The 115,343-nt window shown below is 54.3% G+C and carries 109 protein-coding genes, 4 tRNA genes and 3 rRNA genes (2 of these 116 cut by a window edge); 47 read left to right on the top strand and 69 right to left on the bottom strand.

Annotation, left to right across the window (positions count from 1 at the left end; all coding sequences use genetic code 11):
• Window positions 1-121, top strand: partial view of a hypothetical protein gene (locus tag IEV29_RS08185; RefSeq protein ID WP_188380705.1) — the 3' portion only. Its footprint begins 71 nt before the window's first position; 121 of the gene's 192 nt are visible here — the last part of the coding sequence; the start codon falls outside the window, past its left edge; its stop codon occupies window positions 119-121.
• A 189-nt stretch (window positions 122-310) separates the two neighbouring features.
• Here IEV29_RS08185 and IEV29_RS08180 read toward each other — a convergent pair.
• Window positions 311-386, bottom strand: a tRNA-Phe gene (locus IEV29_RS08180).
• 114 nt (window positions 387-500) lie between these two features.
• Here IEV29_RS08180 and IEV29_RS08175 point away from each other — a divergent pair.
• The 3 genes from IEV29_RS08175 (at window position 501) to IEV29_RS08165 (ending at window position 4,361) form a co-directional block, all read left to right on the top strand.
• On the top strand, window positions 501-1,694 hold the full coding sequence (locus IEV29_RS08175; RefSeq protein WP_188380704.1) for a UbiH/UbiF family hydroxylase: 1,194 nt from the start codon (window positions 501-503) through the stop codon (window positions 1,692-1,694).
• 32 nt (window positions 1,695-1,726) lie between these two features.
• Window positions 1,727-2,446 carry a DsbC family protein gene (locus tag IEV29_RS08170; protein WP_373464202.1) on the top strand — a complete coding sequence of 240 codons (720 nt, stop codon included), beginning with the start codon at window positions 1,727-1,729 and terminating at the stop codon, window positions 2,444-2,446.
• 124 nt (window positions 2,447-2,570) lie between these two features.
• Window positions 2,571-4,361 (top strand): M61 family metallopeptidase, encoded by a 1,791-nt coding sequence (locus tag IEV29_RS08165; protein ID WP_188380703.1) that lies wholly within the window; start codon window positions 2,571-2,573, stop codon window positions 4,359-4,361.
• Between the two features lie 81 nt (window positions 4,362-4,442).
• On the opposite strand, the gene trpC is transcribed toward IEV29_RS08165, so the two are convergent.
• The 6 genes from trpC to rpe form a co-directional block, all read right to left on the bottom strand.
• The gene (trpC, locus tag IEV29_RS08160) at window positions 4,443-5,243 is read right to left on the bottom strand and encodes an indole-3-glycerol phosphate synthase TrpC (protein WP_188380702.1); all 801 of its coding nucleotides are present in this window, start codon (window positions 5,241-5,243) and stop codon (window positions 4,443-4,445) included.
• A 36-nt stretch (window positions 5,244-5,279) separates the two neighbouring features.
• Entirely contained in the window at window positions 5,280-6,314 is a 1,035-nt protein-coding gene (trpD, locus tag IEV29_RS08155) for an anthranilate phosphoribosyltransferase (RefSeq protein WP_188380701.1), read from the bottom strand.
• A gap of 15 nt (window positions 6,315-6,329) precedes the next feature.
• The gene (locus IEV29_RS08150) at window positions 6,330-6,893 is read right to left on the bottom strand and encodes an aminodeoxychorismate/anthranilate synthase component II (RefSeq protein WP_188380700.1); all 564 of its coding nucleotides are present in this window, start codon (window positions 6,891-6,893) and stop codon (window positions 6,330-6,332) included.
• Window positions 6,894-8,390, bottom strand: a complete 1,497-nt coding sequence (gene trpE / locus IEV29_RS08145; RefSeq protein WP_188380699.1) for an anthranilate synthase component I — start codon at window positions 8,388-8,390, stop codon at window positions 6,894-6,896.
• A 228-nt stretch (window positions 8,391-8,618) separates the two neighbouring features.
• A complete protein-coding gene (locus tag IEV29_RS08140; protein WP_188380698.1) occupies window positions 8,619-9,308 on the bottom strand; it encodes a phosphoglycolate phosphatase in 690 nt (229 codons plus the stop codon).
• Between the two features lie 5 nt (window positions 9,309-9,313).
• Entirely contained in the window at window positions 9,314-9,982 is a 669-nt protein-coding gene (gene rpe / locus IEV29_RS08135) for a ribulose-phosphate 3-epimerase (protein ID WP_188380697.1), read from the bottom strand.
• Window positions 9,983-10,160: 178 nt separating this feature from the next.
• Here rpe and apaG point away from each other — a divergent pair, with 178 nt between their 5' ends.
• The gene (apaG, locus tag IEV29_RS08130) at window positions 10,161-10,535 is read left to right on the top strand and encodes a Co2+/Mg2+ efflux facilitator ApaG/CorD (RefSeq protein ID WP_188380696.1); all 375 of its coding nucleotides are present in this window, start codon (window positions 10,161-10,163) and stop codon (window positions 10,533-10,535) included.
• Here the strand turns inward: apaG and IEV29_RS08125 are convergent.
• A complete protein-coding gene (locus IEV29_RS08125) occupies window positions 10,532-10,681 on the bottom strand; it encodes a hypothetical protein (RefSeq protein WP_188380695.1) in 150 nt (49 codons plus the stop codon). The genes apaG and IEV29_RS08125 overlap by 4 nt on opposite strands.
• A gap of 13 nt (window positions 10,682-10,694) precedes the next feature.
• Between IEV29_RS08125 and mltA the strand changes: the two genes are divergently transcribed.
• From mltA to IEV29_RS08070, 11 genes are all read left to right on the top strand, one after another.
• Window positions 10,695-11,915: a murein transglycosylase A gene (mltA, locus tag IEV29_RS08120; RefSeq protein WP_188380694.1), complete on the top strand. Its 1,221-nt coding sequence runs from the start codon at window positions 10,695-10,697 to the stop codon at window positions 11,913-11,915.
• A gap of 46 nt (window positions 11,916-11,961) precedes the next feature.
• Window positions 11,962-12,738, top strand: coding sequence for an enoyl-CoA hydratase (locus IEV29_RS08115; protein WP_188380693.1), 777 nt, complete (start codon window positions 11,962-11,964; stop codon window positions 12,736-12,738).
• 661 nt (window positions 12,739-13,399) lie between these two features.
• Window positions 13,400-14,936, top strand: a 16S ribosomal RNA gene (locus tag IEV29_RS08110).
• Window positions 14,937-15,064: 128 nt separating this feature from the next.
• Window positions 15,065-15,141 (top strand) — tRNA-Ile (locus tag IEV29_RS08105).
• Window positions 15,142-15,163: 22 nt separating this feature from the next.
• Window positions 15,164-15,239, top strand: a tRNA-Ala gene (locus IEV29_RS08100).
• A gap of 288 nt (window positions 15,240-15,527) precedes the next feature.
• Window positions 15,528-18,405 (top strand): 23S ribosomal RNA (locus IEV29_RS08095).
• A gap of 131 nt (window positions 18,406-18,536) precedes the next feature.
• A 5S ribosomal RNA gene (gene rrf, locus IEV29_RS08090) occupies window positions 18,537-18,649 on the top strand.
• The 16S, 23S and 5S rRNA genes sit together here with 2 tRNA genes alongside, the layout of an rRNA operon.
• Window positions 18,650-19,057: 408 nt before the next feature.
• Complete coding sequence (locus IEV29_RS08085) at window positions 19,058-19,519, top strand: hypothetical protein (RefSeq protein ID WP_188380692.1); 462 nt, start codon at window positions 19,058-19,060, stop codon at window positions 19,517-19,519.
• A gap of 171 nt (window positions 19,520-19,690) precedes the next feature.
• The gene (locus tag IEV29_RS08080; protein WP_188380691.1) at window positions 19,691-21,310 is read left to right on the top strand and encodes an OpgD/OpgG family glucan biosynthesis protein; all 1,620 of its coding nucleotides are present in this window, start codon (window positions 19,691-19,693) and stop codon (window positions 21,308-21,310) included.
• A gap of 144 nt (window positions 21,311-21,454) precedes the next feature.
• A complete protein-coding gene (locus tag IEV29_RS08075) occupies window positions 21,455-22,630 on the top strand; it encodes an acetyl-CoA C-acetyltransferase (protein WP_188380690.1) in 1,176 nt (391 codons plus the stop codon).
• A 2-nt stretch (window positions 22,631-22,632) separates the two neighbouring features.
• Window positions 22,633-23,220 (top strand): hypothetical protein, encoded by a 588-nt coding sequence (locus tag IEV29_RS08070; RefSeq protein WP_188380689.1) that lies wholly within the window; start codon window positions 22,633-22,635, stop codon window positions 23,218-23,220.
• On the opposite strand, the gene IEV29_RS08065 is transcribed toward IEV29_RS08070, so the two are convergent.
• A complete protein-coding gene (locus tag IEV29_RS08065; protein ID WP_188380688.1) occupies window positions 23,208-23,876 on the bottom strand; it encodes a DsbA family protein in 669 nt (222 codons plus the stop codon). The genes IEV29_RS08070 and IEV29_RS08065 overlap by 13 nt on opposite strands.
• A 67-nt stretch (window positions 23,877-23,943) precedes the next feature.
• Window positions 23,944-24,555 (bottom strand): 3'-5' exonuclease, encoded by a 612-nt coding sequence (locus IEV29_RS08060; RefSeq protein WP_188380687.1) that lies wholly within the window; start codon window positions 24,553-24,555, stop codon window positions 23,944-23,946.
• Window positions 24,556-24,683: 128 nt separating this feature from the next.
• Between IEV29_RS08060 and IEV29_RS08055 the strand changes: the two genes are divergently transcribed.
• Window positions 24,684-26,810, top strand: a complete 2,127-nt coding sequence (locus tag IEV29_RS08055; RefSeq protein WP_229726281.1) for a methyl-accepting chemotaxis protein — start codon at window positions 24,684-24,686, stop codon at window positions 26,808-26,810.
• A gap of 30 nt (window positions 26,811-26,840) precedes the next feature.
• Here IEV29_RS08055 and IEV29_RS08050 read toward each other — a convergent pair whose 3' ends face one another.
• The 8 genes from IEV29_RS08050 to IEV29_RS08015 form a co-directional block, all read right to left on the bottom strand.
• Entirely contained in the window at window positions 26,841-27,059 is a 219-nt protein-coding gene (locus IEV29_RS08050) for an RNA-binding S4 domain-containing protein (RefSeq protein ID WP_188380686.1), read from the bottom strand.
• Window positions 27,060-27,089: 30 nt separating this feature from the next.
• A complete protein-coding gene (locus IEV29_RS08045; protein WP_188380685.1) occupies window positions 27,090-27,371 on the bottom strand; it encodes a hypothetical protein in 282 nt (93 codons plus the stop codon).
• A 39-nt stretch (window positions 27,372-27,410) separates the two neighbouring features.
• Entirely contained in the window at window positions 27,411-27,797 is a 387-nt protein-coding gene (locus IEV29_RS08040) for an MAPEG family protein (protein WP_188380684.1), read from the bottom strand.
• 88 nt (window positions 27,798-27,885) lie between these two features.
• Window positions 27,886-29,319 carry an exodeoxyribonuclease I gene (gene sbcB, locus IEV29_RS08035; RefSeq protein ID WP_188380683.1) on the bottom strand — a complete coding sequence of 478 codons (1,434 nt, stop codon included), beginning with the start codon at window positions 29,317-29,319 and terminating at the stop codon, window positions 27,886-27,888.
• A gap of 44 nt (window positions 29,320-29,363) precedes the next feature.
• On the bottom strand, window positions 29,364-30,338 hold the full coding sequence (locus IEV29_RS08030; RefSeq protein ID WP_188380682.1) for a GGDEF domain-containing protein: 975 nt from the start codon (window positions 30,336-30,338) through the stop codon (window positions 29,364-29,366).
• Between the two features lie 15 nt (window positions 30,339-30,353).
• Window positions 30,354-31,220 carry an HDOD domain-containing protein gene (locus tag IEV29_RS08025; protein ID WP_188380681.1) on the bottom strand — a complete coding sequence of 289 codons (867 nt, stop codon included), beginning with the start codon at window positions 31,218-31,220 and terminating at the stop codon, window positions 30,354-30,356.
• Window positions 31,217-31,537 carry a hypothetical protein gene (locus IEV29_RS08020; protein ID WP_188380680.1) on the bottom strand — a complete coding sequence of 107 codons (321 nt, stop codon included), beginning with the start codon at window positions 31,535-31,537 and terminating at the stop codon, window positions 31,217-31,219. The genes IEV29_RS08025 and IEV29_RS08020 overlap by 4 nt, the downstream gene beginning before the upstream one ends.
• 118 nt (window positions 31,538-31,655) lie before the next feature.
• The gene (locus IEV29_RS08015) at window positions 31,656-32,792 is read right to left on the bottom strand and encodes a GGDEF domain-containing protein (protein WP_229726280.1); all 1,137 of its coding nucleotides are present in this window, start codon (window positions 32,790-32,792) and stop codon (window positions 31,656-31,658) included.
• A gap of 191 nt (window positions 32,793-32,983) precedes the next feature.
• On the opposite strand from IEV29_RS08015, the gene IEV29_RS08010 reads away from it, so the two are divergent.
• The gene (locus tag IEV29_RS08010; RefSeq protein WP_188380679.1) at window positions 32,984-33,496 is read left to right on the top strand and encodes a DUF3617 domain-containing protein; all 513 of its coding nucleotides are present in this window, start codon (window positions 32,984-32,986) and stop codon (window positions 33,494-33,496) included.
• A gap of 23 nt (window positions 33,497-33,519) precedes the next feature.
• Here the strand turns inward: IEV29_RS08010 and IEV29_RS08005 are convergent, their stop codons facing one another.
• Both IEV29_RS08005 and IEV29_RS08000 read right to left on the bottom strand, forming a co-directional pair.
• Window positions 33,520-33,909, bottom strand: coding sequence for a DUF2237 family protein (locus IEV29_RS08005; RefSeq protein ID WP_188380678.1), 390 nt, complete (start codon window positions 33,907-33,909; stop codon window positions 33,520-33,522).
• A 90-nt stretch (window positions 33,910-33,999) separates the two neighbouring features.
• Window positions 34,000-34,401 (bottom strand): DUF2721 domain-containing protein, encoded by a 402-nt coding sequence (locus IEV29_RS08000; RefSeq protein ID WP_188380677.1) that lies wholly within the window; start codon window positions 34,399-34,401, stop codon window positions 34,000-34,002.
• A gap of 333 nt (window positions 34,402-34,734) precedes the next feature.
• Between IEV29_RS08000 and IEV29_RS07995 the strand changes: the two genes are divergently transcribed.
• Window positions 34,735-34,811 (top strand) — tRNA-Pro (locus IEV29_RS07995).
• A gap of 10 nt (window positions 34,812-34,821) precedes the next feature.
• On the opposite strand, the gene IEV29_RS07990 is transcribed toward IEV29_RS07995, so the two are convergent.
• The 9 genes from IEV29_RS07990 to ggt form a co-directional block, all read right to left on the bottom strand.
• The gene (locus tag IEV29_RS07990; protein ID WP_188380676.1) at window positions 34,822-35,208 is read right to left on the bottom strand and encodes a cupin domain-containing protein; all 387 of its coding nucleotides are present in this window, start codon (window positions 35,206-35,208) and stop codon (window positions 34,822-34,824) included.
• Window positions 35,209-35,238: 30 nt separating this feature from the next.
• Window positions 35,239-35,619 (bottom strand): VOC family protein, encoded by a 381-nt coding sequence (locus IEV29_RS07985; protein WP_188380675.1) that lies wholly within the window; start codon window positions 35,617-35,619, stop codon window positions 35,239-35,241.
• A 45-nt stretch (window positions 35,620-35,664) separates the two neighbouring features.
• Window positions 35,665-36,120, bottom strand: a complete 456-nt coding sequence (locus IEV29_RS07980; RefSeq protein WP_188380674.1) for a DUF2214 family protein — start codon at window positions 36,118-36,120, stop codon at window positions 35,665-35,667.
• A gap of 4 nt (window positions 36,121-36,124) precedes the next feature.
• Window positions 36,125-37,039 (bottom strand): DUF4868 domain-containing protein, encoded by a 915-nt coding sequence (locus IEV29_RS07975; protein WP_188380673.1) that lies wholly within the window; start codon window positions 37,037-37,039, stop codon window positions 36,125-36,127.
• A 21-nt stretch (window positions 37,040-37,060) separates the two neighbouring features.
• On the bottom strand, window positions 37,061-37,639 hold the full coding sequence (locus IEV29_RS07970) for a KwaA family protein (RefSeq protein ID WP_188380672.1): 579 nt from the start codon (window positions 37,637-37,639) through the stop codon (window positions 37,061-37,063).
• Window positions 37,640-37,719: 80 nt separating this feature from the next.
• A complete protein-coding gene (locus IEV29_RS07965) occupies window positions 37,720-39,492 on the bottom strand; it encodes a glutamine--tRNA ligase/YqeY domain fusion protein (protein ID WP_188380671.1) in 1,773 nt (590 codons plus the stop codon).
• Between the two features lie 172 nt (window positions 39,493-39,664).
• Window positions 39,665-40,186 (bottom strand): DUF1499 domain-containing protein, encoded by a 522-nt coding sequence (locus IEV29_RS07960; RefSeq protein WP_188380670.1) that lies wholly within the window; start codon window positions 40,184-40,186, stop codon window positions 39,665-39,667.
• Window positions 40,187-40,466: 280 nt separating this feature from the next.
• Entirely contained in the window at window positions 40,467-41,225 is a 759-nt protein-coding gene (locus IEV29_RS07955) for a YoaK family protein (RefSeq protein ID WP_188380669.1), read from the bottom strand.
• 255 nt (window positions 41,226-41,480) lie between these two features.
• Entirely contained in the window at window positions 41,481-43,079 is a 1,599-nt protein-coding gene (gene ggt, locus IEV29_RS07950) for a gamma-glutamyltransferase (protein WP_188380668.1), read from the bottom strand.
• Window positions 43,080-43,235: 156 nt separating this feature from the next.
• On the opposite strand from ggt, the gene ugpQ reads away from it, so the two are divergent.
• The 7 genes from ugpQ (at window position 43,236) to IEV29_RS07915 (ending at window position 53,029) form a co-directional block, all read left to right on the top strand.
• Entirely contained in the window at window positions 43,236-44,006 is a 771-nt protein-coding gene (gene ugpQ / locus IEV29_RS07945; protein WP_188380667.1) for a glycerophosphodiester phosphodiesterase, read from the top strand.
• A 157-nt stretch (window positions 44,007-44,163) separates the two neighbouring features.
• Window positions 44,164-46,773: an alanine--tRNA ligase gene (gene alaS, locus IEV29_RS07940; RefSeq protein ID WP_188380666.1), complete on the top strand. Its 2,610-nt coding sequence runs from the start codon at window positions 44,164-44,166 to the stop codon at window positions 46,771-46,773.
• A 261-nt stretch (window positions 46,774-47,034) separates the two neighbouring features.
• Window positions 47,035-48,876: a type IV pilus assembly protein FimV gene (locus tag IEV29_RS07935; RefSeq protein WP_188380665.1), complete on the top strand. Its 1,842-nt coding sequence runs from the start codon at window positions 47,035-47,037 to the stop codon at window positions 48,874-48,876.
• Between the two features lie 67 nt (window positions 48,877-48,943).
• Window positions 48,944-49,171: a sulfurtransferase TusA family protein gene (locus IEV29_RS07930; RefSeq protein WP_229726334.1), complete on the top strand. Its 228-nt coding sequence runs from the start codon at window positions 48,944-48,946 to the stop codon at window positions 49,169-49,171.
• 191 nt (window positions 49,172-49,362) lie between these two features.
• Window positions 49,363-50,127, top strand: coding sequence for an electron transfer flavoprotein subunit beta/FixA family protein (locus tag IEV29_RS07925; RefSeq protein ID WP_188380663.1), 765 nt, complete (start codon window positions 49,363-49,365; stop codon window positions 50,125-50,127).
• A 69-nt stretch (window positions 50,128-50,196) separates the two neighbouring features.
• The gene (locus IEV29_RS07920) at window positions 50,197-51,126 is read left to right on the top strand and encodes an electron transfer flavoprotein subunit alpha/FixB family protein (RefSeq protein WP_188380662.1); all 930 of its coding nucleotides are present in this window, start codon (window positions 50,197-50,199) and stop codon (window positions 51,124-51,126) included.
• 112 nt (window positions 51,127-51,238) lie between these two features.
• Window positions 51,239-53,029, top strand: a complete 1,791-nt coding sequence (locus tag IEV29_RS07915; protein ID WP_188380661.1) for an acyl-CoA dehydrogenase — start codon at window positions 51,239-51,241, stop codon at window positions 53,027-53,029.
• Between the two features lie 14 nt (window positions 53,030-53,043).
• Here IEV29_RS07915 and IEV29_RS07910 read toward each other — a convergent pair whose 3' ends face one another.
• Window positions 53,044-53,445 carry a hypothetical protein gene (locus IEV29_RS07910; RefSeq protein WP_188380660.1) on the bottom strand — a complete coding sequence of 134 codons (402 nt, stop codon included), beginning with the start codon at window positions 53,443-53,445 and terminating at the stop codon, window positions 53,044-53,046.
• Entirely contained in the window at window positions 53,445-54,917 is a 1,473-nt protein-coding gene (locus IEV29_RS07905) for an ammonium transporter (RefSeq protein ID WP_268234295.1), read from the bottom strand. The genes IEV29_RS07910 and IEV29_RS07905 overlap by 1 nt, the downstream gene beginning before the upstream one ends.
• Before the next feature lie 336 nt (window positions 54,918-55,253).
• On the opposite strand from IEV29_RS07905, the gene rpsP reads away from it, so the two are divergent.
• From rpsP to rplS, 4 genes are all read left to right on the top strand, one after another.
• Window positions 55,254-55,508, top strand: a complete 255-nt coding sequence (gene rpsP, locus IEV29_RS07900) for a 30S ribosomal protein S16 (RefSeq protein WP_188380659.1) — start codon at window positions 55,254-55,256, stop codon at window positions 55,506-55,508.
• 2 nt (window positions 55,509-55,510) lie between these two features.
• Window positions 55,511-56,062, top strand: coding sequence for a ribosome maturation factor RimM (gene rimM / locus IEV29_RS07895; protein WP_188380658.1), 552 nt, complete (start codon window positions 55,511-55,513; stop codon window positions 56,060-56,062).
• A 23-nt stretch (window positions 56,063-56,085) separates the two neighbouring features.
• Window positions 56,086-56,832, top strand: coding sequence for a tRNA (guanosine(37)-N1)-methyltransferase TrmD (gene trmD, locus IEV29_RS07890; protein ID WP_188380657.1), 747 nt, complete (start codon window positions 56,086-56,088; stop codon window positions 56,830-56,832).
• Between the two features lie 104 nt (window positions 56,833-56,936).
• Window positions 56,937-57,317 (top strand): 50S ribosomal protein L19, encoded by a 381-nt coding sequence (rplS, locus tag IEV29_RS07885; protein WP_188380656.1) that lies wholly within the window; start codon window positions 56,937-56,939, stop codon window positions 57,315-57,317.
• Between the two features lie 138 nt (window positions 57,318-57,455).
• Here the strand turns inward: rplS and IEV29_RS07880 are convergent, their stop codons facing one another.
• The 16 genes from IEV29_RS07880 to IEV29_RS07805 form a co-directional block, all read right to left on the bottom strand.
• Entirely contained in the window at window positions 57,456-58,853 is a 1,398-nt protein-coding gene (locus tag IEV29_RS07880) for a sigma 54-interacting transcriptional regulator (RefSeq protein WP_188380655.1), read from the bottom strand.
• The gene (locus tag IEV29_RS07875) at window positions 58,846-59,220 is read right to left on the bottom strand and encodes a DUF4282 domain-containing protein (protein ID WP_188380654.1); all 375 of its coding nucleotides are present in this window, start codon (window positions 59,218-59,220) and stop codon (window positions 58,846-58,848) included. The genes IEV29_RS07880 and IEV29_RS07875 overlap by 8 nt, the downstream gene beginning before the upstream one ends.
• A 21-nt stretch (window positions 59,221-59,241) precedes the next feature.
• Complete coding sequence (locus tag IEV29_RS07870; RefSeq protein WP_188380653.1) at window positions 59,242-61,233, bottom strand: TadG family pilus assembly protein; 1,992 nt, start codon at window positions 61,231-61,233, stop codon at window positions 59,242-59,244.
• 32 nt (window positions 61,234-61,265) lie between these two features.
• Window positions 61,266-61,610: a DUF3613 domain-containing protein gene (locus tag IEV29_RS07865; RefSeq protein WP_188380652.1), complete on the bottom strand. Its 345-nt coding sequence runs from the start codon at window positions 61,608-61,610 to the stop codon at window positions 61,266-61,268.
• Between the two features lie 41 nt (window positions 61,611-61,651).
• Window positions 61,652-62,488 (bottom strand): tetratricopeptide repeat protein, encoded by an 837-nt coding sequence (locus tag IEV29_RS07860; RefSeq protein WP_188380651.1) that lies wholly within the window; start codon window positions 62,486-62,488, stop codon window positions 61,652-61,654.
• 2 nt (window positions 62,489-62,490) lie between these two features.
• The gene (locus tag IEV29_RS07855; RefSeq protein ID WP_188380650.1) at window positions 62,491-63,438 is read right to left on the bottom strand and encodes a type II secretion system F family protein; all 948 of its coding nucleotides are present in this window, start codon (window positions 63,436-63,438) and stop codon (window positions 62,491-62,493) included.
• Window positions 63,439-63,445: 7 nt separating this feature from the next.
• Window positions 63,446-64,372, bottom strand: coding sequence for a type II secretion system F family protein (locus IEV29_RS07850; protein ID WP_188380649.1), 927 nt, complete (start codon window positions 64,370-64,372; stop codon window positions 63,446-63,448).
• 2 nt (window positions 64,373-64,374) lie between these two features.
• Window positions 64,375-65,688 carry a TadA family conjugal transfer-associated ATPase gene (locus IEV29_RS07845; RefSeq protein WP_188380648.1) on the bottom strand — a complete coding sequence of 438 codons (1,314 nt, stop codon included), beginning with the start codon at window positions 65,686-65,688 and terminating at the stop codon, window positions 64,375-64,377.
• A gap of 12 nt (window positions 65,689-65,700) precedes the next feature.
• Window positions 65,701-66,972, bottom strand: a complete 1,272-nt coding sequence (locus IEV29_RS07840) for a CpaE/TadZ family protein (RefSeq protein WP_188380647.1) — start codon at window positions 66,970-66,972, stop codon at window positions 65,701-65,703.
• A gap of 24 nt (window positions 66,973-66,996) precedes the next feature.
• Complete coding sequence (locus tag IEV29_RS07835) at window positions 66,997-68,307, bottom strand: type II and III secretion system protein family protein (RefSeq protein ID WP_188380646.1); 1,311 nt, start codon at window positions 68,305-68,307, stop codon at window positions 66,997-66,999.
• A 53-nt stretch (window positions 68,308-68,360) separates the two neighbouring features.
• Window positions 68,361-69,293, bottom strand: a complete 933-nt coding sequence (cpaB, locus tag IEV29_RS07830) for a Flp pilus assembly protein CpaB (protein ID WP_188380645.1) — start codon at window positions 69,291-69,293, stop codon at window positions 68,361-68,363.
• A 25-nt stretch (window positions 69,294-69,318) separates the two neighbouring features.
• Entirely contained in the window at window positions 69,319-69,852 is a 534-nt protein-coding gene (locus IEV29_RS16275) for a TadE family protein (RefSeq protein ID WP_188380644.1), read from the bottom strand.
• Window positions 69,853-69,876: 24 nt separating this feature from the next.
• The gene (locus IEV29_RS07820) at window positions 69,877-70,380 is read right to left on the bottom strand and encodes an A24 family peptidase (RefSeq protein WP_188380643.1); all 504 of its coding nucleotides are present in this window, start codon (window positions 70,378-70,380) and stop codon (window positions 69,877-69,879) included.
• Window positions 70,381-70,389: 9 nt separating this feature from the next.
• On the bottom strand, window positions 70,390-70,602 hold the full coding sequence (locus IEV29_RS07815; RefSeq protein ID WP_188380642.1) for a Flp family type IVb pilin: 213 nt from the start codon (window positions 70,600-70,602) through the stop codon (window positions 70,390-70,392).
• 109 nt (window positions 70,603-70,711) lie between these two features.
• Window positions 70,712-72,394, bottom strand: a complete 1,683-nt coding sequence (locus IEV29_RS07810) for a ShlB/FhaC/HecB family hemolysin secretion/activation protein (RefSeq protein ID WP_188380641.1) — start codon at window positions 72,392-72,394, stop codon at window positions 70,712-70,714.
• A 236-nt stretch (window positions 72,395-72,630) separates the two neighbouring features.
• On the bottom strand, window positions 72,631-73,986 hold the full coding sequence (locus IEV29_RS07805) for a collagen-like triple helix repeat-containing protein (RefSeq protein ID WP_188380640.1): 1,356 nt from the start codon (window positions 73,984-73,986) through the stop codon (window positions 72,631-72,633).
• Window positions 73,987-74,389: 403 nt separating this feature from the next.
• Here IEV29_RS07805 and IEV29_RS07800 point away from each other — a divergent pair, with 403 nt between their 5' ends.
• From IEV29_RS07800 to dacB, 5 genes are all read left to right on the top strand, one after another.
• Complete coding sequence (locus IEV29_RS07800; RefSeq protein ID WP_188380639.1) at window positions 74,390-75,055, top strand: CoA pyrophosphatase; 666 nt, start codon at window positions 74,390-74,392, stop codon at window positions 75,053-75,055.
• 85 nt (window positions 75,056-75,140) lie between these two features.
• A complete protein-coding gene (locus IEV29_RS07795; protein ID WP_188380638.1) occupies window positions 75,141-76,100 on the top strand; it encodes a CobD/CbiB family protein in 960 nt (319 codons plus the stop codon).
• Window positions 76,101-76,315: 215 nt separating this feature from the next.
• Window positions 76,316-77,041, top strand: a complete 726-nt coding sequence (locus IEV29_RS16325; protein WP_308632714.1) for a CHASE domain-containing protein — start codon at window positions 76,316-76,318, stop codon at window positions 77,039-77,041.
• A 107-nt stretch (window positions 77,042-77,148) separates the two neighbouring features.
• On the top strand, window positions 77,149-79,182 hold the full coding sequence (locus IEV29_RS07790) for a putative bifunctional diguanylate cyclase/phosphodiesterase (protein WP_308632713.1): 2,034 nt from the start codon (window positions 77,149-77,151) through the stop codon (window positions 79,180-79,182).
• Window positions 79,183-79,262: 80 nt separating this feature from the next.
• Window positions 79,263-80,693 (top strand): D-alanyl-D-alanine carboxypeptidase/D-alanyl-D-alanine endopeptidase, encoded by a 1,431-nt coding sequence (gene dacB, locus IEV29_RS07785; RefSeq protein ID WP_188380637.1) that lies wholly within the window; start codon window positions 79,263-79,265, stop codon window positions 80,691-80,693.
• A 32-nt stretch (window positions 80,694-80,725) separates the two neighbouring features.
• Here the strand turns inward: dacB and IEV29_RS07780 are convergent, their stop codons facing one another.
• Genes IEV29_RS07780 through IEV29_RS07770 form a run of 3 tightly spaced genes read right to left on the bottom strand, consistent with a single transcriptional unit; the run spans window position 80,726 to window position 82,662 of the window.
• Window positions 80,726-81,232, bottom strand: a complete 507-nt coding sequence (locus IEV29_RS07780; protein WP_188380636.1) for a TPM domain-containing protein — start codon at window positions 81,230-81,232, stop codon at window positions 80,726-80,728.
• Window positions 81,233-81,235: 3 nt separating this feature from the next.
• Window positions 81,236-82,060, bottom strand: a complete 825-nt coding sequence (locus IEV29_RS07775) for a TPM domain-containing protein (protein WP_188380635.1) — start codon at window positions 82,058-82,060, stop codon at window positions 81,236-81,238.
• Window positions 82,061-82,068: 8 nt separating this feature from the next.
• A complete protein-coding gene (locus IEV29_RS07770; protein WP_188380634.1) occupies window positions 82,069-82,662 on the bottom strand; it encodes a LemA family protein in 594 nt (197 codons plus the stop codon).
• A 148-nt stretch (window positions 82,663-82,810) separates the two neighbouring features.
• Between IEV29_RS07770 and pyrF the strand changes: the two genes are divergently transcribed.
• Window positions 82,811-83,638, top strand: coding sequence for an orotidine-5'-phosphate decarboxylase (pyrF, locus tag IEV29_RS07765; RefSeq protein WP_188380633.1), 828 nt, complete (start codon window positions 82,811-82,813; stop codon window positions 83,636-83,638).
• Window positions 83,639-83,714: 76 nt separating this feature from the next.
• Here the strand turns inward: pyrF and IEV29_RS07760 are convergent, their stop codons facing one another.
• From IEV29_RS07760 to IEV29_RS07745, 4 genes are all read right to left on the bottom strand, one after another.
• Window positions 83,715-84,200, bottom strand: a complete 486-nt coding sequence (locus IEV29_RS07760) for a CinA family protein (protein WP_188380632.1) — start codon at window positions 84,198-84,200, stop codon at window positions 83,715-83,717.
• 12 nt (window positions 84,201-84,212) lie between these two features.
• Window positions 84,213-84,740 carry a phosphatidylglycerophosphatase A family protein gene (locus IEV29_RS07755; RefSeq protein ID WP_229726277.1) on the bottom strand — a complete coding sequence of 176 codons (528 nt, stop codon included), beginning with the start codon at window positions 84,738-84,740 and terminating at the stop codon, window positions 84,213-84,215.
• A complete protein-coding gene (gene thiL / locus IEV29_RS07750; RefSeq protein ID WP_188381119.1) occupies window positions 84,737-85,702 on the bottom strand; it encodes a thiamine-phosphate kinase in 966 nt (321 codons plus the stop codon). Before thiL ends, IEV29_RS07755 begins: the two co-directional genes overlap by 4 nt.
• Window positions 85,703-85,787: 85 nt before the next feature.
• A complete protein-coding gene (locus tag IEV29_RS07745; protein WP_188380631.1) occupies window positions 85,788-86,966 on the bottom strand; it encodes an NAD(P)/FAD-dependent oxidoreductase in 1,179 nt (392 codons plus the stop codon).
• Window positions 86,967-87,237: 271 nt separating this feature from the next.
• Between IEV29_RS07745 and IEV29_RS07740 the strand changes: the two genes are divergently transcribed.
• Window positions 87,238-89,550 (top strand): NADP-dependent malic enzyme, encoded by a 2,313-nt coding sequence (locus IEV29_RS07740; RefSeq protein ID WP_188380630.1) that lies wholly within the window; start codon window positions 87,238-87,240, stop codon window positions 89,548-89,550.
• A gap of 47 nt (window positions 89,551-89,597) precedes the next feature.
• Here IEV29_RS07740 and IEV29_RS07735 read toward each other — a convergent pair whose 3' ends face one another.
• Both IEV29_RS07735 and IEV29_RS07730 read right to left on the bottom strand, forming a co-directional pair.
• Complete coding sequence (locus IEV29_RS07735) at window positions 89,598-90,533, bottom strand: 5'-nucleotidase (RefSeq protein ID WP_188380629.1); 936 nt, start codon at window positions 90,531-90,533, stop codon at window positions 89,598-89,600.
• A gap of 308 nt (window positions 90,534-90,841) precedes the next feature.
• The gene (locus IEV29_RS07730; protein WP_188380628.1) at window positions 90,842-91,102 is read right to left on the bottom strand and encodes a hypothetical protein; all 261 of its coding nucleotides are present in this window, start codon (window positions 91,100-91,102) and stop codon (window positions 90,842-90,844) included.
• A 166-nt stretch (window positions 91,103-91,268) separates the two neighbouring features.
• Between IEV29_RS07730 and IEV29_RS07725 the strand changes: the two genes are divergently transcribed.
• The 9 genes from IEV29_RS07725 (at window position 91,269) to IEV29_RS07685 (ending at window position 100,055) form a co-directional block, all read left to right on the top strand.
• A complete protein-coding gene (locus IEV29_RS07725) occupies window positions 91,269-91,727 on the top strand; it encodes an Rrf2 family transcriptional regulator (RefSeq protein ID WP_188380627.1) in 459 nt (152 codons plus the stop codon).
• A 90-nt stretch (window positions 91,728-91,817) separates the two neighbouring features.
• Window positions 91,818-93,014: an NO-inducible flavohemoprotein gene (hmpA, locus tag IEV29_RS07720; protein ID WP_188380626.1), complete on the top strand. Its 1,197-nt coding sequence runs from the start codon at window positions 91,818-91,820 to the stop codon at window positions 93,012-93,014.
• Between the two features lie 227 nt (window positions 93,015-93,241).
• The gene (locus tag IEV29_RS07715; protein WP_188380625.1) at window positions 93,242-94,657 is read left to right on the top strand and encodes a CHASE3 domain-containing protein; all 1,416 of its coding nucleotides are present in this window, start codon (window positions 93,242-93,244) and stop codon (window positions 94,655-94,657) included.
• Window positions 94,654-95,292, top strand: coding sequence for a response regulator (locus IEV29_RS07710; RefSeq protein ID WP_188380624.1), 639 nt, complete (start codon window positions 94,654-94,656; stop codon window positions 95,290-95,292). Before IEV29_RS07715 ends, IEV29_RS07710 begins: the two co-directional genes overlap by 4 nt.
• Before the next feature lie 47 nt (window positions 95,293-95,339).
• On the top strand, window positions 95,340-95,810 hold the full coding sequence (locus IEV29_RS07705; RefSeq protein WP_188380623.1) for a response regulator: 471 nt from the start codon (window positions 95,340-95,342) through the stop codon (window positions 95,808-95,810).
• Window positions 95,811-95,833: 23 nt separating this feature from the next.
• Entirely contained in the window at window positions 95,834-96,334 is a 501-nt protein-coding gene (locus tag IEV29_RS07700; protein ID WP_188380622.1) for a Csu type fimbrial protein, read from the top strand.
• Window positions 96,335-96,348: 14 nt separating this feature from the next.
• Window positions 96,349-97,098 carry a fimbrial biogenesis chaperone gene (locus tag IEV29_RS07695; protein ID WP_188380621.1) on the top strand — a complete coding sequence of 250 codons (750 nt, stop codon included), beginning with the start codon at window positions 96,349-96,351 and terminating at the stop codon, window positions 97,096-97,098.
• The gene (locus IEV29_RS07690; RefSeq protein ID WP_188380620.1) at window positions 97,099-99,570 is read left to right on the top strand and encodes a fimbria/pilus outer membrane usher protein; all 2,472 of its coding nucleotides are present in this window, start codon (window positions 97,099-97,101) and stop codon (window positions 99,568-99,570) included.
• A 2-nt stretch (window positions 99,571-99,572) separates the two neighbouring features.
• Entirely contained in the window at window positions 99,573-100,055 is a 483-nt protein-coding gene (locus IEV29_RS07685) for a Csu type fimbrial protein (protein ID WP_188380619.1), read from the top strand.
• 6 nt (window positions 100,056-100,061) lie between these two features.
• Here the strand turns inward: IEV29_RS07685 and IEV29_RS07680 are convergent, their stop codons facing one another.
• The 9 genes from IEV29_RS07680 to IEV29_RS16340 all read right to left on the bottom strand — a co-directional run bounded on the left by IEV29_RS07680 (window position 100,062) and on the right by IEV29_RS16340 (window position 109,610).
• Complete coding sequence (locus IEV29_RS07680) at window positions 100,062-100,346, bottom strand: hypothetical protein (RefSeq protein WP_188380618.1); 285 nt, start codon at window positions 100,344-100,346, stop codon at window positions 100,062-100,064.
• Between the two features lie 131 nt (window positions 100,347-100,477).
• On the bottom strand, window positions 100,478-101,656 hold the full coding sequence (locus IEV29_RS07675) for a hybrid sensor histidine kinase/response regulator (protein ID WP_188380617.1): 1,179 nt from the start codon (window positions 101,654-101,656) through the stop codon (window positions 100,478-100,480).
• Window positions 101,656-102,249, bottom strand: coding sequence for a chemotaxis protein CheB (locus tag IEV29_RS07670; RefSeq protein ID WP_188380616.1), 594 nt, complete (start codon window positions 102,247-102,249; stop codon window positions 101,656-101,658). Before IEV29_RS07670 ends, IEV29_RS07675 begins: the two co-directional genes overlap by 1 nt.
• Before the next feature lie 2 nt (window positions 102,250-102,251).
• Window positions 102,252-103,070: a CheR family methyltransferase gene (locus IEV29_RS07665; RefSeq protein ID WP_188380615.1), complete on the bottom strand. Its 819-nt coding sequence runs from the start codon at window positions 103,068-103,070 to the stop codon at window positions 102,252-102,254.
• Window positions 103,070-106,540, bottom strand: a complete 3,471-nt coding sequence (locus IEV29_RS07660) for a response regulator (RefSeq protein ID WP_188380614.1) — start codon at window positions 106,538-106,540, stop codon at window positions 103,070-103,072. The genes IEV29_RS07665 and IEV29_RS07660 overlap by 1 nt, the downstream gene beginning before the upstream one ends.
• Window positions 106,541-106,716: 176 nt before the next feature.
• Entirely contained in the window at window positions 106,717-108,414 is a 1,698-nt protein-coding gene (locus tag IEV29_RS16270) for a methyl-accepting chemotaxis protein (protein WP_188380613.1), read from the bottom strand.
• Between the two features lie 28 nt (window positions 108,415-108,442).
• Window positions 108,443-108,925, bottom strand: coding sequence for a chemotaxis protein CheW (locus IEV29_RS07650; protein ID WP_188380612.1), 483 nt, complete (start codon window positions 108,923-108,925; stop codon window positions 108,443-108,445).
• A 266-nt stretch (window positions 108,926-109,191) separates the two neighbouring features.
• A complete protein-coding gene (locus IEV29_RS07645) occupies window positions 109,192-109,386 on the bottom strand; it encodes a hypothetical protein (RefSeq protein WP_188381151.1) in 195 nt (64 codons plus the stop codon).
• Window positions 109,314-109,610: a sigma factor gene (locus IEV29_RS16340; RefSeq protein ID WP_188380611.1), complete on the bottom strand. Its 297-nt coding sequence runs from the start codon at window positions 109,608-109,610 to the stop codon at window positions 109,314-109,316. Before IEV29_RS16340 ends, IEV29_RS07645 begins: the two co-directional genes overlap by 73 nt.
• Before the next feature lie 180 nt (window positions 109,611-109,790).
• Between IEV29_RS16340 and IEV29_RS07635 the strand changes: the two genes are divergently transcribed.
• Window positions 109,791-110,321 carry a DUF3016 domain-containing protein gene (locus IEV29_RS07635; protein WP_188380610.1) on the top strand — a complete coding sequence of 177 codons (531 nt, stop codon included), beginning with the start codon at window positions 109,791-109,793 and terminating at the stop codon, window positions 110,319-110,321.
• 44 nt (window positions 110,322-110,365) lie between these two features.
• On the opposite strand, the gene IEV29_RS07630 is transcribed toward IEV29_RS07635, so the two are convergent.
• The 4 genes from IEV29_RS07630 to IEV29_RS07615 all read right to left on the bottom strand — a co-directional run.
• A complete protein-coding gene (locus IEV29_RS07630; RefSeq protein WP_229726276.1) occupies window positions 110,366-112,870 on the bottom strand; it encodes a TonB-dependent siderophore receptor in 2,505 nt (834 codons plus the stop codon).
• 127 nt (window positions 112,871-112,997) lie between these two features.
• The gene (locus IEV29_RS07625; RefSeq protein WP_188380609.1) at window positions 112,998-113,945 is read right to left on the bottom strand and encodes a FecR domain-containing protein; all 948 of its coding nucleotides are present in this window, start codon (window positions 113,943-113,945) and stop codon (window positions 112,998-113,000) included.
• A gap of 4 nt (window positions 113,946-113,949) precedes the next feature.
• Window positions 113,950-114,462 carry a sigma-70 family RNA polymerase sigma factor gene (locus tag IEV29_RS07620; protein WP_188380608.1) on the bottom strand — a complete coding sequence of 171 codons (513 nt, stop codon included), beginning with the start codon at window positions 114,460-114,462 and terminating at the stop codon, window positions 113,950-113,952.
• 4 nt (window positions 114,463-114,466) lie between these two features.
• A protein-coding gene (locus IEV29_RS07615) for a PepSY-associated TM helix domain-containing protein (protein WP_188380607.1) crosses the window boundary here: on the bottom strand, window positions 114,467-115,343 show its 3' portion. Its footprint extends 257 nt past the window's final position; only the last 877 of its 1,134 coding nucleotides appear in the window; its start codon lies beyond the right edge, outside the window; its stop codon occupies window positions 114,467-114,469.

Raw genomic sequence — 115,343 nt, 5'->3', positions numbered from 1 at the left:
GGAAGATTTGAAGTATGTTGCGAAATTCAGTCTGGGTGTATTGGTCGGAACACTGTTGTTCATTGCTGCTGTGAACGTTGTGTTCGATCTGGGCATGCCGCTCCTGCCGACCATTGGCTAACAACGAAAAGTATTGCACTCGAGTTGATAAATTAGCCTTGGTACGTCGACAATCCGCCTTTGGGCGGATTTTTTATTTCAGCGGTGCGAATGCAAAACAGTGTGTTAGGCGGTGGTGAGCGATTGCAAGACTGAAAGTGACGGCTACTAAAATAAAAAAGCCCCGGCAATTGACGGGGCTTTAAAGTCTTGGTGGCCCGGGGCGGAATCGAACCACCGACACAAGGATTTTCAATCCTCTGCTCTACCGACTGAGCTACCAGGCCAAGGCGGGCAAGTATAGCAAACTTGGAGAGATATGCAAGCGTTGTCTGCAAATTACTTGCTTGTGCATCGGTATAATATGAATTCAGGTTTATTTTCTCTTTCGGAATTCTTGCATGCATTCGCACACAGATATATGCATCGTCGGCGATGGGGCGATTGGCAAAGTGGCGGCGCTTGGCTTTGCACAGGCTGGCTTGAAGGTTGCCTTGTTGCGCCCCTCGCGAGGAACGTCGGCTCAGACACCAAGTGACGCCTGGGATGTTCGTGTGTATGCAGTAAATCACACGGCGCATGCCTTGTTATCCGGGGTAAAGGTGTGGGATGCCTTGGATATGGCGCGCGTTGCGCCGGTTGATGCAATGGCGGTGCAAGGTGACGGCGTTCACGCCGGCAATCTTGGGTTTGATGCTTATGGTGCGCGTGTCGGTGCTTTGGCCTGGATTGTCGAGGATCGCAATCTCAATCAGGCGCTGGATGCGGCACTGAAATTTGCCTCAAACGTGAAGATGGTGGAAGGACGCGCAACGGCGATTGAAGTCAATGCCGAGACCGCAAAAGTGACATTGGCGAATGGCGACGTACTGTCTGCCGACTTGCTGGTCGGTGCCGATGGTGGGCAGTCGTGGGTGCGTGCGCAATGTGATATCGGCTTTGATTATCGCTCTTATGGCCAACGGGCGATTGTGACTAATTTTGCGTGTGAAAAGCCGCACCGCGGTATTGCGTATCAATGGTTTTCTGCACAGGAGGGCATCATTGCCTTGCTGCCATTGCCGGATAACCGCGTTTCCCTGGTCTGGTCTGCACCGGATGCGTTGGCGGAAGAATTATTGAAAGAGTCGATGCCGCAATTGGCGCAGCGACTGGCCGCTTACGCGCAGCCTGCGCTTGGCGCATTGACGCCCCTGCAACCGGAAGTCGCCAAATCCTTCCCTTTGTCATTGATTCGTCCGCACGCGATCACGGCGCCGCGCGTTGCCTTGATCGGGGACGCGGCCCACGTCGTGCACCCGTTAGCGGGGCATGGCATGAATCTCGGTTTTGCTGATGTGGACGCGTTGGTGCGTATCGTGGCTGAGCGCGGTGCACATCGCGATTGCGGCGATGCGCGGGTGCTGGCGCGATATGCCCGGTCACGTAAGGAAGACATTCTGCTCATGCAACTGGCGACCGACGGTCTGGCGCGACTTTTTGGCACGGATATCGAACCAGTGCGCATGATGCGTAATCTTGGATTGAACCTCGTGAACCGCCTGCCTGTCCTAAAGCGAAGATTGATTGGCCATGCCTTGGGCAAATCGCTTTAAACTCCCCTGCAACGAACGAAAACGGAAACAAGATGAAAGCAAGCAAGTGGATTGCCGCCCTGTTGGCAGGCATGATCTCGATGGTCGCTTATGCTGAAACGGCGCAGGAAGCCGCGGTGCGCAAGGTGATTGAGCCACGCCTCGGGCCGGAAGCCAAGGTAGAGTCGGTGACCAGAACGCCTTATTCCGGCTTGTTTGAAATTCAAGTCAACGGCGACATCATTTATACCGATGCCAAGGGCGAATATCTGTTTGTCGGGCGCGTGGTCGATGCACGCACCTATCAGGACTACACCAAGGCCCGCCTCGATGACATCAACAAGGTCACCTTCGGCAATCTGCCGCTTGAGCTGGCCATGAAGGAAGTAAAAGGCAATGGCAAACGCGTGATCGCCGTGTTCGAGGACCCGAATTGCGGTTATTGCAAACGTTTCCGTCGCACGTTGGAGAGCGTCAACAACATTACCGTGTACACCTTCATGTACAACATTCTGTCCCCCGATTCGGTCGAAAAGTCGCGCAATATCTGGTGTGCACCCAACCGTGTCAAGGCATGGGATGACTGGATGCTTAACGGAAAAGTGCCACCAACCGCATCGCCGAATTGCGTGACGCCGCACGAAAAAGTGCTGGAGCTTGGTCGCAATATGAAAGTGACAGGTACGCCAACGATTATCTTTGCAGATGGTTCGCGCATTCCAGGGGCGATTGACGCCAAGGCACTGGAAGCCAAGCTGTCTTCCATCAAGTAATCGTCTTTGCCAGAATTGAAAAGCGCCGTGCCAGTTGCCGGCGCTTTTTTGTTGGTGCGGCATTCCTGCATAGAGCAAGTGATGCCGTTACACTAATACTTATTTCCAATCGCTCAATGCGCTGATGAACCACGCTATTCACTACACCATCTTTCCTAAAAATCCTGCGGCCCATTTGTATGGCGTCACACTGACAGTTGCCGAGCCGGATCTGGGTGGGCAGGTATTTTCTTTGCCCGCCTGGATTCCAGGCAGCTACATGATTCGCGAATTTGCAAAGAACATTGTGCAGATCACTGCAACATGCGGTCGGAAAAAAGTCTCGCTGGAAAAAATCGACAAGCACACGTGGCTGGCAGCACCTTGCGATGGCCCACTGACGCTGGAATATGAAGTGTATGCGTGGGATTTGTCAGTGCGCACGGCGCATCTCGATCAATTGCATGGCTTCTTCAACGGCACCAGTGTGTTTCTGCGTGTACAGGGGCAGGAAGAAATTGAGCATGTAGTCGATATTCAGCCGCCGCAAGGTGATGAGTTTGCGAAATGGCGTGTTGCCACGGCCATGACGCGCTTGAAAGCCAAGCGATACGGATTTGGTACCTATCAGGCAGCTAACTATGATGAGCTGATCGATCATCCGGTTGAAATGGGCACGTTCCTGTTGGCGACTTTCAAGGCTTGGGGCGTGCAACATGATGTGGTATTCACCGGCAAGGTACCAAATCTGGATATCGACCGAATTACCGCCGATCTGCAAAAGATCTGTGAAGCGCAAATCGCGTTGTTCGAGCCGCGCACGCGCCGTGCACCGATGGACCGCTACGTCTTCATGACGATGGTCGTCAGTGATGGTTATGGTGGCCTGGAACATCGTGCGTCGACCGCACTGATTTGTTCGCGTGGCGATTTGCCGGTGAAAGGCAAGCACGATATGTCGGAAGGGTATCGGACCTTTCTCGGCCTGTGCAGTCACGAATACTTTCATACCTGGAACGTCAAACGCATCAAGCCAGTCGCTTTTGCGCCCTATGAACTGAGCGCGGAAAGCTACACACCGTTGTTATGGCTGTTCGAAGGATTTACCAGCTATTACGACGACTTGATTCTGGTACGCAGCGGTGTGATTGATGAAGCAACCTATCTCAAGCTGATTGCCAAAACGGTCAACGGGGTGCTGCGCGGCTCGGGGCGTACCAAGCAAAGTGTGGCTGAATCCAGTTTCGATGCCTGGGTCAAGTATTACCGTCAGGATGAGAATGCGACCAATGCAGTCGTCAGCTATTACACCAAAGGCTCGCTGGTAGGGTTGGCGCTGGATTTGATGATTCGGGCAGAGACGAAAGGTGGTAAATCGCTCGACGACGTGATGCGCGCCTTATGGCAAAAATACGGTCGGGATTTTTATGACGGTGGCGGGCGTGGTGTAACGGAAGAGGAAGTCGATGCGCTGTTTGACAGCGTGACAGGTCTCAAACTCAAGCGCGTACTTGATCGCTGGGTGCGTGGCACGGAAGATTTGCCATTGGCGAAACTGCTTGCACCGTTTGGCGTCACGCTGACAGACGAGCGTAGTCGCACGCGTGCTGCATTAGGCATGCGCACGGTGCGCGACGGTAACGATTGCAAGGTCGGGACGATTTTCGAGGCGAGCGCAGCCCAGAAAGCCGGCTTGTCTGTGGGCGACATCATCATCGCCATCGATGGTTTGCGTGTGAACGGATCAAACATTGATGCTTTGCTATCGCGTTACCGTCTGGGTGATCGTTTCGCCATCCACGCCTTCCGACGTGATGAATTGATGACGTTTGATGCACGCATGGCCGTATCCGATTTTCCGAATGTCGTGATCGCGCTGGACGCAAAGCCTACAAGTAATTCATCGCTGCGGTCGAGATGGTTAAAGCGTAAATAAGAAAAGAAAGCGGGCCAATAAGACGCCCATCGCATTGTGGAAATAAAAAAGCCGCATCGGTTGATGCGGCTTTTTTAGTGCTTATTGAAAAAGACGACTCAATTCCAGCCCCGGATCGGGCGCACGCATGAAGGCTTCGCCGACCAGGAAAGCATGGACATCGGCATCGCGCATTCTCTTCACATCATCTGCACCAAGGATGCCGGATTCGGTTACCACGAGTTTGTCAGGTGAAATGCGTGGCAATAAATCAAGCGTGGTTTGTAGCGAAGTTTCAAACGTGCGCAGATTGCGATTGTTGATGCCAAGCAGCGCTGTCTTCAGACGTAGTGCGGCATTCAATTCATCGGCATCGTGCACTTCCACCAGTACGTTCATGCCAAGATCATGCGCGCAGGCTTCCAGTTCCGCCATCAAACCGTGATCGAGCGCCGCCACGATCAACAGGATGCAGTCGGCACCCCACGAGCGCGCTTCATACACCTGATAGGGATCGACGATAAAGTCCTTGCGTAGCACGGGTAACGCACATGCGGCGCGCGCCTGCTTCAGATAGTCCGGTGCACCCTGGAAGAATTGCACATCGGTCAGCACGGACAAACAGGCTGCACCGTGTTGCGCATAGCTTTGCGCAATCGCTGCAGGTTGAAAGTCTGGGCGCAGCACGCCTTTCGATGGCGAAGCTTTCTTCACTTCGGCAATCACGGCTGCGTGGCCGGCGGCAATCTTGGTGCGCATGCTGGCCTCAAAGCCACGCAGTGATGCGCGCGCGTCCTTGTCGGATTCGACTTCGTCACGCAGGCTGGCAAGGCTGCGATACTTTTTTGCGGCAGCGACTTCTTCTGCTTTGACGTCGAGAATCTTGTTGAGAATATCGGACATGATGTTTTTCTGAATTCCTGTAATTGCAACGGCGACTTACGCCTTGCCAAGTTCTTGTGTCACCCGCACGAACTGTTCGAGTTTGGCGCGTGCTGCGCCCGATGCCATGACGGTGCGTGCCTTTTGCATGCCATCTGCGATCGAGGTCGCAACGCCAGCTGCATACAAGGCGGTGCCGGCATTGAGGACGACGATATCGCGTGCAGCGCCATCGATGTTGTCCAGTGCTTCAAAAATCTTCGCTTTTGATTCAATGGCGTCGGCCACTTTCAGATTGCGGCTCGCAGTCATCTGCAGACCGAAATCTTCCGGATGAATCTCGTACTCGCGAATCTCGCCGTTGATCAGCTCGCCAACCATGGTGGCTGCACCGAGTGAGACTTCATCCATATTGTCGCGGCCCCAGACAACGACCGCATGTTGCGCGCCAAGACGTTGCAACACACGCACCTGAATGCCGACCAGATCAGGATGAAAAACGCCCATCAGAATATTGGGCGCACCTGCCGGATTGGTCAGTGGTCCGAGGATGTTGAAGATCGTACGTACACCCAGCTCACGGCGAACCGGCGCAGCGTGCTTCATTGCAGCGTGATGATTCGGCGCAAACATGAAGCCGATGCCGGTTTGACGAATCGATTCTGCAACCAATGCAGGTCGCAGATTGATATTCGCGCCAAGCGATTCCAGCACGTCAGCACTGCCCGAAGACGACGACACGCTGCGACCGCCATGCTTGGCAACGCGCGCACCGGCGGCAGCCGCAACAAACATCGATGCGGTGGAAATGTTGAAGGTATGCGCGCCGTCACCGCCGGTGCCGACGATATCGAGCAGCCCGTTTGTATCTTCCAGCGGGACCTTGGTTGAGAACTCGCGCATGACTTGTGCCGCTGCTGCGATCTCGCCAATGCTCTCCTTCTTGACCCGCAAGCCCATCGTCAACGCTGCAATCATGACAGGCGACATGTCGCCGCTCATGATCTTGCGGAACAGGTGCAACATCTCGTCGTGAAAGATTTCGCGATGTTCGATGCAACGTAACAGAGCTTCTTGTTCGGTAATGGCCATGGCGACGCTTTCTAATTAACGAACAAGAAAGTTCTTCAGCAGCGCATGACCATGCTCGGACAGAATCGATTCCGGATGGAACTGCACGCCTTCGATATCAAATTCCTTGTGGCGCACGCCCATGATTTCGCCATCGGCGGTCCATGCCGTCACTTCCAGACAATCCGGCAAGGACGCACGTTCGATCGCCAGTGAGTGATAACGAATCACGGTGTAGGGCGATGGCAGATCCTTGAAGACGCCCACGCCCGTGTGTTCGATCGGCGATGTCTTGCCGTGCATGACTTGTTGCGCACGCACGACCTTGCCACCGAATGCTGCACCAATCGCCTGATGACCGAGGCACACGCCGAGAATCGGTAGCTTGCCCGCAAAATGTTTAAGTACTGGAATCGAAACGCCGGCTTCATGCGGTGTGCATGGGCCGGGCGAAATGCAGATGCGTTCCGGCTTCAGCGCTTCGATTTCTTCCAGGGTGATTTCATCGTTACGGACGGTGTGGACGTCTTCGCCCAACTCGCCAAAATACTGCACGAGGTTGTAGGTAAAGGAGTCGTAGTTATCGAGCATCAGCAACATTTAGATCTCCCCGTCCAAACCGTCTTGTACCTGTTCTGCAGCGCGCAGCACAGCGCGCGCCTTATTCTCTGTTTCCTGCCATTCCATCTCTGGTACCGAGTCGGCCACGATGCCGGCAGCGGCTTGCACGTAAAGCATGCCATCCTCGATCACACCGGTGCGGATCGCAATCGCCAGATCCATTTCGCCGCCAAATGACAGATAGCCACAGGCGCCGCCGTAAATGCCGCGTTTGGTTGGCTCAAGTTCATCGATGATTTCCATGGCACGTACCTTCGGCGCGCCGGACAGCGTGCCGGCAGGGAAGGTGGCTTTCAGCACATCCAGATTCGACAGACCGTCTTTCAGCGTGCCTTCGACGTTGGACACGATGTGCTGCACGTGCGAATACTTTTCGATCACCAGCTTGTCGGTCACCTTGACACTCCCGGTCTCAGCAATACGACCGATGTCGTTGCGTGCAAGGTCGATCAGCATGACGTGCTCGGCGATCTCTTTCGGATCGGTCAATAGTTCGGTTGCCAGCGCGGCGTCCTTCTCCGGCGTGTCGCCGCGTGGACGCGTGCCGGCCAAGGGGCGGATCGTGACTTTCTTCTTGCCACTGGCCAGCGTTTCGTTGCGAACCAAAATTTCCGGCGAAGCGCCGACAATGTGCATGTTGCCGAAATTGTAGAAATACATATACGGCGACGGATTCAGCGAACGCAGCGCGCGGTACAGCGTCAGCGGCGCGTCGGTGTAGGGTTTCTTGATGCGCTGACCGATCTGGACTTGCATCAGATCGCCGGCCATCACGTATTCCTTGGCGCGCGCCACAGCAGCCAGATAATCCTGCTTGTCGAACTCGCGAATCGTTTCGGTACGTGTTGATGCGCTCGTGACTGGCGCTTCGACGGCCTGGCGAAGCGAGGAACGCAGATCTTTCAGGCGTTGGCGGCCATGTGCAAATGCGTCCGGCTGCGCAGGATCGACATATACGATCAAATACAGTTTGCCGGACAGGTTATCGATGACCGCCAATTCTTCGGTCAGCAGCAACTGAATTTCAGGCAGACCCAGATCGTCCTTGGGCGCACTGTTCGCCAGTCGCTTTTCTACATGGCGCACTGCATCGTAACCAAAGTAACCGGCCAGGCCGCCGCAGAAACGCGGCATGCCAGGCAGGATCGCGACCTTGTAACGTGCCTGATAGTCCGCGATGAAATCGAGCGGATTGCCGTCAAATGTCTCGACAACTTTGTCATCGCGCACAATTTCGACGCGATTGCCGACGCTGCGCATGAGGGTATTCGCGGGCAAGCCGATAAAAGAGTAGCGGCCAAAGCGTTCGCCGCCGACTACCGATTCCAGCAGGAAGGAGTTCTTGCCGCCGTTACGGGTTTGCGCGAGTTTGAGATAGAGCGAGAGCGGGGTTTCCAGATCGGCAAAGGCTTCAGCGATCAGCGGAATGCGGTTGTAGCCTTGCGCGGCCAGCGAGTTGAATTCGGTTTCAGTCATGATTTTCTCCGACCGCTATTGTAGACGAGCGGTTTGGTCCGTTCAGTTTTGTGTGCGGATGCTGCAAAAAACGTTGCTGATCGTTCAATAATTGCGCTTTTGTTCAATAAGCGCAGCCGATCAGCGGCAAGTGGTGATTAGCACCAGAATTGCCAGCGTCGCCATAGCCAGGCCTCATGCGTGCCGGGTGTTGCGAAACGTTTTTTGTCGGGAGAAGACATGGATGTTTCAGTTTGATAGAAGATGTGCTGCATCGAGCAGCGAGGAAACTATACCATCGCTGTCAACATCCTGTATAGCGTGGCCGTGGTTATAACCATACGGCACGGTCAGCACGCGGCAACCGGCGGCACGTGCCGCCTGCGAGTCATTGATTGAATCGCCAATCGCTACGACTTCAAAGGGCTCCAGCGCAAAATCTGCGCAGACTTGCAGCATCTGCATCGGATCAGGCTTCTTGCGCGAGAAAGAGTCACCGCCGTAGACGACCTCAAAATAATCGCGCAGACCGGTTTTATAGAGTAACGGGATGGTGAAGTCCATCGGCTTATTGGTCACACAGGCCAGACGCAACCCTTGTTCCCGCATGGCTTGCAAACCTTCATGGACACCCGGATAAGGGCTGGCATATTCTCCGTTTGCGTCCTGATAATGCAGATTAAAGAGCTGCATGGCCGCGCCAAAGCGTGCAGCGACCAGGTCTTCCGGCTGGTCGATAAGCAGAGACGAACGCACCAGATTTTCCGCACCTTTGCCAACAAAGCTGATAACGGTATCCAATTCAAGTGCAGGAAGTGCCAGATCACGCCGCATGCGATTAATCGCAATGTGCAAATCCTGCGCGGTGTGCAGCATGGTGCCATCGAGGTCGACGATGACACCACGAATATTGCTGAATCCCGCGGGGGGCGTGTACATGGACACTATGAAACCTTTGCCAGTTCGCTGCGCATGGAGTCGATCACAGCCTTGTAGTCCGGCTTGCCGAAAATGGCCGAGCCGGCGACAAAGGTATCGGCGCCAGCTTGTGCTGCAGCAGCGATATTGTCGATTTTGATGCCGCCATCGACTTCCAGCATGATGTCGCGACCGGATTCGTCGATCAGTTTGCGAACGGCGGCGATCTTTTTCAATGTATGCGGAATGAACGACTGGCCGCCGAAACCGGGATTGACGGACATCAGCAGGATGATGTCCAGCTTGTCCATCACATGCTCCAGATAATGCAGCGGCGTGCCCGGATTGAACACCAGCCCAGCCTTGCAGCCGTTGTCGCGAATCAGTTGCAGGCTGCGGTCGATGTGTTCGGACGCTTCCGGATGGAAGGTGATGATGTTGGCGCCAGCCTTGGCAAAGTCCGGGATGATGCGATCGACGGGTTTGACCATCAGATGCACATCAATCGGTACTTGTACATGTGGGCGAATTGCTTCGCAAACCAGCGGGCCCACCGTCAGATTTGGAACGTAATGATTATCCATGACGTCGAAGTGAATGATATCGGCGCCGGCGGCAACGACATTGCGGACTTCTTCGCCCAGACGAGCAAAATCGGCGGACAGGATGCTGGGAGCAATGCGATAGGTAGGCATGATGGTGATTCTGAATGGGAAGCCGTTATTTTACCTTGCCGTGCTGACGGCTTGCTTGCGGCTGCTTGCATGGTGTGTCGATTTCGTGTGCAATGAGCGTCGTTGTCAAATCTGTATCGCTCTGTGGATTTTTACGGCTTCCGTTCGGCATTGAATGGGTAGTCAATCAAGGAATGACATGTCGTCTTACGAATTTACCGTTACCGTGCAAACGCAGTATTTAGAAGAGCAATCAGACCCTGCGCGCTCTCATTATGTGTTTGCCTATGCGATCACGATCAAGAATACGGGAGGTATCGCAGCGCAACTGATTTCGCGACACTGGGTGATCACGGATGCCAACAACCATACAGAAGAGGTCCGGGGGCTGGGCGTTGTCGGCAATCAGCCCTTGCTGCAACCGGGTGAGCAATTCGAATACACCAGCGGGACGTCAATGGCCACGCCGCAAGGGTCGATGCGCGGCGAGTACTTCTGCGTCGCAGAGGACGGGCACCGTTTTGAGGTGCCGATACCTGAATTTATCTTATCGCTACCGCGTACGCTGCATTAATAGTGCGTGTCGGTTTTATCCTTTTCCGGCGGTCGTTGTTCCCGTTTTGGTGGATGTGTTGGTTTTCGACCGGCAAACATGGTCCACCAGACAATAAAGATCAACAGAAACAGCGCAATTCCCGCTTCAACAAATAACAGCCACATTGAGTCGCTCCTTATGTCCTTTATCCGTCGTAGTTTACTTGCTTCGTGTTTGTTGACACTGGCTGCATGTTCAACCGTTTCGCGTGGTCCTGCGCCTGCTGTCGAGCCGGGGAGTCGTCCAGAGCAGCCGACGACAGCGCCAACCGTAGAAAAACCATCCGATGCGCCGGTGCCGATTGATCGCCCGCGTACCGTGATCAGTTCAGCGCTACAGCCATCGACGTTTGCCCGCTTGCCGGGCTGGTCGGCAGATGCACAAAGCGAGGCATGGGGTGCATTTATGTCCTCGTGTACCGTTCTGACACGTCGGCCAGACTGGCGTAAATCCTGTGACGCGGCAAAACGGGTGAACGGCAAGGATGATGTGGCGGTTCGTGCGTTCTTCGAAACGAACTTTACGCCTTACCAAGTCAATAATGCCGACGGGTCGCAAACCGGCATGGTGACAGGATATTACGAACCCTTGCTGCGTGGTGCGCGCAAGCAAGGCGGTGTTTATCAAACGCCATTGCATCGCGCACCGGATGACTTGCTCACGATTGATTTCACCAGCATCTATCCAGACCTGAAAGGACAGAATCTGCGTGGCAAACTGGTTGGCAAAAAAGTGGTTGCCTATCCGTCGCGCGCGGAGTTGATGCGTACCAAGGCTCTGGCCGGGCGGGAAATTGTCTGGGTAGATGATGCGATCGAGGCATTCTTTCTGCAGGTCCAAGGATCCGGGCGTATCGAGTTGCCGCATGGCGAAGTCATTCGTGTGGCTTACGCAGACCAGAATGGTCAGCCGTATAAATCGATCGGTAAATATCTGATCGATAAGGGCGAGTTGACGATGGATCAGGCTTCCATGCAAGGCATCAAGGCTTGGGTGGCGGCCAATCCGGCGCGGCAGGAAGAATTGTTGAATGCCAATCCGCGCTACATCTTCTTTAGTGAAGAGAGAATCACCGATCCTTCGGTGGGGCCGAAAGGTGCGATGGGTTTGCCGCTGACGCCGCAGCGTTCAATTGCGGTTGATCCTGCATTTATTCCGCTTGGTGCGCCGGTGTTTCTGTCGACAACACAGCCAAATAGCAAAACGCCATTACAGCGCTTGATGGTGGCGCAGGATACGGGTAGTGCAATCAAGAATCCGGTGCGTGCCGACTTCTTTTGGGGGTTTGGGGCGCAGGCCGGTGAAATGGCCGGACGTATGAAGCAACGTGGCAGCATGTGGGTTCTGCTGCCTAAGTAACCAAAGCGACGCGGCGGGAGTGAGATTCTCGTCGCAGGAGAGAATTGTGGAATACGAAAATATTCTGGTCGAGCAGCGCGGCAAGGTAGTCATTGTGACCTTGCATCGCCCTGCGGTGTTGAACGCCTTGAATGATCAGCTGATGGATGAGCTGGGGCACGCCTTGCTGAAGTTTGATACGGATGAGGGCGTGTCCTGCATCATGTTGACGGGGAGCGAGAAGGCGTTTGCCGCTGGCGCGGATATTGGTGTGATGGCCGGTTATTCCTATATGGATGTATATAAAAGCGATTTCATCACGCGGAATTGGGAGCATATCCGCAATGTGAGAAAGCCGGTAATCGCTGCCGTTGCAGGTTATGCCTTGGGAGGCGGGTGTGAGTTGGCGATGATGTGTGATTTCATCATCGCTGCTGAAACGGCAAAGTTTGGTCAGCCTGAAATCAAGTTGGGGATCATTCCTGGTGCTGGCGGAACACAGCGTTTGCCGCGGGCAATTTCCAAAGCCAAGGCGATGGATATGTGTTTGACGGCGCGCATGATGGATGCGCAAGAGGCAGAGCGTGCTGGTTTGGTGTCGCGCGTGGTGCCAGCGGAAAAACTGATGGAAGAGGCAATGGCAGCGGCGGATTCGATCGCTGCGATGTCGCTGCCGGCAGTATTGATGGCAAAGGAAGCGGTCAATCGCGCCTATGAAACGACGCTTAGCGAAGGGCTATTGTTTGAGCGCAGATTGTTTCATGGCACCTTTGCGACAGAGGATCAGAAAGAGGGCATGCAAGCTTTTCTGGAAAAGCGCCCTTCGGTTTTCAAGAATCGGTAACCGAGCAAATCGCAAGACGAATTCGCACTAAGAGCAAACGATCAGGCCCGCGCAAGCGGGCTTTATCGTTTGTGGTGCGTCGGTCTTGCTGTGGTGCTTGCGTGTTCCGTTTGCTCGAATTTCTCTGTAGATAGGTCGCTTGTGGCGTTGTTGTTTTGATGCGTCTTAAAATATTTTGTATATTTTGTTGAGAGGGTGTTGCCAAGTTCAGAAAAGGTTTGCTATAGTTCGCCTCCCGTTGCAAGACGGGCTGCAAAACGAAGTGATTTCTGAGAGGGAAGAGGCTGGTTTTGTGGGGAGAAGTGGTTGAGGTTTTGGTGGTAAGGTCAGCGTCGTTTTGAATCGAATTTAAAACGAAATCTTTTAAAAAAGATGTTGACGACGACAGAAACTTCCTACATAATCTCGTTTCTCTGCTGCTGACGAACAAAACGATTCGCAGCGACGCAAACGGCGAAAGCTGAAGCGAAGCAGACAAGGTTCTTTAAAAATTAACAGCCGATAAGTGTGGGCGTTTAATGGAAGTGCGGCAGCGCAAGCTGTTAGAACTTTAAATATTAAATGCTCACAAAAAATATAGGTAAGAAATTATCTGTCAGTATTTTGAGTGAGTGACCGGTTCAGAAATGGACCATGTCGGAAACGACATAAAACAGAGATTGAACTGAAGAGTTTGATCCTGGCTCAGATTGAACGCTGGCGGCATGCCTTACACATGCAAGTCGAACGGCAGCACGGGAGCTTGCTCCTGGTGGCGAGTGGCGAACGGGTGAGTAATATATCGGAACGTGCCCAGTAGTGGGGGATAGCCCGGCGAAAGCCGGATTAATACCGCATACGATCTACGGATGAAAGCGGGGGATCGCAAGACCTCGCGCTATTGGAGCGGCCGATATCTGATTAGCTAGTTGGTGAGGTAAAGGCTCACCAAGGCTACGATCAGTAGCTGGTCTGAGAGGACGACCAGCCACACTGGAACTGAGACACGGTCCAGACTCCTACGGGAGGCAGCAGTGGGGAATTTTGGACAATGGGGGAAACCCTGATCCAGCAATGCCGCGTGAGTGAAGAAGGCCTTCGGGTTGTAAAGCTCTTTTGTCAGGGAAGAAACGGTAGAGGCTAATATCCTTTGCTAATGACGGTACCTGAAGAATAAGCACCGGCTAACTACGTGCCAGCAGCCGCGGTAATACGTAGGGTGCGAGCGTTAATCGGAATTACTGGGCGTAAAGCGTGCGCAGGCGGTTGTGCAAGACAGATGTGAAATCCCCGGGCTTAACCTGGGAATTGCATTTGTGACTGCACGGCTAGAGTGTGTCAGAGGGGGGTAGAATTCCACGTGTAGCAGTGAAATGCGTAGAGATGTGGAGGAATACCGATGGCGAAGGCAGCCCCCTGGGATAACACTGACGCTCATGCACGAAAGCGTGGGGAGCAAACAGGATTAGATACCCTGGTAGTCCACGCCCTAAACGATGTCTACTAGTTGTCGGGTCTTAATTGACTTGGTAACGCAGCTAACGCGTGAAGTAGACCGCCTGGGGAGTACGGTCGCAAGATTAAAACTCAAAGGAATTGACGGGGACCCGCACAAGCGGTGGATGATGTGGATTAATTCGATGCAACGCGAAAAACCTTACCTACCCTTGACATGGCAGGAATCCTGAAGAGATTTGGGAGTGCTCGAAAGAGAACCTGCGCACAGGTGCTGCATGGCTGTCGTCAGCTCGTGTCGTGAGATGTTGGGTTAAGTCCCGCAACGAGCGCAACCCTTGTCATTAGTTGCTACATTTAGTTGAGCACTCTAATGAGACTGCCGGTGACAAACCGGAGGAAGGTGGGGATGACGTCAAGTCCTCATGGCCCTTATGGGTAGGGCTTCACACGTCATACAATGGTACATACAGAGGGCCGCCAACCCGCGAGGGGGAGCTAATCCCAGAAAGTGTATCGTAGTCCGGATTGTAGTCTGCAACTCGACTACATGAAGTTGGAATCGCTAGTAATCGCGGATCAGCATGTCGCGGTGAATACGTTCCCGGGTCTTGTACACACCGCCCGTCACACCATGGGAGCGGGTTTCACCAGAAGTGGGTAGCCTAACCGCAAGGAGGGCGCTCACCACGGTGGGATTCGTGACTGGGGTGAAGTCGTAACAAGGTAGCCGTATCGGAAGGTGCGGCTGGATCACCTCCTTTCTAGAGTCAGCATGAAAGTTAAGCGTCCACACTTATCGAGCTGTTAAGCAAAAGAAGAACAGTGAATGTCGGCAGTGTGCAGGCAAAGCAGTGAAGTCTGTGCAATGCTGGTTGGTACTGATCCGAACGGGTCTGTAGCTCAGTTGGTTAGAGCACCGTGTTGATAACGCGGGGGTCGTTGGTTCGAGCCCAACCAGACCCACCAAGAATTATGTTGTACCGGATTTGGGGGTTTAGCTCAGCTGGGAGAGCACCTGCTTTGCAAGCAGGGGGTCGTCGGTTCGATCCCGTCAACCTCCACCAAGACGTCAAACCTAAGTCGATCAAGTCATTGATTGGATTTAGGTTTGATCGTTTAACGATCATTGGCTGTTTTTGTTCTTTAACAATTTGGAAGAAGTAAAGATTATTTATTGGTGTCGACCAATGATGTGAAAGCATTGTTGAGAGACGCTGATGGGTAGTGATTGTATCAATCAAATGTATTATCGAAGTGATCTTAGCAATTAGAAGACTTACTTTGGCAATACGGCAAACGCTTAACTCAGAATATCTCTATGACGTCTCTGGCAACAGAGGTCAACGTTATAGGGACAAGTGAATAAGTGCACATGGTGGATGCCTTGGCGATTACAGGCGACGAAGGACGTAGTAGCTTGCGATAAGCTGCGGGGAGCTAGCAAACAAGCTTTGATCCGCAGATTTCCGAATGGGGAAACCCGGCCTTTTAGGTCATCACTCACTGAATACATAGGTGTGTGAAGCGAACGCGGCGAACTGAAACATCTAAGTAGCTGCAGGAAAAGAAATCAACCGAGATTCCCAAAGTAGTGGCGAGCGAAATGGGAACAGCCTGCAAGATTTAGCAGTATTGATAGTGGAATGCTCTGGAAAGTGCAGCCATAGAGGGTGATAGCCCCTTACATGAAATCAGTATTGTGGAACTAAGCTTGCGACAAGTAGGGCGGGACACGTGAAATCCTGTCTGAACATGGGGGGACCATCCTCCAAGGTTAAATACTCGTAATCGACCGATAGTGAACCAGTACCGTGAGGGAAAGGCGAAAAGAACCCCGGGAGGGGAGTGAAATAGAACCTGAAACCGTGTGCATACAAACAGTAGGAGCCTCCTTGTGGGGTGACTGCGTACCTTTTGTATAATGGGTCAGCGACTTACATTCAGTGGCAAGGTTAACCGCATAGGGAAGCCGTAGAGAAATCGAGTCCGAATAGGGCGTTCAGTCGCTGGGTGTAGACCCGAAACCAGATGATCTACTCATGGCCAGGTTGAAGGTGCGGTAACACGCACTGGAGGACCGAACCCACTAATGTTGAAAAATTAGGGGATGAGCTGTGGGTAGGGGTGAAAGGCTAAACAAATCTGGAAATAGCTGGTTCTCTCCGAAAACTATTTAGGTAGTGCCTCAAGTATCACCATCGGGGGTAGAGCACTGTTATGGCTAGGGGGTCATCGCGACTTACCAAACCATTGCAAACTCCGAATACCGATGAGTGCGAGCTTGGGAGACAGACGTCGGGTGCTAACGTCCGGCGTCAAGAGGGAAACAACCCAGACCGCCAGCTAAGGTCCCAAAGATTGGCTAAGTGGAAAACGAAGTGGGAAGGCTAAAACAGTCAGGAGGTTGGCTTAGAAGCAGCCATCCTTTAAAGAAAGCGTAATAGCTCACTGATCGAGTCGTCCTGCGCGGAAGATGTAACGGGGCTAAGCCAGTCACCGAAGCTGCGGATATGTACTTTGTACATATGGTAGGAGAGCGTTCTGTAAGCCTGCGAAGGTGTCTTGTAAAGGATGCTGGAGGTATCAGAAGTGCGAATGCTGACATGAGTAGCGATAATGGGGGTGAAAAGCCCCCACGCCGTAAGCCCAAGGTTTCCTGTTCAACGTTCATCGGAGCAGGGTGAGTCGGCCCCTAAGGCGAGGCAGAGATGCGTAGCTGATGGGAAGCAGGTTAATATTCCTGCACCGTCGTTAGATGCGATGGGGGGACGGATCGCGGAAGGTTGTCCGGGTGTTGGATGTCCCGGTTTGTGCATCGAAGAAGGCTGTTAGGCAAATCCGGCAGCGTAATTCAAGGGTGTGCGACGAGTGGCCTTGTGCCGCGAAGCAATCGGAAGTGGTTCCAAGAAAAGCCTCTAAGCTTCAGTCTAACGAGACCGTACCGCAAACCGACACAGGTGGGCGAGATGAGTATTCTAAGGCGCTTGAGAGAACTCGGGAGAAGGAACTCGGCAAATTGGTACCGTAACTTCGGGATAAGGTACGCCTTTGTAGTTTGACTAGCCTGCGCTAGAAGGACGAAGAGGTTGCAAAAAATTGGTGGCTGCGACTGTTTAATAAAAACACAGCACTCTGCAAACACGAAAGTGGACGTATAGGGTGTGACTCCTGCCCGGTGCTGGAAGATTAAATGATGGGGTGCAAGCTCTTGATTGAAGTCCCAGTAAACGGCGGCCGTAACTATAACGGTCCTAAGGTAGCGAAATTCCTTGTCGGGTAAGTTCCGACCTGCACGAATGGAGTAACGATGGCCACACTGTCTCCTCCCGAGACTCAGCGAAGTTGAAGTGTTTGTGATGATGCAATCTACCCGCGGCTAGACGGAAAGACCCCATGAACCTTTACTGTAGCTTTGCATTGGACTTTGAACCAATCTGTGTAGGATAGGTGGGAGGCTTTGAAGCGGGGACGCCAGTTCTCGTGGAGCCATCCTTGAAATACCACCCTGGTTTGTTTGAGGTTCTAACCTTGGTCCGTTATCCGGATCGGGGACAGTGCATGGTAGGCAGTTTGACTGGGGCGGTCTCCTCCCAAAGTGTAACGGAGGAGTTCGAAGGTACGCTAGGTACGGTCGGACATCGTGCTAATAGTGCAATGGCATAAGCGTGCTTAACTGCGAGACTGACAAGTCGAGCAGGTACGAAAGTAGGACATAGTGATCCGGTGGTTCTGTATGGAAGGGCCATCGCTCAACGGATAAAAGGTACTCTGGGGATAACAGGCTGATTCCTCCCAAGAGTTCATATCGACGGGGGAGTTTGGCACCTCGATGTCGGCTCATCACATCCTGGGGCTGTAGCCGGTCCCAAGGGTATGGCTGTTCGCCATTTAAAGTGGTACGTGAGCTGGGTTTAAAACGTCGTGAGACAGTTTGGTCCCTATCTGCCGTGGGCGTTGGAAATTTGAAGGGGGCTGCTCCTAGTACGAGAGGACCGGAGTGGACGAACCTCTGGTGTACCGGTTGTCACGCCAGTGGCATTGCCGGGTAGCTAAGTTCGGAAGAGATAACCGCTGAAAGCATCTAAGCGGGAAACTTGCCTTAAGATGAGATTTCCCGGAGCCTTGAGCTCCTTGAAGGGTCGTTCGAGACCAGGACGTTGATAGGTCAGGTGTGGAAGTGCAGTAATGCATTAAGCTAACTGATACTAATTGCCCGTAAGGCTTGTCCCTATAACATTGACAGTTATAGTTCTGAATGTGTGTGCCAATTGATGGCAGTCACTACCAAAATTTACTTCTTCCAGATTGGGTTGTTTGCTCAAGACAGATCAGTGTCTTAGCAGGCAACTTTACAAGTTATGCCTGATGACCATAGCGAGTTGGTACCACCCCTTCCCATCCCGAACAGGACCGTGAAACGACTTTGCGCCGATGATAGTGCTGCAACCAGTGTGAAAGTAGGTCATCGTCAGGCTTTTATCTAGAAAACCCCCGTCCAGTGATCTGGTCGGGGGTTTTTGCTTTGGATTTGGATTTTGCTTTGCGGCTTCTAGACTTTTAAGCTTCTAGTCTGGTGTCTTGTTGGGATTGGAAGGGCCACAGCGTCGTAGGTAGCGTCCAGGAATTGATGCAGTGAACGTTTGTACCATTCCCTTCTTGGTGACTAATTCAGGTTTCACTCCCCCCGTGAAAAACTGCAGAGCGGATTGCACAGCGACTAGTAGGGTGCACAATTCTGTGGTTAAGCTGAGACAGCTAATTCCCATGTGTATGGGAAATTAAAGATGAATCTTTGCAAATAGACGTGTTCTCTCGTTATTAGAGACGCTGCATCGCTCGATGCATCCATATAATCGGCGGAATTTAATACATCTCTGCCGCTATGACATTCTCTCTTCGTGCCCTCTTCATTTCGATGCTTTTACCGTTTTGCGGAACAGTGCAGAGCCAGATTATCTACAAATGCATCGCGCAAGATAAAACGATTTACACGGAATCGCCCTGCGCTGATGGTAATGATCAAAATAGTCGCTTTAATGTGGTCGACGATCGACTCGGAAATGTCACCTACGATAGACAAACGATTGAAGGAGCGCGATCCAGGATTCGTGCAGGCATTGATGAACGTGGCGTTGGGGTGGGAACAAGTCCCAACTTGCCATTAGGTGCAACCGCGGCGCGTTCAGCGAAACCGGAAGCGCGACAACAGCAATGCACAGCCATAGCGAAGAAGGAGAAAGAGTTGGAAGTGCGCTTGCGTAGACGAAACACGGACTACGTAGTGCATCAGATCCGTGCCCAGCAAACGCAATTGAGGCGCGACGCTTATGAGTGGGCCTGCTGATGCGCTGTATATCAGGGAAAAGACACGCGAACTCATTTAGATGCTCTCTGTCAGACAGAGGTTGTTTCTTTAATTACAATGCATGTTGCCTATGTGTAATTTGAATGGCATCTGAACCTAAGTGTCATTTCGCTTCGTCATCCGATCTCCTTTGATAGAAAATTGTCTCCCATGACTAGTCGCCGTACTTTCATTTCTTCTACTTCGGCTGCCGCTGCTCTGGCGGCACTGGGTGTGCCGCTGGATGTTCTTGCAGCAGGTCGTATCAAGTTAGGCAAGCCTGCCGGCTTTTCTTTTGAAAATCTTATTGAACAGGCGCGTGTTGCTGCGACACAGGCATACAAACCGCAGGCTAGGCCGCCTGCAGATATTCTTGAAAAGATCGATTACGAAGAACACGGCAAGATCAAATTCAATACGGATTCCGCTTTGTATGCCAAAGGACCGGGGCAGTTTCCCGTTACGTTCTTCCATCTGGGACGCTTCTTTCAATCCCCTGTCCATATGTACACGCTGGAAGGTGCGGGCGCTGAGGCACAAGCACGCGAAATCCTGTATGACGAAAGTTATTTCGACATGCCGAAGTCGAGTCCGGCTCGCAAACTGCCACGTGGCAGCGGATTCGCAGGTTTCCGTTTTCAGGAAAGCAGGACCGCGGATCAAAAGGCAAAGGACTGGCGCAGCAATGACTGGGTAGCATTCCTCGGCGCGTCTTACTTTCGAGCGATTGGTGACGAGTATCAATATGGCTTGTCTGCGCGCGGCGTAGCGTTGAATGTAGCAGTAGCAGATGGTCCGGAAGAGTTTCCGAACTTTACGCATTTCTACTTCGAGGCACCGGCAGATAACAGCACGACAGTCACTGTCTATGCAATGCTCGACGGGCCTAGCATTACCGGTGCCTATAAGTTCATCATGCATCGCAACGAAGGCGTCGTGATGGAGATTGATAGCGCGCTGTTCTTGCGCAAGGATGTAGAAAGGCTGGGCATCGCTCCCGCGACGTCGATGATGTGGTACTCGGAAACCTTTAAGGGCACGGGTGTCGACTGGCGTCCGGAAGTGCATGATTCCGATGGTCTCGCGATCTGGAATGGTCAGGGAGAACATATCTGGCGCCCATTGAATAATCCTGGGCGCACGACAGCATCTGCATTCGGTGATAAAAATCCACGCGGCTTCGGTTTGCTGCAACGTGATCGTGACTTCAATAATTATCAGGATGGCGTGCACTATGAGCGTCGCCCAAGTTTGTGGATCGAACCGCTCGACGGATGGGGGGATGGTTCGGTACAGCTAGTCGAAATCCCGACGGATGACGAGATTCACGACAATATTGTCGCCATGTGGGTGCCGGCGGCGAAAGCCACCGCGGGCAGCAGCTATCGTTTGCGCTACCGCCTGCACTGGCTGAAGGATGAACCCTATCCAACACCACTGGCGCGTTGTGTGGCGACCCGCATGGGTAACGGCGGGCAACCAGGACAGAATCGTCCGCAGAATGTACGCAAGTTCATGGTTGAATTCAAAGGCGCACCATTGGAAAATCTGGCGTTCGGCGAGTTGCCGGAAGCCGTGCTTTCCACGACTCGCGGCAAGTTCTCCTATGTATTTACCGAGGCCGTGCCGAACGGCGTACCGGGCCACTGGCGCGCGCAGTTCGATCTGACGGTGGATGGGGACGAACCGGTTGATTTGCGTTTGTACCTGCGCCACAAAAATCAGACCTTGTCGGAAACCTGGCTGTACCAGTATCAACCTTTCAAGACACGTACGGTCTACGGTAGCTAATTCATTTTTTATCGTGAAAGGGGAAGCGAGCCACCTGGAGGCCGCTTCCCCTTTCTGCTATAAGGAACAGTAATCGGAGCGATGCAATCCCGCGAGCAAAGCACGACATGTGAAGCGCGATAACTGGTAGAGAGGGAGACTTGTATGGAAAGCGTGGTGATTGTCGCGGCAGGTCGAACAGGCATTGGCAAGTTTGGCGGAATGCTTTCCAGAACGCCGGCAACGGAAATGGGCGCGCACCTGATACGCACCTTGTTGCTGCGCATCGGTCTCGCTTCCGAAGCGATCAGTGAAGTCATTCTTGGTCAGGTACTGACTGCTGGTTGCGGACAAAATCCGGCACGACAGTCGGCGCTCGGCGCGGGATTGCCGGATGCAGTTCCGGGCTTTACCGTCAACAAGGTATGCGGCAGCGGATTAAAGGCGGTGCATCTGGCGACCCAGGCTATTCTGTGCGGCGATGCGGACATCGTGATTGCCGGCGGTCAGGAAAACATGAGTCTGGCACCGCATGTCATGCCACACAGTCGTAGCGGCACACGGCTCGGCGACATTGTGCTGAAGGATACGGTACTGGTTGATGGTTTGCTCGATGCCTATCACCACTATCACATGGGCGTGACAGCCGAGAACATCGCCAAACGATACGGTTTTTCGCGTGAAGAACAGGACGAATATGCCTGCGAGTCTCATCGCAAGGCTGCGGAAGCGCAGCAATCTGGTCGCTTCGATGACGAAATTATCCCGATGGAAATCACGGACCGAAGGCATGCTTCCGTCTTTGCGCGGGATGAATATATCCGTCCCGGTACAACGCGCGCAGCACTGGCCGCGTTGTCCCCCGCTTTTACCAGCAACGGTACCGTGACTGCAGGCAATGCCTCCGGCATCAACGATGGTGCAGCGGTGGTCATTCTGATGAAGGAGTTCAAAGCCGCAGAGCTGGGACTTCCTGTGCTGGCGCGCATCAAGGCCTATTCCTCGGCAGGTGTCGATCCGGCTTTCATGGGGTTGGGGCCAATTCCGGCAACCAGATTGTGTCTGCAAAAGGCGGGCTGGACGCATGAGGATGTCGACCTGATGGAAATCAACGAAGCGTTTGCGGTGCAGGCACTTGCCATCAATCGCGACATGGGCTGGGATCCGGACAAGATCAACGTCAATGGCGGCGCGATTGCGCTTGGTCATCCGATCGGCGCTTCCGGTTGCCGCCTGCTGGTGACGTTGCTGCATGAAATGAAACGTCGCGATGCCAAACGAGGCTTGACCAGTTTGTGCATTGGGGGCGGCATGGGTGTTGCGCTGGCGATCGAGCGCTGAGCATGCATGTTCTGATCCTCACTGAGGTGCTGGATGAACTGGTCGCTGCGCTCTGCTTACGCTTCGCCCGACTTGGCTATCGCATGACGTGCCTGTCGTCAGTAAGCGCAGATGAGGAGCGGCGTTGGCAGGCGTACTGGCACGAAGGGAAATGTGATGTGCAGGTCCTGCGTGATGACACAACCGCCAATGAAATCGGGGATGCCATACCGCCGGTATCAAAGAAGGAACGCATCTGGATCATTCGTGGTGAGGTCACGCAAGTGCCATCGTTGATGCGACAAACCATTGCACCACAAGACTGCATTATTCATCTTGTTGAAACGCGTGATGCCCAACCGGCCACACTGCCGGCCATGCCAAGTACACAGCGCAGCAATACGATACGCATCGGTCACATTGGCCCGTCGGCACCAGAGAGACGGACGCCAGGCACACCGTTCGATCAACAGCAGGGAGTGCACAACCTGAACAAACGTTCAGGTCAATCGTACGAAGTTGCCGTGCTATCCGCGTTTCTCGCTTCGTCAGAGGCACGTCATATCAACGGTGCCGTTTTTGACGTGCACACGGGTCGTTATCTGTCCTGATTGACCGGCGCTTCCGTCGCCGAGGACTGGTCGATGATGGCCTGCAGGCGTTGGATCAAATCTTCCGTGCGCGTAAATCCTGCCGTCACCAGATGCAGTTCTCCACGATGTTCGAGGATCAGTGTCGGAAAACCAGTGACGCCCCAGCGTTTGGCCTGTTCAAAATCCTCTCGTGTCAAGCTGCGTGCTTCTTCCGACGCCCATGTCTTCAAAAACTCTGCCTGATCGATCTGCACACCATCCTGTTCCAGCACCTGGACGGCAATCTCGGCAAGTACCTCGCCTTTGGTGATATCCAGTCCTTTGGCATAGAAAGCATGCTGGATGGCCTGAAAGACCGTCAGCGCACTTTGCGGTGCCAGCAAACCGGTTGCAGAAATCGCGCGACAGGCTGGCTCGGTATCGTAGACAAAATGCCTGATCTGCAAACCAGCGTCCGAGAAAGGCAGCCCGGTCGTCTCGCCAACCTTTTTCCAGTGTTTTCCCAACGTCGTGCGCAAGGCATCATCCATCGGTTTGGTGTTATAGGCGCGCAAGCCGCCAACGATCAGTTCCAGTGGTACTTCCGGCAAACCATGCAGCAGTGTGGCCAGTTCCGGGCCAAAGCCATAGCACCAGGAGCACATGGGATCGGCAACATAAATGAGTTTGGCCATGATGAGGTCCGCGAAAAGAAAGGAAGAATGATTGGATGCAGCGCATGCAATCGTGCCGACAATGTCGTCAGTGTATCGCCGATTTGCCATCCGGCGCGATAGGTGGCGTGACTGGTTCGATCTTGGGCACATGTCGCAATGCATGAATGGCACTGGCAATTTGTTCCACAGGTAAGACCGCATGCAGGCGACACCACAGTTGCCACAGCAGATCCGCATCGGCAAGGGCACGGTGGCGCGCCGATGGAATCAATGCATGACGCGCAATCAGAATGTCCAGATTGTGCTTTTTCTCTTCCGGATACAGTTTGCGGGACAGTTTGACCGTGCACAGTGCCTCGGACGTAAGAAGATGCCCCGCGCGAGCAAAGGCATGATGCAGAAAACCGTAATCAAAGCGCGCATTGTGGGCGATGAACAAGCCGCCGGATAAACGCATGCTGAGTTCATCGGCCAGTGAAGAGAACGACGGTGCATATTCGACCATCGCATCGTCGATCCCAGTCAGTTGCTGGATGAAAGGGGGAATGCGCATGCCCGGATTGACGAAGCTGGACCAGCGGTCGATTCGGCCATCAGGGTCGACCGTCACGATCCCGATTTCGGTAATCCGATCATTGGCGGCATTGGCGCCGGTTGTTTCCAGATCGACAAACAACAATTTTTCCGCAGGTGTCATGGCGATATTTTCCCACGTGCGGTGAAAAGACGGGAGATTCGCAGCGCGTCATGGGCAGGTCATATTTGGACTGCAAAATTTCCTGACGGAAATCATTCAGGTGCCGTTTCAGGCGGCGCACCTTCATCATGCTCAATTTCTTGCTGATACCCATCACCGGCTTGATGCAGCGTCTCAGACTGCTGCCCAAGTTTATGCTGTTGCTGGCCGTTTTCGCCATTCCGCTCGGACTGACGACGACACTTCTGATGAACGAATTGGGGAAGTCGATCGCGCAAGCGCAGCAAGAGCGTGTAGGCATACAGCATTTGCAAAGTCTGCAAGGCGTCATTGAACAGGCGCAGCTGCTGCGCGCTACCCGACACATGAGCGTGATGGGCAACGGCAATGCGCTCGGACGCGCAAAAGATCTGCAAGCGGCGCTGGGCGCACAGCTCGACGCGTTTGAACAATTGCAGCAAGCAGAACCAGCGCTGTACGCAAAACCGGAGTGGGAGAAGTTACGCAGCAGTTGGCAATCCCTGCAAGGCAAGCTGACCCAGACCGACCGCAAGCATTATGGGGATTACACCGATTTCATTCGTCAGCTCCATGCACTGCAAGGCGTGATCGCTGATCGCGCGCATCTGAGCAACGATCCGGAAGTCAGTACCTACTATCTCGCCATGCTTGTCACCAAGGAGATGCCACGTATCGCCGAGGGCATCATGGAGATGGCAGGACGCGGTGCTGCCTATATCGATAGTGGCTTATTGGAAGCCAATGAGGAAGGCTTGCTCGGCTCGATTGCGCTGGTCACCGGCCGCGATCTGGGGGCATGGCGTGAGCAGATCGAGGCCTTGAAAAAGAATGGCGTGGACGAAAGCGCACTGACCGCTGCCATGCAGGCGAACGAACAGGCCAGAGCATTTCTGCAGCGCGCCAGTAACGAAGTGTTGAGTTCGGTCGATCAGACATCGGGCGATCAGTTCCTTCAGGCGGGTAGTCTGAGTGTGCAAGCCATCAATGCTGCATCGACGGACTTGTCGGCCACGCTGGATCAACTGCTGGCAAAGCGGATTGCGCACGATACGCGTGACGCATCCGTGATCGTGCTGGTGATTGCGTGTGTGTTGCTGATTGCCGCTTGCTTCCTGCTTGGGTTCTATCGTTCGTTCTCGCAGGATATGCAGCGTCTGCATACCGTGATTCAACAGGTTGCGCAGGGTGATCTGGCGCAGTCGGCAACGACGAAGGGAAAGGATGAGCTGGCGCAATTGCTCATTGCATGCAGTCGCATGCGTGTTGGTCTGACCGACATGGTTCGGCGCGTCCGGCGCGGTAGCGACACGATTGCAGTCGCTTCACAGGAAATCGCCAGCGGCAATCTTGACCTGTCCACACGTACGGAAGAACAAGCCAGTTCGCTGGAGCAGACAGCTTCAGCCATGACGGAACTGACGCAGACCGTGCGGCAAAACGCGGTGCGTGCACAGCAAGCCAGTCAGCGCGCGCAGGCTGCATCGCATATCGCCGGGCAGGGTGGTGAACTGGTCGAGCAGGCCGTGACCACCATGAGCGTGATTCGCCAGTCTTCACGTCAGATCAGCGAGATTGTCGGTGTCGTCGACAGCATCGCTTTTCAGACCAATATTCTGGCGCTGAACGCAGCGGTCGAAGCGGCGCGTGCTGGCCAGCAGGGAAAGGGCTTTGCAGTGGTCGCGTCTGAAGTGCGTAACCTGGCCCAGCGTAGCGCCGTTGCGGCCCGCGAAATCAAGGAGCTGATCGAAACATCCGAAGCCAATGTGGCATCCGGCAGCAAGCAGGTCGATCAGGCCGGGCAAACGATGGCAGAAATCGTGCGCTCTATACGCGATGTCACCAGCTTTATGGAAGAGATCGCCGACGCCAGTGAAGAACAGCAACGTGGCATTGAGCACATCAGTCAGGCCTTGCTGCAGATGGATGACATCACACAGCAAAACGCGGCATTGGTGGAACAGGCCGCGGCCGCTGCAGAGAGCATGCGCGAACAAGCCCTGACGCTGTCGCAAGCGGTGGCGGTCTTCAAGCTGGATGAGGCAAAGGATACGTCTATGCTGTCAGAGCGGCACGCATCGCAGGATAGCAAACTGGTGGCACTGGCGGACAAGCGCAAGACAGGTGCGCGCGAGGCCGGTCATACCCGTGCCCTGACTGGTGTGACAGGACTTGCGGACGTACGCGAGGCAAAGCGCACGAAAGAAAAAAAGCCACTGGCGGTTGCCAATGGCTAGTGGACGGAGAGCGGTATCGACAGGCAGTTGTTATGCGGCGCGTACCGTCACGCGTATATCACCTAGCTGTACAACCTGACCTGCACGGATTTTGCAGGTCTTGCGCAATTCGGTCTTGCCATCGACCTTGACCTTGCCGCTGGCGACGATGACCTTGCCGGCACCGCCGCTATCGCAAATGCCAACCAGTTTCAGCAGTTGGTTCAGTTCGACAAACTCGTCATTCAATTCAAAATCGACTTGTTGCATGATGTTCCAGAAAAGGGTTCGCGTTCTTGCTTACGACGCAGTGTTCAACGTAGCGCGGGCTTTGTTCAGCCAGGTATCCAGTGTCGCCAGCAGATCGATCTGACTGAACGAACAACTTTCTTCCGTGAACAAACTGCCGGCTTCCAGTCGTCCAAGCAGATCTTCCATGACGGTTGCATATTGCGGTGGTAGTGCCGCCAACAATGCCTGCTGCTTGCGCCAGACTTTGCAGAAGTCGGCAATGGACAGGCTTTTCTGACGCAGGCCCTGCATGGCATGCTGCAGTTCGGTAAAGGCGGATTCGTATTGCATGACTCGATAACAATTCAGATAAGGTTGGATGCGCTGTCTTTAGATGCCTTTGAAGGCAGCCAGCAAGAACAGGGCAATGGCCGATAAATAACCAATTGCCCAGGCGACGGAGCGCAGTGTGGCACGGTCGCTCAGATAAAGAAAGGTGTAGGCAAGACGTGCCGCGATAAAGGCCATCGCCAGCATATCGATCGAGTCTTGTGGCGCACCTAGTTGCTGCGCGACCAGTACGCCCGCCGCAAAAAACGGAAATGCCTCGAAATGATTGCGATGCGCGGCATCGGCACGGCGACGATAGCCGTCCTGTCGATCCAGCCATTGCCGCGGATTATGATTGTCAAAATTCTTGACCCCTGCCTTGGCAATGCCGACGGTGACGACCGGCAGCACGCCGGCAATCAGGATGCACCAGTAAGCGATATGCATGGTCGTCTCCTTTGTGTGAACGAACGGATCATGTTGCCGAACGTATGGTGTGACTGATCAAGCTGACTCGAGCTGATATCTATGCAGCTTAATCCATTTGCGGTGCGATGGATTCCGCATAGTCGTACAGGGCGCCCAGGATATGCTCTGCGCGCTCATCGGCTGTTGCTGATAGCTCTTCGATTCTTTCAAACAAATCATCGATCGTGCGCGCACCGCCTTCTCCTTCAAACAGACGGGCAGCACGATGTTCTTCCCAGCGCTGGCGTTCTTCTTCCGACAGGGTGTGCGGAAAATTGCGCGCGCGGTAACGCCAGACCAGTTCTGCCAGACGCATGTCGGTAAAGGCCGGGTTTGCTTCCGCCAGTTTTTCCGGCGGTAGCGCGCGTAAATCCTGTAGCAGACGGCGATCGCCATTGCCGATAAAGCCGCCGTACAAATCTTCATCCACATCCGGTACGGCTTCTTGCGGGCGATGGAAAACTTCTTCCCAGATGGCACTCATGTCGGGCGTGGCGGCGGCGATGTCTGCATGCTGTAATGCGGCGTCCATGTCGATGCCCCATTGTTGCCGCATCTCGGCAGAGAGCGTTTTCAGACTGCTGATGACAACCGGTGACTTGTTCAGATGGATGGTCTTGATCGGCAGGCGTGTCACACCTTCCGGCAGGGCGTCGCTCTTGCTGAACATGCGCAGGCGGATCGCTTCCGCATCGAGTAAAGCGAGTTCGCTTGGGTCTTCTGCCAGATCCCAGACGATGACTTCATTGCGATTGGTTGGATGTACCGCCAGCGGCCAGACGACACCGATGCACCCACGCTCGGCCGGAAACATGCCGGTAATGTGCAGAAAGGGTTTGCGCATCGGCAAACCGATTTCCGTCGCCACGCGATCTTTTTTGTGCAGGGCAAAGCAAAAGTCGAACAGCTTGGGCTGGCGATCACGGATCAGGCGTGCGAGTGCAATGGTGGCACGGACATCGGAAAGCGCATCATGGGCTGCCTCATGCGCCAGACCATTGGCTTTGCTCAAGTCCTCGAGTCGAAAACTGGGGCGGCCGTCTGGATGACGCGGCCATTCAATGCCTTCCGGGCGCAGCGCATAGGCCGTGCGCACCACATCCAGCAAATCCCAGCGGCCGCAATTGTTCTGCCACTCGCGCGCATACGGATCGATCAGATTGCGCCAGAACATGAAACGGGTGATCTCGTCATCAAAACGGATCGTGTTGTAACCGACGCCGATCGTGCCGGTCGCAGCCAGTTCGCGCTCGATGACGGCAGCAAATTCGTGTTCGGGAATGCCTTTTTCCAGACACTCTTGCGGTGTGATGCCGGTAATCAGACAGGATTGCGGATCGGGCAAGAAGTCATTGGCCGGGCTGCAATAAATCATGATCGGTTCGCCGATCTCGTTCAGCTCGGCATCGGTGCGGATCGCGGCAAACTGGGCGGGACGATCCCGGCGTGGTTGCGCGCCAAAGGTTTCGTAGTCGTGCCAGAGAAAAGTATGGTTGGACATCAGGTCGTCAGTATCAGGCAATCAGCATCAAACATGAGCGCGTCTCAGAACGCGATCTGATTGCGACCGGCGTTCTTGGCACGATAAAGGGCGGCATCGGCACCGGAAATCAGTGCATCGGCATTCTGTCCCGGCAACAAGGTGGTAACGCCGAAGGATGCAGTCAGATGCGGCAAGGTAATGCTTGCATCATTAAAGACATCGGCTTCACGCATGCGTTCACACAGGCGCTGCGCCACCATCTTGCCAGCGTCCAGACTGCTCTCCGGCAGAATCACGATCAGTTCCTCCCCGCCATAACGGACCGCAAAATCGCTGGGCCGCAATGCCGACGTGATGACACCAGCCGCAGCGCGCAGTGCCTTGTCGCCGGTCTGGTGACCATGATTATCGTTGAATTTCTTGAAGTGATCGAGATCGATCATGATCAGCGAAAGCGATTTCTGGCCCGTATGGGCCTCCTCGATCAATACCGGCAGGCGATCATTCAGCCAGGCGCGGTTGTGCAGGCCGGTCAGGCTATCGACCATCGAAAGCTGTCGATAGAACTCGCCGACCTTTTCACGGCGGCGTAACTGGGCATTGACGGTACGCAGCTTGAAGGACAACTGGCGTAACAGATTGCGCGCCACGCCTTCGGCCTCGTCAATCAATTGCCACAGGGTTTGCGATTCCAGAATCAGCAGATCGCTGTCTTCCAGCGCGGTCAGGCTGCCGAGGGTGGCTGTTTCATCCAGTACGGACAGTTCGCCGATACTTTCGCCGGGCAGGATTTTTTCGGTGCGAATCTGACGTGGTCCGCCCGAATCGTCCAATGTGGTGCTGCCCAATGCACCACGCAGAACAATATAGACACAGGCTTGCCGGCCTTGCGGAATCTCGACCGCTTCGCCGCAATCAAAATGGGCAACCTCGCACGAGGCAAGCAAGGCCGTCACGATTTCATCGTTGACGCTGTCGAACAGGTTGATCCGCGCTAGTGAATGGCCCGACGCAGAAAACGGGGTAGTTCTGTGCAAGATGGATTTCCCGGATTAGGCATCCGCCAACAAGACACGGCAGACATCTTCGAACATGATTTCTGTTTCGTGAAAGACGTGCAGGTAGGTTTCGTCGCTCAGGCCAAGATCATCCCACGAGGTTGCGGAAACCGGCGGGACCAGATCATTTTCCTGATGCGACAGATCCAGTGCACGAACAATCGCATTGGCGATATGCACAATCGATGCCAGTGAATGCACTTTCTGGTTTTCAGGCCGGTAATGGCCGGCAATGGCATTGCGGATGGATTCGGAAAAATTCCAGTGCGTGGCCAGTGCCACGCCGGTCGAGACGTAATCGACGCCAATCACGGCATGCTCGGCATCGATCCAGTGGCAATCGTTGGCATTGCGATAGGCAATGACAGCCTCATACTCACGACGGAAATAAGTCGCCAGCACCAGGCGACCGATGTCATGCAGCAGGCCGGCGGTAAAGGCGTATTCCTGATTGACGTGCAGATGACGTGCAAGCACACGCGCGCAGACGGCCGTGGCAATCGAATGACGCCACAAGTGATTCAGATCCAGTCCCTGCACATGACCAGCCGGAAAGTAGCCGGTCAGTGCCGCCGTCGTCACCACGTGCTTGACCGCATCCACACCGATCAGCGTGATCGCTTGCTGGATTGTCGTGACGCGTGACTGCAGACCGTAAAAGGAGGAGTTGGCAAAACGCAGTGTCTTGGCCGATAGCGCCTGATCCTGCGACACCTTGTTGGCGATGAGATGGATGTCGGCATCATCGCGCGTCATGTTTTTCACCAGATCCTGCACAATGGCCGGCAAGGCAGGCAGGTCGCGAATCTGGCGCAAGACCTGATCGAAGTGCAGCATGTGACCGGCAGGATTGGCGCTCATGCCTGCTCTCCCAGACGGTAGAGGCGCACAAGACGATGCAAGGCGGCCGTGGCCGAACTGTCATCCTGTTTGCGGAAGAGGTGTTCGATCCGTTCTGCAAAGTAGGCGTGTTGGGCCGCTTCTTCTTCGGGAGTCATCTCACCCATTTCAATCCGCACCACAGCGATATCGTGACGGGCGAGAGAAGCAATCATGTGTTCGGTCAGCGTTGCCCCTTTGGAAAGGAGAATCTGGCCTTGCGGATCGAAAAGATCGTCCGACAGCACCATGCCCGGTTCGGCTTCTTCCAGTGCCAATTGCTTATGGATGATCGTCAAGGTGAGGTGTCCCGAATTATTTTGAGACTAGCTTATCACCGAGGCAAACGGCTTTCCAGCCATCTTTAAGGGAATTGAACCGGTCGTCACAAAGACCCAACAGACGCGGTGCGACGGGTCAGATGCAGTAGCGATTGCGGCCCAGACTCTTGGCTTCATAAAGAGCGGCATCGGCGCGGCGGATCAGTTGATCCCATGAGCAGGTCATGTCCGGCAGCGTCGCCAGGCCGACACTGATCGTGACCGGATGCACGCCAAGGAAGCGATAGCGATGAACGGCTTCGACCAGTCGCTGGCCGACGGTTACCGCATCGTCCTGATTCACGCCGGGCAACACGATCAGAAATTCCTCGCCGCCATAACGTCCCACCAGATCGATGTTGCGGCAGGTTTCGCTGAGGATGGCAGCCACATCGGTGATGACCATGTCGCCCGACGCATGCCCGAACTCGTCGTTGAAGCGCTTGAACATATCGATATCGATAAACGCGACCGTCAGGTGACGTTTCAGTCGCAATGCCAGTTCCAGTTCGCGCTCGCCACCGGCATCGATCGCGCGTCGATTGAGCAGGCGGCTCAATTCATCATGCGTTGCCAGATGACGGTTTTCATCGACCATGCGTTCGAAGTAAAGTAACAGCAGGCCGATGGAAAACAACAACATGCCGGCAGTTGGCACAACAAAGGCAGCCAGTATTTCTAGGATTGAACGATCCAGTGAAAGGTGACCAGTCAGTTGCATGCCTGAAATCACCATGCGCACACAGTTGTTGATTAACAGCAGAATGATGCCTGCCGGAGCCAGCGCCTGCACAAAGGAGCGCGGCCATCCCCCTTGACCAATCCAAATCGTACGCAAGCTGAGAATCAAAACGACCGTGACAAGGGGCGTGCTGATGAACAGACGCTGTTGAGGTACCGCCTTGAAGAACAAGGCAGTCGCCATGGCGGCCAGCATGATGACCAGTATGTACCAGCCGATTGATGAGGCAGGTTGCTTGTAGAAGGCAAGTATGCCGTGCCATTGCAGAATGCCACCAGTCACAATGGTGGCAGAAGCAAACAGGATCGCGACGGGATCAAATGCGCGATTGTTGAATATGGCTACCAGAATACCTAAGGCGATCAGACAACTTGCCAGTGACCAATAGCGTGTGCAAGTTTCCGTCCGCGCCGTGAAGTACACCCCAGCCATCACTAGAGCGATACAAAACTGAACGAGGATCAGTGCGATACCGGCTGTGAGGGAATCCATGATGCCGATCCGACTTTCTCAAGCAGTGTGTAGAAATAATGGTTGTGCAGTAAGGAGTTTAGTCTATTTGCTAATGTGCAATTGTTAAACTTTATGCTGGGTGTGGTTTTCAGCGTTACTTGTCAATCTTATAATGGCTGATAATGGCGCCGATGCCGTTTAAAAACACACTTGATAAAAAGGTCCTTTCCATGAAAAAACTGCTGTTATTGGTCGCCGTGGCGATATCCCTGCCGGCTGCCGCAACAAACATGAAACCGGGTTTGTGGGAGATGATCACGGAGTCGGCTGCCATGCAAAACATGCCCAAACTCTCGGCCCAGCAACTGGAGCAGATGAAGAAGATGGGCGTGGATATCGCGCAATTGCAGGGTGGCGCGATCGTCAACAAGGTGTGCATCACCAAGGAAATGGCCGAGAGAACAAACGCGACGCAAGGCATGCCGGAGCAAACCGGTTGCAAGCCGGTCAACCAGACACAAAGCGGCTCGACCTACACGGTGGATCTGGTGTGTGACGGCAAGGACATGAAAGGCAAGGGGCGCTCGAAGGCCGTGTTTTCAGGCGATCGCAGCTTTGTGACCGAATCGGAATTCAAGGGCACCATGCACGGCATGCCGGTCAACGACCGTTCCAAGGTCAGCGGCAAATGGCTGGCGAATGACTGCGGCAGCGTCAAACCGATAGCACCCCCGCAGCGTTAAAACCGGATCGCAGGAAATGGAACTCAGCAGTCCTGTTCCTGCTTGTAGGCGTGACGTTTCAGCACTTCCATGCTGATCACGCTCAGTACTTCCTGATTGGTGCTTTCCAGCACGATCTGCGGTGCCATGCCAGCGCGCCAGGCTTCCACCCAGCGGCTCGCGCACAAGCACCACTGATCGCCAGGCTTCAGTCCGGGAAAACCCGGTCGTACCGAACTCAGATCATTCCCCGACGCTTCGCTGAACATCAAGAATGTCGGATTCATCACGGCGCACACCACGTGATTGCCGATATCGTCATCACAGGTCTTGCAGCAGCCATCCCGAAAGTAGCCAGTCATCGGATCGAACGAGCACGGTACAAGCGGCTCGCCAAAGACATTTCGGGCGACGGTCGGGGAAGGTACATTCATGGCAGCAACACAAAGACGCGGATAACAAAATCAGGGGAGAAAACGCTAACCATCACTTTAACATGGGAGTAATTCTCGTCTTTTGTCGCGTCATTTGGTCAGGCCCAGCGCATGTTCCAGATCTTCGATCTCAATCTCGATGGCCTGGGTGCTGATCGCGATTTCGTACAGGGAAAACAGCAGCGCCATCACCAGCAGAAAAAGGCTGATGCCAAAGACCACCTTGGCGATGAACTGAAACTCGATGAAGATCAAGAACATCGACAGCGAGCACAGGATAAACGCCGACACGCCCATCACCTGCATCCACCGCATCAGCACGATCCGCTTGCGCAGATTGGAAATCTGCCGCAGCACCACATCCTTGGCACTGGTTTCGTATTTGCTATGGAGCTGTCGGATCAGTTGCGCCGTCACCAGAAAGCGGTTGGTAAAGGCAAGCAACAGCAGGGAAATGGCGGGAAACAGCAGAGCGGGCGTGGTCAGGTCCATGGATATTCCATCAAATTGGTTGAATTTGAAAACAGCAGGGCAGCCCCGGTAAGGGCTTGTTTGGCCAGCATCACGATGCAAGAAGTGCGCCGTATGGGATGGACTAACTCACGTAGAGTAGCAAATTCGCACTATGTCGGCAGACGGTTTTATTGGTGCAAATGGCGTCAAAAAATTCATCCGACGTCTTGTGACGGCACGCGAAGGCAGGCGGACTACAAATCGGCGGGAGACGAATGGTCAGGCGTCACGATTCCGCGCCTGATGCAGGGTTTAAAAAATGATCTGGCTTGACTACACTACAGACAAGCCAGAACAACTTTGCTGCACAGTCGGGGTGTAGCTTAGTCCGGTAAAGCGCTACGTTCGGGACGTAGAGACCGGAGGTTCGAATCCTCTCACCCCGACCAGATTTTTTGTTTAGGCCGTACGGATAAACAAGGTTTGCAGGGGCGTATCACCCACGATGCGGCTGCGGTGTCCATGCACGTTGGCATCAAAGGTCGCACCCTCCGGCAAGGTGTCGTTCGAGAAAAAATGCTCGCCCGCCTTGAAGATGCGGGACGTGCCATCGCGCAAACCAATCTCCATCTCGCCGCTCAATACCACCAGCCATTGCGCAGTCGTCGTGCAATGGAAGTCGCTGCTCACACCCGGCGGGCTATGGCGTACCTGAAAACCACCGGACGGAATCAGTTCCGACAGCAACGCCTTCGGCGAGCCGCCCGGCAGCGCGATTTCTTCTTCACGAAATTTGGCAAAGCCGTCGGTATCGGTAAACAAAACAGTGTGTTTAAAGCTTGTCATGGTCAGGTATGGAATAAAGGGAATTTGCGATCAGGCCGATGCGGTATTGACGGTCACAAACTCGATCACCACGCCCGGCACCGGGATTGCAAACAACTGCAACTCACTGTTGTCGGGCAGGGCGGTCGTGCGATGTTCAATGCCGCTGTCAGCCAGCTTGACGATCAGAGCCTCCCACTGCGCTATCGACTCGACGCGGAAAGCAATGTGATCGATGCGCGACGATTTGACGGGCGGGACTTCTGTTTTGGTCTTGATGAGATGGATGACAGCCTTGTCATCGTGATACAGCCACAAGCCATCAAACGAAAACGCAGGACGCGGACCAATCGTCAGACTGGCGATATTGCAAAGAAAATCGCGCATCGTGTCCAGATGCGGCGTGGCGATAGTGGCGTGATCGAGTTTCATGACAGGATTGTACGTTGTATAGGTGGACTGATTCGTTGAAGCCGATCAGTTGCCGATATAACCAATCCCTTTTGCCATCAGCACCGCGCACAAAATCATCAGACCAAGCAAGGTCAGTTCGACATGGATGATCAGACGCAGCGTGCGGGTTTGTGCTTCGGTGACGTTTGGCAAAATGCCTTGCTTGATTGACTTGTTCCACTTCAAAAAAGTCATGGTCGGATAAATCGAGATCAGGCCGACGAGGATAAAGAGCGCCATCTTGGCAAAGAAGGGCGCGCTGTGCATGTAGTAATAGGCACCTTTTTCAAAGTACATCACACGCAAACCACCGATCACCAGAACAAAACCTGCTGCCATGCCGTAGATGGCGTCGTAGCGGATGATTCTTTTCGCTGACTCTAGCGTCAGCGTTTGTTTGAGCAGCAGCATTTCTGACGAAAGCATTAGCATGATCGCTAGAAATGCGAGGTGATGAATAAAAGCGGCAGCCGAATTCATTTGCTTAAATTCTAGTCGCGTCGGGAACGTCGTAAGTATTAGAGGTCACTTCGCTAAGGAGACGATGATCTAATAAAACTTGCAATATGGATTTGGCAGTTTGATCGCACGCGATAATTTGATTTGTGGCTGGATCAAAATTGATGCCCCATTCTCGTCTTATGCTTACTTCCCTTAAGTTTTGAAGAAAATTCGGTTGATCAAATAAAGCTTTTTGCTGAACAACTGCCATGCGTCGAAGTTGAATAGAGTTGTTGCCAACGTATGTGATTAGTGGTGTCAGATCGACAAATAATGCAGAAAAAGCGGGTATTTGACGTAAGGCAGAGAATGCTTGTGAATATGATTCTTTATATTGCATCGCAGACTCGAATCCTCTCTTATTTGCAATAAATGCGTACGTATCGGTGCAAAAAAAATCGAAATTTTTCTCGATAGAGAATCCATTATTCTCAGCTGCAGATAGCTCTCCTTCAGAGAAAATCATATTGATGAATTTTGTCGGGTATGAAGTCTTCCAAGTGGAAGTAGAGCGTTTTACAGCGTAAATAGTTTGGCCACCGGCTGAAAATTTCACCAGATAGCCTTCGGCATTTTTTAGATCGTTGATGCTTCTGGCGCGACATTCCGGTTCTGGCCGATCAACTTGAATTTTCAATAGAGAAAAATCGGTTTCTCTATGATCCGTACCTAAACAACTATTTTCATTTGTTTCTGCAAGATAGGTGTAAGTCGCATATTCGGTGATGCGTCTTAATTCGGATTGCACTAACGCTTTTAACGTTGCCGTTAGCTCCGGATCAGTTTGCACATAAAAGGCATTGTATTTTTTTGCAGTAGTACTTCGTTTAAAGACCCATAGATGCATATTGGCTTGAGCGTAATCGAAAGCACGAAGTGCATTAAATTCATCTCTCATTGTTTGTCTTCCCCCCTTAAATCAATAGTCTTTGACTACATAAAAATCTTGGATCGTTTGAGCCTTTTGATGGCCTTGTACTAATGTCCCTTGCTTCAATATGCGAACTTCTCGATTTACTCCATTGATTATGATGTTCGCTTCATAGAGCTTCCATTGCCAAATTAGAAGAACAGGATTCATGATAATTTGGCCTGATTTATATGTGATCGCAAACATCCACATAATGAACACAACGAAGCCGAAAAGTTTTTCAGGTTGATCGTAGCTAATCCCCATGAAAGACACTACATAGGGAAACACATAATTAATTATGTCGTTAGGGATGGCCTTTACGGAGGTAATTTCAATTTCATATGGATATGAAATTTTTTTGAATGAACATGTCGCGATCAAAAGAGATAGTGCTGTGATGCAAACAAAGGAGAGAGAAAGGTTTGCGTTACTAAAGGGATTAAAGACGCACTTGTTTAAATCAAATGATGTACAGATCGACTGACTCCACCATGCCCATTCAATATCTTGTATAGCTAGAATGACAGCTAACGGAAGATAGGATCCGATAAAAATGAGAAATGCTGAAGGCAATCTGAATTGCATTTAATTTTTTCTTTCTAATGTTCATCAGCTTTGTTTAAAACACATTGAAAAAGGAGGCTTATTTAGCCTCCTTTTTTAAGTTACTTACCCCAACCATCCTTCAACGTTACAGCCCGATTGAACACTGGCTTCCCGTCCTTGCTATCCACGCGATCCGCGACAAAGTAACCATGGCGTTCAAACTGGAACTTGTCGTCCGGTTTGGCCGATGACATGCCTTGTTCCAGATACGCGGTGATCACTTCTTTCGAATTTGGATTCAACGCCTGTTTGAAATCCTTGCCGCCGGCGTCGGGATGCGGGTCGCTGAAGAGGCGGTCGTACATGCGGACTTCGGCTTCCAGTGCGTGTGCGGCGCTGACCCAGTGCAGGTTGCCTTTGACCTTGTAGTTGTTGGCACCTTCCGTCCCCGATTTACTGTCGGGAAAGTAGGTGCAGTGCACGGCGGTGATGTTGCCGTCGGCGTCTTTGTCGGCACCCGTGCATTCGACCACGTAGCCATAGCGCAGGCGCACCTTGTTGCCGGGGAAGAGGCGGAAGTAGCCTTTGCTTGGCACTTCCATGTAGTCCTCTTGTTCGATCCAGAGTTCTTTGCTGATCGGGAAGGTGCGTACGCCGCGTTCCGGGTGATGCGGATGCACTGGCGCGCTGCATTCGACGGTTTCGCCTTCGGGGAAATTGTCGATGATGAGTTTGAGCGGGCGCAGCACGGCGATGGCGCGTGGTGCCTTCTCGTCGAGGTCGTCACGCAGTGCGCCTTCGAGAATGCTCATGTCGATCCAGCTATCGGCCTTGGCGACGCCGATGCGATCTGCGAAGAGCTGGATCGCTTCCGGCGTGTAGCCCCGACGACGGATGCCGACGATGGTGGGCATGCGCGGATCGTCCCAGCCATCGACGATGTTTTCTTCGACCAGTTGCAGCAGCTTGCGCTTGCTGGTGATGGCGTAGGTGAGGTTGAGGCGTGCAAACTCGTACTGGTTCGGCAGCGGTTTGGTGAAGAAGCCGCCTTCGGCCAGACGTTCCAGTACCCAGTCGTAGAAGGGGCGGTGATCCTGGAATTCCAGCGTGCAGATGGAGTGGGTAACGTTTTCGATTGCGTCTTCGAGCGGATGCGCAAAGTCGTACATTGGATACACGCACCATTTGTCGCCAGTGCGATGGTGATGCGCATGGCGGATGCGATAGATGGCCGGATCGCGCATGTTCATGTTGGGTGAGGCCATGTCGATTTTGGCGCGCACGATGTGTTCGCCATCCTTGAATTCGCCTGCCTTCATGCGGCGGAACAGGTCCAGCGATTCTTCTGCAGGGCGATCGCGGAAAGGCGAGTTCTTGCCTGGCTCGCTGAAGTTGCCGCGATTCTTGGCCATGTCGTCAGCGGACTGGCTATCGACATACGCATGACCGGCAGTGATCAGGTATTCGGCCATGGCGTAGAACTGATCGAAGTAGTCGCTGGCAAAACGCAGTTCGCCGCCCTGATCCTGCCAGTCGAAGCCCAGCCATTGCACGCTGTCGATGATGGTGTCGACGTATTCCTGTTCTTCCTTGGTTGGATTGGTGTCGTCAAAGCGCAGGTTGCAGCGGCCGGCGTAATCGCGTGCGAGGCCGAAGTTGAGGCAGATCGATTTGGCATGACCGATGTGCAGGTAACCATTGGGTTCCGGCGGAAAGCGCGTGATCACGGTAGGCAACGGCTGGCCGCTCTGATCCTTGCGCTGGGTGTGTTTGCCGCTGGCGAGATCGCTGTCGATGATGCCGCGCAGGAAGTTGGAGCTGGCCGGGTTAGGCGAAGGCGCGTTGGCGTCGGCTTTGGTGTCGGGTTTGCCGCTTTTTGGATCGTTGCTCATGAAGTCAGTCTAGGGTGATGCTCGTTATGAAGTAACGGGCATTTTACCGTAGCGCACCGCGCTGTCAGCCTCTGTTTTGATCCGGACGGCGGATCGTGTAGCCAGGGAGGGTTTTGCATGTAAAAACGGCCGCAGCATTGGCTGCGACCGTGTGCCCTGCGCGGTCATTTTTTCAGGTGGGAATCGGGTCGCCGTTGCGGCTTTCGGCACGACGCTCAAAGCGGCTGCGCACGCTTTCCAGTCGCGCGCGGTTGGCGCCAAAGTCCTTGCGATTGAGCCGTGCACCGGAGCGCATGTGAATCAGACGGTCGTTCGTATCGAGCATGAACTCCACATCGTCCACAAAGCCAAGCAGCATGCTGCGGAATTCCGCATGCAGGTAGTGCGGTGTGGCAGTGACGATCCTGGCGCCGGGCATGCCGGCAATGATGCCGGCCACGCGCTCCATTGCGCCGTGCCCGTCGCCTGTGTATTCAAGCGGGGCAATCACATGATGCGGTTCATGCGGATGGTAGGCCGCCTGACTGGAGACGACATTGCGCCAGTCTTTCATCGGTGCCTTGAGCAGCCCGTTGGTGATGCCCAGATCATCGGGTTTGCGACCGGCAAACAGGCGGAACTGGCCCGCCACAAACAGAATAAGCGGCAAAGCCAGCAGTACTAGTACGGTGATGGTGCCAAACGATTTACCCATGACGCGCTCCTTGTTTTCACTCCTTTGTCGGAACAAGGGCATCCTGCGTAATGTTTTTTTATTGGTCTGCAAGAAATTGCCGCCCTTGTCCTTGTGACAAGAGGGTAATCGGAAAGTTTGTGTTTTTGTTCACAAAATTGAGCGAATGCCCGACTTTTTTCGATATTTTCGGCCAACGTGCCAAAAAACATTGCTGCATGGCCAGAAAAAATAACGGGCGGCAATTTTGCCACCCGTTTTGGTCGTAAAGCGCAGATTTTCCTGTTGCGTCACGCCGTCATTACTGCGTGACTGCCTTGGCTTGTGCCTGTTGTTGCTTGGCGATTTTGCGCTTGTATTCGTTGTGGTGCTGGTTCTTGTGCATGGCACCGCGTTCGATATACATGAGGTGGAACATCATGGAGATCGGCAACAGCAAGGCGAGGAAGCCAAACCAGTGATACGCAAAGGCAGCACCGACCGCGCCGAGGCTGAACGACAGGACGGGCCACAGGACTTTGACGCAGCGGCGCTTGACGTTCTCATCGGCTGCGCCGCGGACAACGTCCACTGCATCGATCACAAGCTGGGTCACGTTACCGGTCATCATCACGGTGGGGACCAGATGCGAGAGCAGCAGGCGACCGTAACCGCTGTGCGTACCCATCGCCATCGCTCCGACAATACCTGCCAGACCGGCATACAGTGTCGGCTCGTGACCGATTGGCGTTGCAAGCGTGCCGAGCGCCATGAAGGCCGTCAGCAAGAACAGTTCGGTGATGTACAGGTAGACCAGTGCGTGGCGTCCCTTGGCTTGCAAGCCAGCCACCAGCAGGCGTGCGAACACGATACCGAACAGGAAGGCCGGGAAGGCGAGAATTTTGAGCAGCAGCGGGCCGCCTTGCGGGTTGGCCATCTCGGCGCCGATCAACACAAAGTTGCCGGTGACGTGGGCCGTGAACAAACCGAAGAGGGCGACGAAGCCGAGGGTATCAACGTAACCGGCGATAAAGCCGAGGCTGATGTTTTGAATTTTATGGCGCAATTCACTGCGTTTCATGATGTACTCCGAGTGCTAATTTCTGCTTGCCCCGAAGCCGTCTTGATTGCGGTTTTTGCTTCGGGTAATGCGCATCGCTGCGTTACCCGTAAGCATGCTCCTGTTTGTTGCTAAATATCAGATATAGCCTTCGTAAAATTTGTAATTTGCTTATTGCTGTTGCGAAAAAATCCTTTTCATCAACATGTCATATTGCTGTGCGATGGCAGTCATTTTTTGCGTGAATGAGAGCATGCAAAAAACGCTGCGTTTGTCTTAGAAACCGACCGCCTGTCCATCACGTCGCGGATCACTCGCCGCGACATACCCATCGGCAGTTTTCCATATGAATTGCGCCGAGCCGAAATCCATATAGGTGTCGGCGACTTTTTCGATCTTGTGGCCGCGTGCGATCAGGTCAGCGCGCACATCGGCTTCCATCGTGTCTTCGATATCGACCGACATGCCGACGTTGACCTTCCAGCGGGGTGCGTCGCAGGCAGCTTGCGGTTGCTGGTTGTAGGCCAGCATGCGTACCAGTGCCTGCACATGACCTTGCGGCTGCATGTTGCCGCCCATGACGCCAAAGCTCATCTGCGGCTGACCATCCTTGGTGAGGAAGCCCGGGATGATGGTATGGAAAGGACGTTTGCCTGGTGCGACGCAGTTGGCGTGATTGGGGCTGGTGTTGAAACCGAAGCCGCGATTCTGCAGGCTGATGCCGGTGCCCGGAATCACCACGCCCGAACCGAAGCCCATGTAGTTGGACTGGATGAAGCTGACCATCATGCCGTTTTCATCGGTGGCACTCAGATAGATGGTGCCGCCTTTTGGTGGTGTGCCGTGGTTGAAGCGCGTTGCCTTGTCGAGATCGATCAGCTTGGCGCGTTCGCTCAGGTAAGCGTCGTCGAGCAGATCGGCGGCTTTGACGTCACGCATGTAGCGTTCATCGGCGACCCATTTGTAGGTATCGGCAAAGGCGAGCTTCATGGCTTCGATCTGCAGGTGACGGCTTTCGACCGAATCGGCGGCGAAGCGCGTGATGTCGAGCTTATCGATGATGCCAAGTGCGATCAGGGCGGCGATGCCCTGGCCGTTTGGCGGAATCTCATGCACGGTATGACCGGCATAGTCTTTCTGGATTGGTGTCACCCATTCCGGCGCAAACGCCGCGAGGTCGGCATGCGTCATGGCGGCGCCATGCTCTTTCGCATGCTTGACGATGGCGTCAGCCAGCTCACCATGATAGAAGGCGTCGCCTGCGGTTTCTGCAATTCTGGTCAACGACCTGGCAGCATCGGCGAAGATGAAGTTTTCCCCCACGTGTGGTGCGCGACCATGCGGCATGAAGGTATCGGCAAAGCCCGGTTGCTTGTGCAGGATCGGTACGGCGTTGGTCCATTTTTGCTGGACCACACGCGACACCATGTAACCGCGTCCGGCCAGATCAATCGCCGGTTCCAGCAAATCGGCGAAGGGCAGCTTGCCGAATTTTTTCGACAAGGCGACCCAGCTGGCAATCGCGCCCGGCACGGTCACGCTATCCCAGCCGCGCTCCGGAATCATGCCGTTGTGTCTTTGACGGAAGTATTCGACATCCCATGCCGTTGGCGCCTGCCCGGAGCCATTGAGGCCGTGCAATTCCTTGCCGTCCCATACCAGTGCGAAGGCGTCGCTGCCCAGTCCGCACGAGCACGGTTCGACGACCGTAATCGCCGCCGCCGCAGCAATGGCCGCATCGATGGCGTTGCCGCCTTTCATCAACATGCGCAGACCGGCTTGCGCAGCCAGCGGTTGCGAGGTGGCGACGACATTGCGTGCAAACAGTGGCTGGCGGGTTGAGGGATAAGGATTGCTCCAGTCAAAGGAAGTCATGAGTGCTCCTGGGTGATCTTTATATTTATGAATGCGTTTGCCATCCGGCTTGTCGCCCGGATGGCGAATGATGGTCGGCCATTCTAGCGCGGCTGTCCGTTACACTGCGGTCATCCTTTTGTGTTTCTTTTCTTTATCCAATAACAAGGAAGACGCATGTGGCCTTATCCCCGAATCGTCGCCCATCGCGGTGGCGGCAAGCTGGCACCGGAAAACACGATTGCTGCCATGCGTTGCGGGCTCAATCACGGTTTTCGTGCGGTGGAATTTGACGTCATGCTGGCCAAGGATGGCGTGCCGGTCGTGATGCACGATACGCAACTGGGCCGCACGATTGCAGGCGAGGGCAATATTGCCGATTTCACTTCACAGGAACTCGCCGCGCACGATGCCGGCATCTGGTTCGGTCCGTCATTCGAAGGCGAGCCAGTGCCGACCTTTGAACAGGTGGCAGCGTTTTGCATGCAGCATGGCATCTGGATGAATGTGGAGATCAAGCCGGTGCCCGGGTTTGAAGAAACCACGGGTTGGACGGTGGCGCAGAGCGTCAAGCATCTGTTCGCATCGCAAGTCGATCATCGGCCAGCGGCGTTGCCGCTGCTGTCGTCGTTTTCGTTCGAGGCGTTGCAGGCGGCGCAGTTGGCTGCGCCGGAAATTCCGCGTGGTTTTCTGATCGATGACGTACCGGCGGACTGGCATGCCCGTTTATTGGACTTGGGGGCGATTGCGCTGCACGTCAATCATCAGAAGCTCACGCCCGTGCTGGCGCGAGCCGTCAAGGAAGCCGGGTTTGGATTGTTTTGCTATACCGTCAACGATCCGGTGCGTGCCAGCCTGTTGCTGGATTGGGGCGTCGATGGTTTTTGCACGGATCGTATCGATCTGATCGGGCCGGACTTTGCGACCAGCCGTTCGGCGCGGATGTGATTGGCTTGGCCCAGCCGGGATGTAACAGGGAGGCGATCCATTGCCATCGGGACGCTGCTCCGGCGTTGTTTTCGGGCGCTTTGCCCCATGATTGACGCAGGGTTATCACGTATAATCGACGGTTTTCCCAGCCTGAATCCTGATTCTTTCCAAGAATATGAAATCGTCCGAAATCCGCGAAAAATTCCTGAAGTTCTTTGAGTCGAAAGGACACACCATCGTGGCGTCCAGCCCGCTGGTGCCGGGTAACGATCCGACGCTGATGTTCACCAACTCGGGCATGGTGCAGTTCAAGGATGTGTTTCTGGGAAGCGACAAGCGTCCTTACACGCGTGCGACTTCGGTGCAGGCCTGTCTGCGTGCGGGGGGCAAGCACAACGATCTGGAAAACGTCGGCTACACCGCGCGTCACCACACCTTTTTCGAAATGCTGGGCAACTGGAGCTTCGGCGATTACTTCAAGCGTGACGCGCTGAAATGGTCGTGGGAGCTGCTGACCAAGGTCTATGGCCTGCCTGCCGAGAAGCTGCTGGCGACCGTGTATATCGAAGACGACGAAGCTTTCGACATCTGGACCAAGGAAATCGGCTTGCCGCCCGAGCGTGTCGTGCGCATCGGCGACAATAAGGGCGGCCGCTACAAGTCCGACAACTTCTGGATGATGGCCGACACCGGCCCTTGCGGCCCTTGCTCGGAAATTTTCTACGATCACGGTCCGCATATTCCCGGCGGTCCTCCGGGCAGCCCGGATGAAGACGGCGATCGCTTCATCGAAATCTGGAACAACGTGTTCATGCAGTTCGACATGGCGGAAGACGGTTCGGTCAAGCCGCTGCCGGCGCCATGCGTCGATACCGGCATGGGTCTCGAGCGTCTGGCTGCGATTCTGCAAGGCGTACACAGCAACTACGAAATCGATACCTTCGAAGCGCTGATCAAGGCAGCCGGGCGTGAAACGCATACGGCTGATCTGTCGAACAATTCGCTGAAGGTGATTGCCGATCACATCCGTGCAACGGCATTCCTTGTGGCCGATGGCGTGATCCCGTCGAATGAAGGTCGTGGTTATGTACAGCGTCGCATCATCCGTCGTGCAATTCGCCACGGTTACAAGCTCGGTCAGAAGAAACCATTTTTCCACAAGCTGGTGAAGGATCTGGTCGAGCAGATGGGCGATGCCTATCCGAAGATCAAGGCCGACGAAGCGCGCATTACGGACGTGCTCAAGGCAGAAGAAGAGCGTTTCTTCGAAACGCTGGCCAACGGCATGGAAATTCTGGATGCCGCGCTGGCTGGCGGCGTGAAAGTGCTGCCGGGTGACGTCGCTTTCAAGCTGCATGACACGTTCGGCTTTCCGCTCGATCTGTCGGCAGACGTGTGTCGCGAGCGCGACGTGAGCGTGGACGAAGCCGGTTTTGCTGCCGCGATGGAAAAACAAAAAGCGGCTGGCCGTGCGGCAGGCAAGTTCAAGATGGAACGCGCAGTGGAATACACCGGTGCCGGTAATGTCTTCACCGGGTACGAACATCTGGAAGAGGAGGCCACGGTAGTTGGTCTCTACTTTGAAGGAACGGCCGTCAATGAACTGAAAGAAGGTCAGTCCGGCATTGTCGTGCTCGACACCACTCCGTTCTACTCGGAAAGCGGCGGTCAGATTGGTGATCAGGGCGTGATCAGCGCGGAAGGCGTGCAGTTCGGTGTTGAAGATACGCAGAAGATCAAGGCTGATGTGTTCGGCCACCACGGCGTGCAGTCGCAAGGCACGCTGAAGGTCGGTGACAAGGTCAAGGCCTCGGTCGACGGCGAACGTCGCGCGGCCACCATGCGTAATCACTCGGTGACGCACATCATGCACAAGGCCTTGCGCGAGGTGCTGGGCGATCACGTGCAACAGAAGGGTTCGCTGGTCGATGCCGACAAGACGCGTTTTGACTTTACGCACAATGCGCCGATCTCGAACGACCAGATTCTGGAAATTGAAAAACGCGTCAACGCCGAGATCCTTACCAATTCCGATACCCAGGCACGTGTGATGGATATCGAATCGGCGCAAAAAACCGGCGCCATGATGCTGTTCGGCGAAAAATACGGCGAAACCGTGCGCGTGCTGGACATCGGCAGCAGCCGCGAACTGTGCGGCGGTACGCACGTGCATCGCACCGGCGACATCGGCTTGTTCAAGATCGTTGGCGAAAGTGGTGTGGCGGCAGGCGTGCGTCGTGTCGAAGCGATTACCGGTGCCAATGCACTGGCGTACTTGCAACAACTGGAAGCAACAGTGCACAGTGCAGCCGCCACGCTGAAGTCACCGGCGGCAGAACTGCAGGCACGTCTGGCTCAGGTACTGGATCAGATGAAGTCGCTGGAGCGCGAAGTTGGCGCGCTCAAAGGCAAGCTGGCGTCGTCGCAGGGCGATGAACTGGTGACGCAAGCGATCGATATCAATGGCATCAAGGTACTGGCAGCCAAGCTGGAAGGTGCCGATGCCAAGACCTTGCGCGACACGATGGACAAGCTCAAGGGCAAACTCAAATCGGCGGCGATCGTGCTGGCTGCGGTTGACGGCGCCAAGGTGCAGATCGCTGCTGGTGTCACCTCGGATGTGATGGGCAAGGTCAAGGCAGGTGATCTGGTCAACTTTGTTGCGCAACAGGTCGGCGGCAAGGGCGGCGGCAAACCGGACATGGCGATGGCCGGCGGCACCGATGCCGCAGCTTTGCCAGCAGCGCTGGCGTCCGTTTCCGGCTGGGTAACCGAGCGCATCTGACCGCAACAGATTCGGGCTGCATGCACGTCGTCCGAGACACGTCCGTCAAAAAAAACCGGCAACTTTGTCTGCCGGTTTTTTTTTGGGGTGCGTTATGTTGTGTCGCGGAAGGTTCCTGCCATGGCATGCGTGTTGCATTGTTAAACGGAGTAATGTTAAAAATTGAAAAATGCGCGTTTCACATGCGGCATTTGTTCATACTTACGCTTGTATACACGCGACCTGCCCAAGCCTTTTTCTTGCGGTTGCAGATACGACATTGTGAAATCAGGGGATAGCAACGTCCGTCAGTACAACAGTCGCGACGGCGTTGATCAGGTTAACAAGGTGTTTGTGCGTAACAAGTTCGAATATTTGAGCAGCGATCAGCAAGTGTCATGGCATGGCAGACTTGCGGTCGTCGCGCGGATGGCGATTGCCTGTGCGACCTTGTTGTATGGCAGTGCGGCATTGGCCTGGGGATTTGGTGAAATGCGCGTGCTGTCTGCCCTGAGCGAGCCTTTACGCACGCAGGTCAATCTGTTTGGAAGCGATGCAGCGACGGCTGACAGGAATTGTTTCAAGGCGCGCCTGCAGGGATTCGATGGCGCTTCGCTGGGTGGCGCCACCTCTGTTTCTTTCCGTGAAAACAGCCATTCCTTGCTGATTACGACGCGTGGACCGGTCAATGAACCGGCGGCCATGCTTGCCGTCAGCTACACCTGCGCGCCGCAGATGCAGCGCGAATATGCGATTTTGCTCGACTTGCCGACTTCCCAGCCAAGCGCACCGCTGGTTGCACCGCAGCGTCAGGAGAATCTGGCCATGCCCTCGTCCGAGGCAGCGCGTCAATCTGCCGCGGAATCCAAGCCAGCGCCTAAACCACGTCGTGCTGCTGCCGATTCCAATGAGGGTGCAGTGCGTGAGCCGCAGGCATCGAAAGCGGCAAACAGGAGCGCGAATAGGAATGCCGGCACGACCAAAGAGCCGGCAAAGAGCGTGCTGAAACTGGGTGATGATGCGGTGGATGGCAACTATGTACTCCGCCAGCGTCTTGCGCTCAGCTACGATCTTTCTGCGGTGCCAGCGGTGCCTGAAGGTGTGGAAGAGGTTGCTGCGGCTGCGCTTGAACCGCACGCCGATCTGTCCGCAAGTGACAGAGCCCTGTTGCAGTTGCAGGAAAAAATGACCGCGCTGGAACGCCGGACCGAAGCGTTGCAAAAGCAGAATGCCGCGCAATCGCTGGCACTGGATCAGGCCCGCAATGCAACTGCAACCAGCAGCGTTACTTATATTCTTTATTTCCTCTTGCTGATTTGCCTGCTGGCGATTGGCTGGCTGGTCTGGCGTGTGCGTCAGGCGCGTTCCGAAGTCGAACAGGCGTCGTGGCAGAACATGGTGCCCATGTTTGATGCAGAAGAGGAGAAGCAGTCGCAGTCGCCGGTAATCGCGTCTGCCGCAGAGGATGATGCGCAGCCGACAACCCAGAATGGCGCAGCCTCGGGCGGTGTGGGATCGGCATTGGCACTGTTTGGTCGCAAGATGCGCCGCAAGAGCGATATGCCGGAGCGTCCGGTATCACCAGCACCTGCGCAGGAAAGAGGTTTGCCGGAACTGGATGATCCGTTTGCCGGCATGAGTGTCGTCGTTGCGGAAGAAATTCTCGACGAGATTCAGGAGGCGGAATTCTGGGTCCATATGAATCAGCCGCAACGTGCGATTTCGATTCTGGAAACGGATGCGCAGCCGACTTCGCCATTGCGCTGGTTGCATCTGTTCGATCTGTACCGGATGGTAGATGACAAGGAACGTTACGATTCGTTGGCAGCGCGCTTCAAGAAGGCATTCAATGGTCACGTTGCGCCGTGGGAGCGTTCCGAGGCGGAAAAGGGACAACGTCATATCGACGAATTCCCCCACGTGATGGGAAAGATCATGGAAGTGTGGCCGACAGATGGTGCGGTGAAGTTCCTGGAAGAATTGCTGCTTGATAACCGCGAAGGGAATCGTCAGGGCTTCGATCTGCCGGCCTATCAGGATTTGCTGTTCCTGACGAATATTGCTTATCAGGTGCAGGCGTTGCGTGCTGCTGATGCCGCAGGCCATGCAGAGCACGAAGTCTGACCCGATGGCATTTAAGGGTTAGAATCTTGTTAAATCATTCTATTGGTATTGTTGACGCATGACGATTATTGAATTTGCCAAAGACCTCGATGCAAAAGGCTTGAACTGCCCTTTGCCTATTCTGAAAACCAAAAAAGCTCTGGCGGAAATGGCAAGCGGTCAGGTTCTGCGTGTGCAGGCGACAGATCCGGGCTCGGTGCGGGATTTTCAGGCGTTTGCCAAGCAAACCGGCAATGAGCTGGTGCAGCAGGAAAAAGACGGTGATGTCTTCACCTTCTTCATGAAACGCAAATAAACTGTCTGGCGGTGAGATGGAGAGGCGACCCTGGTCGCCTTTTTCTTTTTTGGACGCCCCTTTCCATGACAAGGCTGGACAATTTGTCCTTATTTGACGAGTAGGGGCTTTTGTCCTTGGTTTATCACTTCTGGTTATAATCTCCGCTTTGGTTTGCAATCCGTCATTGTGAATTTTTCAAGGACAAAGTTATGAAAGTGTTGGTCCCCGTCAAGCGCGTCGTCGATTACAACGTCAAGGTACGCGTTAAATCGGATCAGTCCGGCGTTGATATCGCCAACGTCAAAATGTCGATGAACCCTTTCGATGAGATCGCCGTGGAAGAGGCGGTTCGTCTGAAAGAGGCGGGCAAGGCAACGGAGATCGTCGCCGTTTCGTGCGGCGTGCTGCAATCGCAGGAAACCCTGCGTACCGCAATGGCCATCGGTGCGGATCGCAGTATTCTGGTTGAAACCGATGCCGAATTGCAGCCGCTGGCTGTAGCCAAACTGCTCAAGGCCATTGCCGATAAAGAGCAGCCGCAACTGATCATCCTTGGCAAGCAGGCGATTGATGATGATGCCAACCAGACGGGCCAAATGCTGGCTGCATTGCTGGACTGGCCGCAAGCGACTTATGCATCCAAGGTAGAAGTGGACGGCGACAAGGCTGACGCGCCCCGAGTCAAAGTTACGCGCGAAGTGGATGGCGGTCTGGAAGTGGTATCGCTGACATTGCCTGCAATCGTGACCACCGATCTGCGTTTGAACGAGCCACGCTACGTGACCTTGCCCAATATCATGAAGGCAAAGAAAAAGACGTTGGACAACGTCAAGCCAGCGGATCTGGGTGTGGACGTTACGCCGCGCCTGAAGACCCTGAAGGTCAGCGAGCCTGCAGGTCGCGCTGCCGGCATCATCGTGCCGGATGTCGCGACGCTGGTGGACAAACTCAAGAACGAAGCCAAAGTCATCTAATCATTTGCAACGGTTGATCGCGCGCGCTATTCGCGCTGCATCGCCGTCATTCGTCATCAGGAAAACATCATGACCGCTCTTGTCATTGCAGAACACGATAACGCCAGCCTGAAAGGCAGCACCCTGCATACCATTACTGCTGCCGCACAATGCGGTGGCGATGTGCACGTATTAATCGCCGGTCACAATGCTGATGCGGCTGTGCAAGCTGTCGCCAAGACTGCTGGTGTGACCAAGGTACTGGTTGCCGACGGAGCGCAGTTTGCTGATGGATTGGCAGAAAACGTTGCTGCACAAGCACTCGCGTTGGCTGCCGGTTACTCGCACATTCTTGCGCCGGCAACGGCATTTGGTAAGAACATTCTGCCGCGTGTCGCGGCCAAACTCGACGTTGCACAGATTTCGGAAATTACCAAGGTCGTTTCGGCCGATACTTTCGAACGTCCTTTCTATGCGGGGAACGCGATCGCGACCGTGCAGTCCTCGGACGCTACCAAAGTGATTACGGTACGTACTACGGCATTCGATCTGCCTGCGGATGGCGGCAGCGCGGCTGTCGAGAACGTGAGTGCCGTGGCTGAGTCCGGTAAATCGTCTTTTGTCTCACGCGAGATCGCGACATCGGCGCGTCCCGAACTGACCGCTGCCAAGGTTGTGGTGTCTGGCGGTCGTGGCCTGGGTTCGGAAGAAAGCTTCAAGATTCTCGAACCGCTGGCCGACAAGCTGGGCGCAGCAATGGGTGCTTCGCGTGCAGCAGTCGATGCCGGCTATGTGCCGAATGACTGGCAGGTTGGTCAAACCGGTAAAGTTGTGGCCCCGGACTTGTACATTGCGGTTGGTATTTCCGGTGCGATCCAGCACTTGGCTGGCATGAAGGATTCGAAAGTCATCGTTGCCATCAACAAGGATGCAGAAGCACCGATTTTCTCGGTGGCCGACTACGGTATCGTCGGTGATCTGTTCGAAGTCGTGCCGGCGCTGGTCAAAGAACTGGGCTGATTCGTTGATGTTCCGCCAGATGGGCGGGACGGCAGCGGTTGTGGTGTGTAGAAATTTTCTGGCACACTGCAATCACTGACCGTCCCGCCCATTTTCTTTTCAGGAGCCGCCCATGCCTTATGTCGCGCCGTTGAAAGACATGCTGTTTGTGCTGAACGAGTTGGCCGACCTCCAGGTTGTCGCATCGTTGCCTGGCTGTGAAGAGGCAACGCCGGAAACGGTAGAGGCCGTGCTGGAAGAGAATGCACGTTTTTGCAGTGAGGTCGTTGCGCCACTCAATCGCCAAGGTGATCAGCATCCCAGTACATGGAAGGATGGCACGGTCACGACCACGCCCGGCTTCAGGGAAGCGTTCAAAGCATATAGCGACGCTGGCTGGCAAGGCGTGCAGCACCCCACTGAATTTGGCGGGCAGGGTTTGCCGAAATTGGTGGCAACTCCATGCATGGAAATGTTGAACGCGGCCAATCTTTCCTTTGCCTTGTGCCCCTTGTTGACTGACGGTGCGATTGAGGCGCTGATGACGGCTGGCTCGGATGAGCAGAAGCAGTTGTTCCTGCCTAAGTTCATCGAAGGAAGATGGACGGGCACCATGAATCTGACCGAGCCGCAGGCTGGTTCCGATCTGGCGATGGTGCGTACCAAAGCCGTGCCACAAGGTGATGGCACGTATCGCATCTCTGGCACCAAAATCTTTATCACGTATGGTGAGCACGACATGTCTGAAAACATCGTGCATCTGGTGCTGGCACGTACCCCCAATGCGCCGGAAGGTGTGAAAGGCATTTCTCTGTTTTTGGTGCCCAAATATCTGGTGCACGCGGATGGTTCTCTGGGTGATCGCAACGATGTAGTCTGCGTCTCGATCGAACACAAGCTGGGTATCAAGGCGAGTCCGACGGCTGTCTTGCAGTTCGGTGATCAGGGCGGAGCGATCGGTACGTTGATCGGTGAAGAAAATCGCGGGCTGGAAACCATGTTCATCATGATGAATGCGGCCCGGTTCGCTGTGGGGATTCAGGGGATTGGTCTGGCAGAGCGTGCCTATCAGAAGGCCGTCAGTTATGCGAAGGAGCGCGTGCAGTCCAGGGATCTGGATGGTTCTGCCAACGCAGTGACGATCATCCATCAGCCCGACGTCCGACGCATGCTGATGTCGATGAAGTCTCAAATCGAGGCGGCGCGCGCGTTGGCCTATGTGGCCGCATCGCATTTTGATATCGCACATCATCATGCTGATGAGAATGTGCGTCAGCGCCATCAGGCAATCTATGAATACATGGTCCCTGTGATCAAGGGATGGTCAACGGAGCTGGCAATCGATGTCGCTTCAACCGGTTTGCAGATTCATGGTGGGATGGGCTTTATCGAAGAAACCGGTGCTGCGCAGTATTACCGCGATGCGCGCATCCTGACCATTTATGAGGGGACGACTGCGATTCAGGCCAATGATCTGGTTGGGCGGAAAACCGTGCGCGATGGTGGACAACTGGCACATGCGTTGATGGCAGACATTCGTCAAACGTACCACGCTTTGGTTGCGCAAGCGACACCGGATTCGCAGGCAATCGCAGATCGTCTGGAAGAGGCGGCTGCTGCACTGGAAGCAGTCGTGAATTATGTCGTGCAGACCATGCAATCCGACATCAAGGCTGTCTTTGCCGGTAGCGTGCCTTATCTGAAACTGGCGGGAATCGTTCTTGGAGGCTGGCAGTTGGCCCGTGCGGCATGCATCGCACATGAGCGTTTGCAATCAGGTCAGGGACAGCGCGAATTTCTGGAAGCAAAAGTTGTGACGGCCCGTTTCTTTGCCGAGCATTATCTGTCGCAGGCGAGTGCCTTGCGTAGCGCCATTGTGGAAGGCGGGCGCAGTGTGATGGCGCTTGAAGAAGCGCAGTTCTGAAGCGTGTAGATGATTTAACGCAAACGGCCAATATAGCCGCGATCTACCGGATCGTCCGGGCCGGCCGGCGGCGATGAGGCTGCTGGCGCAGCGGGCGCTGGTTGCGCTGGCGGCGCAGCAGGAGGTGGTTCGTGGTGTTCGGTCAGTCGAGTCAGCAACGGCTGGCGTGGTTCAGAGCGAACGAACAAGCCATCTTCGCCAAAGAAGATCTCCTGCAGCTTGGCACTGATGTCCTGTAAATCTTCATTGGGTGAAATGGCTGCCATCTTGAGCAGATAGCGACAGTAGGCCGGATCGATACGCATGTACTCGATATCGGTCACGCGTCCGGTCTGGCGGCGTAGCGTGACATGGAGTCGGCCCATCAGGGCGAAAGCCTGATTTTCGAGTGCGGCCCTGTTTTGGTGGTCGTCCATCATAGTACGTGCTCGCCATGTTGTTCGATATCCATACCTTCGCGTTCGCCTTCGGGCGTGACGCGCAGTCCGACCAGCGCATTGACGATACCCAGAATGAGGGCCGTCATGGCGGCAGAGAAGACGACCGTGACGATCACGCCGAAGGCCTGATTGCCGAAAGAGCTGGTTGCGCCACCGATTGCCGGTACAGCAAAGATGCCGGTCAACAGCGCGCCTACGATGCCGCCGATCGCATGCACGCCAAAGACGTCGAGTGAGTCGTCGTAGCCGAGTTTGGATTTGAGCGAGGTAGCCCCCCAGTAGCAGGCAACACCAGCGACGGCACCGATGACCAGTGCGCCCGTGACATCGACGAAACCGGAAGCTGGCGTGATGGCGACCAAGCCGGAGACGGCGCCGGAAACCATGCCAAGTACTGACGGCTTGCCGCGACGTGCCCATTCTGCAATCATCCAGGCCAGCGCGCCGACGGCAGTGGCAACTTGCGTCACCAGCATTGCCATGCCGGCGCGCCCGTCTGCAGCCACGGCAGAGCCGGCGTTGAATCCAAACCAGCCAACCCACAGCATGCAGGCACCGATGACGGTCAGTACCAGATTATGAGGGGGCATTGGTTCACGCCCAAAGCCAAGGCGCGGACCGACGATGATGGCTGCGACCAGACCGGAAACGCCAGCATTGATATGCACCACGGTACCGCCAGCAAAGTCCAGCACGCCACGGCCAGCGAGCCAGCCGCCCGGCTCCCAGACCCAGTGCGCGACAGGGGCATAGACAAAAATCGACCACAGGCTCATGAAGATGAGCAGGGCGGAGAATTTCATGCGCTCGGCAAAAGCGCCGGTGATCAGCGCTGCGGTAATGATGGCAAACGTCATCTGGAACATGACAAAGACGCTTTCCGGAATCGTTGGTGCCACTTCACTGACCGTTAGTTTGCCTCCTTCGTTCAGGAATTCCAGACCGTTGAGCAGGATGCGATCAAGGCTGCCGACATACGGCGAGCCCGGCGTGAAGGCGAGGCTGTACCCGATGACGACCCAGATAACGGTAATCAGTGCGGCGACAACAAAGCTGTGTGCCATCGTCGCGAGTACGTTTTTTTTGCGTACCATGCCGGCATAGAACAAGGCCAGACCGGGTAGCGTCATGAACAGCACCAGGGCGGTCGATGTCATGACCCAGGCGGTATCGCCGGCGCTGATTGTCGATGCATCTACCAAAGTCGGCCGGGTCAGGGGTTCTGCCTCTTTCGGCGTTTCGGCAGCAGCAGGCTCGGCCTCAACGATCATCGGCTCTGCGATCATCGGCGCAGCCGGTTCGATGGCTGGCGCGGTAACGGCCGGTGTGCTGGTTTCCGCATCCTGCGCCGTTGCCGGCAGGGCGAAAAGACCGAGTGACAGAACAAGTGCGGTGAGAAAACTGGACGCTGCGCTGGATAGCGAGCCGGAGGAAAAACGCGTTGTCATGCAAACTCCCTGCTGGAATAGAGAAGGCGTTCCGATGACGCCTTTTTACTTTCTCAAAAGCACTTTGCATGCCATGCAAAAAAATGGCGGCGGCTGGCGACGGGCGGGGGTAAGTGGGTGATTTCCCCGCTTTGGCTCGTTTTTGATGGTCTTTTTGCACCAAAAAAATGCGGAATGGAGCCGTGCGAATGCCATGTTCGCTGGCGCCGGGAAAATGTCTGGGTGGAGCGGGAAAGGCCTGTGCGTTGTAAAGCCGAGAATCGGGCTTGCGGGGAATTTGTGGTCTGGGCTATAATTTACGGCTTTTTCCGTGTTCTGACACTTATTGGAAATATTATGGTCGTCATTCGTTTATCTCGTGGTGGTGCTAAGAAGCGCCCATTTTTCAGCATCGTTGCAGCCGATTCCCGCAATCGTCGTGATGGTCGTTTCATCGAACGCATCGGTTTCTACAATCCAGTGGCTTCCGGCGCTGAAGAGTCCGTACGTATCGCTCAGGATCGTCTGGCTTACTGGCAAGGCAATGGCGCGCAACTGTCGCCAACCGTTGCTCGTCTGGTCGGCGTTGCTGGCAAAAAAGCTGCTGCCTAAACTTGTCTGTGCAGGTGCTGCAATCGGGAACACAGCGTCCTGATGATCTGGTGCTGGTGGGGTATATTGCCGGCGCATATGGTTTAAAAGGCTGGGTGCGCATCAGGCCGTATTCAGCCGAGGCAGACGCCTTGTTGCACGCCAAGACCTGGTGGATCGACAAGCCGGACATGCATGATGTTGCCATGATGCAGTCCAAGTCGCATGGCGGTGATGTCGTCGCGCAATTGATGGGCGTGGCTGATCGTGATGCGGCAGACGCGCTGAAAGGCGCAACCGTTCAAATTGCAAGAAGTCATTTTCCGGCGTTGTCGGATGGTGAGTTCTATTGGGTTGATCTGATCGGTCTTGCTGTCGAAAATCTGCAAGGCGAGCTGCTTGGTGAAGTCAGTGATTTGATGGACAACGGTGCGCATCCTATTTTGCGCGTGGCCGTTGTGGCTGATGACAAGAAATCTGCGGGTGAATTACTGATCCCCTTTGTTGATCAGTTCGTCATCACAGTGGATCGTGCAGCAAGGAAGATCACGGTGGACTGGGGGCGCGATTACTGATCGTGCTCACGTGAGGAGGCGAGATGCAATTTGATGTCGTCACGCTGTTCCCGGAAATGTTCACCGCGATTACGCAGTCGGGCATCACCCGGCGTGCATTCGAACAAAAGAAATGTGAGCTGGCGTTGTGGAATCCGCGTGATTTCACCAGCGACAGACACCGTACCGTTGATGACCGTCCATACGGCGGTGGCCCCGGCATGGTGATGATGGTCAAGCCGCTGGAAGCTGCGGTAAAGGCCGCAAAAGCGCGTCAGGTTGCAGCAGAGTTGCCGATACCCAGGGTTGTTTATCTTTCACCGCAAGGTCAGCCGCTTACCCATAAGCGGGTGATGCAACTGAAGATGGAACCGGGGCTGGTATTGCTCTGTGGCCGGTACGAAGCAGTTGATCAGCGGTTTCTCGACACATGTGTCGATGAAGAAATCAGTCTGGGCGATTTTGTTTTGTCAGGCGGCGAGCTTCCGGCAATGGCGTTAATGGATGCAGTGATCCGTCAGTTGCCCGGCGTCTTGCATGATGATGCCTCGGCAGTCGAAGACAGCTTTGTCAACGGTTTGCTCGATTGCCCACACTATACGCGCCCTGAAGTGCATGAAGGGATGGCGGTGCCGGCAGTCCTGTTGGGTGGTCATCACCTCGAGATCGAGAAATGGCGGCGTGAACGGGCCTTGGAAGCAACCGCAAAGAAACGGCCGGACATGATCCGCAAGGCTCGCGAGGAAGGATTGCTGACGCGGGCGGACGAAAAGTTTTTAAGTAGTTTGTAGTTCGTAGTATCGAGCAGAATGCAGTCCGATTCTGCAATGTGAAACCCCATCCTCTACCGGGCAGGACAGCACAGGCGCCGGCAAGATGGTTTAAGGAGTAATCCATGGATCTGATCCAACAATTAGAGCAAGAAGAAATTGCTCGCCTTGCAAAAAACATCCCTGACTTCGCTCCTGGCGATACAGTGATCGTTAACGTCAACGTTGTTGAAGGTACGCGTAAGCGTGCTCAGGCTTACGAAGGTGTCGTGATTTCGCGTCGCAATCGTGGTCTGAACTCGAACTTCATCGTTCGCAAAATCTCGTCGGGTGAAGGCGTGGAGCGTACGTTCCAGCTGTACTCGCCGCTGATCGCTTCGATCGAAGTCAAACGTCGCGGTGACGTTCGTCGTGCCAAGTTGTACTACCTGCGCGATCGTTCGGGTAAATCGGCACGTATCAAGGAAAAGCTGCCAAGCCGCCGCGCTGCTGCCAAGGCAGAGTAATCGGTTGGTAAAGCCGGTTGATGGTTTGGCCGGTGTTTCAAAACAAAACCCCGCATTGAAAAATGCGGGGTTTTGTTTTTATGTTCCGTCCTTGTATGCGGTTTGGTGCATATTGGTGTCGATGACATGCATTATGAATCAAGCATCCATATCTTCCTTGCTGGCTGTTTCGCCATCGATGATCTGAAACTTGCGCATCTTCTCCCACAGGACTTTACGGCTCATCTTCAGATAATTGGCTGTGTCTTGCCGACGCCAGTTGTGCGCATCCAGCGCTTCAATGATGCGATTGCGATCAGCCATATCCCATTTGCGTCGGGCGCTGCCAATCTCGATATCGGCAGTGTCATCCTGAAATTCGCGTAACGCGGCAAAGACGCGGTCGATGGCACCGCGATCCCAATCTCCCAGTTGACGATAGATGATCGTGACGCGTTCCGCGATATTACGCAGCTCACGTACATTGCCAAGAAAATGCGTAGTTGCTACCAGTCGCAATAGCCAATCCGGTACTTCCGGAATCGCATTTTGATCGCGCAATTCATGGCTGAATACCTGGCTGATGATGCCTTTGAAAATCGCAATCTTGTCCACTTCACCGCGCTCTTCCAGACTGGGGACGCGCAGTTCGATGACCGCCATCCGGTAATAAAGATCAGAGCGAAACATTTCCTGCCTTACCAACTCACGCAGGTTGCGATTGGTCGCAGCAACCAGACGAAAATTGACGCAGACTTCGGTTGCAGAGCCGAGACGGGTGACCTTGCTTTGCTCCAGCACGCGCAGCAGCTTGACTTGTTGATACAAGGGCAGGTCGCCAATCTCATCAAGGAACAAGGTGCCGCCGTCTGCCTGTTCAAAATAGCCTTTGTGCGCGAGCATTGCACCGGTAAATGCTCCTTTTGCATGCCCGAAGAAATGCGATTCGAACAAACCATCCGGAATCGCGCCGCAGTTAACCGCGACAAAAGGGCCTTTGCCATACCGGCTGTGATGTTCGTGCAGCAAGCGCGCAATGCGTTCTTTACCAACGCCGGTTTCACCTGCAATCAGCACATTCGAATCACAATCTGCGAAGGCTTTGGTTTCCTTGAGCAAGGTACGCATGACGTCGGATTCTGCGATCAGAGGATCGCGCTCCTGCTCGATACCGCCATGACGACGCAGTTCACCTGCAAGGGCGAATACCTGCCGACGCAGCTCGGCGCAGGTGAAATCCAGCATCAGAATGTGGGAGTACTCAGGCGGGTAAATGCGTGAATCATAGGCACGTGGCGCTTCTGCAACCCAGATGACCGGCATGCCATGTGTTTTCTGCCATTCCTGCGTGTTGAAACCAAAGCTGTCCATGACCGTGACAGAAATGATGGCAATCGATGCGGATGATGGCGATAGCTCGCTCAACTCCATGCCATCGGCGCGAATGACATCAACTTCTGCACTGACGAGGCAGCGAGCAACGCGATCGAAGATATCGGATTTGCCTTCCCAGACATAGATATCAATATCTTCGGCAATAGGTTTGTTCTTAATCATGCTGTACTTTGAACGACGGATTCAGGCGCGGACTTCTCAGGGAGGCGACGGTAAGAGGCTTGCGATGCGCATCAATGCGTGCCTGTCGTTGCGCAAGCAGATCGCGTATCTCGGTCAATCGTGCATAGATGTTGAAGGCAAGAATCAACATTTCGCAAAAAAGGCGCCATAACAACAAAGCCAATGGCAAGGCAACGCCCAATAGTGCGGCGGCTTGCACGCCGTTATCGACCGAAAGCAAACCGCCCAATGTCGCACTCAAAATGGCGATCAGGCCGGCCCAATAGATGGCTTTGATGAGTAGCGGAGCAATCAGATGCTCAAGGCTTACGTAACGGAGCAGGCTGGTGGATATTTGATTGGTCATAAGCATTTTAGATAAAGTGGGTTAATGAACCAGTCGGACATCTGGCGTTCCGCTGCATTGAAGATCGATCAGGGTCACATCCACTTCACCCAGTCGGATGCCAAGCAGGTTATTCAACTGCTGCGCCAGCGATGCACCGAGGGTATTGAGGATAGGTTCAAGTAGCTGGGTAACAAGGCCAAGCAGTGTTACCAGAACCTTGCTTACACCGTTGCTGGAACCTGTCAGTTCATTCTGTAGCATGCACTGGTTGTAGTTTCCACTTAAGAGGCAAGCCACATTCCCGACCAAATTCGACAGCAGATTGCCGACGCTACTCAAAAGACCACCTAGCAAATTTCCAATACTGACAAGCAGGCCTTGATTGACGCTATTCAAAAATGTCTGAAGTGTGGCGAGTGTCGTTTGTAGGGCTTGAACGGTTGTCCCAAGAACGTTGTTGCCTACAAAAAGCAGATTGCTGGCAAGGTTGTTTGAATTGACCGATCCTTGCCCTTGATTGAAGAGGCTCTCAAGCAATTTGACAAGCACGTTTCTGTACAGATTGCCTAGGGTTTTTCCGAGCTGTAAATCGTTGCGGCCTGTCGTGATGGTTTCGCCTTTCGCCAGGGTGACAACGCTTTCATTCGGTAGTGCATCCAGCCGGAAACTAGTTTGCACTTTGAGAGTATTCCCCAGGATGGAGAGCAATTCATGATTACCCAATCCGCTTTGGCATGAGGTGGTTCGGGAAAAGATTGCATTCTGAGGCACGGAACCGACGCAAGTGCTGAGCACCGGCGCATTGACATGAATGGTGGCCGTCTCGCGACCGGCGCTATCTCTTTGTGTACACAGGTCGGTGACTGTACCTTCGCCATTTACCAGGTCAACGATAGCGGGAATGCTGGCTCTGACCAGAGCGGCGTTGGCTTCGACATCGGTATAAAGGCGGACCTGCCCCGTGTATGCCTTGGCATTGATTCCACCTATCCCGATACTGGGTGCTTCTACCACGCCAAGTCTTGTCGTGACCGTCGCAAGCGGACTGAGATTGATGCCAAGATCAAGTGGAATCGCATTCTGACTGTTGGCGAGCAAGAGCGCTGCGTTGACAAGCTCGCCAACGGTGAGTTCGGCGTTCAGTGCTGCGCTATTGCTTGTACTGAGCATGGAAAGCAAGCCACGGCCCGACGCATCGGTTAGCAATTTGACGTTCAGGTTGAGTTGCTCATTACTCAAACCAAGCAAGCTGATCAGATCATTTTGATTTAGTACAGTGCCGGATAAGGCAGAAAGAACGGCACCCAAGGTGCAGTTGCCTTGCGAACAGCCAGGCGTGTTGACCTGAAGCAAGGAGGCCAGCGTACCGACATCCGCATTGAGCGGGATATTGAATCCCAATGATTTCAGCAATCCGCTGGTACTGACTCTTGCGTTGGCAATGCCGTTGTATGAGCTGACATCGGTATTGGAAATATCCAGGCCAATGGCTTCCAGCAAAGAAGGGACGACGCCATCATGAATTCGCAGAAGACGCGATCCGACGGAAAAAACGGCAAATGGCGATCTTGGTTCAGCTTTTGCAATCGCACGTGCATCGACCCGCTGGGTCAACCAGTTGCCAAAAAAGCTGTTAAAGCTACGATGCAGGCGGACCTCAACGGCATTGGCTGGTGATTGCGGCGGAAAAGTGGCATTGACGAAAACGCCATAGTAGGGTGCTTGCGTTGTAACTTGCGGATCCCAGCGGCCACAGGATACGTTGACCGTATCAGGAAAGGCATTGGCCGTTGCATTGGCTTGTGCAATGACAAATGCGGAGTTACAGGTGGTTTCGCCATTGCCATGCGCCTTGACCAGTTGTTGTGCTCCCGCGAGGGCAGCAAGATCAGCCACTTTTTGCAACTCACGCTTTTGGTAAAACAGAAAGCCAATATCAATGGTGGCAAGCAGAATAATGGCGCTCGATAAGACGATCGCCGCCATGATCAGGATGCCGCCATCCTGTCTGCGTGAATCAAGCCTGTCCATGGACATCAGTCTCTGCATGGGTCGTGATTGCCTTAGCGTTGGCCGATTTCGTCAAGCTTCCGCGTGAATGTTTCCGGAATCGGGTGTTTGTAGCTCTCCAGATAACGTTGCCAGCTCAGCGTGGCAGTCGGGCCAAGAATGGGCAGGTGCGCGCCAGCCATGCTGCCATTGGCTTGCGCTTGCAAAATGCTGTTGGTCGTATCACCGATGTGTTTCTTTGTTGTTGACTGATGTGGCTCTGCCTCTGCCTGATTGGCAGACTCAATCGTTTGCGCATGCGCAGAGCAAAATAGGCAAAGTGCAGCGAATCCGGTTGCGGCAATGCGCAGACGAGCATGTGCTGGCCTGCCGCTAGTTGCGTGTTGAGAGGTGTGCATGATGGCTCCTGAAGTAGGATCGTTTTTGATGAACGAGAGCGTCATTGTGTTTTCCCTGTTTGCGTCGTCGTACTGAGCGTGGTTTGCAGGCGCAACTGCATGCCGCCATTCGACATGAATAGCTCTCTGTCAGCTTTGTCGTTGGTGGCCAGGCTGGAACTGCGCATCGCTTGTGCACGTTGTCGAATACCATGTTGTACCTCCGGCGAGACATTGGTTTTTCTCATCAAGGCTGTGGCTTTTTCCTGATCGCCATTCAGCAAAAGATACAAAGACAGATTGCTGATGACTTTCCTGTTTTCAGGCGCGAGCTCGATTGCCTGAATGAGCGGTACACGCGCGGCATCAAGATCGCCTTGTTCCATCAGTGCGTAACCCAGATCACCCAGCGCGTAGGCATTCAACGGATCAATGCGTACCGATTCGCGCAACTGCTGCACCGCTTCAGCATAATTGCCGTTCTGCGCCGCTATAAGACCGAGGCCATGCCTTGCAGCGGCAGCTTCATTGCCGGACAGGAGGCGTTGATACAGATCGCGTGCAGCCTGTTCTTGCCCGGTTGCTCGCAAGGCATCTGCACGCAGCTTGCTTAATTCTGCATTGCTGCCATGCTCCTTCTCATACGCGTCAATATGGGCGAGCGAAGCAAAGTACATGGATCGCGACTGCATGGTCCTGATCATGTCCAGATGAACCTGCCGATTATTGATGGCTGGCTGTTCTGCCTTTGTCCACTGCTGTTCCAGCATATTCTTTTGCTGCTCTGTATACACGACGGTTGGTTGCACTGCCGGATTGGTGGAGCATGCACTCAGGGCGCCAAGGATGGCGAGTGCAACGCTCCATGGCAGATATCGCGGACGAGAAATGGATTGCATGGCTAGTTTCCTATGCTGGAGAGCGTGCGAATGACGGCCAGGAAGCCTGAACCGCCGGTAATGATGAGCAATGCAGGCAACAGCGTTACAACCATCACGCTGGTCATTTTTACGGTCAGTTTGCCGACCTGCTCCTTCATATCGAACTTGCGTTGCTCGCGAATCTGATCGCTGAACTGCTGTAGTGGTTGCTGCACCATGCCGCCATACTGATCAACCTGCACAATCAGACGTGTGATGGCGTGCAGATCATCGTTGTCAAAAACGGTAGCCAGGCGACGGAGTGATTGTTCGCGGGTACGACCATTCGCATATTGTCTGTTGGCCAGTCTGATTTCCTTGCCGAGAATAGGGAGTGCCGCGGACAGTTCGCTCTCGATGATGTGCAGACTCTGATCCATCGACATGCCGATGCCCTGCAGCAGTCGCAACAGATCAATCAGCAACGGCAGCTCTTCTGCCGCCTTGCGACGACGTTCTTTGGCAACACGCAGCATGATCCACTTTGGCAACATGTAACCAGCACCAAAGCCAAAGAAGATGATCATCAGTACTCGCGATACGCTGTGGTCGGTCGTCATCATCCAGGCAAGAATCGGAAAGCCGACGCCTAGCAAGACTCGGCTCAGGAAAAACAAGGTCTTTCCTCTGACGTCGTTGACTCCACATTGATCCAGCAGGTGACGATCTTCCTGTGCAACCAGTTGGCGGCCAAGCGGTGTATCTACCCAGTGCGCAGCATGCGCTACGAGGCGATCCATCCAGCGTTCTGGCGGTGGTTGTTCTGGGTGGGACTGTGCAGCATGCAAGGTGGCATCGAGACGCTGGTTCAGCATGCGCTCGCTCTTCGTCATGGCGAGTGTACGTCGCATCAGCATCATGCCGATCAGCCCAATGGCACAGGCCAGAATGGCAAGCGCAGCGATCAAGAGTAGGTGATGAGTCGTCATGTCGTTCTCATACCGATTTCGCGAGGCGATAAAGCCAGAAGGCACCGATCACTTCCAGAATCGCTGCGCCAATAAGTAAGTGTCTTCCGACCGGATCGGCTGCCATCATCATGAAAATCTTGTCATTGAAGATCAGCATGAATAAACCGACACCGATTGGCAGTAATCCCAGAATCCATGCGGACAGACGCGTTTCTGCCGACAGTGCGACGAGCTCATTCTGTGCCTGTTCACGGTCGCGCATGAATGCACTCATCCGCGCCAGTACGGTATCGGCGCGTCCGCCAAAACGTAGCGCAACACCGATGACGGAAGCAATCAGTTCCAGTTCAACCAGTTGGAAAACGCGAGCTTCCTGAATCAGGGCATGTTCGAGATTGACACCTGCCTGCACCTGACGATTGGCCCGATCAAGCAAAACGCGCAAGGGGGGATCGGTTGTCAGGACTGCCGACTGGAATGCAGATTCAATGCTATTGCCGATAGTGGCGAGCCGGACCATGGTGTCGAGAAAGGTCGGCAGTTGGCGCACCATTTTCTGATGTCTGCGCATGGCAATAAACCAGATACGGAAATAGCAAAGAATGGCGTACAGCAGTAACGTAGCGACGGTCGAAAGCGGGCCGAGAAAGAGTGCGGCGAATGAGCCAAGAACGATGGCCGGCAGCAGGAGCAGGCTATGAAATCTACTGTCTGCCTTGATGCCTGCGCGCAGAAGAAAATGTTTCCACGCTTTCGAGTTCAATATGCTGTTGCCACCTGCTGCCAGCGAGCGCTCTTCGTCGGCTCGACGATGCTGTACGACCTGGGTGTGCTGGTCGATCAGCTTGCTGGCCGTTTGTTGCTGCATGCGACGTTCGGCGTTCTGCCAGAGAAAAATGGCAACGCCGATCAACAACAACGACGCGGATGCAAGTAACAAGGCAACGGTCATGATCAGTACCTTCTAGGCGGCGTAACGGCAGCGGACGCCGTCTGCTTGCGACGTTGCAGCTTCGGTGAGTGCGGCTGAATGCCGAGTGTGACCCAACGATCCTGTTCTTCTCCATTGGGATCCAGATAACTCTCGTGACGGTAGAGCTCTTGGGTGGTGATGATGTTGTCGCCCACGCCGATGACTTCGGTGATCGACACGATACGACGGCGGCCATTTGAAAGACGACCGATCTGCACAATGAAATCCAGTGCACCAGCAATCTGACGGCGTAGACTGGATTCACTTCCCTGGAAGCCAGCGAAGCCGGCGAGCATTTCGATGCGATGCAGGCACTCGCGCGGACTGTTGGCATGAATGGTCGCCATTGATCCATCGTGACCGGTGTTCATCGCTTGCAGCATTTCCAGTACTTCCGCACCACGGACTTCGCCGACGATGATGCGGTCGGGACGCATGCGGAGACTGTTGCGGATCAGATCGCGAATGCTGACGCTGCCTGTGCCTTCAAAGCTGCCGATGCGCGACTCCAGCCGAACCACATGCGGGTGATTGAGCGACAGTTCGGCTGTATCTTCCACAGTAACGACACGTTCGTTTTCCGGCAGGAAAAATGCGAGCGCATTGAGCAAAGAGGTCTTGCCGGAGCTGGTTCCGCCCGACACCAGAATATTGCAACGAGCCTTGACTGCATTTTCAAGGAGGGTGAAGAGGTCGTCGTTGAACGTCCCCAGTTCTTTCAAATCACTGGGTTTGAGCGGGTCCTTTCGAAATTTTCGGATGGAGACCATGGGCCCATCTACAGCCAGTGGTTCGATGACGACATTCAGGCGTCCACCGTCTGGCAGACGTGCATCCACCATCGGATTGGATTCGTCCAGTCGTCGGCCGAGCGGGGCCAGAATCCGTCGTACGATGCGCAGCAGATGATTGTTGTCGGTGAAGCGCAAGGTCTCACGTTGCAAAACGCCATGCCGCGAGACAAAGACATCGTTATAGCCGTTGATGAGAATGTCTTCGACCTCCGAGTCCGCCAGCAGGTCTTCCAGCGGTCCGAGTCCGGCAAGTTCTTTGGTCAACGCGTCGGCAATCAGCCGCACTTCATTCTCATTCAGCGGAATACGGCGCAGACGGACAAAGCCATCGACATCCAGATTGACAAATTGCTGAATGGCGGTGCGCGACCAGCGGCCGAACTCCGCTCCAAGCTCCTCGATCCGCGTCAGCAGATTGTCATAGGCTGCTGTCTTGATATCCTGGAACTCCTGAGAATTAACAAACCTGCTGCTTTCGCTATCCACGATTTGATCACTCATTGTTGGCCTCTTCTATGCTCGTTCTTTTGTTTTGCCACGACCTGGCAGGCAACGCTGCAACCAGTCGCGCAAGCCACCTTTTTTGGTGTTTTCCGTGTTTCTGTTCAGGACACTTTCTGCCAACGCCGATACGGCATTCAGATAAGCGTTGGTGCGGGTGGTTTCGTGCAGTAGCTTTCCGATGTTGGCAGCGCTAACCAGCCGCTGACGGCTTTCCGGCAGCTTGGCTTTCAGCGGAACCTTGAAACGTTCGGCAATCTGTTCTGCACTCATACCAAAAGCGTCTTCATGCCGAGTGACGATGAGATGGCGTTTGCTTCTGGCGACCTGATTCTTGTCCATGCTCTTGATCAGATTGTCGAACGAGACCAGAGAACCGACGCTTTGATCAGTCAATAACCATGTTTCGTCCGATGCGTTGGCAATGCGCATCGTAAGGTCCTGTTCCGGAAAGCCACCAAGGTCAATGATCAGCACATCAAAATAGGCACGCAGCTGTGACAGCAAGCCAAGCACGTCATTGGCAACCAGCGCATGCATGCTTTCCGGTGTGCGCGGCAGCGAGATGATGCGAATGCCGTTGTTGTTGTGTGCAATGGCCGTTTGTACCAAGGTCGAGTCCAGACGATGCCGATTGCGCACGGCATCCAGCAGATCGAAGGTGCTGCTGACGTTGAGATAGAGCTGTCCATCCGCAACGGGTATGCCGAAATCGAGCAGGGCAATCTTTGGCCGTATGGCCTGAGGCGTCTGTTGCAGTTGCAGCATGTCTGCCAGATGGACGGCCAACGTGGTTGTGCCAATGCCAGCGCGCGCACCAAGCAAGGTGATGACATTGCAAGGATCTGCACCAAGTGTCGGCAAGCCGGTGATCATGGTACGGATGACCTCGCGTGCTTCCGTACCATCCGATTGCATGTCAATGAAGTGATGCACGCCGGCACGCATGGCGGCAACTGCACCATCCGCATAATTGCTGGAGCCGACCGCAACCTGATGCACGTTCGGATGACGAATCTTCAACGTCTGTGCCAGCGCAATCATTTCCTTGGCACAGTTTTCTTCGGTATCCCGGCAATTGCCGGAGAAATCGAGCAATACAAGCTGCGGGCGAATATGCGCAATCTGCTCGGCGAGCACGTCAAGCGGGACCAGGTCCTGATGCACGACTTGCCATGCGTTCAGAGCCTGTTTGATCCATTGAAAGTGACTGTCATTGGAAGAGCAGAAAACAAACTTGTTGCCGCTCTTCTGCATGTCGGTATCTGACAGTTCGTGTCCCATGTAGTTATCCAAATGATGCCTCGCTTATTTTGAAAAACCAGGCAATTCGTCCTGTGATGCAATACCCATCAGGTAGGCACCCCATGCATTTCCTGCGCTGTCTCTTTTTTCCTGATCTTCTCCGGGCAACGGCAGCTTGGCACCTTTGGCCAATGGACGAATCAGGTGCGGTGTGACGATGATGACCAGTTCTTTTTCATCCTGGGCATACTGCATGCTGCGGAAAAACGTGCCGATGATGGGCAAATCGCCGAGGAGGGGCACTTTGTTCGCATTGGAGCGGGTGGTACGCGATACCAGTCCGCCGATGACAAAGCTCTCCCCATTGCCGAGTTCCATGGTGGTCTCCGCTCGCCGTGTTGCGATACTTGGAATGAGGGTGTTGTTGATCACCAGACCATTGCTCAGGTCGATGTCGCTGGCTTCCGGTGCGACTTTAAGGACAATGCGATCTGCCGATAAAACGGTCGGTGTGACCGTGACGCCGATACCAAAAGGTTTGAAGGTGATGGTTGTGGTGCCAAGGCCACCTGCTTGCGGAATGGGAAGTTCGCCACCAGCCAGAAAATTGGCGCTGTGTCCGGATAAGGCGATCAAGGAGGGTTGTGCCAGTACGCGCGCAAGGCCGTTTTCCTCGATGAGCTGGACGCGGGCATTGATGGCACCGCGATTCAATAGATTGAATGCCTGTGTGGCAGGACTGCGGAAATTGTAACGTCCGGTTGCTGCATCCAGATCAAGCAAGGCATTGCCGTTCAATAACCCAAAACTGAAAGCCCCGTTGCTTCGGTTGATCAGAAAATCAAAGCCGGCTTGTTTCAGTACATTCTTACTGAACTCGACGATCTTGACGTCGATTTGCACCATGCCACCTGTTTTAACCGTCGCCCCATCCAGTACTTTGTCTTTTGTGGTCGTGGCTGCAACAGCGGTCGTGTTGGCATGGGAGAGAACGGACGGCGATTCGCCGCGAATCAGCGCGTTTCCCTCACTCACCTGAATGCTTGCGGTGCCTTCTTGTAACTGATCAAGCAGTGCGCTTTGTACATCGACTTTCCAGACGGTTTCGATGCGATTGCGCGACCACACCGATACACTGGTTGAGCCTGGCTTCTTTCCAACGAGGATGACGCTACCCGGCTGATTGCGATTGCCGGCGATGACCACGACATCGGCAACGTCCGGATCGGCAACAGCGATACGTTCCAGATCGGCTGGAACGGCGAGTGTGCGTTGCTCTTTGACACGGATCTTCAAATCGATCTCTTTTGCTATCGATAGAAAAGGCATCGAGAGAAGAGTCACAGCGATCGCAAGGAGTCTGATTGTTTTCATTTTATTGGCTGCTCGACCGGTAAGTGAGTATGGGAATGTGCGGTTGTCTTTTCTCAAAAGCGGACTTGTTCTCGTTGTGCCCCTTTGATGACTTCAATCGCCCGCTGCGATGTTCCGCTTGCTGTCGTGGTTCTCACCGGCGCTGCACGTTTTTGCTTGTCGCCTGCCCAGCTTGAGGTTTCAATCCCGGCAAACGCGCGGTTGTCGGGTGTTTTCAGAGACTGCTTTTCTTCATCGCTGAGGCCGGTTCGTGGTGCAAGTGCCAGATCAGGAGACGGGAAAAGATGGTGGCTTGCAATGCCGGCATCACCGGGGTGACGTAAGGCGAGGCTGAGCTTGCCGTTTTGACTGGCCAACAGCAGGGAGTTGATGTCTTCGATTGGCGTTGCCAGCACAGCAGTTCGCACTTGTGCCGGTTGTCCTTGTGGTTTGGGGAGCGTAGGACCGCGCGATGTGTCAATGGTGCCGATCACTTCAGCACCATACGCCAGCACACGCAACCGGGATGCGATAAGACGCGCGTGGCCTTTTTCTGCTGGTGTGCCTTGTTTGAGAATCACAAAGACATCGACGTAATCCCCTGGGTCCAGTTTGTTGCCGACGCCAACCAGTTCATCAACTGGCAATGCGATCGCACGTTCTCCATCGGCCAGTTGCAGCGCAACACCTTGAAGCAGATTGCCTTCGGTAAGCAGGGTATCGGCAGGGATATCGCTCGCGGCAATTCTGCCTGTGACATGGGCGACTGAATGATACGAGCCGGGGATTGGTCTGGGTGAGTCAATGACCTTCAGATCATTGGCTTCGATGCGTGTTCCCTTTGTAATCGCACCAGCCGCAATCACGACGGTATGGAACGGTGCAGGTTCAACAGCGACGATTGGTGTTGTCGTCGGCTTTTGATTGCCAAGCCACCAGGCAAACGCAGCCAGACAACCAGCCAGTAGTATCAGGAACGACGCAAGGATTTTTGTGAGCTTGTTCATGCTTGTTGTTTTCCGATCTTTATGATCAATCGATTTGTACGATGGCAGTGCTGGAGAGTGTTTCCGGTACGACGACTTGCATCAGTGGTCCTAGCAGCAGTGGAATAAGCGGATGCTCTCCATATGGATAACGCACCGTGACGCTGTAGCAGCGCACAGGATCAGCGCCACTGGTGTAGGGACAATTGATGGACGTGCCGGTGAACGCCAGTTTTGTTCCAAGCCAGGCTGCAACGCTGTGTGTGCCGGTTGCTGCCTCTTTTGCATTCGTTTCCCGTGCGCTTTCCTCAGGAACATGACGGAGGGCAGCCCGTGCACCTTCTGCGGCGGCCAGGGTGATGGATTGCTGTGCAAGCATGATCATTCCGTATGTCAGGATGCCGTAGAAGACGATGAAAAAAAGAGGGAAGACCAACGCGAATTCAATCGCAGCAGCGCCCTTGCCGCGAACGAGGGCAGATCGTGCGCGTTGCTGCGCGAAATGATGTGCAGGGCATTTTTTGGAAAATGCTGATTCCCCGCCCGAATGTATCTTTTGTTGGTGACATGTTGCGCTCATGACTGCCTCCTCCGCGAACTTGTCTTAGCTGGCTCCGGTCGCAATGGCCGCAACAGCCAGATAGGCGGCATAGGGAATGCCGCGTCTCCCTGCTCGTCGTTTTAATAATCTCTGGTATGCCTCACTATTCATGATCGATGCCTGGATGCGATGCCAGGTGGCGGATGTCATGACGAACGACGTCGTTGACAGATACCAGGCAGTGGCATGTACACCTGCCAGCACACTGCCGATCAACCACAGTGGTATCAGGTAATGCGTTCCCATCATCAAACCCAGCAAGGCAAAAAACTTGACATCGCCTGCTCCCATTGCGCGTAATGCATACAAGGGAATAAACAATAAAAAACCAATGGCACCGCCCGAAAGCGATTGCCAAATATCAATACCGCCAAAGCCTTCTCCTGTCATGCAGATCGTTGCCGCGTGTATCGAAAAGGCGGTTAGAAGTAGCCAGTTCGGTACACGTCGCAACAGCAGGTCATAAATGAAAACCGTGCCGCAGAGCAGGAGCAGAACAACTGTCAAGCGCGTTGGTTATTGACTGCCTCCACCTGTGCCGCCTGAGCCACCAGAAGCGGCAGCATTCGTTAATGCGGTTTTGATCGATGTGAATACAGTATTAATCTGTGTTCCTACATCAGTGACTGCTGTAAGGATCGCGACGGAAATCAGACCTGCAATCAAGCCATACTCAATAGCCGTTGCGCCTTCTTCGTCTTTCAGAAATGTGATGATTTGGGTTTTCATGTTGTTCTCCTGATGAATGCACTTTGCTTTGATATAAACGTCATCTTTTACAAATGACTGGCTCCCTGTTCTCCACCTGCTACTCCATAACAAACGATATGTTTGTCTGTTATTCAAACTGGTATGCGTACGACAAATTGAAACGTGGGGAACGACGACTCGCATTGACCGGGATGTTGCCGATCGGTTGAGCCAGGGACAGATCGAGCGAGTAGTGCTGTTTGTCCGTCAATCTGACCCCAAAACCGGCCGAGGCGATGTCGCCATCCGGCACGTCGAAATTATTCAGATGCGTGCGCGCTGCATCGGTAAGCACATATGGCTGTACCTGCTTGATGTATTTGGTGTCCATGGCGAAGGCACGATTGAGTTCCAACGCAATGCCCCATCCTTTATCGCCTGCAATTTCACCCACCGGGTAGGCAAGACCAAATTGGCGGCCACCAAAACTGATCTGTTCGGAGATGGGCATCGCGCTATCGCTGTACTGGCCGCTGCCACTGACTGCAATGCCATAACCGTTACTGAATAAATGGTTTTGCATGAAACTCCCGCGTATGCGCAGGAAATCAAGATCGATTGCATTGTTGAATTGCTTGGCGCCAGCGCCGTCAATGCCCTGATACACACCCAGCATCCATTGTGTGCGGGTATTGTCTTTGACCTCGATCGAATTCAGCTCCATCGATACGGCACGGATGTCCGAACTCAGCTCCACAACGGGGACTGGTGCAGGGACGGAACGCGTATAGCGGGCGCTGTTGCGCACCGCATATATGCCGCCACTGAGCGTCAGACTGCGGGTTGCCGTGAGAGTAAGCGGGTATTTAAGATTGATGCTGGCTCTTTCCGTTTCGGTCTGGTGGCGTGCTTCGAATTGTCGTTCAACCAGATTGCGATTTTCCGGCTCGGCGCTGTAACGGGAGAGGTTGACCTGCAACAGCAAGCCTTGATGGCGGATCGGCTGAACGTAATTAATTGCGTAGTACTCTTCCTTGAGTGGTCCGCGGGGTGCCAGCGCGCTCACGGTGACCTGTTCGCCAAGCGGACTCAACCCATTCGCACTGATGCTAAAAACACCGCGTGGACTGGACGTCGCCGTGTCCACACCAAAGGACGCACTGATTGGCGTACGCTTGACTTCAAGTACCATCTCGGCAGCCCCGTCCGTGGTCACGGGTGGTTTGACAGTCGCCTTGATGCGCATGCCAGGTTGCAGGCCGAGAATGCCGGTAATACGTTCAAAGTTGGCTTTGTTTAACGGACGATCCTGCTTCAGCTGTTCTGCGACTTCACGCAGTCGTTCTTCCGATGCGCCCGGATTGCCTTCAATCTTCACCGTGCTGACATAACCTTCAACAACATTGACGACAACCACGTTGTCCTTGAATGTCTGATCGGGTACGAAGGCAAAGGAGAGCGGATAACCCTTTTCCTGATACAGCTTGGTGACGTTGTTGGCAGCTTGCAGCAATTCGGCAATCGTGATTTCGCGATTGGTGATCGATGTAAATTCGGCAGCGATCTGCTCGAACGGAATCGATTTGACGCCAGCAATCTGAAAGCGCGAGGGTTTGATACGCGATGCCAGCAAACGCTGCATGGCAGCATCTGCAGCAGGCTTTTGTATGTCGATCACAACCGGCCTTGTTGGTTGTGGTTTGACTTGTGGCAGTGAGTCGAGAGGATTGCCTTGACCTGGACTACGCGCGTCGGCGAGGACAGGCATGCTGACGTGGCAGAGCACGGCAGAGACGCCAATCATCGACCATTTATTCACAGGATTCCACATAACGCGTGTTCTATCAGTTCAATGATTTGCAGGGTGTATTTGTAAAATCGAACCATCGAATAAATCATGCCCTTCGGAAAGTTGAATGCACATACCATAAACATGGTATTTAGATTTATTGCCTGGAATCACTGTATTGCCTGCGGTTACCAGAAAAATGAAAGATGGTTTTTTTGTTATGCATGAATGTTAAAAAAGGCCCTGAAATTCTCAGGGCCTTTTTCATGACGGACACCTTATTTGTTGCTAGCCAAAACGCCGCCGAGCAGATTCGTCACGGGTGCGAGAATGGATGGAGCAGAGCCGCCGCTCACTGGTGATACAACCGTTCCTACCAGCGCCTGGACCGTCACCACAACAGGTTGCAGAACGTGGCCGGTTGGTCCACCCGTTAGCCCACCTGCAAGACCGCCCACCAGATGATTGACTGGATCGGTCCCCGATGGGACGCCGCCAACCAGCGAGCCGACAACGCCGGTAACGGGTGCGAGAATGCCTGTTACGCCATCACCGCCAAGGTTGCCTCCAGTCAGGCCACCGACCAGACTCGTGACAGGGGCCAGCAAACCGGTGACCGCACCGTCGCCACCAATTCCCCCCAGATTGCCGCCGGTCAGACCGCTGACAATTGTGGTAACAGGCGTCAGCAGGCCACCGACCGGGCTGTCGCCGCCGATTCCGCCAATGTCACCCAGACCACCACCGAGGAGACCGCTCACTGGTGCAAGTAAGCTACCCAGTCCGACGTCGGTGCCTTGACCTTCTTCAGGATTGAGCAAAATGCCGAGTATGGAAACGGTGTTGCCGGTTGCCGTGACAACACGGCCGAGACTGTTGACGACAGGTGTGTCGCTGGCAGAGATGTTGTGCCCCAATCCGGCAACTGTGCCACCGACTGTGCCAAGCAGATTGTTGACAGGTTCACCCAAACCGGTTGCGCCACCAACCTGATGCGTCAATGACGTCACGGTACTCGTCAGCGGCACGATGCCACTGCTCAGCGATTGGGTAATTTGTTCGATTGGTGTCGATTCCAGCACCCCTGGCAGTTTGGTCGACAGATCAACCACGACTTCACCGACCTTGTCGACAAGACCACCCACTGGGGTCGTTACGGGTGCCAAGGCACTTAGCTGGCCTGTTCCCAGGTTGGTGACCAGTGTGCCAGCGCTGCGTACGGTTACACCGGTTTGTGCGACCACGTTATCCACAATGTTGACGGTGGTGCCGACCGGATTTTCGATCAAGCCCATTTGACCCAGACCATCGCCCAACCCATCTCCCAATGTCGTTACAATCCCGCCAGTATTGCTGATGACATTGCCAAGGTCGTTCGTGGTTTGCGCAGAAACGAGAGGCAGATCAAGCGAACCAACCGTGGTGCCGATGTCGGAAACGGCCGTACCGGTTGCCGATACGATGTTCGCGTTTTGATCGATGACACGTGCCAGCGGTGTTGCCGTCGTTGTCGAACCATCGCCACCGCCACCTCCACCACCGCTCGACATGCTGCCGGAACCACTGGCGCAACCCGTCAGCGCAATGACACCAGCCAGGATCAGACTGCTTGATGATATTTTGTTGATGTTCATGTTCGTTCTCCTCGATGCAACTATTAAAAAGGGCTGTCCTGATTTCTATATGGCAAAGCTTGTGCCAATACCGGAGCCACCTTTTTCAGTTTCCGAAGAGAAATTTTTTATTGATTTAAATCAATCACTTATGGAACTTTTTTGATTTGCATTGTCGTTTTTGGAAGCAGATTTAACGTCACGAAAAGTGTTACTTGTAACGTTACATCGGGAACAAAATGTTTCGATTTCCGGAAATCTTTTTGTTTGGTATGTAACGTTTTATGGAATGATGTTTGCCCTGCGGTTGCCATAAGACTGGCGCATTTTTCTCGACGACTGACTCAGTTTTCTGTCCGATTGAAAATAGCTTCCATGTATAGTGATGCCACTGTTTCATCCTTTCCCTGCAGGAATTTTTATCTTGGCCAGATTGCATTTCGACCCTGAATCGCTGCCTGTGGATTCGCTGGGTGGCGAAGCGCCTGTTTCTTCAGAGCGGCTCGAAGCGGATTTTTTACGCGATCGTTTTTTGCATCCCCCAGCGTGGACGCCGGAAATTACGGTAGAGCGACTGGTACGTCCGATGGCTGGGCCATTGACTGCCGCCGCCGTGCTGGTACCGATCGTATTGCGTGATAACGGCCCGACCCTGATGTTGACTTTGCGTGCGGCGCATTTGAATGATCATGCCGGCCAGATCAGTTTTCCCGGCGGGCGTTGCGAGCATTTTGACGGGTCGCCGGTTGAAACGGCCTTGCGCGAGACCGAAGAGGAAGTCGGGCTTGATCGTCGGTCCATCGATGTATTAGGGACATTGCCCGAGTATCACACTGGCACCGGATTTAACGTTACGCCTGTCGTGGGAATCGTGCGCCCTCCGTTTGAGGTAACACCCGCGCCCCTGGAAGTCGCCGAGGTGTTTGAGGTGCCCCTGTCTTTTCTGATGGATGGTAATCATCACCAGCGTCGCACGGCCGAGTTTCAAACCGGCCGTCGTACTTTCTATGTCATGCCTTACGAGCGCTTCTTTATATGGGGTGCAACGGCGGGCATGCTGCGCAACCTGTTCCATTTTTTGCGTGCATGAGTATGACCGCTATGTGGGCGGATCATTTGATTCGATGCTTGCCCTGCGCTATCGTATGGCCTGATCGCGATAACCAGGGTATCCAATGACATTCTTCTCCATCCTCTTTGCGCTATTGATCGAGCAGCTCAAGCCGCTGCGCGCTGACAATCCCGTGTATGCCTGGGCCCGCTCGCTGGCGGGGCAGATCGAGCGCTCCTTCAATGCGGGGCAGGCGCATCATGGACGGCTGGCATGGGGACTGATGGTGGCTGCGTTTGCAGTGCCGGTCGCACTCTTGTACTGGATGGCGATCAAGATCGGGATTCTTGCCGTACTTGTTTTGAATGTGCTGGTGGTCTACCTGACTTTGGGCTTTCGACACTACAGCCATTTCTTCACATCGATTCAACTGGCGCTGAATAACGGCGATGAGATTACGGCGCGCGCCTTGCTGGCTGAATGGACACGTCGTGACACGACCGGCATGGAAGCCGATGAAGTTGCGCGCATTGCCGTGGAAACAGCTCTGGTGACGACGCATCGCAATGTCTTTGGTGTGTTCTTCTGGATATTGACGCCGTTGGGACCGATCGGCGCGGTGGTGTATCGCGTGGCCGAATATCTGGCCCGTATCTGGAATGAGCCGGGCGCCAGTGCCGAGCGTGAAGAGTTTGGCCGCTTTGCCTCCAAGGCGTTTTACTGGATCGACTGGATTCCCGTCCGATTGACCGCGACAGCCTTTGCGATTGTCGGCAATTTTGAGGACGCGATTTACGCGTGGCGTAATTTTGCTGCGCGCTGGCAGGACGAGGCGATCGGTATCATCCTGTCGTCCGGCGGTGGTGCGATGGGTATCCGTCTGGGCGCGCCCGTTGAAGCGGCTGCAGAAGTCATGACGGCTGATGCCGCCACAGTGGATTCGACGAACGTCGAGCCTGAGGCTGCGGTGGGTGAGGAGGCATCCGTCAGATCGTTGCAAAGTACTGTTGGATTGGTATGGCGAGCCTTGTTATTGTGGATGTCGCTGGTGCTATTGTTGTCGATTGCGAAATGGCTTGGATAAGGAACAACGGATCTTTTGTCAGTCAGTACATAAATGTCGTCTGATTGTTGCTTTCCTGAGTGACGGGTTCGCCCGCTTTCATCATTTCCTTATCAAACATCGTCAAATAAGTTACTCTACGGCAATAATTTGCTGGTTTCATTTCGTTTGTTTGCGTACCGGCTCTCTTCAACGAATATCCAATGTAAGAATGGGGCCATCCAGGTACCGCACTGATGCAGCGTAGTCACTTTTCCCCGTCCATGGCAGCGTTGCTCACGCTGATCGTCGGTTTGATGATCAGTGTGATTCTATTTACATCGATGCGCCGTCTTGCACACGACAATGTCGATACCGAATTCCATCAGCATGCCAAGGTTCGTGTTGCCGCGATCCAGGATGGTATCAACAGTTCGATTGATGTACTGCGTGATGTCAATCAGCTGTTTGTTGCCTTTGGCGATGTCTCGCGCGAGCAGTTCAAGGAATTTTCCGCGCCGCTGCTGGAGCGTAATCCTTATATCCAGGCACTGAACTATCACAGGATTCTCTCGGATGACGAGCGAGATGCCTACGAAGCGCAGATGCGTGAGCGTTATCCCAACTTTGTAATAACGGAACGCGATAAGCAGAGCAAATTGCTGGTCGCCGCACGTCGTCCGATGTATCGCGTGGTTGATTACATTGAGCCGATGGCAGGCAATGAAGGCGCATTTGGCTTTGATGCCGATCATTACTCTTTCCAGACAGAGGCCATGCAGCGCTCGGTCGATACGGGACAACCGTCCGCCACGGGATTGCTGCCCTTGGTGCAGGAGGTCGGAAAACAATCGGGATTCATTGTGCTGATGCCGGTGTATCGGCAGGGAGCCGTGCTGACTGACGTCGCTTCCCGACGTGCAGCGTTAATCGGGGATACGGCAGCCGTGTTTGCCTGCAACGATTTAATCAAGAGTCCCTGACTGCCGATAGCTATCTGCTCGCTACCGATAATCAGAAAAATATCAATGTCAGCGTCTATGCGGCACCGACTTCGGATCCAAAGGCACTGATCTATGGTACTGGCGAGTTGCCGATTGATTCGCCGTCGGTAATGGGATTGCCGACTTGGCTTTTCTACGATCATCCCGAAGCTTATGTACGTGCTTTCGATGTCGCTGGCAAAAAGTGGAGCATTGTGGTGTCGACGGCACCGCACTTCTTTATCGGCGGTAATGACAATGCCTTATGGGCTCTGCTGGTTGGTGTCCTGTTCAGCTTTGGCGCGGCCGGATACTTGCAGATGATCGTGACGCGCTCACGTCGCATTCAAATGCTGGTGGATGAACGCACGATGCAGTTGCGTACCGCCAACCAGGATCTCGTTGCCGATATCGCAGCACGCAAGCATGCGGAACAGGAGTTGCAGTTGCGGGATCGTGCGATCGAGGCAAGTGCCAACGCCATCATCATCACGAGTGCCGAAGGACCGGACTACGGGATTGAATATGTGAATCCGGCGTTTGAGCGGATTACCGGTTATGCGGAAGAAGAGGCGCTGGGTCGCAATATCGATTTCCTGTGGCAGAGAGACAGCGAGCAGCCGGGCATTGAAGAATTGCGTGCCTGCTTGCAGGAGCAGCGCGAAGGGCAAGCCGTCATGCGCAACTATCGCAAGGATGGCACGCTGCTGTGGAGCGATATGTATATTGCGCCGGTGCGGGACGATTACGGTCGTGTCAGTCACTATGTGATTGCGCAGTACGACATCACCGCAACCAAGCGTTACGAGTCCGAACTGGAATTTCAGACCAATCGCGACTCACTGACCGGTCTTGCCAATCGCACGCTACTGCGTGATCGCTTGAGCCAGGCCATTTCGTATGCCTATCGCTACAACCATCCGATCTGGGTGCTGTTTATCGATCTTGACCGCTTCAAGTTCGTCAACGATACGCTTGGACATCAGGCTGGCGACATCCTGCTCAAAGCGGTAGCCTCGCGCATGAATTCGGTTGTGCGCGATACGGATACGATTTCGCGCATGGGTGGGGACGAGTTCGTGGTCGTGCTGCCTGAGCGCACGGATTCAGGTTTGTCGACGTCCATCGTTCGGCGCCTGATGGATGCGATTGCGCAGCCACTGACGATTGAAGGGCATGAATTCTTCATCAGCAGCAGTGTCGGTGTTTCGGTTTACCCAGCCGATGGTGTCGAGCCGGAAACCTTGATCAAGCATGCCGATATCGCAATGTATCGTGCCAAGGAAACGGGACGAAACAATTTCCAGTTCTACACCTCCGAAATGAATGAGCGCGCACTGGAACGGTTGCGTATCGAAGGTGATTTGCGTCTGGCGATTGAACGCGATGAATTCCTGCTTTACTACCAGCCTCAGGTTGATCTGGTATCGAAGAAAATCATTGGCGTGGAAGCATTGATTCGCTGGCAGCATCCTGAGCTTGGTATGGTGCCGCCGGCACGCTTCATCAGTCTGGCGGAAGAGACGGGGCTTATTGTGCCGATTGGCAATTGGGTCATCCGTGAAGCATGTCGGCAAAGCAAGGTATGGCAGGACGAGGGTTTCATTGGCTTGCGTACAGCCGTCAACTTGTCGGCCCGCCAGTTTGCCCAGCAGAATCTGGTGCAGTCGATTCAGGATGCCTTGACGGCCACGTCGCTGTTGCCAGCCAGTCTTGAAATCGAGCTGACAGAAAGTCTGGTCATGGCCGATGTGGAGCAGGCGATCGGTATTCTGCGAGACATGAAGACACTGGGTGTGCAGTTGTCTATTGATGATTTTGGCACCGGCTATTCAAGTCTGAGTTACCTCAAGCGTTTCCCGATCGATGTACTGAAGATCGACCGTTCGTTTGTCAATGACATCACGACCGATCCGGATGATGCGGCGATTGTCACCTCCATCATTTCGCTGGCGCACAGCTTGCGTTTATCCGTGATTGCGGAGGGTGTGGAAACGCGTGAACAACTCGACTATCTGCAACAGCATGGTTGCGATCAGATTCAGGGTTATTTCTTCAGTCGTCCTGTGACGGCAGAAGTCATGACGCAGATGTTGCGCGATGGCACTCGCCTGCAACTGACGGACGACCAGCCAGCGTGATCGTGTAGGGTGTGTCGCGCCTGCCGCGACTGTTTAGGGGCGACATGCAATAATGGCATTCGACTCAACGATTCGATGCCATGCGTATTCAAAGAATTTCTCCTCTCATTATCGCTGCCCTGATTGTTGTCAGCGGCACAGTACCTGCCAGTGCGCAGGTGACGCAATCGCTACCTTCTGCCATGACGGATGCGCTGACGCGCAGCGCGATTCCCTTGCAGTCGGTCGGTGCCTACGTGCAGGAAGTCACGAATCCCAAGCCGCTGATTGCCCTGAATGCCGAAGCTGGCTTCAATCCCGCTTCCACCATGAAGCTGGTGACCACCAATGCGGCGCTGGAATTGCTGGGACCTGCCTTTACTTGGAAAACGAAAGCCTACATTCGCGGCACGCTGGTCGATGAGGTACTGCATGGTGATCTGATCATCAGGGGCGAAGGCGATCCCAAGCTGGTAACGGAAAAATTCTGGCAGCTCTTGCGGCAGATTCGTGCATCGGGCGTTCGTGAGATTCGCGGCAATCTGATTCTTGATCGGAGTCAGTTTCAGGCCAGGCCGCATGATGCCGGCGCTTTCGATGACTATCCACTCAAGCCATATAACGTTGGCCCGGACGCCTTGCTGTTGAACTACAACGTGATGAGCGTGCATTTTTTGCCGGATGCTGCGCGAGGCGTGGCCACCATGCAATTTGATCCACCCGTGGCATGGACGAATGCGCAGCCGCCGCGATTGTCCAGTGGTGCTTGTGGCGACTGGCAAACAGCGTTGAAACCGCAGTTCAATCCAAACGGGGTGGTGTTTGATGGCGCTTATCCTGCGGCCTGCGGAGAAAAGACCTGGTATCTGCATCCGTATCGCGTCAGTCCAACAGCCTACTTCGGTCAGGTCTTTCGTCAGTTATGGACGGACGTCGGCGGGCGTTTCGACGGTGTGGTGACGGAAGGTGCAGTATCGCCTGATGCACGTCAGATCGCCGAGTGGCAATCGCCACCATTACCGGAAATCGTGCGTGACATCAACAAGTTCAGCAACAATGTGATGGCGCGTCATGTCTTGCTGGCGATGGCGGCAGCGAGCGGCAATGTGCCGGCAACGCCGGAATTTGGCGCGAATCTGGTACGCGCCTGGCTGAGCCGCAAGGGTATTGATACGACTAAGCTGGTAATCGAGAACGGATCTGGTTTGTCTCGCATTGAACAAATCACACCGGAGGAAATGGGGCGCATGCTGGTCGCGGCATATCAGTCGCCGATCATGCCGGAGTTCATTTCATCCATGCCGATCGTGGGTTTGGATGGCACGATGCGGCGCCGACTGGTCAACAACGATGTTGCGGGCCGTGCCCATATCAAGACCGGTTCTCTTGATGGGGTCAGGGCGGTTGCAGGTTATGTGCAGGCTTTGTCAGGCAGACGCTATGTGGTGGTCTGCATCATTAATGACACCAGAGCCGAGGCAGGGCGCGCAGCGCAGGACGCCCTGCTGCAATGGGTACATGAAAATGGCTGACGCGCGGGACGCATGACAGTTTCTGACGATCCCTATAAAAAAATAGGTGCGTCGGATAACTGATTGGGCGGTGCAGACTGCAGTGCCTTTTGTTCCGGAAACCTGCGTTGCAAAATCGTGTTGAGATACCGTAGGCCGCGCAAAGTGGCTTCGTGATAGTCACCTTTGGCAAACCCTTGCGTCATTGTTTGACAGACTTCCTTCCACTCGTCTGGCAAGACGCAGCAATTGATGCCGCGGTCAGCGATGATCTCAACCTGATGATCGGCAAGATTGATGTAAACCAGAATGCCGCAATTTTCTTCGGTATCCCAAATGCGATATTGACTGAACAGATCATGTGCACGCATGCGTGAAGTCTGCCGCTCCAGAAGCTCAGGCCATGCCAAGGCAGGCTCGATGATGAGGCGGACTTCGGCGCGATGGACAGTTTCTCCTTCGGCAATGACTGCCTGAATCGCTTGCAGCGTCGCACAGGGGAAATGCTTGCGGCCACTGGATTGTGTTGTCAGCAGATGTCGGATCAGTCGTCTGAGCATGGATCACCAATTACCGGATGCGCCGCCGCCATCGAAGCCACCACCACGCCCCGAAAACCCGCCACCAGCGCCACCATTAAAACCACCGCCAAAGCTGCCGCCGCCACGGTGGCGCTGTCCCATGCCAATGCCGCTACCCAGAATGACACCAGCGGCATGCCCCCAGTCATCCTGGCGATGTGTCGGATAGCGACGACCGTTACGCTGGCGGATCATGATTATCAGAAAAAAGAACGCAAAGAAAACGAAAGGAATCAGCGCATCGACCAGCGTGCTACCCGTGCGCGTGTCTGCCTGTCTGGTTGGTGCGGCAAAGGTTTCCGTGTCCAGCAGGCTGGTAATGGCGGCGACGCCTGCGGCAAGCCCGCCATAAAAATCATTCTGCTGAAAATGCGGTGCAATCACGTCCTGCAGTACGCGTTTGGATTGCGCATCGGTTAGGACACCTTGTACGCCACGGCCGGTCTCGATGCGCAAGCGACCGGCAGCACCGGCGTTTCCCTTGGCGACCAAAAGCAAGACACCGTCATCGACGCCTTTCCGCCCCAGCTTCCATGTGTCGACAACGCGGATGCTGTACTGCTCGATGGTTTCGGGAGCAGTGGAATGCACGAGCAGGATGGCGATCTGATTGCCGGTGCGTTGTTCATATGCTGCCAGCGTATTTTCCAGTGCATTGCGCTGGCCGATGTTGAGCATGCCGATCTGGTCGGTCACTCTAGCTTGCAGTGGTGGTACGGGTGCCAGTCCGGCATCCAGATGCTGCGCGGTGGCAGACAGGCATAGGCACAGCAACAAACCGGTCAGCAAATGCCGAAAAAATGTCATGGCGCAGATTATTTATCGAAGCTGACTGCGGGTGGTGTCGAGATCGCTTTTTCGTTTTCCACCATGAAGGACGGTTTGACAGGATAGCCAAATACCTTGGCCGTCAGATTGGTCGGAAAGCTACGTGCAAGCACGTTGTAGTCCTGCACGGCGGCGATGTAACGCTGGCGGGCCACGGTGATGCGATTCTCGGTACCTTCCAGCTGCGATTGCAGATCACGGAAACTGGTATCCGCCTTGAGTTGCGGATAGTTTTCCGAAATGGCCATCAGGCGTGCCAGCGCGGACGACAGTTCGCCCTGTACTTGCTGGAATCGCGCAAGACTTTGCGGATCATTCAGAACTTCCGGTGTGACCTGAATACTGGTCGCAGCCGCACGTGCCTTGGTGACGGCTTCAAAGGTCTCGCGTTCGTGCGACGCATAGCCTTTGACAGTATTGACTAGATTGGGAATCAGATCGGCGCGACGTTGATACTGATTGACGACTTCGCCCCAGGCTGCCTTGGTCGCTTCGTCCTTGGCCTGAAAATCGTTATAACCGCAGGCACTCAGCAGACTTGCAAAGAGAGCAATCGTCAGCCATTTGATCAGCTTGTTCATATTGTTTTTCCTGTTGAAGAGCAAGAGTGACGGATAGGTGATGCCGAAGTAGCAAGGTTTCAATAGTACTCCACTGTCAACCTCGGTGACATGGTTGCCGGGTGCGCACGGTACAATAGCGGCAGCCAGAAAATCTGAAAGCCCGATCTTGACCTTCATCGACAAACTCTCTGCCGTCTCGGTTGCCAGCAATTCTCAGCTTTGCGTGGGACTGGATCCGGACCCGGCTAAATTTCCGGTACATCTGCACAGCAAGCCGGATGCAATAGTCCAGTTTTGCAAAGCCATCATTGATGCCACGGCGGCAACAGCCTGCGCCTTCAAACCACAGATTGCCTACTTTGCCGCCTTGCGTGCCGAAGAGCAACTGGAAGAAATCTGCAAATACATCCGCACCAATTATCCGGCGATTCCCATTGTGCTGGACGCCAAGCGTGGCGACATTGGCGCGACGGCCGAGCAATATGCGCGTGAAGCATTCGAACGCTATGGTGCCGATGCCGTGACGGTCAATCCGTACATGGGATTCGATTCGGTACAACCTTATCTTGAATGGAAGGATCGTGGCGCGATTATCCTGTGCCGTACCTCCAATGCGGGCGGCTCCGATCTGCAGTTCCTGAATGTGGATGGCAAGCCGCTGTATCACCACGTTGCCAAGCTGGTTGCCGAAAAGTGGAATACCAATGGTCAGTGTGGTTTGGTCGTCGGTGCGACCTTCCCGAACGAACTGGCGCAGGTGCGTGCCTTGGTTGGCGATATGCCCTTGCTGATTCCGGGAATTGGCGCGCAAGGTGGCGATATCAAGGCAACGGTGGAAGCCGGCCGTACTGCGGCAGGTGCGGGCATGATGATCAATTCCTCACGCGCGATTTTGTATGCAAAAGCGTATGACGCGAAAGGTGAAGATTTCGCTGCAGCGGCACGCCGCGTGGCACAAGAGACGCGTGATGCAATCAATCAATATCGCAATTGATTGTTGGTTGCAAAAAACGGCGACAACCATCCTGCGGTTGTCGCCGTTTTTTTATTGCAGATCGAGGCGATGTGCGTCAGTCTTGTTTCAAGCGATCCAGCATACCTTGCAGGGCATGTACGACACTCTGTGCGCGTACGGCTTGTCGGTCGCCGCTGAATTGCATGCGCTGGGTTGTGACCTTGTCCCCAATTGCCCAGCCAAAATACACGGTACCGACGGGTTTGCCCGGTACGGCGCCATCCGGGCCGGCAATGCCGGTGGTTGAAAGTGCCACGGTCGCCTGACTGTTGGCGAGGGCACCTTGGCACATGGCGGCGGCAGTTTCATCACTGACCGCACCGTAGGCGGCCAGCGTGCTTTCCGGCACTTGCAGTAAGCGCATCTTGGCAGCATTGGAATAGGTCACAAATCCGCAATCGAACCATGCGGACGAACCGGCAATGTCGGTGATCGCTGCCGCCACACCGCCGCCTGTACAGGACTCGGTCGTCGATAACATCCATTGACGTTGTTTGAGAAGCAGGCCCAGTTCGGTAGCAAGGACAATGATGTCGGACATGATGTCTCCAGCTTAAAGGCGCATCCAGATCGCGATGACCAGCAATGTCAGAAACGCTGCGATCAGGTCATCGATCATGACGCCGAAACCATCCTTGAAACGTCGTTCGATTTGCCGGATCGGCGGCGGCTTGATCATGTCGAACAGACGGAAAATCAGGAACGCTGCGAATTGCATTCCCAGACTGGCGGGCATCACAAACAGCATGACCAGCCAGATTGCAATGATTTCATCCCACACCATGCTGCCGTGATCGGATACGCCCAGATTGCGTCCGGTGACATTACAAGCCCAGATGCCGACGATAAATCCAATTGAAATAAAGAAGGCCCACGCCCACGGCGTGAAGATATCGGGAAAGCGCCACGTGAGCACAACGAACGACAGCCAGCCGAACAAGGTGCCAAAGGTGCCGGGCATGATGCGCGGCAGTCCGCTGCCAAAGCCCATCGCCAGCAGGTGCGCCGGATGCCGGCGCATGAAGGTCGAGTTGGGATGCACTGTCGGTGCCCGTTGTTCTGAGGAAGCTGGGGACGTCATGACGAAGCGAAATGATCGAAAGAGGCGACCTGCAGATTCAGAGGCGTGCCATTGGCGTCCTGCAGGCGCAGGCCGGGCGAGGCGTCAATGCGTCCGACACGCGTGACCGGTGTATCGGCTGCAAGTGCCGCACCCAGTACAGCGTCACGTTTTGAAGCAGGTGCGGTAAAGCAGAGTTCATAGTCGTCTCCGCCCGACAGCGTGAAGTGACGGCGGCGATTGGTGTCCTGCTCATCCAGCATGGCACCAGCCGGCAAGGCATCGACGTTCAGCGTGGCACCGACATTGGATGCTTTCAGAATATGGCCGAGATCGCCGATCAGGCCATCAGACAGATCAAGTGCGGCATGCGCAATGCCGCGCAATGCAAGTCCCAAGGCGATGCGCGGTTGTGGCATATGCAAGCGCGTTGCGGCAATATCGAGAACACCGGGAGCAAGTTCGTAATCACCATACAAGGCGCCGAGCGCAAGACGCGCATCACCCAGTGAGCCCGAGACCCAGATGTCGTCGCCCTCCAGTGCCGCATTGCGTTGCAGCGCTTCACCAATCGGTACACGTCCGAAAACAGTGATGCATATATTGAGCGGGCCCTTGGTCGTGTCGCCACCGATCAATTCGCATTGGTGCGCATCCGCCAGCGCAAACATCCCGTTGGAAAAAGCTTCCAGCCAGTTTTCGTCGACATGCGGTAAGGAGAAAGCCAGCGTAAACGCGACGGGTTCCGCGCCCATGGCGGCAAGATCAGACAAATTGACCGCCAGCGATTTGTGCCCAAGCATGCATGGATCGGCACCAGCAAAGAAATGACGTCCTTCGACCAGAATGTCGGTCGAGATCGCCATTTGCATGCCGGATTTTTGCGTCAGTAAAGCGCAGTCGTCACCAATACCCAGTGCCGCATGCGGGCGATGGGTTGGACGTTTGAAATAACGGGCGATGAGATCGAATTCGGACAGCATGGTGTGATTGTACAGAAGCGTGCCGCCGACTCCATCATTGCTGTTGTCGGCCGTGCGTATATCCACCGACGTTTCAGACGGCGGATCAGACCGTTTCGGCTTTTTTACCGAGTTCGCCGAGCAGTGTCTGACGGATCGGATTGTCATGGGGCGATGCGCCGAATCCGGTCAGAACGCCATCGGCATCGTAAAAACGGCATACGGTGCGGTTATCGACGATTTCGACGGACCAGGTGCCATTGGCAACGGAGTGGGGCAATGGCGCGATCAGTGCCAATGGATAACTCGGCGTTTTGATCAAAACCGGCGAAGGCTGAATGACGATCTCTGTCGGCTCACCATTGAGTGAACGTGCAATCGCGCGCCCAGCCGTCATGATCGGCATGATGTATGGCAGCGTATGGTGGCTGCCGTCCGCAAAGGTGTACTCGGCACAGTCTCCCAGAGCAAACACGTCGGGCGCACTGGTTTTTCCCTGGGTGTCGACCACTATGCCACGTTGCGTTTGCAGGTTGGCCAGTTTTGCCAGATGCAGATCCGGGCGCAGTCCGACTGCGGACAGCACGATATCGGCATCGACGACGGTGCCATCTGCCAATTGCACCTGCAACGCCTGGTCTTTGCGGCTCACACTTTCTGCCACCGTGCCGAACCGGAACTGTACGTTGCGTGCCTGTAAAGCTTGCTGCAAACCTTCCGACAGCGCTGGCGCGGCCAAGGCTGCCAGCGGACGGGTATTCGGGTCGATCAGGGTGATGGCATGACCTGCACCAGACAGATCGTCGGCAAATTCGCAACCGATCAGGCCGGCTCCAATAATGGCGATACGCATGGTTTTGTCCGCCGGAATCCGTTCACGTAATTTTGCATAGTGGTCAATGTTATTGACCGAGAGAACGTCCTGCGCCGCATCCCCCTTGAGATCGAGGCGAATCGGTTGTGCACCAACCGCAAGCACCAGCTTGTCATATTCGATCTTGCCGGACGTGGTATCGATGACTTTTGCTTGGGTATCGATGCCGGTGACGGTGGTGGACGATTTGATTTCTGCGTTCAATTGGGCCGCCATCTGCTCGGCACTTTGTGTCACCAGTTGCGCGGCAGTCTTGTTTTGCGCGAAGGCATTCGACAACATGGGTTTGGAGTAGGCGCCTCCCTGATCGGCGGTGATCAGAACGAGTGGCGCGTCCTTGTTCAGCCGGCGGAATTCGCGGGCAACGGTGTAACCGGACATGCCGGTGCCAATGATGACGATGGGATTCATGCTTGTTTCTCCGGGAAGGTGTCGTCGTGAGGCGACGATCATGATGCTTTTGGCGCAAGGGCAGGATTCTAATCCACGCCGCATCGGTAATCGGCTTTTATACGTATTTAAATATGCATATAAATTACATCAATTATACGCATCGGGATTGTCAGGCAGGCGCAAGCATGGCGTGAAAAGATGGCTCCGGGCAAAAAAATAGGTGGAAATCCCTCTGCTAGAATGAATTGCCTCATCTCTCATAAAAAAGACATAGAAAGGTTGGTCGACGATGGATTCGGACCTGGAAAAGAAAGAAGAGCTGCGCCAGAAATTGAGACAAGCGGCGCTTGAGTATCATGAGTTTCCCAAGCCGGGAAAGATCGCGGTGGTGCCGACCAAACAGGTCACCAATCAACACGATCTGGCACTGGCTTACACGCCCGGGGTGGCAGCTGCATGCGAAGAAATCGCGATTAATCCTGCCGATTCTTATCGCTACACGGGACGCGGCAATCTGGTAGCCGTCATCACCAACGGCACAGCGGTGCTGGGACTGGGAAATATCGGTCCGCAGGCAGCCAAGCCGGTGATGGAAGGCAAGGCCGTCCTGTTCAAGAAATTTGCCGGTATTGATGTGTTCGATATCGAGATCAACGAAACCGATCCGGACAAACTGTGCGACATCATTGCGGCACTGGAGCCCACATTCGGTGGCATCAATCTGGAAGACATCAAGGCGCCGGAATGCTTTGCGATCGAGCGCAATCTGCGTGAGCGCATGAAGATTCCGGTCTTTCACGACGATCAGCACGGCACCGCGATCATTGTTGCGGCGGCGATCCTCAATGGCCTTAAGGTGGTCGGCAAGGAAGTGTCCACAGCCAAACTGGTGACGTCCGGTGCAGGCGCAGCCGCGCTTGCCTGTCTGGAGTTGCTGGTCGATATCGGCTTCAAACGCGAGAACATCATCGTCACCGATCTGGGTGGCGTGGTCTACGAAGGGCGTGTCGAACTGATGGATCCGGACAAGGCGAAGTTTGCGCAAAAAACAAGCGCGCGTACCCTGGCAGAAGTGATCGGTGGCGCCGATATTTTCCTTGGTCTGTCTGCAGGTGGGGTGCTCAAGCCCGCCATGGTGGCAGCGATGGCTGACAAGCCAGTGATTCTGGCACTGGCGAATCCGACGCCGGAAATCCTGCCGGACGAGGTACGTGCGGTCCGTTCGGATGCGGTGATTGCAACCGGCCGTTCCGACTTCCCGAATCAGGTCAACAACGCCCTGTGTTTTCCGTACATTTTCCGCGGTGCGCTTGATTGCGGCGCGACGACGATTACACGTGAAATGGAAATCGCGGCAACCTACGCGATCGCAGGTCTGGCGCAGGAAGAGCAATCAGATATCGTGGCCTCGACATATGGCATCACGAATCTGAGTTTTGGTCCGGATTACATCATTCCAATGCCGTTTGATCCGCGTCTGATGACCCGGATTGCAATGGCCGTAGCCAAGTCCGCCGAAGAGTGCGGTGTTGCTGCGCGTCCGATCAAGGACATGGATGCGTATGCGGATCGTCTGCAGGAATTTGTCTATCGCAGCGGTACCTTCATGCGTCCGATCTTCCAGATCGCCAAGAACGCACCACCCGAGCAAAAACGCATCGTCTTCGCAGAAGGCGAAGAAGAGCGTGTGTTGCGTGCGGTGCAGGTCGTCGTGGATGAACGCCTTGCCAAGCCGATTCTGATCGGCCGTCCTGCCGTGCTGGAACAGCGGATCGAACGTTATGGTTTGCGGATCAAGCCCGATGTCGATTTCACCGTGATCAATCCCGAGTTCGATACGCGTTATCGCGATTTCTGGGAAACCTATCTGGACATGACGCGTCGCAAAGGGGTGAGCGAACAATACGCACGCCTCGAAATGCGTCGGCGTCATACGCTGATTGGCGCGATGGCGATTCACAAAGGCGATGCGGACGGCATGGTATGCGGGACTTTTGGCACCAACAATCTGCATCTGCATTACATTGATCAGGTCTTGGGAAAGCGCGAAGGGACGAATGTCTATGGCGCGATGAACTGTCTGATTCTGCAGGATCGCCAGCTGTTCCTGGTGGATACGCACGTCAATGAAAATCCGACCGCAGCACAACTGGCGGAAATCACGTTACTGGCTGTGCAAGAGATGCATCGCTTTGGTGTCACACCACGCGTTGCCTTGCTGTCGCATTCCAACTTCGGTTCATTCAATACGGAATCGGCGCTCAAGATGCGTGAAGTGCTGGCGATTGTGCGTGAGTTGGCCCCCGATCTGGAAATCGATGGCGAGATGCATGGCGATATTGCCTTGAATTTCAATCAGTTGAAGAAGACCATGCCGGATTCGCCATTGAAAGGCGAGGCCAATCTGCTGGTATTGCCGAATATCGATTCCGCCAACATTGCTTACAACCTGTTGAAGACGACGGTGGGCAACAATGTGGCTATCGGTCCGATTCTGCTGGGTTGCAAGAGTCCTGTGCATATCCTGACGCCCTCTGCCACCGTGCGCCGTATCGTCAACATGACCGCACTATGTGTCGCGGATGCGCTCGACAATCGATGATTGTTGGGATGCTGAACAAAAAAGCCGCTGTGAGACAGCGGCTTTTTTTATGGTGTGGGCAAATCCTTGATGCTTTTCACTTCGCCGCGTAGCGGTACGCGACCTGTTTGCACGAAGGTGGAAGCGCGATCGCAATGACCAGGCTGATCATCAAAAAACATGTGAGGCCGGAAAGCAGCAAGCACATCCGATTTGGCGACGCCGCCCATGAAGAAAGTTTCATCGATGATGATGTCCCATGCACGCAGCGTGCGAATCACGCGTTCGTGTGCGGGCGAAGAGCGTGCCGTGACGAGTGCCGTACGAATCGGCGGTTTCTGTACACCCGCCTGCCGGAAGTTGTGCTGGATGAATGAAATCGCTTTGAGCAAACGCGCAAACGGGCCTTCCGGCAAAGGCTTCAATGCATTCTCGCGTTCGTGATTTTCAAATGCCTCGATGCCCTGGGTTTGATAGATACGTTCCGACTCATCGGAAAAAATGACAGCATCGCCATCGAAGGCAATGCGGATCTGGTCGAGTTCTTCGAGCGCACTGCTCGGTTTCTGGTACAGCAGGGCGGCAGCCGTGCCGGAATCGATGGCTGCTTGCACATCGTCTTCGTGCAGGGAAAGAAACAGGCTGACATTGAAAGCCCGCAAGTATGGCGTCAAAGAGGCGCCACCCGACAGCACCGCACGCGTGATGTCGAGGTCGTAATGTTTGATGGAGTTGAAAATCCGTAGCGATGTTTCGCTGGAATTGCGCGACATCACAACGACTTCCACCAAGCGCTTATCCGGTGCAAGTGCATTGAGCTTAAGCAGCGCGCGCACCAGTGCGAAGCCGCCGCCCAGCTTCAATATCTCGTTTTCGTGGTCAATCTGATGCTTGCGATAAGCCTCCAGACCCTGCGTGCGGAAAATGGATTCTTCTGCTTCCAGATCAAACAAGGCGCGGGAAGAGATGCCGACAACGAGCAAATGATCAAGGGAAACGGGCATGAAACATTCAGTGAGCGTAGGAGAGGGCCCATTATAGACAGTCTGTACACAAACGTACGGGTGTCTTCCTGTAACGCATCCGGATCAACGCAGATGGCTTACAGAGCCGGAGGCAGTGCCACCCATGCAGTCAACCTGAAAGAAGTGAGCATGGGCAGACATAAGCAGAAAATTGTGCTGGCAAAATTCTTGCTTGGAGGATGTGTGATTAGTGTTGTGTCATGCGCAAAATCCGGATGGATCTTGCGCTCGCACGATGAAAGGAAGAGCGCGGAACCGTTTTCACGCAGAGCAGAGAGGGCAGGTGTTTATTTCTGCACTTCTTCGTCATCGGTGTAGAAAGAGGTGCGCACGGTGTGTGTCGCACGTTGTAGTTTCTTGAGCCCCGCCTTGGTGCCCAGATAGGCGCCTGCCAGACAGTACAACAAGGACATCCATCCCAGGTAGTACAGACCGACGAAGGGAAGTCCGATGACCAGAATGGTTGCGAACAGATCGCGACGATTCACTGTGATCAGATAGTGCGAAACGGCATAGATGACAAAAAGTCCGATGAGGGGCAGCAGCATGATGGTCTCCGATTTATGGACTGTATGTCCTTGTTATGAACCGATTCTAGCGTGGAAATGCAGAAAAATGAAAAGGCATTCTACAGATCGTGAAAAATGGCCTGTTCTGATAAATAGTTGCGGATTAAATGCATATTAAATACAATCGTTGTGAAAAGGATCGCAAATGAGACTAACCAGGTTTTCGGATATCGGATTGCGTGTGCTGATGTATCTGGCCAAGGATACCCGTGCGTCTTCTGTGACGGTGGCGGAAGTCGCACAGCAATTTGATGTTCCGCATAACCATCTGGTCAAGGTGGTTGGTACGTTGGCCAAGATGGGATGGATCGATGCCATGCGCGGTCGCAATGGGGGTATCCGTCTGGCGATTGATCCTGCCACGCTGAAGATCGGCGGTGTGCTGCGCGTGCTGGAAGGCGACGATGAAGTCGTCGATTGTGAAGGCATTGGCTGCCGCTTGTCTGGTGATTGCCGTTTGCGCCATGCCTTGCGTGAAGGTGTCGAGGCGTTTTACAAGGCGATGGATGTATACACCCTGGGGGAAGTGGTGTCCGGCAACACTGGTGAGCACATTGTTCGCATGCATCAGCGTTTTCTTGGTGACCGTGCATTGGCGGCTTAGGTTATCGCAAGTTTCAGAAGGTAAGGCCCGCAAGGGCTTTTTTGATGTCTTAAATGTTGCATTTTAAATGCATTAATTATTGGAGTGAACATGTTATCTGCAGCATCCCGTCCTTACATCGCTGCCAGTGTGCCGGTTCTTCGCGCGCATGGCCTGGCAATTACCACGACGTTTTACCAAGCCTTGTTCCAGAGTCATCCTGAATTGCATAACGTTTTCAATGCAGGCAATCAGGCAAATGGTACACAGCAGCAATCACTGGCTTCAGCCGTGTTTGCTTATGCAGCCAACATTGACAACGGTGCAGCGCTAACGCCCGTGATTACGCGCATCGTCCACAAGCACGTGTCGCTCGGTGTGACCGCGGCGCATTATCCAATCGTCGGCACGCATTTGCTCGCGGCGATCAAGCAGGTACTGGGTGATGCCGCGACGCCGGAGTTGCTCGCCGCGTGGGCGGAAGCGTATGGATTGCTGGCACAGGCACTGATTGATGAAGAGGCCAAACTGTATGCGCAGGCAGGGATCGAACCCGGTGCCTTATTTGCCATGCGTGTCATTGAAATCAGAAACGAAAGTGAACAGGTCAAATCGTTTGTGCTGGTGCCTGCCGACGAAACCCCGCTGCCTGATTTCAAGCCTGGACAATACGTGAGTGTGGCGGTGTCGCTGCCGAGTGGCATCAGACAACTGCGTCAATACAGTTTGTCGGATGCCCCGGATCAAGCGCATTTGCGTATCTCGGTCAAACGCGAAACGGGCGGAGATACGCCCGCAGGCGCAGTCTCCAACTGGTTGCATGACAACGTCCAGGTGGGAAGTACGCTCCAGATCAGTAAGCCGTTTGGCGAGTTTCAGCCAGACACGCAATCCGATGCGCCGATCGTACTGCTGTCTGCTGGCGTTGGCATTACCCCCATGATTGCAACGCTGAATTGCCTTGCCCGCACACAGCCTAACCGAAGAGTGATCTTTGCCCATGCCGCGCGTCATGCTGGACATCATCCGCATCGGCATGATGTCGCACAGGCACAAACGCGCATGCCTAATTTGCGTGTCATGACGTTCTATGAGGAAGGCGAAGTGGATGCGGCGTCAGAAACGTTGGCTGGCCGTATGCAACTACATCAATTGCCAGCATGGGATAAGCAAAATACCAATGTTTATCTATGTGGACCATTGCCCTTCATGCAAATGCAATGGACTGAACTATTGAAGGCGGGGGTGCCGATCAGTCGCCTTCATCGGGAGGTATTTGGGCCGGACATGCTTGATCACTTGTTATGAGTTTGCCCTCGGGTGAACTCGCAAAAAGATCATTTAAATAAAAGGTGCGCCGGCGGCGCATTTTTTATAGGGAAAATGTTGCTTTCCCGTGATGCTCAAGCGTAACTACCATGAATATGGGATGGGTGTAATGCGGCAAAACTCGCACAATGAATGCAAGAAAGAAGCCAAGCGTGTTTGTATTGTCTTTTCACAATTTTGTGAGGGCGCCGCTATAAGAGGATGACATGAGAAATCGAGATCGCGCCGAGTCTACGCGGATCAAGGAAATTATTTCTAATCTTCCCTATACGAATATTGCCATTGTCCTTCTGTTGCTGGGGATGGCGTCGTTTATCTATACCGCGCAACGCGGGTTGGAAAGTATTGAGCAGATCAAATTACATAATGATGCTGCTCGTTCTGCTCTTCAGAACTCCATACTGCTGACTGAGACCATGTCGTTGTTGAAAGATGTGGAGTCAGGTCAACGCGGGTTCATCATCACCGGTGATGATGCATTTCTTGCCCCATACAAAGAAGCTCGCGAGCAGTTTGGTGAGACTTATCGTCAACTCATTACCGTTTTGGAAAGTGATGATCGGGATACACGATATTCACATGATCATCTGGATCACCTTGTTATGGCGCGCATTCAACATGCTGCGTATCTGATCGACGAGAGGCGTAATAAAGGTGAGGTGATTTTGCAGAATGCCTCATTGTTCGTTGAAGGCAAACTCATCATGGACAAGATTCGTGATGAGATCGGGCAACTGCAAGCGGACCAGATGGCATTTAGCGATCGTAGTACGCAGTTGGCAAGGGAAGTGCAGCGACAGTCCTTCAATCTGAATTACTGGATATCAATCAGCGCAACATTGCTGATGTTGTTGCTCGCAGTGTTGTTGATTAGAGAAAAGCGAATTCGTGACCAGGCACAGGAAAAACTGCGTCGGATTAATATCACCTTGGAAGAGAGGATCGATGAGCGCACGGCGCAATTGCAAACCGCGCTGCAGCGTATCCAGACCTTTGCCATCGAGCAGGAAGAAAGTATCGAATCGGAACGGCGCCGGCTTGCGCGTGAAGTTCATGATCAACTGGGGCAGGTTTTTACCTCGCTGAAGCTGGTCATGCTTGGCGTGAAAGACGCGCCGCCAGAAGTCGTCAAGGAGAAGTTAGAAGAATTCACGCAATTACTGGATGAAGGGATTGTCGTCTCGCGGCGCATCTCATCCGAGCTGCGTCCCGCATTACTCGATGATTTCGGATTGGCTGCCGCGGTTGAACATTATGCTCAGCAGTACTGCAAACGCGGTGGGCCGAAGATGACGGTTGTGATCGAACACGACAGTGTGCTGACTGCCTTGCAGGCCAATCAGCTGTTTCGCATCCTGCAAGAGGCGGCAACCAACATCTTGCGACATGCCAAGGCGGACAGCATTCTCGTCGAAGGTGGCTTGGATGAGCATGAGCAGTATCGTTTTGCGATCACGGATAACGGCATTGGCCCGCAGCCAATACGCAGTGATGCCAGTGGTGTGCGCAATATGCGTGAACGCGCTGCACTGGCGGGCGGGAATTTTCAGTTTGGTCCCGCAGCACGCAAGGGCACCATGATTGTTGTTACGCTGCCAGTACACGTTGAGGAGCATGCATGAAGTGCCTGATTGTTGATGATCATCCCATCATGCGGCTTGGTATACGTCAGTTGATTGTCAACAAATGGTCCGATGCCGAAGTGGGAGAGGCTGATTCCGTTGCCAAGGCAGTGACACGATTTGCCGAAATCAAGCCGGATATTGTCATTCTTGATCTGAGCTTGCCGGATGTGAGCGGTACGGAAGGCGTGGCAAAGATGCTGCGCGTAGCCAAGGAAGTCCCGATTCTGGTGCTGAGTCTGAACGCCGAGTCTGTCTATGCGGCGCGCGTGTTGCAGATGGGCGCGGTCGGTTATCTGCCCAAGGACCTCGCGGCAGAGGAACTGGTCACCGCGATCGAGCGTATCCTCGCCGGCAAGCGCTATGTCACCCCCAGCATGGCAGATCGACTGCTGGATATTCTGGGCGGCAAGCAACTTGATCAGCTACCGCACGAACAATTATCGCCGCAGGAATATCGCGTGATGCTGCTGCTGGCAGCGGGTAAAGGTGCCAATGAAATCGGCGAGAGCATGCATGTCTCTGCCAAGACGGTGAGCACCTATACCGCACGCATTCTGCAGAAGACGGGATGGAAGAACAAGATTGAAATGACCAAATACTGTGTGCAGCACGGTTTGACTGAGAGGGAGTAGAGCCTTAGTTGTCGTTGGCTGGAAGTGACCTGTAGGGATTTCCTGACATGTCGTGGTGGAAAGGCCTGTCAATCGTCATCGTTATTGCCTTCTTACAAGAAAGTATCCCGATGTTTAATCTGAAGACTCATCGGGAGTGCTTTATGAAGATTGTGGTCGTTGAAGATTCTGCAGTGATACGGAAACACTTTATCGCGTTGCTCGAATCGGTATCGGAAGTCAAGGTGGTCGGCGAAGCCGAGTCGGAACAGGCGGCGCTGGACATGATACCGGCCTTGCAGCCAGATATCGTGGTGCTGGACGTTAATCTGTCACCAGGCAATGGTTTCAACGTGTTGAAACAACTACGCGCTTCTGGCAATACCGCTGAAATATTTGTCGTCACCAACCAGACTCATGAGCAGTACCGAAAGATGAGTGTGACGTTGGGTGCAAATGGCTTCTACGACAAGAGTAACGGTATTGAAAATGTGCTTGCCCGGATTAAGACCCTGGTCGAATCCGGCAAGGCAAACTAATCAGTCAAATACAGGAGTAGCAAATGTCCAAGTTGTTGAAAGCAGCCGTTGTGTGTTCTGTCGCTCTCGTGAGCAGTGCGTCCTGGTCGGCCACCGCCTCCAGTACCTTTCAGGTGACGGCGACTGTCCTGAGTTCGTGTACCGTTGCCGGTACGACGCTGAACTTCGGTAGCAACATCGATCCGATCGCGGCGAGCGTGCCGCTGGATTCGACTTCGACCTTGACGGTGGCTTGCAGCAACACGACGCCTTACACGGTGGCATTGAGTGCCGGTACCAACGCAGGTGGTGCCACCAACTTTACCTCGCGTGCGATCAAGAATGGTTCGAGCACACTCGGTTATCAGCTTTACACGGATTCTTCCCGTACGACGGTATGGGGTAACGGCACCAGCAGCAGTACGGTTCCAGGTACTGGCTCCGGCGGCAATCAGACGTTGAGCATTTATGGTCGTCTGCCATCGTTGACTGGTGCAGTGCCTGGTAGCTATACCGATACGGTGACAGTGACGATTACCTACTAAAAACAGGAAACTACATGGTCCGGATGTCCCTGAAGCACGCGCTTGTCTTATTCCTTGCCTTTGCATCACAGTCCTTGTGGGCAGCCAATCTGGGCGTGACGCCGGTGGCGATCCATATGGGTGGCGCCGTCAACCGGACAACGGTCAGCATCGTCAACAGCGGTACGGATGCCGTGACGATGCAGGCAGAGGCAATCGCATGGAAACGTGTTGACGGCGTGGACCAGGATGGCGAGACCAATGACGTGATGGTCAACCCTGCGGTATTCACGATCGAGCCGGGGCAGAGTCAGATCGTGCGTGTCGGTTTGCGTCGTCCTAACGATCAGCCCGTCGAAGCAACCTATCGCCTCGTGTTGCGTGAAGTGCCTGTGGTACGAGAAGAAGCGCCAGCAGCGGGTACGACGGTGCGCGTGCTGGTGGCGATGCGCTTGCCGATTTATGTGGCACCCAATCAGGTGAAATTTGACGAGCAGTGGGACGTCAAGTCGGATGCCAAGGGCAATGTCATCGTCAAGTTGCAGAATCGCGGTAACGTGCATTACAAGGTCGGCAGCATCAAGTTGCGTGCCGATGATGGCAAAAGCGGCGGCGTACCGCTGGCATCGACCACCGAGGGCGCGGTGCTGTTTCCCGGCGAATCCCGTTCATTCAATCTAAAGCAGGCACAGCAGCGTTCCTTGCCGCGACAGCCAGTCACCCTGGAGGTGTTTACGGATCGTGGCCCACAGTATATTTCCACGGAACTCAACAAAGGCGACTAGATGCGCCGATGCTGTCTGCTTGCCGTACTGGCGGCTTCCTCGCCTCTTGTTTGTGCTCAGACAACAGGCGAGGAAGGTGTGCGTCTGGACGAAGACAAGAAGCTGATTTTGTCGCGTGAGTTGAAGATGCCTCCTTCGCCAACAGCCGGTTCGAGAAAGAAAACCATGCCACCACCGCTGGCGCAGGCAAATGTACGCATCGCACCGCAAGCGCTAGCTCCGATGCAGACTGCGCAAGTCCTGACCGACCCGCCACCGGAAGTACTGGTACTCGCGGTGTCGATCAACGGAATCGAGCGCGACGATACGATCGAGGCCTTACAGTTCGCCAATAACGATCTGGCCGTTTCCAGACAGGATCTGGCAGCGTGGAATATGTCGGCATCGTCAGCACACGAGGCTGTCATCAATGGCGTCAACTACATTCGGCTCAATGATCTGCCTTTTCTAAAATGGCAGGTCGATACCCGCACCCAAACGCTGGTCATCGTGGCGCGTGCGGACGCGTTCAGTGCGCACAAGGTGGCGTTGACAGGGGATGCTACGCCTGCAGTGACAGAATCGCCGCCAGGCGGCTTCTTCAACTACGATATGCAAGCCGATCACGCGAATGGCAGCACACGCTACTCCGGTTTCTATGCGCTTTCGGTTTTCGGTAAATGGGGAACCGGATCGCAATCCGCCTTGTATCGAGGGAATGCAATTGGTGGTGCCGACAGTAATGTGCGTCTGGATACGACGTGGACCATCGACATACCTGAGCGCCGCCAGAGCATATGGCTGGGCGATGCGATCAGCCAAAGCGGCACGCTAGGTCGTTCGGTACGCTTTGGCGGGGTGCGCTGGGGAACCAACTTCGGGCTGACACCCGGATTTTCAACACTGGCCTTGCCTGTCATTCGTGGCGAGGCAGCATTGCCATCAACGCTCGATCTTTACATCAACAACAACTATGGCTCACAGGCCAATGTGCCGGCTGGTCCCTTCGATCTGGCCAACGTGCCACTGGTGACGGGTAAGGGGGAGATTCGCATGGCGGTGCGTGACGTGCTCGGGCGCGAGCAAATCATCACCCAGCCGTACTACGCCAGTCAGTCTTTGCTGAAGCCCGGATTACGCGATTTTTCTCTGGAGGCAGGACGTATTCGTGAAGACTACGGGTTTCTGAGCAATCGTTACGGACGTACCTTTGCCGCCGGTACCGAGCGGCTTGGTATTTCACCGACCTTTACCAGAGAACTGCGTGGCGAGGTACTGGCATCACAGCAGATGCTGGCGCTTGGCGGAACCTGGTTGTTGGGGACGGCCGGCACGCTGAGTCTGCAAGGCGCGGGCAGTCGTTCCGATGCGGGCAATGGCTGGTCATCGGGGTTCAGCTTTGAAAGGCAGGCATCGGATTTCAGCGGCAACTTGAGCACACGTTACGCCAGTCGCGAGTTTGCACAACTGGGTGAGATCGAAGGGCGCACCACGAGAATGACCACTGCACTCGGTGTCGGTATGCCATTCATGGGTGGCGGGCTGGGGGCGAGTTACGCGCAACAGACAACCTGGCAGGATCAGGACAATCGGATTGCAACCGTCAGCTATAGCCGTAGTATTGGCGCACGCACCTATTACAGCCTTGTGGCAACCCGGCAAATGGGCGACAGTCGTGGGACGTCTATTGCCTTTACGCTGATTCACGCACTGGGTTTGCGCGACAGCGTGTCGATGATTCATTCCAAGCAGGATGAGCAATCCTTCACAGCCTTGCAATTGCAGCGCAATGTGCCCACCGGGCCCGGCTACGGTTATCAGATCAGTGCGGAAGAAGGGTCGGCACGACGTTATAACGCGCTCGGTACGTTCAACAATGCTTATTCGCGTCTGACGGCTGGTGTCGCTGGCGCCGAAGGCATGTCGAGTGCCTATCGTCTGGGGGCGGCGGGTTCGGTTGCCTTTCTGGGAGGCGGCGTTTATCCGACGCGTCAGATCGACGACAGTTTTGCAGTGGTAAAGGTTGGGGACTATCCGGGTGTCAGTGTGTTACGGGATAACCAGAAAGTGGCAACGACCGGACGCAACGGCTATGCCTTCGTTACGGGATTGCGCGGTTATCAGCGCAATCGTGTCAGCGTGGATCAGGCGGATCTGCCGTTCGATGCCGAGATTGATAATCTGGAAATCAATGTCACGCCAGCCATGCGCAGCGGGATTGCCATCGACTTTCCGGTACGGCGCATGTATTCGGCAGTAGCGCGCATGACCTATCGTGATGGTACCAATCTGCCGCCGGGCACGTTGATGATCATGACAGGCATTGAGAATGAAGTGGTCGTCGGTTTCGACGGCAAGGTATTCATCAGCAGTGCGGATAAACGCGTCACTTTGTCGGCCTTTGGCAGACGTGCCTGTACGCTGGGTGTTGAATTGAAGGATGCACCGGAAACCGTTGCCGATCTGGGCACATTGATTTGTCAGGAAAACTGATCATGAAAAAATGGATATTCGCCGGTCTGTTGTTTGGACTATCGCAACAGGCATCTGCGCTGTGTCTTGCGCCACTCTGCAGTTGCAATGTGTCCGCGACCCCGATTGCATTCGGTTCATTCGATCCCTTGCCGGGACTGGCGCAAGATGCGACCGGCTCGGTCACGATGACGTGTAATGGTGCGGCAGGCTTGTTGATTCCGTTCCGGATTGCGCTCAGTAGTGGCGCCGGCACACTGACTAACCGCAAGATGATCAACGGCACGCGGAATCTGTACTACAACATCTATTCCGATACGAATCGCACAACGGTATGGGGCGATGGCACGACGGGAGCGCCGAATGTTTCAGGCAATGTGTTATTGAATCTGCTGGGAACGCTGACAGTGAAATACGATACGTATGGACGTATCACCGCAGGGCAAACGACGCTGGTGCCGGGCACCTATGCGGATACGATTGTCGTCACGCTGACGTATGACTGAATCTGATCAGTAGTAGTCGGTAGTGCGAACGAGATAAGAACCGGATGGCGTTTCCGTCACGATTTCGCCGGTACTGGTGCGCAGAGGAATTTGCTGCGTGCTTTCAACGACATGCTGCGTGAGTTGCCCTTGGCAGGTCTTGAGATGGGCATAATGCGAATTCAGGCACGGATTGGCGATGGAAAGCTGGATGGCGATCTGCGGATTCTTGCTGATGCTGCGACGTGGCGCATCACCGGCAACAGCCTGGAAGCTGATCAGAACAGCAATGATGCATAGAAGATAACGCATGATGATACCCGGATGGTTTCTGATCTCGTGATGAATTGATTATAGCAACCGGGTTCTCAAGTTTTCTTTAAAGTAATGTCAAAGATGGTTACGACCGTTGGTCGCAGCCGCTCCGTGTGATTACCGCATTGTTATTGTTGTATCAAACCATTCCGAAAAGGCAACGAAAGCGTAAAGGCAGCGCCTTCTCCATAAGCGCTTTCCACCTGCAGTGACCCGCCATGTGCCTCTGCCAGCTGGCGCGCAATATACAGGCCAAGACCCAGGCCAGAACCCACCTTGGTATTGGCACGTTCAAAAGGTTCAAAGATGCGATGCTGGTCTGCCAGCGTGATGCCATTGCCCTGATCGCGCACCGTGATTTCTGCAACGTTATCATTGCGCGTCAGCGTTACCGTCACCGGCTTACTGCCACCATAACGGAAGGCGTTCGTCAGCAGATTGACGATCACCTGCTCAACACGGAACTCATCCCAGATACCGTTTGCTTTGACGTCGGCATGCAGGGTGACCTCGCAGCCAGCACTATTGGCCTGATGGGACAGGTCACTGACGACACGTTGCAATAGTGCAGACAGTTCTGTTTCCGATGGACGGATCGACAGCTTGCCGCTGCGGATACGCGAGACGTCAACCATGTCGTCGATCAGACGCACCATGCTTTTGATCTGGCGTTCATCTCGCGCCACCATACGTTGCAATTGTGGTTCGCTGAAAGCATCGAGTTTGCCTTTTTCCAGTTGCATCTTGCGCATCTGTGTTTCGAGAAACAGCGTGTTGAGCGGGGTGCGCAGTTCGTGTGCGACCATGGACATGAACTCGTCACGCATGCGCAGCGAGCGTTGCAACTCCGCCTGCGTGGCATGCAGTTCCTGCCGGCTTTTCTCCAGTGCCTCGACCTGATGCTTGACCTGATTGCGTTGCTGATACAAGGAGACAAAGACATTGACCTTGCTGCGTACCGCGCAGATATCGAGCGGCTTGTGCAGAAAATCCACTGCGCCGGTCTCGTAACCTTTGAACGCGTAGTTCTGTTCCTTGCCGGCAGCGCTGACAAAAACGATTGGCACGTGCCTGGTTTTTTCGGTACTGCGCATCAGCTCGGCAAGTTCAAAACCATCCATCTCGGGCATGTTGACATCAAGGATGGCGAGGGCAAATTCATGTTCAAGCAAAAGAAACAGCGCTTCTTCACCCGAAGAAGCCTGATAGATCGTGCGATCGTCCTGTTTGATGATTTCCGACAGGGCCAGCAAATTTTCCTGCAGATCATCGACGATCAGTAACTTCGACTTGTTTTGCGTAGGCATCAGGATTGTCCCAGTTCGGTTAGCAGCTGCCTGATTTCCTGCAGGCGGAGAATATGATCGGGCAGGCGGCGACGGATGGCGGCCTGCGGCATGACGGAAACCTGTGCTTCCTGCGGGTCTTGCACGATGGTCAGGCCACCGGCGGCCTTGATGCTGGCCAAACCGTCCGCGCCATCTTCGTTGGCACCCGTCAGCAAAATACCGGCCAGACGATTGCCGTAGGCATCGGCGGCAGAGGACATCAAAAGATCGATGGCCGGTCGTGAAAAATGGACAGGATCTTCACCACTCAACGAAAAACGGAAATCCGTTTCGATTGATAGATGATAGCCGGGTCCTGCGAAGTAGAGTACGCCCGCCGAAACAGGTTCCTTATCCTGTGCCTGTTTTACCGTCATGCCGACGTGCTGACTAAACACTTCAGCCAATCTGCTGTCGCGGTCGTCACGCAGGTGCAACACGACGATTACTGGCAAGCGGTAATCCTGTCGCAGGCCGGAAAGGATCTTGAGCAGTGCGTCAATGCCACCAGCAGATGCACCGATGACAATGGCATCGACAGCATGACGAGCGGTAGCGGGTTGATCTGTCATGGTCACAGTTTCCGGTAGATACGTTGGGTTTTGTCAAGAGGCTCGAAACGCGTGGCGTAATCGGAGAAATCGATGCTCTCCTTGCTACCCAATCCAAGAAAACCACGATGGCAGAGTGAGTCATGGAACAGGCCCAGTGCACGCTCCTGCAGCTGACGATTGAAATAGATCAGCACATTGCGACAGCACACCAGATGGGTTTCCGAAAATACCGCATCGGTTGCCAGACTGTGATCGGCAAAACTGACATTCTCGCAAAGCGATTTATCGAAAAGTGCAGCTTCGTAGCCGGCCGTGTAATAGTCGGAGAAAGATGCCTTCCCACCGGCCTGTTGATAGTTGGCCGTGTAGGCGCGCATCTTCTCGAGAGGGAACACGCCCTTGCGCGCTTTCTCCAGTGACACCGGATTGATATCAGTGGCGTAAATGAGCGAGCGATCCAGCAGACCTTCTTCCTTGAGCATGATCGCCATGGAATAGATTTCTTCACCCGTGCTGCAACCAGCGACCCAGATCTTGAGTGATGGATAGGTTTTGAGAAACGGGACGACCTGCTGGCGCAAACTCAGAAAGTACAAAGGATCGCGAAACATCTCACTGACGGGGATCGTCAGGAACTGCAGCAACTGCATGAATGCGGTCGGATCGTGCAATACACGCGCCTGCAATTCCGAAATGGTGCTGCATTGCAGGTGCGGCAAGGCATGCAGCACGCGCCGCTTCTGTGACGCGCCGGAATAGTTACGGAAGTCGTAACTGTATTTGAGGTAGATCGCCTCGATCAGGAGGCGAATCTCGATATCGATGCTGCTGGCCGGCATTATAGACGTTCCAGTCCTGGCATCCAGACGCGCAGTAACGAGTACAGGCGATCAAGATCAATTGGCTTGGCCATGTAATCGGAAGCACCTGCTTGCAGACATTGTTCCTGATCATCTTTCATCGCCTTCGCCGTGACGGCAATGATCGGCAGTTTCTGGAAGCGCGCATCGGCGCGAATGCGACGCGTGGCTTCCAGTCCGTCCATGCCCGGCATCATGATGTCCATCAGAACCAGATCAATGTCGCTCACGCTGTCGAGTTTGCTGATCGCCTCAAAGCCGTTACGGGCCACTTCGATATGCGCACCGCGTTGTTCCAGCGCACTTGTCAGGGCAAAGATGTTGCGCACGTCATCGTCGACGATCAGGATACGACGGTCTTCGAACACGCGGTCACGACTACGCACGGTACGCAACATGCTCTGGCGTTCTGCTGACAGTTCCGATTCAACCTTGTGCAGGAAGAGCGTTACCTCATCCAGCAAGCGCTCCGGTGAGCGTGCGCCCTTGATAATGATGGAGCGCGAATACTTGAGCAGATCGGCCTCTTCATCACGCGTCAGATTGCGGCCCGTGTAGACAATAACCGGCGGGAAAGAACAGATTTCCTCCGCCGACATGCGTTGCAACAGTTGCTCGCCTTGCATGTCCGGCAGTTTCAAATCGATGATCATGCAATCAAAAATCGTCGTGCGCAGCAATGCTAATGCCTCTTCGCCGGATTCGACCGCGGTGATCGTGACATCGTCGTCCATGATCAACTGTGTAACGCTTTCGCGTTGTCGCTGATCATCTTCGACCAGCAACACATGCTTGGTTGATTGCGAAAATTTCGTTTCCAGTTTTTGGAAGACATTCTTCAACTGTTCGCGGGTAGTCGGCTTGATCACATAGCCGACGGCACCCAGTTGCAATGCCACTTCGCTACGATCTGACGCAGAAACGATATGCACCGGAATATGACGGGTATCGGAATTGCTCTTGAGCGCCTGCAGTACCGTCATGCCGGAACCGTCCGGCAATCCCATGTCCAGCAGAATGGCATTCGGTTTGAAGGTGACCGCCGCATGCAACCCATCTGCCGCGCCATGAGCAACAAGGCAGCGATAGTTTGTTTCATGCGCCAGATCGTACAGAATGCGTGCGAACGATACATCGTCTTCAATCACAAGTACGGTGCGGGCACTGTTCTTGTCGCTGTCACGGTCATCGGCAAAGGTCGGGATGGTAATGGCCGGTGGCGTTGGTGCCGCTGGCTTGGCCGGTATCGCCATCGCGGGTGCAGCTGCCGGCACGTGCATGATGTCGGACGAATGACTTTGCATGACGGTAGGTAGCGTGAGGGTAAAGGTACTACCCTGACCCGGCACACTTTCCACCTGGATGCTACCGCCCAGCAGGGCGGCCAGGTCACGTGAAATCGATAACCCAAGTCCGGTACCGCCATATTTGCGGCTGGTTGTGCCGTCTGCCTGACGGAAGGCTTCGAAGATGATGTCCTGCTCTTCTTTGGCGATGCCGATACCGGAATCGGTGACGGCAAAAACCACCCGATTGTCGTCGGTTCCGGCAATCGTAAGCGACACCTTGCCGCTGTCGGTGAACTTAACGGCATTGGACAGCAGGTTTTTGAGAATCTGTTCGAGGCGCTGATGATCGGTATGGATCGACAGTGGCGTGTTGCGATCCATGCGGATTTCAAAAGCCAGTTGCTTTTGTGTTGCCAGCGGCTCGAAGATCATCTGCAAACTCTCTGCCAGACGATGCAGCGGGATATCTTCAGGCACAAGGTCGAGTTTGCCGGCCTCAACTTTGGAAATGTCGAGAATATCGTTGATCAGATTGAGCAGATCATTACCTGCAGAGTAGATGGTTTTGGCGAATCTGACCTGTTCTTCGTTCAAATTGCCATGCGTATTGTCTGCCAGTAGCTTGGCTAGAATGAGCGAACTGTTCAGTGGTGTGCGCAACTCGTGCGACATGTTGGCGAGAAACTCTGACTTGTAACGACTTGCTCGCAGCAAATCCTGTGCGCGCACTTCGAGTTCGGCACGAGCATCCAGCAAAGCCGTATTTTTCTGATCGAGCGACAGTGCCTGTTCGGCGAGTTGTTCGTTGGTTTGCTCCAGTTCGGCCTTTTGATTTTCCAGATTGACTTGTGACTCTTCCAGTACACGTGATTGCTCTTCCAGTTCCTCATTGGCCGTGCGCAGCTCTTCCTGCTGCACTTGCAGCTCTTCGTTGAGTTGCTGTGTCTCGGCAAGCAGATCCTGCAGGCGACGGCGGTACAACGCAGCCTCTACCGCCATACCCAGACTCGATGACATCAATTGCAGAAATTCGAGATCGCGTTCGCGGGGAGTGTGCAGGAAACCCAGTTCAACGACGCCGTTGACAGTGCCTTCGTGATTGATCGGTGCCAGAATCACATGGCGTGGCTTGCTGTTGCCCAGACCGGTTGTGACTTTCAGATGATTGTCCGGCACGTTATCGATGCGGATGATTTTCTTGCCGCTGGCTGCCTGGCCAACCAGTGTCTCTTCACTGCTGATGACCTGACCGATCCCCTCGTTTTCCTTGCTGAAGCCATAGGTTGCCACACGATGTAGCGAGCCGTCTTCTTCGCGCACATACAGGGCGGCAACCGCTGTCTCAATGTACTGACCAAGAAAGCTCAGCACGGTACGGCCAAGTAGGGGCAACGCCATATGGCCGACATTCTGTTCTGCCAGTTGCGACTGGCCGGTACGCAGCCAAGCCTGTTGTTCCAACACGGCGGCATGAGCTTGATATTGCGTTAATGCGTTGCCATAGGTATCGGCCAGACGAACGAGTTCGCGTCGGCCAAAGTAGGCGAGCAGGAGGCTGAGGAGTACGCTGAGCGTCAGATAGATCCCCACCACCACCACCGTGATGCGTTTGGCATCATCGCTGCGCTGTTCGCGCAAGGTGTTTTCCAGTTCAAGGAAGTTGCGAAATTCACGGCGAATTTCGTCAAATTGCAGTTTGCCGCGGCCGCTGCGAATGATCGCGGCAATATCGCGCAGATCGTTATCGGTACGACGCAGTTCGATCACCGATAGGGCAAAGTTATTCCATTCATTATGAATGGCGAGAATACGCGTCAGACGATCAACCTGCGTCGGATTGTCCTTGACCAGTTCCATCAGCTTTTGGGTTTCCGGAATGACCTTGGCCTTGGCGATATCAAAGGGGGAGAGGAAGGCTTCGTCGCCAGTCAGGATGAAGCCGCGCATGCCGCTCTCCATGTCGACAACCAGCTTGCTGGTTTCGTTGGCATTGGCAATCACGCGATCCGTGTGTTCCACCCATTCAAGTACGGTCAGCAGATAAACAATCAGTGCGATGAAAACACCAGCACTCAGTACGCCGGCTGCAAGTGGCAAGGTAATGTTGCGCGTCAGGATGCGTTTGAAAGCTTGCCGATCGATGGTCGGTGCGTCACTCATGTTCTTCTTCCGTGCAGGTCAAACGATGGAGTGTAAACCATCATGTCATGCCCTAGAGCATCAACCCGCGGACTTTGCGGCAAAGTCCGCGGTTTATTGCGAGCCCGTGTAAAGCGCACATAAAAAAATCCGCCGAAGGGCGGATTTTTGTAAAAAGTACAGGGTGAAGCCAGGGATCAGAATTCTTCCCAGTCATCATTGTTGTTTTTCGATGGCAGTGCCGGTGTCATTGCTGCTTTCGATGGTGCCGCGATCGGACGTTTTTCAACAGGCTGAGGCAACGGACGTGCGATGGTGTGCGGTTGCAGCTCCTGTGTCTGATCATCACTGGCGCTGACCTTGAAGATGCTGACCGCGGCCGTCAGATTGGCAGCCTGTTCTTTCAACGAGGCGGCTGCGGCTGCGGCTTCTTCCACCAGGGCAGCATTTTGTTGCGTGACCTGATCCATCTGGCTGATAGCGGTATTGACTTGCTCGATACCCGAGCTTTGTTCCTGGCTGGCTGCGAGGATCTCGCCCATGATGTCGGTGACGTGACGAACGCTGTCGACAACTTCCTTCATCGTCGTGCCGGCCGATGCAACCAGCTTGCTTCCTTCATCCACCTTGTTGACCGAGTCATCAATCAGGTTCTTGATCTCTTTGGCTGCAGCGGCAGAGCGTTGTGCAAGGCTGCGGACTTCTGCTGCAACCACGGCAAAGCCACGGCCTTGTTCGCCGGCACGGGCGGCTTCAACCGCCGCGTTCAGGGCCAGAATGTTGGTCTGGAAGGCGATGCCATCAATGACACCGATGATGTCGACAATCTTGCGTGCCGACGCATCGATCGAGCCCATCGTATCCACGACTTCGGCGACCACGGTGCCGCCGCGTTGCGCCACCGCCGAAGCGGAGACGGCAAGCTGGTTGGCCTGACGTGCGTTGTCTGCGTTCTGTTTGACGGTCGAAGTCAATTCTTCCATCGACGAGGCGGTTTCTTCCAGCGATGCAGCCTGCTGTTCGGTACGGCTCGACAGGTCAAGATTGCCTGCAGCGATTTGCGTGGTTGCCGTGCCAATCGATATGCTGCCTTCACGCACACGGGAAACGGTTTCTTTCAACCGCTGTTGCATCTTCTGCAAACCGGACATCAGCATGCCCATCTCGTTTTTCGATTTGGACTCGATCTTTGTCGTCAGATCGCCGTTGGCGATGGCGTCAAAGTGTCCCAGCATTTCCTGCAGTGGCTGGTTGATGGCGCGAATCAGAAAGACAGCGGAGATCGCCACCGCAAACAGACCGAACAGGACGCCGCCGATCGCCACGATGCGGAACATGGAATACATCGACTGGCTTTCTGCATACGTCTCGCTGGCGAGTTTCTGTTGATAGTCAGCCAGAGCGGTCGAGCTTTTGACCAGTGATTGATACAGCGAGGTGACCTTGACTAGCAAAATGTCTTCTGCTTCGCTAGCGCGTTTGGCACGCAGTGCAGGAATCAGGTTCGTTTCTGCCTCAGCCAGGTAAGCCTGGCGATCAACCGCGACGGCGTCCGCCAGCTTCTTTTCTTCTGCATTGGCGGGCAGATCAAGGTATTTTTGCCATGCCGTCTGCGACTCCTTGTACAGTACTTCAGCACGTGCAAGCGCTGCTTCTGCATCGGGCGCATCAGGGCGCATGGCGACCTGACTCAGGCGCGCGCGTGCTTGTGCAAGACGCATCATCATCGTTTGAATTGCATCGACAGACGGCATTTGATTCGTGAAGACGTTCTTCAACGAATTATTCGTCTCCTGCAAACCCAATACACCCATGGCACCACCAACAGTCAGCATGACCGCCATAAAGCCCATGGTCAAAACCAGACGTGCTTTGATCGAAATATTTTTCAACATGATGTGGAAGACAAAAAGAAAATAAAAATCAGGCGGCCAGTTTTTCAATCAGGCCGATTTCGTTCGAGTGCATGAGTTGATCGATATCGACCAGAATCAGCATGCGTTCTTCGATCGTGCCCAGCCCTATCAGATAGTCGGCAGAGACAGCAGAACCCATTTCCGGCGCAGGTTTGACCTGATCCGGCGTCAGGGTCAGTACGTCGGACACGCTATCGACCACCATGCCCATGATGCGGCCGGCAATGTTCAGGATGATGACGACGGTAAATTGATCGTAGGTCGGCTCGCCAAGCGAAAACTTGATGCGCATATCAATGATCGGCACGATGGTGCCGCGCAGATTGATGACGCCTTTGAGGAAATCCGGTGCGTTGGCGATGCGGGTGACGGCTTCATAACCGCGCAGTTCCTGCACTTTCTGGATATCGATGCCGTATTCTTCGCGGCCGAGGGTAAAAGCGAGAAATTCGAGAGAAGCGTTGCTACTGGCAGTTGCTGCGTGAGACATATTAAACGTGATCCTTGAACGAAACTGTCAACGACATCATTTCCATGTGGAAACGAAATCAGTATAACGAGCGCGACTGTCAGCGTCGATGCGTTTGCTTCGGCCCGGCGACAAATACAACGCTTGCCTCACAACTTTTTACAATTGGACGAGTGCGGGGGGAGTGAATGTGGGCAGTTCCGCCGGAGGATCAAAAAAACGTTAAATCGTTGATTGCCATAAAGGCATGATTTTTTCGGGAGCTGAATAGGGAAGGTGCCGACCGCTTATCTTGATTGGCGGACGAAGCTGTACCAGAGGCCGACAACGATGGGTGTTGCCAGCGCCGCCCATGCTGCCCAATGCCAGACACCGGTTTTGACTAGGGCAATGATCAGCGCAAACAGCGTTAGCGCTGCCAACAAAAGCGGCATACGCCAGACGAACCAGAAGTTGCTGCGTGGTTTTGTTTGCGTGGACACGGGGATGATCGCAGGAAAAGTGGAATGGAATATTGTAGCCAATTCACATCGTTGGATGTGCGCGCATCTTCAACTGGCGTCGTGAGTAAACGCAGAAAGGTATCTTGCGCCAGATCGGCAGCCTGATCTGCGCAACGCAGTTTTCCCCGCAGCCAGCGCAGGAGCCAGCCATGGTGCTGGCTGTAGATATCGGCAATGGAATCGGTGGAATGAGAGATGCTCACGGTAAGCTCCGGTAACACTCGGCAGGAGTGTCAAGCTGGCTGCTTATTTGAGAATTGTTCTCATTATCCGCGATCTCGATCATCCTCGTCAATCACACAGGACTTTATGTAATAGCGTGCATGAAACCGTTGCCATGATGTTCGGTCTTACCGAGATCAACGGAAACAGGAGAAGCGATCATGCATATCGCCGCCAGAAAACATGGCATTGGACTGGTTGTTCTTGTCACCACATTGCTTGCAGGTTGTGCCAGTACAGTGGATGACCCACGCCATGCCAATGTGGAGGTGCAATTTGCAGAGGACGTCTGGCGCAATGACAGTCGCAATGGGACGTTTGGTCACGAGTCGTCGCGACGTGCTGCCGAGGTGGCTTTACGCAAACATCTGATGGAGCGCGCGGGTCAGATGTTGCCTGAAGGTAAAACGCTGGCCGTGACGTTTACGCAGATCGAACGTGCGGGTGCCTACGAGCCTTGGCACGGTCCCGCGGCGCAGGATGTGCGTATCGTGCGCGATATCTATCCACCCCGCATTGATTTGACGTTCAGTTTGTCCAATGCAGATGGCAGGACACTGAAGGCCGGAAACAGCCAGTTACGGGATTCCGCATTCCTGCTGCATGCAAATAGGTATCCGAATGATCCTCTGCGTTTTGAGAAGGCGTTACTGGATGATTGGGTGCGCAGAGAGTTACCAAGCAAAAAATAAAAAAGCCGCTCGAAAGAGCGGCTTTTTTATTTGCATCATCCAAATTAGAAATTGGCGCGGAACGAGACCATGACGTTACGTGGGTCGCCGTAGTAGTAGCCGATACCAGTTGGTGCAAATTTCTTGTAGTAGACCTTGTCAAACAGATTGTTGACGTTGAGCTGAATGGAGTAGTCCTTGTTGAAACGATAGCTGGCCATCGCGTTGTAGACGGTATAGCCGCCTTGGCGAGCTGTCACAGGGACTCGGGTGGTTGGGCCGGACAGTGTCAATGTTCCATTTACGTAGGAATCGCTTTGCATCTGTGCACCGCCACCGACTGTCCATCCTTGTGTTTCTCCACCAAATCGATAGGTTGAGAAAACGCGCAGTTGATGTCTTGGATCAATAGTGCGCAGCGGTTGTCCAACATTGGCTGCAGTGCTATCGGTAATGTAGCGTGTACGCGTATTGGTATAGCCGGCGGACATTTGCCAGTTTGGGGCAACTTCGCCAGACACTTCCATTTCCCAACCTTCGCTCCGTGTTTTACCCCCAGCGATACGGCAGTATCCACTCGTGTAGTAAGGCGTACATGGATCTACCGTGCTGGTGTCTTGTACGGCTTTGCCGACGTTCGTAATCTGGAAGATGCCAGCAGAAGCATTCAGCCTGCGGTTGAAAAATTCACCTTTCAAACCGGCTTCAAAAGTTTCGCCACGAACTGGTTGTAGAAGTTCGCCGTTTTGATTTTTTTCATTCTGTGGTGTAAAAATTTCCGTGTAGCTTGCATATGCGCTGATATTGCGAGAGAGATCATAAATCAAACCAGCATAGGGCGTGATCTCACGGGTTACTTTGTAGTTGTTTGCGGGTGTTCCAGCAGATTTGTAGTCCCACCAGCTAATACGCGTTCCGACCAGAACGGTAAGTGGATCAGTAATAGAAAAACGCGCCGTTCCGAAAATCGCTTGTTGACTCGTTGTATTTGGCTTGTTTGGCGCTGCTGTAATAACGAGATCGCGTTCCGCATACGTGGTGTAGGGATTCCAATCCCGGATATCAATCGTTTGGGAGTATTGGCTACCTACACCATGGCTATCGGTGGCCTTATTGCGAATTGTTTCTGCGCCAATGATCAATTCATGTTTTCGACCAAGTAAGTTGAAAGGGCCATTCGCAAGAACGTTCATGCTCAACTGGTCGTTGGCTGCACCAATGTAGTGTGATTGTGTTGACGTTGCGAGATAAGGATTCGTTCCACCAACGGTACGAATCGGCGTTATGTAAGACTGTTTGAAATCACGCAAACGAAATTGCGTATAGGCTGCATTCAGCTTCAACGTCCAGTCGTTGTCAAAACGATGTTCTATCTCCGTAAATGTTTGGGTGTTGTAGCGATCCCAGCGATTCCATGCTGCGCCGAGATAGGTACTTCGCGGCAGATTTAAGGAGGAACCATCGTAATTGGATGGCAGATTGCCCCATGCGCCGCTTGCATCCAGATCTGTGTACTGGAAGCTGGTGGTCCAGGTTGTTCTTGGGCTGATGTCTGCCTCAACCACACCGTAAAGAACTTGCTTATGTTCTGTGCGGCCTTTCTGGAAAAATTCCTTATCATCGTCGACTGCAACAAGGCGACCTCGCAAAGTACCCGCATCATTCAGCGACCCGGAAATGTCAGCTTCAAGACGGCGACGATCCCATGAACCTAGAGTAAGTGCGGCAGACGCCTTGAAGTCTGCGGTGGGACGTTTGCGTACCATGTTGACTGTCGCGGATGGATTGCCGGAACCACGGATCATGCCCGACGCACCGCGCAAAACTTCCACGCGATCGAGGACGGCAGTATCGGGCTGTACGAAAGCAGAGCCAGACTGACTGAAGGTCAAGCCATCCACCTGTAAGGCGTCGATGGTATATCCACGTGATGTGTAAACCAGACGCTCACTGTCCGTGTAGTCAACGGTGACACCAGGTGTGTTCTGAAGCACTTCTGTCAAATCCTGCAAGCCCCGGTCTTCCATGAACTGTCTTGTCAGAACGGTGACAGGTTGTGGGGTTTCACGAAGGCTTTGAGATGTTTTGCCAACCGTAATCGCCCTGGCGCTGTAAGACCGTGTACCTTCACTGGTTGCTTCCCGTACAGAGGAAGAGGTAACAGATACAGCCGGGAGTGTGCTTGCATTTTGTACAACACGACGCAAACGATAGCCGTTGTCTCCTGGTACGGCTTCGATGTTATGTGCTGCTAGCAGGCTGCTCAGCCCCTGCTGAACGGAGTAGTTGCCTTGCAAGCCATTGCTGCGCAGACCGTCTGTTACGTTCGGTTCAAAAGAGAGCGTGATGCCTGCACTGGCGGCAAAGCTGTATAGTACTTGGCTCAGTGGGCCGGCAGGAATGTTGTAGCTTTTAATTGCATTTTCGGCCAGTGGAGCTTGCTGGGCATGTGCGGAGGCAGAGACGGTGGCGACAATGGCCATGCCGAGAATTGCGACGGCAACGGCCCGTACCAGAGGGCGCTGGTTCAAGACAGGGGTGCCGGAAATTCGGCGTACTGCGGTGTGCATAATCATTCCTTACTCAGTCAGTTTTTGGTACTTCTTCACTGACCTGCCGAATGGAATGAAAAAAGGTGCCAAGTTTTTTTAAAAATTTTTATCCGAGGATGCGATGAGCAAGCGCACGCCTAATCTGTTAAGACTTCTCTGCCGCAACAATCGTGATCCAGTAGCGTGTCCGCTGCAAAAGCGTGATCGGCAGGGTTTCTTGCAGGATATGTAATGCCTTGTCTGTATCGCCAAGTTGAAAGACACCCGATATCTTCAGGTGGGCGACTGCAGGATCGCAATACAACATGCCAGAACGGTAGCGGCTTAATTCTTCGACAAAATCACCCAGTGGTTGTCCATCGGCGATCAGCATGCCTTGTGTCCAGGCAGTGGCGGCAAGTTCAACGGGTTTGTTGTCGGTGATGGCATCGTCCTCAAAACGCGCATACTCGCCCGCCGATACGATACGACGTTGCCGGTGATTGGTCTCAATCTCGACAGCGTGCTCCAGCACAGATACTTGTGTGCCTTTATTCCATTGCCGCACGACGAAGCGTGTACCTAGCGCACGTGTGGTGCCTTCCTTGGTGCGGACCAGAAACGGACGCGATGAGCTGCTGTCATCCTTGGCAGTTTCGATGAGCACTTCGCCTTCACGCAGATGGATCAGTCGTTGCTTGTCGCTGTAGGCGATATCAATCACGGTGCCGCTGTTGAGCCGAATCGTGCTGCCGTCGGACAAGGTGTGCGTTTTCCATTCGCCGGCGGCAGTCTGGTAGCGTTCACGCGTGGCCTTTTGCCAGGCGACCCAGCCAAGTGGTGCGACCAGCAGTAGCAAAGCGAGGTTCTTGATGGTGCTGCGTCGGTCGCGTGGGCGACCCAATGTCATGTTTCCCAGTGCAGGCGGAACGGTACTGAAGGTTCTTGCCAGTGCATTGGCTGCTGCCCATGCGCGTTGATGCTCGCTACTTTGTGCACGCCAGCGTTCGAAGGCAGCACGGTCTGCTGCCGTCATTTCATGCGCGTGCAGTTTTACCAGCCATTCTGCGGCATCGACGATGATGCGCTGATCGATAGGAAGTGTCGGATTCATGCGTCTACAACATCAACGTCAGGCATTGCACGAATCCTTGCTGCATATAGCGCTTGACTGTGCGAAGTGAAAGATTCATTTGTCCTGCAATGTCTGTATATGTCATGCCATCGAGTTGTGACATCAGAAAAACCGCTCGTACTTTCTCCGGCAAGGCATCAAGCAGACTATCCAGCTTTTGGAGTGCTTCCAGAATGAGCAGACGTTCTTCCGGAGAAATCGCCGTATTTTCCGGCAGGCTTGCCAGTGCGTCGGCCCAAGCCTGCTCCAGCGAACGACGACGAAACATGTCGACCATCAAACCTTTGGCGATGGTCGTCAGATAGGCGCGCGGTTCACGTAACTGCATCGCGTTTTCTTGGCGCTCGCAGCTGGCAACACGGACGAACGTATCCTGCGCCAGATCGGCGGCGTCGAACGAGCATCCCAGTTTGCGCTGCAACCATGTGCGCAGCCAACCGTGATGCGCGGAGTAGAGTGCGGCGAGTTCGTTGCCGTGCGTTGCACTTGTCGTCATGACGTTATGTCTGATGTGCCTGGATGAGCTTTGCGAGTCGTGCTTCGCTCGTCTTGCGACGGACGATCCAGAGATAGAGGCCGCTACCAAGCACGATGATCGACAGAATGTCGAGAATGGCCCACATGATCTGCATCGGGCGGCCACCATAGTCGCCAAAATGCAGTGGTTGAGAAATCAACAATGCAGTGGCGTACCATGGCAAAGTACGGCTGTCTGTCACTTCACCGGTACTCGCATCGACCAGCACCGGTTTGAACAGACGTGAGGTCAGCGGTTCGGTACCGCGCATGAACACGCCATAATGATGCGGGCTGCTGAATGTGGTGCCGGGGAAGGCGATAAAGCCCATCTTCATCTCCGGTTCCAGCGCAATTGCGGCATCAACCGCTTTTTGCAACGAGCCGAGTTTTTCCAGAGGTGGTTGCCCTTTATACGGTGCCACCATTTCGGCCATCTGGTCCATCTGCCAGTATTTGATGACCAGATCAGCCCAGGTGTTGATCACGCCAGTCGCACCGACTACCAGCAGCCATGCCAGTGTGACGATGCCCAGCAGATTATGCAGATCCAGCCATTTGAGCCGCGTGGATTTGTCGGCGCGGACGGTACCGAATTCCAGCTTCTTCATGAACGGGCCGTACAGCACGATGCCCGAGATAATGGCGACGATCAGCAACATGCCCATGAAACCGAGAAACAACATGCCCGCCAGACCTGCAAACAGATTCACATGCAGGGAAAACATGATGTACATGAAACCGTTGTCGAGCTGTGGCTGACCAAGTACATCACCCGTGCGTGCATCCACGGCAACCTGCTTCATCCCCGTCTCGGACGTCGGTGTGTCCGATAGCGTGACGTACCAGACGCGATCGTCG

This window comes from Oxalicibacterium faecigallinarum (assembly GCF_014635705.1).
Lineage (GTDB): Bacteria > Pseudomonadota > Gammaproteobacteria > Burkholderiales > Burkholderiaceae_D > Oxalicibacterium > Oxalicibacterium faecigallinarum.
This window is presented reverse-complemented; position numbering and strand designations above follow the sequence as displayed.

Excerpts from the sequence above, each read along its gene's own strand:
- IEV29_RS07840 (WP_188380647.1), bottom strand. The coding sequence starts at position 66,972 with ATGGGACACGAACTGTCAGATACCGACATGCAGAAGAGCGGCAACAAG.
- IEV29_RS07780 (WP_188380636.1), bottom strand. The coding sequence starts at position 81,232 with ATGCTCAGACGACTGATCCGACATCTGCTGACAACACAATCCAGTGGC.
- IEV29_RS07710 (WP_188380624.1), top strand. The coding sequence starts at position 94,654 with ATGAAGTGCCTGATTGTTGATGATCATCCCATCATGCGGCTTGGTATA.
- IEV29_RS07665 (WP_188380615.1), bottom strand. The coding sequence starts at position 103,070 with ATGCCGGCCAGCAGCATCGATATCGAGATTCGCCTCCTGATCGAGGCG.
- ggt (WP_188380668.1), bottom strand. The coding sequence starts at position 43,079 with ATGACTTCCTTTGACTGGAGCAATCCTTATCCCTCAACCCGCCAGCCA.
- IEV29_RS07715 (WP_188380625.1), top strand. The coding sequence starts at position 93,242 with ATGAGAAATCGAGATCGCGCCGAGTCTACGCGGATCAAGGAAATTATT.
- IEV29_RS08165 (WP_188380703.1), top strand. The coding sequence starts at position 2,571 with ATGAACCACGCTATTCACTACACCATCTTTCCTAAAAATCCTGCGGCC.
- IEV29_RS07835 (WP_188380646.1), bottom strand. The coding sequence starts at position 68,307 with ATGAAAACAATCAGACTCCTTGCGATCGCTGTGACTCTTCTCTCGATG.
- IEV29_RS08125 (WP_188380695.1), bottom strand. The coding sequence starts at position 10,681 with ATGTGGCTGTTATTTGTTGAAGCGGGAATTGCGCTGTTTCTGTTGATC.
- cpaB (WP_188380645.1), bottom strand. The coding sequence starts at position 69,293 with ATGAACAAGCTCACAAAAATCCTTGCGTCGTTCCTGATACTACTGGCT.
- IEV29_RS08025 (WP_188380681.1), bottom strand. The coding sequence starts at position 31,220 with ATGAGCGCCAATCCTGCCGGTCACATGCTGCACTTCGATCAGGTCTTG.
- IEV29_RS07920 (WP_188380662.1), top strand. The coding sequence starts at position 50,197 with ATGACCGCTCTTGTCATTGCAGAACACGATAACGCCAGCCTGAAAGGC.
- IEV29_RS07810 (WP_188380641.1), bottom strand. The coding sequence starts at position 72,394 with ATGTGGAATCCTGTGAATAAATGGTCGATGATTGGCGTCTCTGCCGTG.
- IEV29_RS07625 (WP_188380609.1), bottom strand. The coding sequence starts at position 113,945 with ATGAATCCGACACTTCCTATCGATCAGCGCATCATCGTCGATGCCGCA.
- IEV29_RS07985 (WP_188380675.1), bottom strand. The coding sequence starts at position 35,619 with ATGAAACTCGATCACGCCACTATCGCCACGCCGCATCTGGACACGATG.
- hmpA (WP_188380626.1), top strand. The coding sequence starts at position 91,818 with ATGTTATCTGCAGCATCCCGTCCTTACATCGCTGCCAGTGTGCCGGTT.
- IEV29_RS08075 (WP_188380690.1), top strand. The coding sequence starts at position 21,455 with ATGGAAAGCGTGGTGATTGTCGCGGCAGGTCGAACAGGCATTGGCAAG.
- IEV29_RS07680 (WP_188380618.1), bottom strand. The coding sequence starts at position 100,346 with ATGCGTTATCTTCTATGCATCATTGCTGTTCTGATCAGCTTCCAGGCT.
- IEV29_RS07955 (WP_188380669.1), bottom strand. The coding sequence starts at position 41,225 with ATGAAACGCAGTGAATTGCGCCATAAAATTCAAAACATCAGCCTCGGC.
- IEV29_RS16325 (WP_308632714.1), top strand. The coding sequence starts at position 76,316 with ATGCAGCGTAGTCACTTTTCCCCGTCCATGGCAGCGTTGCTCACGCTG.
- IEV29_RS07860 (WP_188380651.1), bottom strand. The coding sequence starts at position 62,488 with ATGCAATCCATTTCTCGTCCGCGATATCTGCCATGGAGCGTTGCACTC.
- IEV29_RS07670 (WP_188380616.1), bottom strand. The coding sequence starts at position 102,249 with ATGACAGATCAACCCGCTACCGCTCGTCATGCTGTCGATGCCATTGTC.
- IEV29_RS07980 (WP_188380674.1), bottom strand. The coding sequence starts at position 36,120 with ATGAATTCGGCTGCCGCTTTTATTCATCACCTCGCATTTCTAGCGATC.
- trpC (WP_188380702.1), bottom strand. The coding sequence starts at position 5,243 with ATGTCCGATATTCTCAACAAGATTCTCGACGTCAAAGCAGAAGAAGTC.
- trmD (WP_188380657.1), top strand. The coding sequence starts at position 56,086 with ATGCAATTTGATGTCGTCACGCTGTTCCCGGAAATGTTCACCGCGATT.
- IEV29_RS07690 (WP_188380620.1), top strand. The coding sequence starts at position 97,099 with ATGCGCCGATGCTGTCTGCTTGCCGTACTGGCGGCTTCCTCGCCTCTT.
- IEV29_RS07905 (WP_268234295.1), bottom strand. The coding sequence starts at position 54,917 with ATGACAACGCGTTTTTCCTCCGGCTCGCTATCCAGCGCAGCGTCCAGT.
- IEV29_RS07700 (WP_188380622.1), top strand. The coding sequence starts at position 95,834 with ATGTCCAAGTTGTTGAAAGCAGCCGTTGTGTGTTCTGTCGCTCTCGTG.
- IEV29_RS08070 (WP_188380689.1), top strand. The coding sequence starts at position 22,633 with ATGCATGTTCTGATCCTCACTGAGGTGCTGGATGAACTGGTCGCTGCG.
- IEV29_RS08045 (WP_188380685.1), bottom strand. The coding sequence starts at position 27,371 with ATGCAATACGAATCCGCCTTTACCGAACTGCAGCATGCCATGCAGGGC.
- IEV29_RS08060 (WP_188380687.1), bottom strand. The coding sequence starts at position 24,555 with ATGACACCTGCGGAAAAATTGTTGTTTGTCGATCTGGAAACAACCGGC.
- trpE (WP_188380699.1), bottom strand. The coding sequence starts at position 8,390 with ATGACTGAAACCGAATTCAACTCGCTGGCCGCGCAAGGCTACAACCGC.
- IEV29_RS08015 (WP_229726280.1), bottom strand. The coding sequence starts at position 32,792 with ATGGATTCCCTCACAGCCGGTATCGCACTGATCCTCGTTCAGTTTTGT.
- IEV29_RS07965 (WP_188380671.1), bottom strand. The coding sequence starts at position 39,492 with ATGAGCAACGATCCAAAAAGCGGCAAACCCGACACCAAAGCCGACGCC.
- IEV29_RS07795 (WP_188380638.1), top strand. The coding sequence starts at position 75,141 with ATGACATTCTTCTCCATCCTCTTTGCGCTATTGATCGAGCAGCTCAAG.
- IEV29_RS08005 (WP_188380678.1), bottom strand. The coding sequence starts at position 33,909 with ATGAATGTACCTTCCCCGACCGTCGCCCGAAATGTCTTTGGCGAGCCG.
- IEV29_RS07805 (WP_188380640.1), bottom strand. The coding sequence starts at position 73,986 with ATGAACATCAACAAAATATCATCAAGCAGTCTGATCCTGGCTGGTGTC.
- IEV29_RS08140 (WP_188380698.1), bottom strand. The coding sequence starts at position 9,308 with ATGTACACGCCCCCCGCGGGATTCAGCAATATTCGTGGTGTCATCGTC.
- mltA (WP_188380694.1), top strand. The coding sequence starts at position 10,695 with ATGTCCTTTATCCGTCGTAGTTTACTTGCTTCGTGTTTGTTGACACTG.
- IEV29_RS07770 (WP_188380634.1), bottom strand. The coding sequence starts at position 82,662 with ATGAACAAGCTGATCAAATGGCTGACGATTGCTCTCTTTGCAAGTCTG.
- IEV29_RS08065 (WP_188380688.1), bottom strand. The coding sequence starts at position 23,876 with ATGGCCAAACTCATTTATGTTGCCGATCCCATGTGCTCCTGGTGCTAT.
- alaS (WP_188380666.1), top strand. The coding sequence starts at position 44,164 with ATGAAATCGTCCGAAATCCGCGAAAAATTCCTGAAGTTCTTTGAGTCG.
- IEV29_RS07705 (WP_188380623.1), top strand. The coding sequence starts at position 95,340 with ATGTCGTGGTGGAAAGGCCTGTCAATCGTCATCGTTATTGCCTTCTTA.
- IEV29_RS07675 (WP_188380617.1), bottom strand. The coding sequence starts at position 101,656 with ATGCCTACGCAAAACAAGTCGAAGTTACTGATCGTCGATGATCTGCAG.
- IEV29_RS07845 (WP_188380648.1), bottom strand. The coding sequence starts at position 65,688 with ATGAGTGATCAAATCGTGGATAGCGAAAGCAGCAGGTTTGTTAATTCT.
- IEV29_RS08055 (WP_229726281.1), top strand. The coding sequence starts at position 24,684 with ATGCTCAATTTCTTGCTGATACCCATCACCGGCTTGATGCAGCGTCTC.
- IEV29_RS07875 (WP_188380654.1), bottom strand. The coding sequence starts at position 59,220 with ATGACCAATCAAATATCCACCAGCCTGCTCCGTTACGTAAGCCTTGAG.
- IEV29_RS07630 (WP_229726276.1), bottom strand. The coding sequence starts at position 112,870 with ATGCACACCGCAGTACGCCGAATTTCCGGCACCCCTGTCTTGAACCAG.
- IEV29_RS07725 (WP_188380627.1), top strand. The coding sequence starts at position 91,269 with ATGAGACTAACCAGGTTTTCGGATATCGGATTGCGTGTGCTGATGTAT.
- IEV29_RS08150 (WP_188380700.1), bottom strand. The coding sequence starts at position 6,893 with ATGTTGCTGATGCTCGATAACTACGACTCCTTTACCTACAACCTCGTG.
- IEV29_RS07855 (WP_188380650.1), bottom strand. The coding sequence starts at position 63,438 with ATGACGACTCATCACCTACTCTTGATCGCTGCGCTTGCCATTCTGGCC.
- IEV29_RS07915 (WP_188380661.1), top strand. The coding sequence starts at position 51,239 with ATGCCTTATGTCGCGCCGTTGAAAGACATGCTGTTTGTGCTGAACGAG.
- apaG (WP_188380696.1), top strand. The coding sequence starts at position 10,161 with ATGTCGTCTTACGAATTTACCGTTACCGTGCAAACGCAGTATTTAGAA.
- IEV29_RS07960 (WP_188380670.1), bottom strand. The coding sequence starts at position 40,186 with ATGGGTAAATCGTTTGGCACCATCACCGTACTAGTACTGCTGGCTTTG.
- trpD (WP_188380701.1), bottom strand. The coding sequence starts at position 6,314 with ATGGCCATTACCGAACAAGAAGCTCTGTTACGTTGCATCGAACATCGC.
- IEV29_RS07815 (WP_188380642.1), bottom strand. The coding sequence starts at position 70,602 with ATGAAAACCCAAATCATCACATTTCTGAAAGACGAAGAAGGCGCAACG.
- IEV29_RS08010 (WP_188380679.1), top strand. The coding sequence starts at position 32,984 with ATGAAAAAACTGCTGTTATTGGTCGCCGTGGCGATATCCCTGCCGGCT.
- IEV29_RS07685 (WP_188380619.1), top strand. The coding sequence starts at position 99,573 with ATGAAAAAATGGATATTCGCCGGTCTGTTGTTTGGACTATCGCAACAG.
- IEV29_RS07755 (WP_229726277.1), bottom strand. The coding sequence starts at position 84,740 with ATGACGTCCCCAGCTTCCTCAGAACAACGGGCACCGACAGTGCATCCC.
- dacB (WP_188380637.1), top strand. The coding sequence starts at position 79,263 with ATGCGTATTCAAAGAATTTCTCCTCTCATTATCGCTGCCCTGATTGTT.
- rplS (WP_188380656.1), top strand. The coding sequence starts at position 56,937 with ATGGATCTGATCCAACAATTAGAGCAAGAAGAAATTGCTCGCCTTGCA.
- IEV29_RS07865 (WP_188380652.1), bottom strand. The coding sequence starts at position 61,610 with ATGCACACCTCTCAACACGCAACTAGCGGCAGGCCAGCACATGCTCGT.
- IEV29_RS07635 (WP_188380610.1), top strand. The coding sequence starts at position 109,791 with ATGCATATCGCCGCCAGAAAACATGGCATTGGACTGGTTGTTCTTGTC.
- IEV29_RS07990 (WP_188380676.1), bottom strand. The coding sequence starts at position 35,208 with ATGACAAGCTTTAAACACACTGTTTTGTTTACCGATACCGACGGCTTT.
- IEV29_RS07740 (WP_188380630.1), top strand. The coding sequence starts at position 87,238 with ATGGATTCGGACCTGGAAAAGAAAGAAGAGCTGCGCCAGAAATTGAGA.
- IEV29_RS07735 (WP_188380629.1), bottom strand. The coding sequence starts at position 90,533 with ATGCCCGTTTCCCTTGATCATTTGCTCGTTGTCGGCATCTCTTCCCGC.
- IEV29_RS07925 (WP_188380663.1), top strand. The coding sequence starts at position 49,363 with ATGAAAGTGTTGGTCCCCGTCAAGCGCGTCGTCGATTACAACGTCAAG.
- IEV29_RS07975 (WP_188380673.1), bottom strand. The coding sequence starts at position 37,039 with ATGAGAGATGAATTTAATGCACTTCGTGCTTTCGATTACGCTCAAGCC.
- IEV29_RS08170 (WP_373464202.1), top strand. The coding sequence starts at position 1,727 with ATGAAAGCAAGCAAGTGGATTGCCGCCCTGTTGGCAGGCATGATCTCG.
- IEV29_RS07730 (WP_188380628.1), bottom strand. The coding sequence starts at position 91,102 with ATGCTGCTGCCCCTCATCGGACTTTTTGTCATCTATGCCGTTTCGCAC.
- IEV29_RS08050 (WP_188380686.1), bottom strand. The coding sequence starts at position 27,059 with ATGCAACAAGTCGATTTTGAATTGAATGACGAGTTTGTCGAACTGAAC.
- ugpQ (WP_188380667.1), top strand. The coding sequence starts at position 43,236 with ATGTGGCCTTATCCCCGAATCGTCGCCCATCGCGGTGGCGGCAAGCTG.
- IEV29_RS08175 (WP_188380704.1), top strand. The coding sequence starts at position 501 with ATGCATTCGCACACAGATATATGCATCGTCGGCGATGGGGCGATTGGC.
- IEV29_RS07620 (WP_188380608.1), bottom strand. The coding sequence starts at position 114,462 with ATGACGACAAGTGCAACGCACGGCAACGAACTCGCCGCACTCTACTCC.
- IEV29_RS07760 (WP_188380632.1), bottom strand. The coding sequence starts at position 84,200 with ATGTCCGACATCATTGTCCTTGCTACCGAACTGGGCCTGCTTCTCAAA.
- IEV29_RS07970 (WP_188380672.1), bottom strand. The coding sequence starts at position 37,639 with ATGCAATTCAGATTGCCTTCAGCATTTCTCATTTTTATCGGATCCTAT.
- IEV29_RS08040 (WP_188380684.1), bottom strand. The coding sequence starts at position 27,797 with ATGCATATCGCTTACTGGTGCATCCTGATTGCCGGCGTGCTGCCGGTC.
- IEV29_RS07910 (WP_188380660.1), bottom strand. The coding sequence starts at position 53,445 with ATGGACGACCACCAAAACAGGGCCGCACTCGAAAATCAGGCTTTCGCC.
- IEV29_RS07695 (WP_188380621.1), top strand. The coding sequence starts at position 96,349 with ATGGTCCGGATGTCCCTGAAGCACGCGCTTGTCTTATTCCTTGCCTTT.
- IEV29_RS07745 (WP_188380631.1), bottom strand. The coding sequence starts at position 86,966 with ATGAATCCCATCGTCATCATTGGCACCGGCATGTCCGGTTACACCGTT.
- thiL (WP_188381119.1), bottom strand. The coding sequence starts at position 85,702 with ATGCTGTCCGAATTCGATCTCATCGCCCGTTATTTCAAACGTCCAACC.
- rpsP (WP_188380659.1), top strand. The coding sequence starts at position 55,254 with ATGGTCGTCATTCGTTTATCTCGTGGTGGTGCTAAGAAGCGCCCATTT.
- IEV29_RS16275 (WP_188380644.1), bottom strand. The coding sequence starts at position 69,852 with ATGAGCGCAACATGTCACCAACAAAAGATACATTCGGGCGGGGAATCA.
- rpe (WP_188380697.1), bottom strand. The coding sequence starts at position 9,982 with ATGCCTACCTATCGCATTGCTCCCAGCATCCTGTCCGCCGATTTTGCT.
- IEV29_RS07880 (WP_188380655.1), bottom strand. The coding sequence starts at position 58,853 with ATGATTAAGAACAAACCTATTGCCGAAGATATTGATATCTATGTCTGG.
- IEV29_RS16270 (WP_188380613.1), bottom strand. The coding sequence starts at position 108,414 with ATGTTGAAAAATATTTCGATCAAAGCACGTCTGGTTTTGACCATGGGC.
- IEV29_RS08085 (WP_188380692.1), top strand. The coding sequence starts at position 19,058 with ATGACATTCTCTCTTCGTGCCCTCTTCATTTCGATGCTTTTACCGTTT.
- IEV29_RS07870 (WP_188380653.1), bottom strand. The coding sequence starts at position 61,233 with ATGGACAGGCTTGATTCACGCAGACAGGATGGCGGCATCCTGATCATG.
- IEV29_RS08080 (WP_188380691.1), top strand. The coding sequence starts at position 19,691 with ATGACTAGTCGCCGTACTTTCATTTCTTCTACTTCGGCTGCCGCTGCT.
- sbcB (WP_188380683.1), bottom strand. The coding sequence starts at position 29,319 with ATGTCCAACCATACTTTTCTCTGGCACGACTACGAAACCTTTGGCGCG.
- IEV29_RS07660 (WP_188380614.1), bottom strand. The coding sequence starts at position 106,540 with ATGAGTGACGCACCGACCATCGATCGGCAAGCTTTCAAACGCATCCTG.
- IEV29_RS07850 (WP_188380649.1), bottom strand. The coding sequence starts at position 64,372 with ATGACCGTTGCCTTGTTACTTGCATCCGCGTCGTTGTTGTTGATCGGC.
- IEV29_RS08000 (WP_188380677.1), bottom strand. The coding sequence starts at position 34,401 with ATGGACCTGACCACGCCCGCTCTGCTGTTTCCCGCCATTTCCCTGCTG.
- IEV29_RS07650 (WP_188380612.1), bottom strand. The coding sequence starts at position 108,925 with ATGTCTCACGCAGCAACTGCCAGTAGCAACGCTTCTCTCGAATTTCTC.
- IEV29_RS07775 (WP_188380635.1), bottom strand. The coding sequence starts at position 82,060 with ATGACATTTTTTCGGCATTTGCTGACCGGTTTGTTGCTGTGCCTATGC.